Genomic DNA, 113567 nt, shown 5'->3' on the forward strand with positions numbered 1-113567 from the left:
CCCGCTTGCGGCGTAGGCGTGCTGCGCCATCGCGGTGGCTCTGATAATCATGTAGTGGGCCTGGGCCTGGGCCTGGGCCTCGCGGCGAGAGGCCCAGGAGTCGTGGCAGGGTGAAGCAAACCCTTTGACCTGACAGAGACCAACATGAAGTTCTGTGGAATAGACCTGCGCTTGAACAGCAGTGCGATCATGGTCAGTGATGCCGTAGACCGGAGTGCACTGCAACGTCGCCTGCCGAATGAGTCCGGCGTAATCCTCGCGGCGTTTCCATGGTATCCAGAGCCTTTGCTACCATGCTCACCTAAAGAATCAATCGATTGCGAGATGGTATGTGTAGAACATCTCGTCACGTTCCCAGCCAAGTGACTCGTACAGTGCCTGTGCCTTCAGATTGTCCTTTGCGGTTAGTAGATCCATGCGAACCTTTCCGTCACTTTTCGCGCGAGTAGCCGCAACCTGCAATAACTGCGTTGCTACACCGGACCGCCTCTTCGCAGGTGAGACAAACAAATCATATAAGACGTAGATGGGTGCAGCGGCGACAGAGCAGAGCGACGGATAGAGCTGGCAGAAACCATTCAATACGCCGTTACCCGTATCGGCCACAAATATTACCGAGTCGTTGTTTTCTGCCCGTTCGGAAATAAACCGCTTCGCCAATTCAACGTCTGATTTTTGTTCATAAAACACACGGTAATTGTTGAAGAGCGATGCCATCTCGGCAAGATCGCGCGGTTCGTATTTTCTAATTTCCATGGAAACTGTCTCCGTTTGAGTTTTATCTTGGATCAAGAGGTCTTAGGCTATACAGAAAAATTCTATTTCGCAGGCAAGTTGAATTTCGTCCGGACTTAGCGGATTGAACAGATGAACAGGGGTGTGAGCGATTTTTTCGTGGCATTCCTGTTCATCGGATTTCCATAAGGAAGTGGCTCTGCCGCACGGCTTGCTCTCGGTCCGTGCGATGGGTGGCGCACACTGAGTCGATGGCAAATGGTAGGAACCCAATATAATTTATGCGCTTGCCTATCACGCCAATTAAACGATAAGGTGCGCCAGAGCGTTTCAAAAGATGGGCCCGTCACTCCGACATGACTACGCGGTCAGCACTCCAATTTTCCGCCAGCGCCCACTCGAACAGTTCACGCTTCGTGCGGACACCGAGTTTCGCAAAGGCCCGCTTCACATAAGACTCGGCGGTGGAGAGCTTGATCTCCAGTTGTTCCGCGGCATCAGGAATCGTCCTTCCGTTTAACAACAGCTTGCAGATTTCATACTCGCGACGCGACAGTTGCACGTCTTGGGCCGAAAGCCGCTCATCGAACCCCATGTTTGGCGTCACATTGAACGGGACCGCAGCCGTTCTGCAGACGGCGGAAGTCCGGGCGTGCAATTCGAACAACGGAAACAACATCTCCGCCATCTGGCGAAAATAGAAGAGCTCGTTCGTTGTGAACGCGGATTGTTTTTTGTTTCGTGCAAGTGCGAACGCGTACTGAACACGCGCAGTTCCATGCACTAATGCACATTCATGGGCGATCTGCGGTTCGTCGAAAATCTTCCTGCGAAATTCGCCATCGGCAATACTGCCCACATTTCGCAGAACCAGCATCGTTCCGGCTTTGCCCCGTACCGGCTCGAACAATGGATCGATGTGACAGTAGTGCTGATAGTACGTGTCCATCAGTCTGCAAAGTTCCGCGTACTCAGTACCGCCGCTGCCAAGCCATTCGACCAGATAGCCCGAGGCGCTACTCGCATCGGAGCGCCAGCGCTCGAGATGAACCGCATCCGCGGCAATGCTTTCGTTCACGAACGCCGCGACGGTGCTGACGAACTCGGACGTCCCAACTGAATGGATCGCCGCGCCAAGCGTCTTGGGCCGAACGCCAATCAGGAAGTTGCCCCTGCCAAGGGGATCGGGATGAAGTAAGCGCATGAGCAGGCAAATACGATCGTGTTCAGACGAAGTTGCGTGAATCCGGCGTGGGCGTCTCCCGGGACTTACCCTAAGCGGTGCGCCTCCCGGCAAGGCACCCAGTCTATGTCATTTGTCGTTCTGAAAAATATTAGCGGATCCATTCGAGCACGTGATGGGTCGCCAGATTGTTCGCCGCCGGCGGTGAGTAAATTGCGCTGCCCCGGTTGCGGGGGGGCAGACCCGTCAGTTTGGCCTATCTATAGTGGGCGTGGCTCGATAACGAACACGATAGAGGGAATGAGATGAGTACTCGACAGACAGGCGCCGCTGTAACGCAGGCGGATTTCGTCCTGACGAACGCCAAGGTCTATACCGTCGATCAGAATAAGCCGTGGGCGCAGGCGCTTGCTGTGCGGGGCGAGCGCATCGTCTTTGTCGGCGACGAGCGGGCGGTGCAGGCCTTCGTGGGCGCAGAGACGAAAATAGTCGACGTGGGCGGCCGTCTGGTTCTGCCGGGCTTTGTTGAATCGCATTGGCACTTTGAGTCGACGTCCGTCGCGTTTCAGGCTTTCGTCAATTATCCAGACCCGCAAGACGTGCTTGGCGCGCTGCGTGAGTATGTTGAAAGCCATCCGGAAGAAAAAGCGATTACGGGCATGGGATGGATTCAGGCCACGATTCCGCCTGAGCTGCTGCGCAAGGAAACACTCGACGCAGTATGCGCGGACCGCCCGGTCTGTCTCTTGTCCACAGACTTTCATACGATGTGGACCAATTCCCGGGCGCTTGAAATTGGTGGCATCGATGCGACGACGCCGCCCGTTCAGGAGGGCGCGAGCTGGTTCGAGAAAGATCCGGTTACCGGTGAGCCGACCGGAGTGATCGTCGACGGCGCGGCGTATTCGCTGCTTCTCAAGCGGATCGCCGAGGCGGGCTACCTGCCGAGCGGAATCGATCTCTATCTGCGCTCCATCTCCGTCTGGCAGGAGAAGCTGGCGGCCGCGGGCATCACGACGGTTTTCGATGCGGGGTTTCTGGATCCCAGCGGCGATCAATCCCTGCTGTACGAAACTCTCCAGACAATGGAGCGCGCGGACAACCTGAAGCTGCGGGTGGTGGGCAGCGTTGCTGTGATCGGCGCGATAGAAGATCCAGTGGGAACGTTGATCGAGTATCGGGAGAAATACAACTCACCGCTGGTAAAAGCCCGTGCGTTGAAGCTGTTTCTCGATGGCACCGAGACGAATCACACGGCCTATCTGCTGGCGCCGTACGCCGATCGGCCGGATACGTGCGGCACCCCAACCATGCCCGTTGCGGACTTCAATCAATACCTGCTCGCCGCCGACGAAGCCGGCATCAATGTAATGGTGCACTGCGTCGGCGATGCCGCGGTGCGCACAGCGCTGGACGGATTTGAACGGGTCAACCGCGCGAATCCGCCGCGCGATCGTCGCCATGTCATCACACATGCCTTTCTCACGCATCCTGACGATATTCCGCGTTTCAGGACGCTCGGCGTCATGGCCAATACCCAGTTGCAATGGGGCGTGGTTGATCTATATACGGAGCGGATTCGTGACTGCTACGGAACGGAGCGCTGGAGCAACATGTACAAGTTCCGCACGTTTATCGAAGAGGGCGTGACCGTCTCGATCGGCATGGACGGCCTGGCGTGCCAATGTCGTTGCCAGCATCGGCCACTGGAGCATATCGAGTCGGGACATACGCGGCAGTTGGCCGGTGAGCCGGATGCGCCTGTTTTTCCCGATATCAACGAGCGCCTGAGCATCCCGCAGCTGATTAGTGCGTACACCATTCACGGGGCTTATCAGCTCGGCCTGGAGGCGGAGATCGGCTCGCTGACGGAAGGCAAACGTGCCGATCTTGTGGTTCTCGAGGACAACCTGTTCGAAGTGGGCAAATACCGGATCGGCAACATCAATGTCGCCATGACGATGATGAACGGCAACGTGACCCACATTCAGGATGGTTTCCGCGAGCAGTCGGGCGTGAACGAGTAAGTCAACGAAGAGACAGCACATGACTACGATAATGACAAAACACTTGAGGACGATTTGTACGGCGCTGGCGCTCGGCGGAGCCGCATGTCTGGGGATACCGTTTGCGCATGCGGAAGACCAGGTCGTCAATGTTTATAACTGGGGCAATTCGATCGGCAAGGATACGGTTGCCAACTTCGAGAAAGCGACTGGCATCAAGGTCGTTTATCAGGAGTTCGATTCGAACGAGACGCTGCAGGCGAAGCTGCTGTCGGGGACGTCCGGCTACGACATTGTCGTGCCGTCCGACATCTTCTGGGCGCGTCAGTTGCAGGCCGGTATTTTCCAGAAGATCGATCCCGCCAAGGTGCCGAATTTTGCGAAGCTGGATCCGCAAATCCTGAAGCTTCTCACGGCTGACGATCCCGGCAATCATTATGGCGTCCCCTGGTCATGGGGAACAGACGGCTTGGGCATCAACGTGGAAAAGGTCAAGGCTGCGCTGGGTAATGATGCGCCGCTCAATAGCTGGTCGCTGCTATTCGACCCGCGTAACGCGGAAAAGCTCAAGCATTGCGGTATTTCGATGATCGATTCGCCCGTCGACGCGTTTGGCCTCGCGCTTCTCTATCTGAAGAAAGACCCGAACAGTAACAATCCGGCGGACTATCAACAGGCGTATGAGCTGCTCAAGACCATCAGACCATACATCACGCAGTTCAATTCGAACAGCTACATCAACGATCTGGCGGGTGGCGACATCTGTCTTGCGTTCGGTTGGTCTGGAGACGTCAATTCGGCCCGTCTTGCCGCTGAAGAAGCCCACAAGCCCTATCACATCAAGTACGTGATTCCCGAGGGCGGCACGGCAATCTGGTTCGACATGATGGCGATTCCCAAGGACGCGCCGCACCCGGAAGCGGCGCTGAAGTGGATCAACTTTGTGCTGTCCGAAAAGGAAGCCGCCAATCTGACTAACGACACATCCTATCCGTCCGCGATCCCTGCCTCGCAGCATCTGATTCGCGCCAACGTGCTCGCCGATCCTGCGGTCTTTCCGCCGCCGGACGTGTATCGCAATCTGATCGTGGGAAAGCCTTTGCCCGCGGAACTTCTGCGCCTCCAGAACCGGCTCTGGGCCAAGTTCAAAGCCGACTGATACCCGGCTGACTCCCGTTCGTGCCGTCTGATTTGAGACCCCGCCCGGTGTGGCGGGCTGGATACACGCGTCCTTATCGACCCTTCCTATGAAACGCAAGAATATTGTCGCACTGTGTCTGCTGTCGTTCGAGGCTGCCGCGGTGTTTGCGCAGGACCCGCAGAAATCGGTTGCCGACGCCAATCGCCTTCAGTCCTTGCAGGCGCAAGTGAACGCATTGCAGGCACAGGTTGATGCACTGCGTGCAAGCATCGGCGTGCAGGCGGCACCGGTGGCAAACGCTAAATCAACGTCACTGGTCGCATTGCCGGGCAACGCTGTGTCTGCTCCTGACGCATCCGTCGCGCTTTCGAATGATGAAGTGCAACAGATGCGTGAGCAAGTCTCGAACATGTCGCTCAAGGTCGATTGGCTCGAAGATGCTGCGACCACCGGGCCGCTCGCGGGCCTGAGCATTACCGGTTATATCGATCCCGTGTATCTGTACAACCGGGCTCAACGTTCGTCCAGTTTCATGTTTCTGAATCACGACCCGGGCGTATACGACTACTACAACAGTACCATCGGCGATATCTATCTCGACATCAAGAAAACGTTCGGTGTTGGTCCCCTGGCGCCTGCAGCAGAGATTGTCATCCAGCCCAATCGCGGGTTCGGGTCACAACTGAGCAACGAACATGGCGTGATCGGCGGCAATATCGTCACCCAGGCCGAGGTCACGGTCCCGTTCAGTGTCACGAAGACATTCGAGGTGGGGCTGATGACAAGTCTGGCCGGCTACGAAGTGCAACCGTCAAATCAGATGCTCGCGCTCACTCACGGCCTGCTTTATGACTTCAGCGAGCCGGGCAATATGGTCGGCGTGGGGCTCAAGGGCTCGGACGCGACCGCTACGCGTTTCTGGCAAGTGATGCTTGGCAATGAGCAATTGCGCACTTCTGGCGCGATCGTCAACGCGGCGAACAATACGACAAAGAGCAACTGGACGCCCACCTTGACGGCCCGCTTCGACAACGCCACGTCGACTGCACTGGATGTCGGGGTGTCAGGCACGATCGGCAAGCAGACGCTTTTTTCGCCCTGCGCGGCGGCAGGCGGCTACGGCTATCAGTGCAATGCTTCATCGCCGTTTGGCATGTATCGGTATGTGGAGACCGACCTGACGTACACGAAAGACAAATTACAACTGAACGCCCAACTCGACTATGGCGAACTGCAGAAAGGCGCCTGGAACGGCGGCACAGCGCGGTGGTATGGCCTGTCTTTGCTGGGGCATCAAAAGTGGACATCGGCATGGTTTGGGCACATGGGTGCGACTCTGCGGGCTGAATACCTGAACAACACGGCGAACGGAGGCGGCGGCAGCAACATTCTCTACGGCCTTGCAGGAGGCAATCCCGCCGTCAACGGGACCAGCGGCTTCGGTGTCGATCCGGGCTGTCTGCAGCAATCCTCCAGCAATGGAAGCGAGTGCAAGGGCGCGGCCCATTACGACATCACGGCCGATCTGCTTTTCTATCCGACGGCCCAGATCATCGTGAAACTTGAATACCGTCATGACGCCGCGAATCACCCGGTGTTTCTGACGAGTAACGGCAGCTATTCGCGTAACAACGACACCGCAGCATTGCAGTTCGTCTACACGTTCTAGTCATAGCGCACTGACGCGTGGTGCCGGTTTATACGAGCAAGGAGTTCCAGAAGTGATCATTCATACCTGTGTCACCGATACCCAGGATCCGCAGCGCCGCGGGCGGCAGATTGGCGAAAGATGGGCAGAAGAGATCGGACACACAGTCTCCCTCTATCTCGACTTTTTCCCACGGGTCGGGATCGACGCTCAACGGGTGCGGGCGCTTGGCGAGGCAGCGCTGAGCGCACTCGAGTCCTGGTGCCCGGACATGGCGAGCGAAGTGGCAGCGATGGCCGCCGGTGCGCGGCTTCCAGTCTGGCAACTTGGGAGTCTCAATGCACGCACGGAAATTCTCGCGACGATGCCACCCTCAGCCGAAGGCGAGTGCTCGACTGCAGTGCATGCACCGCCCGGTGCGCGCATACCGGGAACGATCCAAACCTGGGACTGGCATGACAGCCTCGCTCCCCACGGCCTCATGCTGCAACTGACCACGCGCGCCGACCGCGTGGTCAAGCTGTTCACCGAGTTCGGCATGCTCGGGAAGATTGGGGTCAACAGTGCAGGCTTGGGTCTTCACTTCAACATTCTTCATCACGAAAGCGATCATGATGAAGCGGGGGTTCCCGTGCATGCAATTGCCCGGCGCGTGCTGGAAGAGGCCACAACGGTGGAGGAAGCGATTGCGCTTGCACGCTCGGCGCGAGTCAGTGCATCCACGGTCCTGACGGTCGTCTCGAGGCGGGCGTCGAGTCCGCGGGCAGCGAGTATCGAACTCAGTCCAGCCGCTACGGCCGTTGTTGTACCGCGAGAAGACGGTTGGCTTCTGCATACCAACCATTTCCTCGATCGAGAACTCGGTAAGGGCGAGTGCATGCCGGAGAGTTCGACGACGCGCCTTCGCTTCGAGCATCTGCAGCGGGTCGCCTCGCAGATGGTCTGCGAGGACTTAATAAGCCGGGCGGGCGCCATGTGCGGTCTGGATGGCGACACGGCTCCGGTTTGCTTTTATCCTGACATGACGCAGGCTGACACAGAGCGTTGGGAAACGTTGTTGACCGTCGGCATCGACGCTGAACACTGCGCCCTCGAGTACGCGGCTGGTAATCCGGACGCTTTGGCCAGAAACGGTTTCGTACGTTTCTAGCCGCCGCTGGATCAGGCAAGCAGTCTTTCCACCGTGGCGAAAATGAGTTCTGTCACCAACGCGCTTTGCCCAAACCACTGCAAGGGCCAGGCGCGCGTTTGGCGCACCGGAACGATATTGCGGCGCTCGCCTCATCACTCTGCCGGCGGGCACCGTTTGAACGCAGCACTCAGCGAACGCAATCCGATTCTTAAGACGCCTCGCCGAGCATAGCGGGTTGTTGAAATGGCAACGCGAAACCGGCATCCGAACCCGTTGCGATAAAGTTTGCCACGCCGTCCCGCAGCGCGACGGGCGGAAGCCACGGATAAGGCAAGGCCCCCTGCAGCGCGCTTAACATTGCCGCGTCCGGATCGGGGACGGCATCCATGCGTTCGATATGAATGTGCAGTCTGACGATCGCATCTGCGCCTTCTACCCCGGTTCCGAAGCGCCATTGATAGACACCTTTTCCAATTCGCAGTGACCCGCTGTCCTTCTGCCGCATGACTACAAGCCACGGCATGACGCAGGCCCGGTTTTCGTCCACCTCTGGTTCAGCGCAAATATAGTAGGTCCGGCATCGGTCGAAGCGTTCTCCGAAGTCGGCAACCAGCGTTCTGGCGATCGCGGGCGCGCCGACAACGAGCCGGGGAAAATCGATATCGTCGGTTGCAATCGAGAAGGTCAACTCGGCATCGGGCGAGAAGCACTCGGATATCAACTCCGGATGGTTCAGATCCTTGGCGCGAAGGTAGCCTTCGAGAAGGGAGCGGGCGGACGATGATGAAGGAGCGGTGTTCATGTATTAGCGTCGGGTCGAAGTGAGTACGGTGGCGGGTGCGGGGCCTGCACGGCGCTCACTCACCTTTAAAGTATAATTACCTTTCAAAGGTAAAGGTGCGTGCGGCACCTGGAGTGGAGATGTCATGGCCAAGCATCAAGAGGAGGTTGTTCTGACCGTAACAAACCCGGCCTGTCTGGTTGACGGCTCGGACGCGGAGTTTCGGCATCTGGTCAACGGATTGCTGCCGTTCGCGGCCCGGTTACTGTCGGTTCGGGATGGTTTCGGCACGCTAATCGGCCTCACGGGAATCCAGTATTCGTTGCTTATCGCAATCGCCCAGCTCTCGCACGACGATATCGTTACAGTCAATCAGTTGGCGGACCATCTGCATTTGAGCGGAGCGTTCATTACCATCGAAACCGGGAAACTCAAAAAGCTCGGATTGATCGACAAACGATCCCTCCCCGAGGACAAGCGGAAGATGCGGCTTACAGTGACCTCCGCGGGATCGAAGCTGCTCAAGGAGCTGGCCGCGAAGCAGCAGCACATCAACGACGTGCTGTTTGAAGGGGTGACCAAAACGGAGTTCAAGGTACTCTGTTCGGTGGTGGACCGACTGGTCGCCAACGGCGATCGCGCCACGCTCGATCTTTCGCACCTGATCGCGCGGCAGGAAAAACGCTAACGGTTCTCCTGCCGCTGCCCGGCGTGAAGATACGGATTGGCGAGCCCCTTCACATGTCCCGGTCAGTGCGCGGCCCATTGAATCGTGCCGATGTCGATGCCTTCAAGGTGCATATCCCACAGTGGACTCAGCGCGCGTAGTTTCGCCACGGTGCTTTGCACTTGCAGAATCACCGCGTCCACTTCTTCTTCCGTGGTGAACCGTCCCAGCGTGAATCGAATCGAGCTATGCGCCAGCTCATCGCTACGACCAAGCGCTCGCAAGACATATGACGGTTCGAGCGAGGCCGACGTGCATGCCGATCCCGAGGACACCGCGACCCCCTTGATGCCCATGATCAAGGATTCACCTTCCACAAAATTGAAGCTGACGTTCAGGTTGTGCGGAATGCGCTGCGTCATGTCGCCGTTGACGTAGACCTCCTGCATCTGTGTCAGGCCTTCCAGCAGTCGATTGCGCAAAGCCTCGACGCGGCGGCTCTCGGACGCCATTTCTTCCTTCGCGATTCGAAACGCTTCCCCCATGCCGACGATCTGATGGGTGGGCAGTGTGCCGGAGCGCATCCCCCGCTCGTGGCCGCCCCCATGCATCTGCGCTTCGATCCGGACGCGCGGCTTGCGCCGTACATACAGGGCGCCAATGCCTTTCGGGCCATACACCTTATGGGCCGTCACGGTCAGAAGGTCCACGTTCAGTATGTTCACATCAATGGCGATCTTGCCGGCCGCCTGCACGGCATCGCAATGAAAGATGATGCCTTTGGCGCGGCACATGGCGCCAATTTCGGCAATGGGTTGTACGACACCGGTCTCGTTGTTGACCATCATGATCGACACGAGAATCGTGTCGGGACGCAACGCTTCCTGCAGCGCACCCAGGTCTAGCAGGCCGTCCTGCTGGACATCCAGGTAAGTCACGTCGAAACCCTGCCGTTCCAGCTCGCGACACGTATCAAGTACCGCTTTGTGTTCGGTTTTCACCGTCACGATATGCCGGCCTTTTCCCTTATAGAAATTGGCCGCGCCCTTGATTGCCAGATTGTTGCCTTCGGTCGCACCGGAGGTCCAGACGATCTCTCGCGGATCTGCCCCAAGAAGCCCGGCAACGTGTGCGCGAGCCGTTTCCACGGCGTCGTCTGCTTCCCACCCGTAGCTGTGGCTCCGGGACGCGGGGTTGCCGAAGCTCTCGTTCAGGAACGGAAGCATGGTTACAACAACCCTCGGATCAACCGGTGTCGTTGCACTGTAGTCCATATAAATCGGACGGGATGACTGTTTGGTTTGCATGGTTCTTACTCCAGAGGGCCCGGGCTTTTCACGTCGAGCGAATGCCGGCAGATGCAGCGGACGCAGTTTAGCTTGGAGTCAACCGCATTCTCGTCAACATCCATCCAGCGAGTAGGGTCGTCACTTCCCTGCTGACCTCAAATCGGGGTTTACGATAGCTTGCTTAGCTTTATTGAAAGACATTTAATAAAAGCTAAGTAACAAAGCTAATAAACAACGCTTTGTGTGATGAATTGTAGCATCGCCGGGCCGGCGGTGCGCTGGAAGGAGAGCGAGATGGGAGAAAGCACCGTGACGTCGAGCGACAACCCGGACGCGCAGCGTCAGTTCCGGACGGCGTTGTCGATGTTTGCGACAGGGGTGGCCGTGATTACGGCGCCGAGGAAGAGCGGGCCGCCGATCGGCATCACCGTTGCGTCATTCAATTCCGTTTCGCTCGACCCGCCTTTGATCCTGTTCTCCGTCGATCGGCGCAACCAGAGCTTGCCCGACCTGAGCACCGTTGGCAGCTACGCGGTCAATGTGCTCGACGAAGCTCAGCAGGATGTGTCGAATCGATTCGCAAAGGCGAATAGCGACAAATGGGGCGGCATGCCCGGTGTCTCGAGCGGATGCGCCGACGTCGTGCTGCTTCCCAACGCGCTAGCCACTTTCGAATGCGAACCGTATGCGCAATACGACGGGGGAGACCACGTCATCTTCATCGGTCGCGTCAAGAAACATCAATCTCGCTCGGAAGGACGCCCACTCGTCTTTTTTGGCGGCCGATACCACACGCTCAACGGCGCTCACCAGCCGTCTGCCTGAACACTCATCTGACCCAATTTCCGGAGAACATCATGATCAAGAACGGGACCCAACATATCGCGTCGCTGCGCGACGGACGGCAGGTTTATATCAACGGTCAAGCGGTCGGCGATGTGACATCGCATCCCGCGTTCCGCAATTCCATTCGCAGCTACGCCAATCTGTACGACTTTCAGGCGCGTCCGGAGAACGTTGAGAAAATGACCTTCGCGTCGCCCGACACGGGGCGACGTATCAGCAAGATCTGGCAACTGCCCACCTCTTATGCCGAGCTGGTGGAGCGGCGAAGCGCGCTTGAGGCATGGACGGAGCTTCACTACGGCTTCATGGGTCGCTCGCCGGACCATGTCGCTTCCTGCATCTCGGGCATGTACATGGGCATCGACGTGTTCGAGCAATACGATCCGGCGCGCGCCGGCGCCTTGCGCGATTACTACAAGTACGCACGTGACAACGACCTCTTCCTCACCTATGTGATTGTCAATCCGCAGGCCAATCAGGCCAAAGCGGCGCACGAGCAGGAGGACAAATACCTTGCTGTCGGTATCGTCGATCAGGACGCGGAAGGGATTACGGTGCGCGGCGCGAAGATGCTTGCCACCAGCGGGATCATGGCGAACGAGGTGTTCTGCAGTTGCATCCAGCCGTTGCGTCAGGGCGACGAGATGTATGCACTGTCGTTTGCGGTGCCCATGAATGCGCCGGGCATGAAGGTGATGTCACGCAAATCGTACGAGGAAAACTCGCCTTCGGTGTTCGATAACCCTTTGTCGAGCCGGTACGACGAAAACGACGCAGTGCTTTATTTCGACGACGTCAAGGTGCCGTGGGAGCGCATCTTCGTGGCCGGCGACGTCGCGATGTGCGCGAAGCAATTCCACGCAACGCCGGCGCACAGCTATCAGAACTACCAATGCCAGGTGCGATTGATGGTCAAGTTGCGCTTCCTCGTCGGTCTCGCCCTGAAGATCACGGAAGTGAACGGCACCAACAGCTTCCCGCAAGTCCGCGAAACGCTGGGTCAACTCGCCTCTGAAGCAGCGATGGTGGAAGCCTGGGTATACGGCATGGAGGCGAAAGGTCGCGTCGAAAACGGCTACTACGTGCCAGACCGCAACATGCTGTATGGCTCACAGGTGGTGACCCAGCAACTGTATTCCAAGGTGCTCAATACCCTGCGTGAACTGGCAGGGGGCGGAATGATCATGCTGCCGTCAAGCATTCGCGATTTCGAAAATCCGGATCTCCTGCGAATCATCGAGAAAACCCAGAAATCGCCTGTCTGCAGCCCGGAGGAACGCGTCAAGTTCTTCAAGCTCGCATGGGATGCCGTGGGCTCCGAGTTCGCTTCGCGTCACAACCAATACGAACTGTTCTATGCGGGCGCGTCGTTCGTGACGAAGGGCCACGCGTTCCGCACCTACGACTGGCCACGCGCAACGGGCCTCGTCGACGATCTGTTGTCGACCTATTCGCTCGGGGCCGAGCTCGCGACGCTGCAGGCTGCCTGATCCCGACTTTCACCCGATGCCAATTTACACAGGAGAACTGTATGGCAATCAACAAACTTCACGACGAGTTTCACACGCTGGATATGGAGCGGGGCTGGCAGTTGCCCGAAGGCTACGATCCGGCTTCCGGCGCACAGGAATTGATCCTCGCCGGCTCGCTCGATACCGTCAACAAGAAGGGCAGCCGTACGCGTCTGCTGCGCCTGCCGGGCGGCCTGTTCACAAAGAAACCGTTTGTCCACGATTACTGGGAAGAGGTGTTTCTCGTGGAGGGCGACCTGACGGTCGGCAACGACGAGAACGGTCACGGCGGCACGCCGTTCAAGGGCTACACCTACGCGGTGCGGCCGCCTGGCGCCTATCACGGTCCGTTCAAGTCGGAGAAAGGCTGCGTCCTGCTCGAGACTCATTACTTCGATCCGGCCTGATCATGCTGCCTCCAATCGACGCCCTGCGCGTTCAGCTTGCCAATCGTCACCTCGACGCACAGACGCTTCTCGCCTCGTGTGTCGGGAACATCGAGGCCGACGCGGGAGAGGGCCGAAGAGTCTTCCCGTATGGAGTCAGTCCAGCGGCCGCGACGCAGGCGATGACAAGCGATGCGTTGCGTCGACATGGAGTCGCAGGGCCGCTCTCCGGCATTCCTGTCTCGGTCAAGGATCTCTTCGACGTACAAGGGGAGATTACCCGTTCCGGAGGGCGTGTTCTGCCGGAGCAGCCGGCAATCCGCGATGCCGTGGCGATTGGCCGGCTGCGTGCCGCCGGCGCGGTGTTCGTGGGCCGGACCCACATGACAGAGTTTGCGTATTCGGGACTGGGCATCAATCCGCACCACGGTACACCGGCGAATCCGTTTGATCGCGAGGCGGCGCGCATTCCTGGCGGTTCGTCGTCCGGCGCCGCGGTATCGGTGGCGGATGGCATGGCGGCTGCCGCGATCGGCTCCGACACGGGCGGATCGTGCCGGATTCCCGCAGCCTTATGCGGTGTTACCGGCTTCAAGCCCACCGCGTCACGCATCCCACTGGACGGCACGGTGCCTTTGTCTTCCAGTTACGACTCGGTCGGATCGATAGCGCCGAGCGTCGCGTGTTGTGCCGTGATCGATTCGATTATGGCCGGCGAACCGGACGTACCGCTGCCACCGTTTTCGGTCCATGGCTTGCGGCTGGCCGTGCCGACGAAACTGGTGCTGGACGAGATGGACGCCCATGTGGCCACTACCTTTGAGCGCGCTATTTCAAAGCTGGCCGAGGCGGGTGCGATTCTGAAAGAAGTGGAATTCGAGAGCTGGAACGCGCTCGCCGAGTTGGGGCAGCACGGCGGCCTGGTGGCAGCAGAAGCGTGGGCGTGGCACGTCAATATGATCGGCAGCCACGCGAATCAGTACGACCCGCGCGTTCTGTCTCGCATCCGTTTCGGCAGCCAGCAAAGCACTGCCGAATATCTCCGCACCAAAGCGCGCCGGTCGCTGCTATGCGGTCAGGCTGACCTTGAATTGCAGCCGTTCGATGCGGTGATATGTCCGACCGTACCCATCATCGCGCCGCAGATCGCGGAGCTTGCCGAGGAGCGTGCCTATACGTCGACAAATCGACTGCTGCTGCGCAATCCGGCGATCGCCAACATGCTCGATCTGTGCGCGTTGTCTGTTCCTTGTCACGAAGAGGGGCACGCGCCGGTTGGCCTGATGTTGATGGGGCGGCACATGAGCGACCGGCATCTGCTTGCGATCGGTGCCGGTGTCGAAGCGATTTTGAGTTTGCGTCAAACCGGCTGACCTCGCGTGCTTGCCGTGCGTCCGGATCATGTCCGCTATTTATAACAAGGAGGAGTCCATGTTCAAACGTCTTGCGCTTACTGCCGCCCCAGTCGCGGCCATGCTGTTCGCCGCGTTATCCCATGCTGCCGAGCCGGTCATGACCAACGGCGGCGTGGTGAAAATCGGTGTGCTCACCGATATGTCTTCCATCTTCTCCGACATTGGAGGTAAGGGTTCCGTGGTGGCCGCGCAGATGGCCGTGGACGACTTCGGCGGCAAGGTCAATGGCGTACCCATCAAGGTAATCAGCGCCGATCACCAGAACAAGACCGACGTGGCCGCCACTGTCGCGCGTGACTGGTTCGACAACCAGCACGTGGATATGGTCGAGGACTTGCTGCCGTCCTCCGTGGCGCTGGCGGTGTCGAACGTGGCGAAGGAAAAGCATCGCATCGCCATTGCAAGCGGCGCTGGAACCACACGGCTTAGCAACGAAGACTGCTCGCCATACACGATTCAGTATTCGTACGACACGTATGCGTTCACGACGAGTCTCGTGAAATCGATGGCGCGCAGCGGCGATAACACCTGGTTCTTTCTGACCGTCGATTATGCACTCGGCGCGTCGCTGGAAAAGGACGCCACTGCCGCGCTGCTGGCAGCGGGTGGCAAGGTGGTGGGCAAGGCGAAGCATCCGATCAACTCGTCGGATCTGTCGTCCTATCTGCTGCAGGCTCAGGCATCGAAGGCAAAGGTGATCGGCCTCGCCAACGCCGGCAGCGATACCGTGAACGCGATCAAGACGGCGCGCGAATTCGGCATCATCGGGCCGGGCAAGCAAAAAGTCGCGGGCCTGCAACTGTTTATCAGCGACATCAACAGCCTCGGCCTGCAAGCCGCGCAGGGGATGATGCTGACAACGCCCTTCTATTGGGATCGCGATGACGCAAGCCGCGCATGGTCGCAACGTTTCTTCGCCAAAACGGGACGTATGCCGACATTGGTCCAGGCAGGAGTCTATTCGTCGACGCTCCATTATCTGAAAGCAGTTCAGGCAAGCAGAACCGATGCAGCCGATGCGGTCATGGCGCAAATGAAGAAAACCCCGGTCGACGATTTCTTCGCGAAGAACGGGACGATTCGCGCCGACGGGCTGATGGTTCATGACATGTATCTGGCTGAGGTCAAGAGCCCTCAGCAGTCCCATAAGCCGTGGGACTACTACACGATCAAGCAGGTCATTCCCGCGCAGGACGCGTTTGCACCGCTTAGCGCGAGCCGCTGCCCGCTCGTTACCGGCAAACCCAATTGAATCGAATCGCGGGTGGCTGCGCGTCTGGCCCTGTCACCCGCTACAAGGAGCATTTAATGAAAGCAATCTCGTTTGAAGTCGAGGATAGTCACGGTTTGTTTGAACGCACGATCTCGATTGACACGCTGGTGATCGCCGGCTGGACCGGACGCGATACGGTCGCCATGGAGAAGCACATTCGCGAGCTGGAAGAGCTGGGCGTGAAGCGCCCGGCCTATACGCCCGTTTTTTATCGCGTGGCTGTCGAACGGCTCGAACCGGCGCCGAAGATTCAGGTGACGGGGTTGCAGAGCAGCGGCGAGGTGGAATTCGTTCTGTTGAAAGACGATGGCGAAACGTTCGTCGGTATCGCGTCCGACCACACCGATCGCGAAGTGGAAACCTACGGCATCACCGTATCGAAGCAGATGTGCGGCAAGCCGTGTTCACGCAAGCTCTGGCGATTGAGCGAGGTCGCCGGTCATTGGGACGAACTCGTCCTGCGTTCCCACGCGACGATCGACGGCGAGCGCGTCCTTTACCAGGAGGGCAAGGTGACCGCCATGCGCACGCCCCACGATCTGCTCGCTGAATTTGCCCGCCGGGATGGCCAGTTTGTGGACGGCACGGCCATGTTGTGCGGCACGCTCGCCGCGTTGGGCGGCATCCGGCCCGCGGCGCGTTTCGAGATCGAACTCGAAGATCCGATCCTGCGGCGCTCGCTGACTCACAGCTATGCGGTCGAGACGCTCCCGGTAGCCGGCTAAAGCCGCTTCTTTCACCGCACGCGTCCAACAGCGAGGAGAGCGGGCATGGCGCATAGCGACCTGATTCTTGAAACGAACGGCCTCACCAAGTCGTTCAATGGCTTTACCGCAGTCAACGGTGTCGATTTGCGGGTCCGGCGCGGCACGATACACGCATTGATCGGGCCGAACGGCGCTGGCAAGACCACCTGCTTCAATCTGCTGACGAAGTTCCTGACGCCGACGTCCGGACAGATCTTCTTCGACGGCAAGGAGATCACCCGCTCGGCGCCGGCGTCGATTGCTCGCCGAGGCGTGATTCGTTCGTTCCAGATATCCGCGGTATTTCCGCATCTGAGTCCGGTGGAAAACGTATGTATCGGACTGCAACGCTCGCTCGGCGTGTCGTTTCGTTTCTGGATGAGTAGCGCGGTGCTCGGCCGGCTCAGACAACGTGCACTGGCGTTGCTCGATGAAGTGGGGCTAGCCGAATTTGCCGACATAAAGACCGCTGAGCTTTCATACGGTCACAAGCGCGCGCTCGAAATCGCGACGACGCTCGCGATGGATCCGGTGCTGATGTTGCTCGACGAACCGACGCAAGGCATGGGGCACGAGGACGTCGATCGAGTTACGGCGCTCATCAAGAAAGTATCGGCCGGCCGGACGATCCTGATGGTGGAGCACAACATGAAAATTATTTCCAGCATCTCGGACACGATCACGGTACTGCAGCGCGGGGAGATTCTCGCGGAAGGCGCGTACGCAGTCGTCGCAGCCGATCCGCGCGTGCGGGAAGCCTACATGGGGACCGAAAGTGGATCGCTTGAACATTGAACGTCTGAGGAGTCCGGCTTCGGCCGGCAAGCGGGCAGCGCAACCGGATGTCCTGAATATCAAGGGACTGCATGCCTGGTACGGCGAATCGCACATTCTGCATGGTGTCGAGGTTCGTGCGGCACGCGGCGAGGTGATCACGCTGCTGGGACGCAATGGTTCCGGCCGCAGTACGACGCTCAAATCCATTATGGGGTTGACCGACACCCGGCGAGGTTCGATCTGCGTGAACGGCCGGGAAACCATTGGGATGCCACCGCAAGGTATCGCGCGGTTAGGGGTGGGCTACTGCCCGGAGGAGCGGGGAATCTTCGCGGGTTTGTCGTGCGAAGAGAACCTGCTGTTGCTGCCGCGGTTGCCGGTAGCGGATTCGGTGGGCATGTCGCTTGAAGAGATCTACGAGATCTTTCCGAATCTTGCCGAACGGAGGGCAAGTCAGGGCACGCGCCTGTCCGGCGGCGAACAACAGATGCTGGCGATTGCGCGGATTCTGCGCACGGGAGCGAGTCTGTTGCTGCTCGATGAAATTTCAGAGGGGCTGGCGCCCGTGATTGTGCAGACACTGGCGCGCGTCATTACGCTCCTCAAGTCGCGCGGCTTTACGGTGTTGCTGGTCGAACAGAACTTCCGCTTTGCCGCGCCGCTCGCCGATCGCTTTTACGTCATGGAGCACGGCAAGATTGTCGAGAGTTTTGCCGCAGCGCGTCTCGGCGAAAAGACCGGCGTGCTTCAGGAACTGCTCAACGTTTGAACGGGAAGGTCATTGTGGAACTCTTTGGTATTCCGCTTGCTGCGTTCTCCAGCCAGTTGGTCCTCGGCCTCATGAACGGCTGCTTCTATGCCGTTCTGAGCCTGGGCTTGTCCGTCATTTTCGGGCTGCTGAACGTCATCAACTTCACACACGGCGCGTTCTTCATGCTCGGCGCGCTGTTTGCGTGGATGGGGACGAACTATCTGGGTCTTGGTTATTGGCCGATGTTGATCGTTGCTCCCTTCGCGGCAGCCGCGCTAGGGATGGTCATCGAGCGGACCATGCTGCGCCGGATATACAGGCTCGACCATCTTTATGGCCTGCTGCTCACATTGGGCCTGACACTGATCATAGAAGGACTGTGCCGCTCTTTCTATGGTGCCTCGGGTATGTCTTACCCGGCGCCCGAAGGATTGATGCAAGGCGTCCAGCTGGGTTTCATGGTGCTGCCCGCGTATCGGGGGTGGGTCGTAGTGGCGTCGCTGCTCGTGTGTGCCGGAGCTTGGTGGACGATCGAGCGCACGAATCTGGGCGCGTTGCTTCGTGCGGCGACTGAGAACCCGAGGCTGGTTGCGGCATTCGGCGTCAATGTGCCGGCCATGGTCACGTTGACCTACGGCATCGGCGTGGCGATTGCCGCGCTGGCCGGTGTTCTCGCCGCACCGGTCATGCAAGTGTCGCCGCTGATGGGTCAGAGCGTGATCATCACCGTATTCGCGATCGTCGTGATCGGCGGCATGGGATCGATCGCGGGATCGGTCGTCACCAGTCTGTGCCTCGGCTTGGTCGAAGGTCTGACCAAGATGTTCTATCCGGAAGGGTCCGCCACGGTCGTATTCGTAATCATGGCGCTTGTACTGCTCGTGCGCCCAAGCGGGCTTTTTGGACATTCGAAGTGAGACACATCATGCGAAATTGGATCGTAGGGGCTGTCGGGTTGGGTTGCTTGGCCGCTGCTCCGTGGCTAGGTGCATATCCGGTGTTTTTGATGAAGTTGATGTGTTTCGCCCTGTTCGCGTGCTCGCTGGATTTACTGCTCGGCTATGTCGGTTTGCTATCGTTCGGCCACGCGGCATTTTTCGGCGGAGCCGCCTTCATCGCGGGGAGTGCCATGCGGGATCACGGCTGCGCTCCCGAAGTGGCGCTGCTTCTCGGCACGGGCGTTGGTGCAGCACTCGGGTTGATATTCGGACTCTTTGCCATTCGGCGGAAGGGAATCTATTTTGCAATGGTGACGCTGGCCTTTGCCCAGATGCTCTTCTTTTTCTGCGTCCAGGCGCCCTTCACGGGCGGCGAAGACGGCTTGCAAGGTGTGCCGCGCGGGCGCCTGTTCGGCGTGGTTCCGCTTGAGAACGATCTAACGCTGTATTTCGTCATCCTGTCGATTACGACGATCGTGTTTCTGTTTCTTGGCCGCGTCATTCATTCTCCGTTCGGAAAAATTCTGACGGCGTTGAAAGAGAACGAAGCGCGGACGATTTCCCTTGGTTACGATGTGGATCGGTTCAAGCTGCTTGCATTTGTCCTGTCGTCGGCAGTGGCGGGGCTTGCCGGCGCGATGAAGACTTTGGTGCTGGGTTTCGCAACGCTCTCGGACGTGCATTGGACGCTATCCGGCACGGTCATTCTGATGACGTTGATCGGCGGCCTCGGAACGCGATTTGGCCCGGTGGTCGGCGCGGTGATTGTCGTCGTGCTGGAGTCCAAACTGGCGGCGTTTGGCGGCTGGCTTGCCGACATGACGCACATCGCGTGGTTTCAGGGATTGGGGGAGTCGGTCAGCCTGCTGACCGGTGTGATGTTCGTTGCCTGTGTGTTGCTGTTCAGGCGCGGCATCGTCGGAGAATGCGCGCAATGGATGGAGCGGCGCGACTCGTTGCGGACCCGAAGTGTCGCGCGCTCCGTGCAGCATGAAAGTGTGCGAACCGGGCTGACGGAGGGATAGGACGGTAGTCCAGACTCCGTCGTCCCAATCTGCATTTCAAGCGTCGAAACCTGGGTCGCGGTGAACTTCCTGCCCTCCCAGAAGGGTGAGCAATACCTGGGTTTCGCCGATCTCATACGGAGAAATATTGAACAGATTGCGGTCGAGCACGATCAGGTCGGCGTACTTGCCCACGCTCAGACTACCCGTGCAATCATCGCGCCATGCGGCATGAGCCGCGTTGATGGTGTATCCGCGCAACGCCTCTTCGACGCCAATGCGATGTTGCGGCGTGAGAACGGGATCACTGGGGCTCGCCTTGGCGTTTTGCCGGGTGACGGCCGTCTGCATGATCTGAAAGGGATCGTAGGTACTGACACCCCAGTCGCTGCTCAGCATACACGTCACACCCTCACGGATGAAGGCGCCGACGGGAAAGATCCATTGACTGCGTTCGGGGCCGAGCATGGCCTCCGCGATCGCATCTGCTGCGGAGTTGGGTTGTGCCCACAAGGTCTGGTAATTGGCGAGGATGCCAAGCTCCCTGAAGCGAGAGATATCGGCCGGATTCACCACCTGCAGGTGCGCTAATTGATGACGAGCGTCCCACTTGCCATTTTGATGCAGCGCATATTCGATCCCGTCCACCGCAGCGCGCACAGCACCGTCGCCAATGGTGTGTACATGCAGTTGGAACTTCTCCCGGTCGAACGCCGCGAAATATTCATTGATCTGCGCCTGGCTGAACATCAGTTCCGCATTTCCGCCAGTATCGGTGCGCGGCTCGAGCAGAACGGCAGTACCGTTTTCGAGCACGCCGTCCAGAAAGAACTTGGCCGAGTGAAGAGAAACCCTGTCGCCCTGATAAACCTCACGCAGGTCCTTCAACTCCTGGAGTTGCTCGGCCAACGGTTTGTGCGCGAAGATCTTCGAGGTTGCACGCACCCGGACAGTCAGGTCTCCGCGCTCATAGGACGCCTGGTAGTTCTTCATATAGTTACGGCTTACCATGGCATCCAGAACGCCAGTAATGCCGCGGCGATTGAACGCTTTGCTGTAATGCTTCATGGCTTGCAGGTATTCGTCGTCTGTATAACCAGGCGCGATGCGGTTCATCGCCCAGATTGCGTCCTCCAGCAGCCACCCCTTGGGACTGCCGTCGGCCAGCCGCACGTAGTTGCCGTTCTCCGGCTCCGGGCTGCCGGGTTTCACGCCGGCAATCTCGAAGGCTGCGCTGTTGGCCCAACCGTTGTGGTGGTCGCTCGCCAGCATCAGCGCCGGACGTCCTCCGGTTACGCTATCCAGCTTTTCCTTCGTGAGCGTTTCCGGACTGAACAGGCTGGACGAAAAGCCCACGCCGCGAATCCATGGTTTGTCCGGGTTCCGACCGGCGAAGTCCCGGATGATGTCCAGCAACTCGTCAACAGTGGTCGCGTCGTATAGGGCCGCGTTGTGGTGCAGATCGGCGCTGCTCAACTGGAAGTGCACGTGGGTGTCCTGCAGACCGGGCAACATCATGCGCCCTTGTGCGTGGATTCGGCGCGTGCGCGTATCCGTCATGCGCTCGATTTCCTCGTTCGTTCCAACGGCTACGATGCGGCCGTCGTGCACGGCGATGGCTTGCGCCTTGGGCAGGGTCTCATCCATGGTGTGGATGTCTGCATGGGTAATGATCAGGTCGGCTGGCTGATGCACGGTATCTCCGGATAGAACTCATGACGCTATTCGGGTGGGTCAGGGCGCTTGTGGTTCTGGCCGCGTCGCAATCCACCGAACAGGACGGCGACACGCCGGTCGCCGGTTATCAAAATGAAGCGGGTTGTGAAGCGGGTTGCCGGTCAGAACGTATAGACGAACTGCAGCGCCGCGATATCGTTACTACGCGAGTAGCTGCCGTCGCTCTTCTGGAAGACCGGGTGGTTTGCGCCGTCGTGGCGGTACTCGAACTTAACGATGATCTGGTCAGTCGGGTAAAACAGAAGATCGGCGGTAAGGGCGTAGTGCTGCGCGCCCTTGCACTCCATGCCTTTGTTGGCGGAATTCTGGAAGCAGGACGGATCGAGTCCGAAGCCGCTCGTGCCATTGACCGACGGATCGCCACCGGACAGGCCGTAGAGAATGTTGCTGCCGCCACCGCCGTTGGCTGTGTCGTTCAGGTAGTCGAGGCGCAGCGTCGCGCCCATGCGGCCGATTCCCGCCGTCGTCCACTTCGTATGGCCGAGCAGCGATGTGCCGAACCAGCGGGCGGTGCCTCCGTTCCACGCACCTTTCTGCAATTGACCGTAGTCGAGCTGCGCGTTGAACTGCGTTTTATCGTGCGTGTACGTCACATCGCTTTCGACATACGTATACAGGCCAAACGGTGATGACGCGTTGCACTGGTAGCCATATTCACCCGCCGCCGCGCACGGCGAGAACAGTGTCTGCCGGCCGATCGTGCCCGAGATGCCGACATCGAGTCCTGTCGTCGTCGCGCTGTCGAAGCGGGCTGTGAGCGTCGGTGTCCAGTTGCTCTTCGTCGTATTGTTGGCGGCGTTGACGATCGCGCCCGCAGTGCGTAGCTGTTCGTTGCCAAGCAACACTTGCCAGAAATGCGTGTACGTCGCGTCCGAACCCTTCAAGCCAATGCCGACCATGTTGCCCGGCTCGCTGAAGTCATACAGCAAGCCGTGCGTGAGCGTGAGCATCTGGTTGGACGGCTGAATCTCATAGCCGGCGAGACTCGTCATGAGGCCGGTCTCGAAGGTCTTCGTCGTGCTGAGCGGCACCGACACCTGGGCCTGCGTGAGGATGTTATTGCCGACGCCGCCGCGCTCGTTGCTCAGCACGCTGCCGAAGCCACGGTTCGGCTGGATCACGATCTCGGCGGACGGGGCCATTGGACCGACGCCGAAGGTCTTCTTGATGTCGAGATAGAGGTCGCCGAGCGTGCTGTTGTAGTAGTCGTAAATGCCCGGATCGTGGTTCAGGAACTGGAAGCCGGCCGTGTGCTGCGCGCGGTTGTACAGGTACACGGGATCGATGTAGCCGGTGATGCTCAGCCCGGCGAGCGGGCCGCTTGTCGCTGCTTCCTGCAAGGTGTCGACCTTGAGCGATGCGTTGGCGATCTGTTCGCGCATCTGCTGCACGTCGTCGTTTGTGAACGCAGGCGCCGTGCTGGATGCGGGCGCGACGGCCGTTGCGGTGTTCACTGGGCCGATGTTCGCCGCTCCGGCGTTCGCGGCTGCCGCCGGCGCGGCGTTTGCCGCGATGGTCTTGCGCAGCGAGTCGAGGTTGGCCTGCAGTGCGTTGACCTGCGCCTGCAGCGCCTTCAGGCGGTTTGCGTCCGACGTGGACTGCGGTTCGGCCGCGAAGGCCGCGACCGCTTCAAAGGCCAGCAGGCACAGCACGGTGATGTGTTTGACTTTCATGTCGATGATCCATAGGGACGAGCACGCCCCCGCCCGCTGTTGGCAGCGGGGCGCGCAGGGTAAGCCTGGAAGGGGTTACTCGGTCTTGAGCTTTGCCCAGAGCCGGTTCATGAGCCGCATCAGATCCGGCGGAATCGGCTTGCTGAGGCTCAGTTTATGGATCACTTCGGGCGACGGAAACACGGCCGGATCGGCGGTCACCTCGGCACGCACGAGCGGCTTCGACGACGGTACGGCTGACGGATAAGACGTGTCGTTGGTCAGGTTCGCACTTTCCTTCTCTGACAGAACGAAGTTGGCGAACTTGAGCGCGGCGTCCGGATGCGGGGCATCTTTGGGAATGGCCATCATGTCGAACCACAGCGCGCTACCCTCCTCGGGGATCACGTATTTGATGTGATACGACTTTTTGGCGCTCGCAGCGGCGATGCGGGCGGAGTTGATATCGCCAGACCAGCCGAGCGCGAGGCAGATATCGCTGCCGGCGAGATCGTTGATATAGCTGCTCGAATTGAACTGGGTGATATACGGCCGGACCCCTTTGAGTAACTCATACGCCGCCTGATAGTCGGCCGGGTTGTTCGTGTTCGGGTCTTTCTTCAAATAGATGAGGGCCATGCCGAATGTGTCGACGGCCGAGTCGAGCACCGAGATGCCGCAGCCCTTCAGCTTCTGCGCGTACTTCGGGTCGAACAGCAGCGACCAGCTGTTCAGGGGCGCATCGTTGCCGAGTGCTGCCTTGACCTTTTCGACGTTGATGCCGAGGCCGTCCGTGCCCCACGTCCAGGGGATGCCGTACTGGTTGCCCGGATCGTCCTTTGCAAGAACCCTCATGATGTCAGGGTCGAGCAGGCCGTAATTCGGCAGCTTCGTCTTGTCGATCTTCTGGAAGATACCGGCCTGCAACTGGCGCGCCCAGAAGATGTCGGACGGCACGACGATGTCGTAGCCGGATGTGCCCGACAGCAGCTTCGCCTGCAGGGTCTCGTTCGAATCGAATTCCTGGTAGACGACCTTGATGCCGGTCGCCTTCTCGAAGTTCGCGATCGTGTCCTTGCCGATCGAGTTGCCCCAGTTATAGACATTCACGACCTGGTCGGCTGCTTGTGCCGACGGTATCCCGTGCCAGGCGACCCCGGCGAATGCCAGCGCCGCGCACACCGTCTTCAAACGGTTTATCCAATTCTTCGACATCACTCTCTCCTCCATCATTTTCTTGTAAGCGAAACTCCGGCCGCGAATGAGCGTGACGCCGCAGGAGTGAAAACAAGTATGCTGTTCGTCAATAATTTTAATAATCACGTCGAGTAGCTAACCCCAAAGAGGGAGACGCATAGGCGTGACTCGACAAACCTTTCGGCGGCTTACGGAATCAGCAGTTCGCGCCGTCCGTCGGGATACTGGTTCACCTCGCCGGGGAACGGCTGGCGCTGGTCTGCACGGTAGTCGTAGAGCGCGCGCGCGGCCGCGATCGCCGCGAAATCGAGTTCGACAACATGGCGGCATTCTTCTTTGCCGGCTTCGAACAGCATGCGTCCGAAGGGGTCTATTGCTGCGCTGCCGCCCGCGAAGATCAAATCGTCCGCGCCTTCGCCAACCCGATTTGCCATGACGGCAAATACCTGGTTTTCCTGAGCTCTTGCCGTGAGCGCGGTTCGGTGAACATAACCGTAAGGTTCCATGTTGCCGTTTGTCGCGAGGAGCAGTTCAGCGCCGAGCGTGGTCAGGGCTTGGGCGGTTTCGGCAAATTCCATGTCGTAGCAGATCAAAAGGCCGATGCGCACGCCTCGCCACTCCACCGTGGCATATCGATCGCCGGGCAACACCAGGCCAGGCTCCGACACCCATAAGTGGGTCTTTCGATAACTGAGCGATATACCTTGGGGTGTGACGAACAGGGTCGTGTTATAGAAGCGTCCGTTGTCGTTTTCGATCAGACCAGTGACCACGGCGAGGTCACGCTCGCGTGCGGCCTTTTCGATCGCTTGAACGCTTGGCCCGTTCAAGGGCTCGGCCAGAGACGAAATGTTCTCCGCGTCGAGGAATCCAGTGATTTGGGCTTCAGGAAACAGTACTATGTCGGTATCCGGCGCGCATGCGGCAATGGCTTTCAGCGTGCGGTTCAAGTTGTATGCCGTGTCGCCGTCGCGACCGGCCAATTGTACGATTTCAATCTTCATCGGTGAACCTGTCCTTTATAAGCGAAACCCTGGCGACAAGAGTGAATGCTGCTTGCAAGGGCGCGTGGAAGTATGGCGCTCATCGATGATTTCAATAATCACGTCGAGTAGCTAGTACCTACGGGGGATGCGCATGAGTCTGAGCTTGCAGGATGTGGCGTGGCACCGCTCAGTCGGCCAGTTGATCGACGCCCTGGATCGCCCGGGATTCTGGCTGGCGCTGATCCGATTGCTGGATGAGTACGTCCCCACGGATAGCTGGGTAGTGCTGCTATTCAGCGATGACCGTCCGCACGTGCTTGCCGTGAACCCCTTCGAGGGAGAAGGCCCCGATCCGCTCTACACGGACTACGTCAAGGGCCTCTATCTGCTGGACCCCTTCTACATCGCCAATCGCGAAAGCCCGAAGACCGGTCTGTTTCGCCTATCCGACGTTGCGCCCGAGTGCTTTAACCAGACCGACTATTACAAGCTCTATTTCACGCACTACGTCGTGGAAGACGAAGTTCAATACACGGTTGTGCTCGACGACGTACGGACCGTATGCGTGGCGCTCGGTAGCAAGAAGCGCTTTACCCCGGCACAAATCGCAATGTTCGACCTGATGAGGCCATGGGTTGCCGGACTGATGCGTCAACGTATGTTCTTTGAAGGCGTGCTTGCCACGAAGGCGGGGTCTACTCAAACACCTCACCGGCAGAGCGGTCTGGAAGACGCGATGGAGCGGCTCGGAACCCCGCTCACCGCCAGGGAAATGGATATTGGCAGGCTAATACTGAGCGGCCACTCCAACAAGGGGATAGCCAGCAAGCTGGATATCTCTATCGAAACCGTGAAATCTCATCGAAGAAATATGTATGGGAAATTGGAAATAAAATCGCAATCCGAACTTTTCGCGCTGTTCCTGAAAGCGCAGAGTGATTCATAGCGATTTCCTTTCGCAGATTGTGGATCTTTTCCCTGGCCGCCCCGATTTCTGTGGCACGTCAGCCTGCGAGATTCTATTGGCGTGCGACTGGCGTGAACCCATAGCGTGTGAGTACGTCCTGTGCCGCCGGGCTCATCAGGTATAAGGCAAGCCGGTAAGCGGCGTTGCGGGTGGCCGCGGTCTGCGGCAGTTCCACGACCGTCATTCCATAATCGGCGGAGAGGCTGAGATTGGCCGGGAGTTCGACCTGCACAAGGGTCGAATCGGGCTTGGTTTCGTGAGAACTGCAATAGCCGATGAAGACGTCGACACGCCGCGTCATCATAAAGTATTTCACGGGGTTCTGACCCGTTGGAACTTGAGGTGCGGCTGGACCACCAACCAGTTGCTGTGCTTTCGCCTCCAGAATCTGCTTGGCTCCAGGGCGGACCGAGTCAGCCTTCGCGAACAGCTCCCACGCATAGTCGCCGCCCGGGTCCGCCTTCGGTGTCGACGTGCCGATCTTCACATTCGGATCAAGTAGTGTGTCGAGCAGATTGTCCGTTGTGAGGCCGACATCCGGGCGGGCCTGAACACAAAGCCGATTCCTCGCGAAGACAACAGTGGGCGCAGCCTTTCCTTCCGCCGTCAGGCGCTGCGGATGCGCCATATTGGCTGAAACGAAAATATCCGCCTTGGCGGAATCCTCGATCCTGTTCAGTAGAAGACCGGCCGGTCCTGTAACGAGATCAACTTTCTGGCCGGACTCCATTGTGTATTGCTGCGTGATAGCGGCGAGTGCGCCGCTCATGCTTCCAGCCGCGTAGATCGTGACAACCGCGGTGGTGGGCGCTTGCTGCGCCCACGCGATACCCATGGTGCTGCCGAGAACGATGGCAACGAGAGTGCGAAGTGGCATAGGTCGGTCCTTGATCAGAGATTGATTTGTAGCGACGCACGGACGGTACGAAGGGCGCCGAGTGTGCCTGTGCCATTGTCGGAGCCGCTGTAGCCATTTTGTCCGCTTGGGGTGATGTTGGCCCAGTACTGGCGGTTGGTGATATTGTCGACCGCAATGCGCAGCGTCACTGATTTGCCGGCAATTTTCGTTCTGTAGCGCGCGCCCAGATCAAAGACGGTATAACCGTTGACATAGTCGGTGTTCGTATAGTTGCCGGGTCGACGACTTGCGTAGTTCATGTTGATGTTGAACCCGAGGCCGGCGACGGCCGGCACGGAGTAGTCAAGCAGCGCATTGAATACGACGCGCGACAGCCCGAGAATCTGTTTATCACTGGTAGACGCGGAGCCGGTGTCGAACAGGCGGGGATCGAGTAGCGAGATCCCCGTGAAGATGTTGAGATCTCTTGTCACCGCGCCGGTCGCGGTCAATTCAAGTCCACGATTGACTTGTTGACCTTGTTCGGCAAACACGTTGTTCGCGCCTACATAGGCGTACGGTCGCTCGATGCGGTAAAGGGCTGCGCCGAGCGTAACCTGGCTCACATCGACTTTGTAGCCCAGTTCCCATTCTTTGCTTCGGTACGGAGCGAGGCTATCGCCCGCATTGGCTGATCCAGCTGGGGCATTGTCGCCTTGTTGAAGACTGTCAGCGTACGTCAGATACGCCGTCATATTGTCTTGCGGCTTAAACATCAGACTGGCCGTCGGGCTGATGCCGTCCGCGTTGTATTTACTGGTCGTCGCTCCCTGCTTGTTGTAGTTCTCAGTGTGTATCCAGCTCTGACTCGCAGCCAGTAACGTTGACCAGTATTTGCCGAATCCAATCGTGTCCCCAACGCTAATCGACTGCTGGACCGTGTTGACGGATCGATATCGATTTGAGAAATCGGGCAGCGGGGGTTTTGCAAAAGACAGAGGATCGTTGATGCTTGCACTGCCGAGCGTAATCGCCCCCGTCTGGAACGGCGTATATCGATTCCAGTAGAAGCCCGTATTTGACACGAAGATGTCGTGTGACAGGCCTGCGAGTTCAGTATGGCCATTCAGCGCGAGCGTATTGCTGACGATCGTGTCCAGGCTGTACGTGGTCGTCGCGGTGGTCGTCGTATAGGCGCCTGTTTTGCTGGTGATGGTATTGGTCGGCACGGTCGACGCACGGTCGTTCGTCTCTCTCAACACGCCCGCGCTTAAGTGCCAGTCCTTGTTGAAGTCGTGCTTCAAAGTGGCGCTGAACATGTTGGTCACGTTGTCGTCACCCGCCCACGATTGGCCGTAGCCCGGGCGTGTAGGATCAGGCGCACTGGGAAAGGGTACGTTACGCGCTAAAGCAAACGTTCCTGGGAATCCAGTCGACAGGTAGTGGTACGTGCTGAAATTGGTTTCGAGCCTTGTGTCCGGGGAGAAACGAACGTCGAACGCGAGGCTTGCCAGTTGTCTGCGCAGGCGGCTGCCTTCCACATATCCCTCACCGTTCTGGTTGAGCAAATTCAGCCGATACCCGAAGCGGTCGTCGTTGCCGAAGTGTCCGCCGAGATCCAGGTGCTCAGTCAACGACTGGCGTGAGGCATAGCCGAACGTGAACTCGCGCAACGGCTCGGCGGTGGGCCGTTTGAGCACGTAGTTGAACGTACCGGCAGGACTGGCGGGCCCGTACAGGGCACCGGCGAGGCCATTCAGAACCTCGATCTGCTCGAATTGCTCGATGGGATAGTCTGTTGTCGCCGCGATATTCAGGCCATCGACCCGCGTGTTCTGGACGACACCGGCTTGCAGCCCCCGAGTCTGAGGGCGGATATTTTCGCCCTGAACCGTGGGGACAAAGCGAAACGCTTCCCGCACACTCTGGAGTTGCTGATTCTCCGCGAGCGATGAGGGAACGACGCTAATCGAGTACGGCGTATCAAGAAGCACCTTCTCGCCTAGTGGCCCAACTTTCGTTCGGTCGATCTGATATGACGGGTAGGGAGAGGGTGATAGCCCGGTGATGACGACAGGGGTGAGCTGGATTCCGTCGTCTTGAGCATGGACTGAGAATGTTGCTCCCATCCCTGCGGATACGAGCGTGAGCGCCTGAAAGGCATTGATTGAGCGAGTCATGGATCTTGAGGTATCTATTTTTTGTGTCGTTGTATCGGGCTATATATAACGCAATGCGTGAGCCTTCAACAGTAGCGGCCCGTAATAGATGGAATCAGGCCAAAGCTTCGTCCATGCAGATCAACGCGCCTGGTCGATCAAACGCGTTCTGAGACTGGACCGTCTGCGACAGCGGGAATTGACGTCGGGAACCTGCAGGAAGGACTTCAAGCAGCAACCGGCAGCCAAGAAATAAACCTAAAAATCCGAACAATACAGTAACAAAAACTGGTTATGGCTCGATACGATAGTGGAAAAATCTGCCCGTAGACCATAATGCTGGTCTTTAACAACGGGCATCCATTCCCTTTCCTAACTAGCCCTCAACGCCTCCTATGCCACGCCCGATCGTTGCACAGATTCATCCCGCCGCAGTCAGTCACAACCTCTCCATCGTCAAGCAGCGGGCACCTCGATCACGGGCTTGGGCCGTGGTCAAAGCCAACGCATACGGACACGGAATCGATCGCGTTTTCCCGGCACTCGCGAATGCGGACGGCATTGCATTGCTCGACCTCGACGAAGCAGTCCGCGTGCGTGAGTTGGGTTGGACCAAGCCGATCCTTCTTCTGGAAGGTGTGTTCAGGCCAGGCGACGTGCAAATCGCCCAACAGTTCGATCTTTCCATGGCCGTGCATTGCCGTGAGCAACTCGATCTGTTGCGCCTGTCGCCGTCACGTGAGCGCGTCAATGTGCATCTGAAGATGAACTCCGGGATGAACCGCCTCGGATTCCGGCCCGATGCGTACCGCGCCGCGTGGGAGCAGGCCAGATCGATTCCGGGCATCGCAGACATCACGTTGATGAGCCATTTCGCGAATGCTGACGATGGCGACGTGGCATGGCAGATGGATCGTTTCGATGCGGTGACTCAAGACATACCGGGTCAACGAAGCCTCGCGAATTCAGCGGCCGTTTTGTGGCATCCCCAGGCGCATCGCGACTGGGTGCGGCCAGGTGTCGTGTTGTACGGCGGTTCGCCCACCGGTCAGTCGCGTCACATTGACGATGTAGGATTGCGCGCTTCAATGACGCTCAAAAGTGAAGTGATCGGTGTGCAATCGTTGTCGGCGGAGGAAACGGTGGGGTACGGCCGCGCCTTTGCCGCGAATCGCGAGATGCGCATCGGGGTGGTCGCATGCGGATATGCGGACGGATACCCGCGGCACGCATCGACGGGTACGCCGATCGCTATCGACGGCGTCATGACGCAGGTGGTGGGCCGTGTGTCGATGGACATGCTCACTGTCGACTTGGCACCGTGCCTGCATGCGCAGATCGGTTCAAAGGTCGAACTATGGGGCGAACAGGTCAAGATCGACGACGTCGCTCACGCTTCCGGGACGATCGGGTATGAACTGATGTGCGCTTTGGCAAAACGGGTGCCCGTAGAAATAGCCTGAATGACCGCCTCTTTCGCCGGAGCGTGAAGCAATCCGCAAGGGATGCTCACGTCTTCGGACGGGAGGCGACGCAGCGTTGCCCACTGTATGGGCGTTATGGTGTCTAATAATGCAGCGCAATTGCGTTGTAACGGACATTGGTGTTTACGTAATAATTGCGAGGCGCGTCCGATTCGACCCACTAACCATTAAAAATGCGTAGGTCATGGCTTTCAGCGAACCAAGGTCTCCATTTTTCAAATGGGTGGTGTCCTCCGCTCAAGAGCTGAGCGCCGACAATCGGCAAATATTGCTTGCCAATCTGTTCACGCGAACCGCATCGATTGTCTTTGCGTCGATTTGCGAAATCAGTGTCTGCGCAACCGCCTACTATCTGATTCCAAGGCCGCTGTACGCGTGGTGGGGCAGCGCCGTGGTCGCGCTGCTGATCACGCGTCTCGTGTTGATCCGGCTGTGCTGCCAGCGTAGCGCGCGTAATCTGCCGACCCCTACCTCGGCCTTTCTCTTTGCAAGCCTTCTCTGGGCGGCCCTGTTCGGCTTTGGCACTTTCCTGTGCAATACCAGCGGAAATCAAACGCTTTTTCTGCTCGGCAACGTTTGCGCGGTGGGTGTAATCGGCGGATTGGCCGGGCGCAATGCAGGCACCCCCCGGCTGGCGCTTCTCCAGATTTCGTTTATTCTCGGGTTGCTGGGTTGGGGCGCGGCGCTTTCTCCCGGCTCCGGCAAGCTCGTGCTGCTGTTTCAGGCGCCGTTTTGTGCGGCGGGGTTCTTTACCGTGGCATTGCGCAGTAATCGCGACACCGTTGCATTGTTGCTGGCGCGCGAAAGCAGCCATCGGCTCGCTCATCAGGACAGCCTGACCGGCCTGCCCAACCGCGCTCGCATTACCGAGCTTCTGCTGGAGCGCACCGCGGCAGGCTCGTTGCGGCAGAATCATCGGTTCGCGGTTCTACTGATTGACCTCGACGGCTTCAAGGCGATCAATGACAGCCTGGGGCATGCCGCCGGCGATCAGATCCTTCAGGAGGCCGCGATCCGATTGCGTGAAGTACTGCCGGCCGGGGATCAGGTCGGACGCCTCGCCGGCGACGAGTTCGTCGCCATTACCGACGGCACGGCGTTGACCCGCGACGTCCATTTGCTGGCGGACCGTATCGTCAAAACGCTGGCGCGTCCTTTCACCCTCAGCGACGCATTGGTGCATATCGGTGCAAGCGTGGGCGTCTCGCTCTATCCGGAGCACGCAAAAACAGGCCCGCAATTGCTGATCTGCGCGGACCGTGCGTTGTACGCCGTCAAACGCAATGGCAAAAGTGCCTTCTCTGTCTTCGACGCCGTCAGGCACGCATCCGACGAAAGTTTGAGCCTCCTGCGAAGCGATCTGGAAGGCGCGATGCAGACTTACAGCGATTTGCGCATGGAGTACCAGCCGATCGTCGATCTCGCCGACGACACAATTTCCGGCCGCGAGGCGCTGCTTCGCTGGACGCATCCGACGCGCGGCGAGCTTTCTCCCTCCTCATTCATTCCCACCGCCGAACGTACGGGCCTTATCCTTGCACTCGGCGAGTGGGCGCTGCTGCAATCCTGCACGGAAGCGGTCACATGGCGTGACGCAGTGAGCGTCGCTGTGAATGTGTCGCCCGTGCAATTGCGGGAGGCGTCATTTGCGTCGACGGTTGCGGCGATTCTCGGGAAGACGGGGTTGCCGCCGGCGCGTCTGAATATCGAAGTCACGGAAACGGTGTTGTTGAGTGACGATACCGTCACCCGGCACAACGTCGAGAAGCTCCGCGCGTTGGGAATTGGGCTCGCACTCGACGACTTCGGCACCGGGTTCTCAACCATGTCGACGCTCGTGCGTTTCTCATTCGACAAGCTCAAGATCGACAGTTCGTTCGTGAAGGAGTCTGTGCATCGGCGTGAATCCGCGGCCGTGGTGCGCGGGATTGTGGCTTTGGCACGGGAAATCGGCATGCCGACCACAGCGGAAGGTATCGAGACGCAGGAACAGCTGAATTTCGTGCGTGTCTGCGGATGCACGCATGCTCAGGGTTTTCTTCTGGGCAAACCGGCCCGGGGTGAGGATATTCCACACCTCGAAACAAGGCTTGCTGCGCATTCCGCAGATAAGGCTTGAGCGTTTTTCTCAGCTCAGTTCGGCTCAATTCATGTGGCAGCGTGGCGTGACCCTCGACGCGTGCTACGCGTGCCGCCCGTAGCGGGGTTGCCGCGCCCAAGATAGGCGTCGCGCAACACATCCAGTTCCTGCAACGCGTCCGCCTTCCCATGCGCAACCACGCGGCCGCCTTCGAGCACGTAGCCAGATTGCGCATACTGCAGCGCGATCGCCGCATTCTGCTCCGCCAGCAGGAAGCTGACGCCATCGTCACGATTGAGTGCGGCGACCGTCTCAAAGATTTCTTCAACGACTTGCGGGGCGAGTCCCATCGACGGTTCGTCGAGCAATACCAACGAGGGCCGCGCCATCAATGCGCGGCCGATCGCCACCATCTGCTGTTCTCCGCCCGATGTATAACCTGCCAGCGCCTTACGACGCTCCTTGAGTCGCGGGAAGGTGCTGTAGATACGTTCGAGATCCGCTTCGAGATCAGCACGGGCAGGTCGACGCACAAAAGCGCCAAGCCGCAGATTTTCTTCGACGGACAAATGCGCAAAGCAACGCCGGCCCTCCAGCACCTGGACGAGGCCACGTTCGGCGAGCGTCCACGGATCCGCGTCGGTAATCGCGTCGCCGCGATACGCGATACGGCCCGACGTAAGCTCGCCCCGTTCCGCACGAATCAGACTCGAAATTGCCTTGAGCGTGGTCGTCTTTCCGGCGCCGTTGCCGCCCAGCAGGGCGACGATGGCGCCGGACGGCACCGTCAATGAAACGCCGCGCAATGCCGGAATGAGCTGGCTATACGTCACGGCAATGTCTTCGACCTGCAGGATCGGGGCGACGCTCATGCTCAGAGATCCTTGCTGCAATCGCGTGGCGTAATCCCCTTTTCTTTGGCATACGCGTTCGCCGATTTCTCGATGATCGGGCGCAACAGCGCGCGATCCGCCTGAACCCAGCCGCTGATGACCTTCCATTGCTGGCCGTCCCATTGTTGAAAGCGCACGGCGCCGCCGCCCTCGTGATCGGAGCATGACAGTTTCAGCGGTTGAACCAGACCGTACGCGCCCAACTGCTTCAGACGCGCGTCGTCGAGATTCAAATGTTCGAAACCCCAGCGTACCTGTTCGCCCGTAAGCGGTTTGTTGCCGTATTTAGCCTGTGCCACGCGCAACGCTTCGACATTGAGAATGCCATTGACGACACCCAGGTTGTAGTACACGGTACCGAAGCGCGCCGGGTCCTTCAGGTTGCCGTTACCGGGTTTGATCACATACTGATTGATCGCCTGAAGTACCGGAAAGTCGGTTCCCGACGGATGCGTGGTGATGGAAATGAAGCCCTTTGCGGCATCGCCTGCCGGACGCGCATCTTCTTCCGAATTGCTCCAGATGTTCCCGATGATGTGATTCGCCGGAAAGCCGACCTTTTGCGCCGACTTCAACGCGACCGGATTCATCACGCCCCAGCCCCGCAGAATCACCCAGTCCGGATTGATTCGATGGATGGTGAGCCACTGCGAGCCCTGTTCGTTACCCGGATGGGGGACTTCGATCTGCGTGAGTTCGAAGCCGTACTTTTTGGCGAGCGCCTCGAGCACGGGAATCGTCTCGCGGCCGTAAGGCGACCCGTGGTACAGCACGACGATCTTCTTACCCTTGAGCTGATTCAGTCCACCAGACTGCTGGCCGATGTAATTGACGATCGCCGAGACTTCGCTATACGGATTGAGTTGAAGCGGAAACACATACGGAAACACGGCGCCGTCTGTGGAATCCGTACGGCCGTGATTGATCGTGACGAGCGGGATCTTATCGGCGGTCGACCGGTCGAGCGTCGCATAGGCGATTCCGACCGAGAGCGGATTGGTTGCTGCAGCCGGCGCGCCATTCAGACCGCCTTTGAGCCGCTCGTAGCATTCCACGCCTTTTTCCACGACGTATTCGGTTTCGCATTCGCTCCACGTCAGCTTGACCCCGTTGACGCCGCCATCGCGTTTATTGATGAGGTTCATATAGTCGATAAAGCCGCCGAAGAAACCACTGCCGCCCGCCGCATAGGGCCCGACACGGTAGCTTTGCAGCGGGAAGTATTCTTCGCCTGCGGCTTGCGCGGTGGACGCAAACGCGGTGCTGAGGGCAAGCACCAGGCTCGCGGCAGCGGCGACGCGCGAGACCGTCCCGCGCCTTTTGAAGGAGTCGATGAAATTCATGCTGGCTATACCTTGAATGGATGGATAAGCAATGGTTTAAAGAGCGATGGATAAAAGCGAAGTCATGCGGACAGCGGCCAGTCGCGCAGACGATTCCGCGCGGTCTGAACCAGTCTTGCGAGCCCGTCCGGTTCCTTGATGAGAAAAACAATGATCAGCGTGCCGAAGAGGATCTTCTGCAGGTTCTGCAACTGGCCGGCTTCGATGCCGACGCTGGCTAGCGCACCGGCCGCATTCGAGAGAAGAATGGGCAGCAGCACGATGAACGCCGCCCCCAGAAAATTCCCGCCGATGCTCCCCATGCCGCCAATGATGATGATGAACAACACCTGAAACGACAGATTGAGATCGAAGCCGTGCGGCTCGACCGTGCCCAGATACGCAAATGCCCACAGCGCGCCCGCAATGCCGATGACGAATGAACTCAGCGCGAACGCGAGCAGCTTGGTGCGGCCAGTCGGGATGCCGATTACGCGCGCGGCGGTGTCCATGTCGCGCACGGCCATCCAGCGTCGGCCGAGTTCGCTGCGGACGAGGCGAGTCGCAACAATGAACAGGACGGTCGTGACGCCGAGTACGAGCAGATAGCGTGCGGCCGGGGTGTCGATTTTCCAGCCGAACGCGGTGAGGCGCGGTGCGCTGAGCACACCCGAGGTGTCGTCGTTGGAAAACCAGCTGACTCGGGTAAAGATCCATTCGACAAAGAATTGCGCGGCCAGCGTCGAGACGATCAGATAGAAGCCTTTGATACGCAGGCTCGGCAAACCGAATACCGCGCCCACCGCGGCAGTGATCAACCCGCCGAGCAGGAGATCGATAACCAGCGGCAACCCTGGCACGCGCACCATGAGGTTGTAGGTGGCGTAGGCGCCGACTGACATGAACGCTGCGGAACCCAGCGAGAGTTGACCCGCGTAACCTGTGACGAGGTTCAGCCCGAGTCCCGCGAGCGATAATACGAGGAACGGAATCAGAATGGCATTGAGCCAGTAGTCGTTGCCGAGGAGCGGGACGGCGATGAACGCAATCAGCGCGAGAATTCCGGCGAACCATAACTTTAGCCGCGGCGATTGCAACGGATACGGTTTGAATTTGCGCGGTGCGTTCAGGGTGGCGCGAGTAGATGACATAGCGGGCCTCACACGCGTTCAACGGCGGGTTCGCCGAACAGACCGACAGGCCGCGCGAGCAGGAACAGCATTGCGAGCAGATAGGGAAACCAGTTTTCGATCCCGCCGCCGAGCAGGCTGCCGACATAGACTTCCGCAAGCTTCTCCGATGCGCCGATTAGCAGGCCACCGACAATCGCCCCGCCGATCGACGAAAACCCGCCAATGATCAGCACCGGCAGCGCCTTCAGCACCACCAGCGATAGCGAGAACTGCACACCGAGCCGCGCACCCCACAGGAGGCCTGCCACGAGGCTGACAAAGCCGGCCAGCGCCCATACGATCGCCCACACGCGCGGCAGCCTTATGCCGATGGCGAGCGCCGCGAGCGGATCGTCCGCGACTGCGCGCAGCGACAGCCCGAGCCGCGTGCGCTGGGTCAGAAGCGACAAGCCGATCACCAGCACGCCGGCGGTTGCCGCCGCAAAAATGTCAAACTGGCTGATCATGACGCCGCCTACGTTCAGCGGTTTGTCGTCGATGCCGAGATCCAGGCCGTGCACCTGGGCGCCCCAGAATAACTGCGCCGCGCCTTCGAGAATGAAGCTCAAGCCGAGCGTCGCCATGAACAGCACAATGGGCGGCCGATTTACCAGCGGCCGCAAGACGAGCCGGCCGATCAGCAACGCAATCAGCACCAGCGCCACCAGCGTGATACCGAATGCAAGCACGGGGTTCACCTGCCGCTCGACGAGGCTCACGTACGTGAGCGCGCCAAACAGCACCATCGAACCCTGCGCGAAATTGAACACGCCGGACGCCTTGTAGATCAGCACGAAGCCGATCGCGACCATCGAATACATCACGCCCGCCAGCAGGCCGCCGACGAGTACTTCGAGGAAAAAGCCCATGTTGTTCAATCTCTCAGTGACGGGTGCCGAGATAAGCGGCCAGTACGTCCGGGTTGGTGCGCACGTCGGCGGGGGCGCCGTCGGCGATCTTTTTGCCGTAATCGAGCACCACCACGTGATCCGACAGATCCATCACCACGCCAATGTCGTGCTCGATGAGGACGACGGTCACGCCGAATTGCGTGTTGGCGTCGAGCACATAGCCGGCCATGGCATGCTTTTCGTCCGCATTCATCCCTGCCATGGGTTCGTCGAGCAGCAGGAGACGCGGCTCGGCGGCGAGGGCGCGGGCCAGTTCGACGCGCTTTTGTACGCCGTACGGCAGGGTGCCGACGGTGGTGTGGCGATAGCGCGGCAAGTCGAGCGCTTCGATCACGACTTCGGCATAGCGGCGTTGCACCGTCTCATCGTTGCGCGCGCGGCCAATGCCCAAAGTCTGTTCAAGCCACGTGCTGCGCCGATGCAGATTGCGGCCGGTGAGCACGTTGTCCAGCACGCTCATCCGGCGAAACAGTGCGATGTTCTGAAATGTGCGCGCAATGCCGCTGTGCGCGGCGTGATACGGATTCATGCGCCGATGGCCCTGACCGTCGAAATGCACGCTGCCTTGCTGCGGCTGATAAACACCGTTGATCACATTGAGCAGCGAGCTTTTGCCCGCACCGTTCGGGCCGATCAGCGCGCAGATCTCGCCCGCATGCACGGCGAAGCTGATATCGGTGATCGCTTTCACGCCTTTGAACGACAGCGAGATATGGTCGAGCGAGAGCAAAGCGCTTGAGGACGAAGTCATGGAACGTTGGGTCATGCATCAATAGGCCGGTTGTTCCGACGCGCCGTCTGCCGGATAGTGCTGCGGCGCAGCCGTTTGACGTTTAGGGTCGACACGTCGCCAGTCGCCGGCATCGGGCCACGCGCGCACATCGACGCGCAATGCTTCGAATAGCGCGGCGGTTTTGTCATCGAGCGGCGGTCCGATGACGAGCGCGGCATGGGTGCGCGAAAAGCCGATCACTTCGCGCAACGGACGGGTGATGAGCCACCAGGTCAATGCACGAGCAAGCGGGGCGCCCTGTTTGCGCTGCGCACGGTTGATCAGACGGCGTCGCCATGAACGCGCACCAGGCAAACGATCATCGACGAGTTGTGCCACCCGGGCGTACGTTTCACGCGTGCCTGCTACGAGTGTGGGCGCGAGTTCGCGGCGATCGTTGTCGCGGGTCGCGAGCGATTCCGGAAAATTCAGGCGAAAGCCGCTCAATACCCACGACGCAATCAGATAACGCGCCTGGGATGCAGCGGCGAATGCGCGTGCGGCAAACGCTTCGTCGTCGGCGTTCAGTTTTTCGGTCGCAACGAGTTGCTGGGCTTCATGCACTAGTGTCGCGTGCGGGAAACGCTGTTCGACGAGTTGCCCGTCAGTATCGAAACGCACGAACGCGAATGCGTCGTCATGGGGGTGAGCGGTGGATGCAATGCCGCCCGCGCCGTGAGCCGACAAAGCGCGATAGTCGATCACGGCGGAATGCGGATGCGGCGTCAGATTGCGCGGATTGGCGTCGATCACGCGAAATCCTTCATGCGTCAGCAGGCGATCTATCTGGCTGTCGTCTTCGGCGAACACGAAGCGCGGGACGAGATGCGTGAGCACCGAGTGCAACGCATCATCGGTAAGTTGCGGGTCGAGGGGTATCGCGACGCCACCGTTCCATTGCGCCGCGAGCGACAGGAGCAACGCCTCCTCGCGCGGATGACTGACGAGCAGCAGCACGTCGCCCGTCGCAAAGCCCTGTTGTGCGAGACCGGCGGCCAACTGCCCGACCGTCGTGACCACGTCTTGCCACGACAACGCGCGCCATGCGCCCAGCCGCTTGTGCCGCAAGGCGATGGCGTGGGGTCTGTGCTGCGCCTGATGGCGCAGCCAGTCCGGCAGCGTCGACGGCTGTGCGTTGGTCATGATCAGGCCGCCTTGGCCTGCTGCTTGAGTTCGAGTTCACGCACCAGCGGCAGAACCCGTTTGCCGAAATACTCCACCTCTTCGATGAAATGGAGAAAGCCCGTCAGGACGAGATCCACACCAACCGATTTCAGTTCGACGATGCGCTCGGCAATCTGCTGCGGTGTCCCGATGAGATTGGTACGGAAACCGTCGTTGTATTGCACGAGGTCTTCGAAGCTCGACTTGGCCCAGTTGCCTTCCCCTTCGGGTGAAGCCTTGCCGGCCTGTTTGACAGCGTCACCGAAGGCATGCACCGCTTCGACGTGTGCATGCTTGATGATGTCGGCGAGCACCGCCTTGGCTTCTTCTTCGGTATCGCGGGCGATCACGAAGGCGTTCACGCCAATGCGCACCTTGTGATTGTTTTTTGCCGCCTTGGCCTGAATATCGTCGATTTGCGCTTTCAGGTTCTCCGGCGTATTGCCGTTGGTGAAGTACCAGTCGGAGACGCTGGCTGCGTTGTCGCGTGCGGCGCGTGAGCTGCCGCCCTGGAAAATCTCAGGATGCGGTTTTTGTACCGGCTTGGGACTCAGCGTGTAATCGTTGAAGCGGTAGAAGTCGCCTTTGAACGTGAAGTTGTCCTGTGTCCAGATCCCTTTGAGCGCCTGAATGAATTCGTTCGAACGGCGATAGCGTTCGTCGTGTTCGAGCCACGGCTCGCCGATCGCGGTGAATTCTCCTTTGAACCAGCCGCTCACCACGTTGATCGCAATACGGCCGTTCGAAATATGGTCGATCGTAGCCAGTTGTTTGGCGACAACGGCGGGGTGCCACGGACCTGGCAGAATTGCCGCCAGCACTTTGAGTTTAGTGGTCGCGTGTAACAGGGCCTGGCTGAATGAAACCGATTCGTGCTGATATTCCGCGCCGTATCCGGCAGTGAAGCGAATCTGGCTCAGCGCGTATTCGAAGCCGGCCTGCTCCGCGGTCTGTGCGAGCTTCTGGTTGTACTCGAGACTCCAGTCCGTGCGCTGCTCGATCGTGCTGACGACCAGGCCGCCGCTGACGTTGGGCACCCAGTAGGCGAACTTGACGGCGTCGTCGTGAGAAGAATTCTGGCTCATGATGTTCCTGATGATGGGGTAAAGAGTCTATGCAGCCAGCGTTGCGGCTTGCGGGGAAGAAGCAGGGAGGCGGCCGGCATGCAGCCAGGGAAGCGCGCGCGTCACCGCCAGTGCGATGCGTTCTTCCAGGGCAGGGTTCGAGATTGCATAGCCGCTGAAATCCGCTTCAGAGGCATACACGCCGACCGGTAGCGTACGAGCCTGAAAAAAGCTGAACAGCGGACGTAGTTGATGATCGATGACGAGCGCGTGACGATCGCTGCCACCCGTTGCGGCGAGCAGAACCGGTACGTCGAACAGCGCTTCGTGATGCACGAGATCGAACAGATGCTTGAAAAGTCCCGTGTACGACGCGCGATAAACCGGGCTCGCGACGACCAGCAGGTCCGCCGCTTCAATGGCCTCGATGTGTGCCGCCAGGTCAGCGGGGACCTGCGAGCGATGAACCGCGCCAGCGAGTCTGGACGCGATCTGTCCCAACTCGATGAGATGCGTGTCGATCGGCAGCGCGTCGCCAAGTACGGCGAGCAGGCGTTCGACCACCACAAGGGTGCGCGATGGCCGTTGCAACCCACCGGAGACGGCGACCACTTTCAAACTGTTGCTCATTCGGACGATCCTTTCAGGCGAAAGCGGATTAATCGGGAGTGCAGCTTATTTAGCGAATACCGTGCCATCCAGTTTTGCGCGGACCAGGCGGGTTGGTGATGAAGGTGCGGAACCACGTCGATCGCGTGCCAAGTCAAATGGCATAACCGTTTGCGGCTTTTTCTCCCGCGCATATCGCGGTGGCATGGAACCATTGCAGGCTGACGTATGACGCTGACGAAGCAATATGGCCTCGGTGCTGCTGCTGGAGAAGCAGCGCCGGGTGTCGGCGAGGGGCGCGCAGGCTTGCAGAATTCCAGCGGACTTGCTGTTTGGGAGGCAACGAGCGACGGCGATGCTGGCGCAGAGGCAGCATCTATACCGATGCTGCTGCGTAATCAGCAATTCGACTTTGGATACCACAACAAAATGCATCGGAAGTCGGGATAGATGGTCAGAATACGTTTCTGAGGAAGCAACGCCGATCGACGCCATTCAATACCCGTCAGTCGATAGATGACGGTCCACACCCGCACGTAGCGGAGCGAGTGTCTTTGCCCATATGAATTCGACCTACGTACTGCCGGACGCGCCGGCTTCTTTGGTGCCGGATGTGGAGACTGCACCGGTTGCTGAAACGCCTCTGCAGATCGCGCAGCGGCTCGCGGCCACCTTTGCGCTCACCGCTGCCGAACGCGATGCGCGCGGCGGCACGCCGAAAGCGGAGCGGGACGCATTGCGCGCCAGCGGCCTGCTTGCGATGAGCATTCCCGAGGCGCATGGCGGGCTCGGGGCCAGCTGGCGGCAAACGCTGGATGTGGTGCGCACACTCGGTCGCGCCGACAGTTCGCTTGGACATGTATTCGGTTTTCACCATCTGATGCTCGCGACGGTGCGGCTGTTCGGCTCGTCGACGCAATGGCGCGCCTGGTTCGAGCAGACTGCTCGCCGCCAATGGTTCTGGGGCAATGCGCTCAACCCGCTCGACGAGCGGGCCGTGAGCCACTCGCACGCGGATTGGCGGGAGTTCAGCGGGCAGAAGAGTTTCTGTTCGGGCGCGCTCGATTCCGAAATGTTGATCGCGTCCGCGCGTGACGCCGATACCGGAACGTTGCTGATCGCGGCAGTACCGACCGGTCGTACGGGCATCTCCGTCGCGGAGGATTGGAATAACATCGGCCAGCGGCAAACAGATAGCGGCACGGTGACGCTGGAAAAGGTGCGCGTGGAGAATCACGAGATTCTGACCGACCCGGGGCCGCTGTCGACGCCTTTTGCGTGTCTGCGCCCCTTACTCGCTCAGCTGATCCTGACGAATGTCTATCTCAGCATCGGCGAAAGCGCGTTTAACGACGCGCGCCATTACACGCTTCATGAAGCGCGTCCGTGGCATACCTCAGGCGTGCAAACCACCGCGGCGGATCCTTATATCCTCGGTCAGTACGGCGAGTTCTGGGCAGGCCTCGAGGCGGCGCGGCTGCTGACTGATCGCGCGGCCGATGGTTTCGATGCGGCCTGGGCCCGGGCCGATGCGTTGACCGACGCCGAGCGCGGCGAGGTGGCGTTGGCGATTGCCACGGCCAAAGTTGCCGCCACGGAAATCGGACTCACCATCTGTACCCGTATGTTCGACGTGGCCGGGGCGCGCGCAACGCATGGCGCGCTAAGGCTGGACCGTCACTGGCGAAATTTGCGTACCCATACGCTTCATGATCCGCTTGCCTATAAGCTTCGAGAAATCGGCGAATGGGCCCTGACGCAACGATATCCGACGCCGAGCTTTTATTCATGAACTATTCACTCAACCACGTGTTACCCGAGCGGTCAGCCATCGCGCGAACGGAAGCGCCGCCTTTGTTGACGATGCCCGACAAGCGCACGCTAACCACCTCGATTCGCGCGACCGCCCAGATCTTCTCGGACCCGCAATCGCTGGCGTTGCTCGAACGTATTCGCATGGTGGCGCCGAGCGACGCCAATGTGCTCGTGATCGGCGAAACAGGGACGGGTAAGGAACTGGTCGCGCGGCATGTGCATAACCTGAGTGCTCGCAAGGACGGTCCGTTTGTCGCAGTCAATTGCGGGGCGTTCTCCGAATCGCTGGTGGAGAGCGAACTGTTCGGTCACGAGAAAGGCGCGTTCACCGGCGCGTTCTGCGCCAAACCCGGCTGGTTCGAAGCAGCCAATGGCGGGACATTGTTTCTCGACGAGATAGGCGATCTGCCGTTGTCGATGCAGGTCAAGCTGCTGCGTGTACTGCAGGAACGCGAGATCGTGAGGCTCGGCTCGCGGAGAAGTATTCCCATCGACGTGCGCGTGCTGGCGGCCACCAATGTGCATCTGCAGGACGCAGTGGCGGCAGGCCATTTCCGCGAGGACCTGTTTTATCGCCTGAACGTCGTGCATCTGGCGGTGCCGACGCTGCGCGATCGGCCTGGCGATATATTGCCGCTGGCCCGCTACTTCATCGAAGAGTACCGGAACCGGCTGGGCTACGGCCCCGTCGACATCGAACCGCGCGCGGAGCGAAAGCTGCTGGAGCATAGCTGGCCCGGCAATATCCGTGAACTTGAGAACGTCATCCACTACGCGTTGCTGGTGTGCCGCAGCGATTCGCTGGGCGAGGGCGATCTGCAGATGTCGTCGTTTGGGATTCACGCTGCGCGGCGAGCGGCTAGCGAACCGGTTGCATCGACACCGTTGGAAGGGCTGGAGGGAGCCTTGCGTCATCTGTTCGATCACGCGGAAGGCAATCTGTTCGAACAGATCGAAGACACGGTGATGCGCGTGGCGTTCGACTTCTGCTACCGGAATCAGATTCAGGCGGCGAGGCTGCTAGGCATTAGCCGCAATGTGTTGCGGGCACGGTTGATCCGGGCGAAGCAGATTTCCGCACAGAAGTAGGCGCAACTGGCCGCCGGCGAATCGGGCGGCAGTACTTTTTTGCGTGCCTTTGACGCGCCTTTGCAAGTCGAAGCGGACCGACCGCGAGACCGGTCCGCCTGTCATAGTGCGCCGCAGTGGTAGCGGGCTATGCGGTAGTTCGGCTGTTGCCAATCTGCCAGACGAAGGGCGGCTCTTTGCCGTTGATTTCCCAGTCACCCACGATTCGCTCCTTGTAGATCAGCGGGTTGTGCGACGCGGCGGTACGCGCATTTCGCCAGTGCCGATCCAATGATTTATTTTCACTCGTGCCCGAAGCACCGAGGGAATTGAACAGGTCAGTGGTCGCCTGCAAAATCAAACCGGCTACGGCGACCTGAGCTTTTGCCGATTCGATTTCGGCCGCCACATTCGCCGCGTGTTCAGCATCGCGGTCCGCGCCGAAGCGCGTTTCGTACGCGCTTTGTGATGGCTCCGCGGCTCGCACAGCGGTGGCCTCTGCCGCATACACGCGGGCCGCTATCTGCCCCACCACCTGCTGCACCTGCGCGTCCTCGCTGACGCGCGGCGCATTGCCGTGACTGTAAACCCGGGTGCGTTGACGCACTTCGTGCGAGATGTCACGCAAGGCTGCGCGCCCTGTACCTGCAATCACGGCGATCAGCACGAGTTGATAGAACGCGGTCTGGTATTTGAAACGCGTCGAGAAGTCGATGATGTTCTCTTCGTCGACCACGGCGTCTTCGAATACAGACGTCCCGCTTCCGGTCGTGCGTTGACCGAAGCCATCCCAGTCGTCGCTTTGCTTGACGCCTGACTGGTGCGTGCTCACCGCTGCGATGACGTCGGCGCCATTGTCGTCGCGCTGTGCGTACACGTCGATCCAGTCGGCGAAGATGCTGCCTGTGCTGTAGTACTTCGTTCCGTTGACGACCCACTGGTTGTCGTTGCGCGAGACACGCGTGATCACGTCGCCAATCTTGACTGCGCCGACCTCGGTCCAGGCATTGCCGACGATTTCGCCTGCCACGAAACGTTGCAGCCACTTTTCCCGTGTTGCGCCGGGTGCCGCATTGATCCTGTCTTCGACGAAGGCGAAGTGGCCGCGCAACGCTTGCGGCAGACTCGAATCGGCCTCGGCCAGTTCGATCAGCAACTGTACGAGTTGCGGAAGTGACGCGCCGGCGCCGCCGTATTCGCGCGGCACTCTGACGGCGCCGAACCCGGCTTCCTTCAACCAGACAATCTGCTCGAACGGCAGCGCGCGCGTGCGTTCGCGCTCGAGCGCGCCTTCCGCAATCCGGGTGAAGATGGGTCTGAATCTGGCGGCCAGCTGTTCATAGTCGGTGCCGTATGAAAGTGGCAATTTTTCACGCTGGTGTTGTGATGTCATGCGCCTGCTCTTGAGTCGATAGGTGGAGTAAGGCAGAGCGGTTTTAGCTCTTGACCGTATGGACTACAAAGCACGAGCTATGCCATCGGGCGAGCGTATCGCTGCGCTGTGCGGCAGGTTGGGGGTGGAATTTCCTGCTGCTGGATTGAGAGCAATGTGCTGATGGACTGCTTGCCTGACAGCAGTTTAAAGTCAATGCGTTGCTAACTGATGCGAGGGGCGGGGCGAGAATTAGCGCTTCGTTTCGAAGCGCCGATGGATCGTAGCCATGCTACCTTCTTGGATGTCCACGAGCGCGCGCTCATGATTCGATACCGAGGTCGACATGGAACTCACATGGCAATTCCAGCTGAGAATCACCGTCTCACCCGAACTTGCAAACGATCTGCGCACAGATCCGGAAGGCGCTTCGCATGCTGCGCTCCGCAATGTGCTGAGCAAGCACAACGCGACTTTGAAATGTCAGTTCGACGCTTTCGCCGACTACGTGAGTGAGGCGGAAAAGCAAGGCCCGGAAAACTATCCGCTTTATCAATGGACCCGGCAGACAATCGAGAACCCGGAGAAGAAAGCGAAGTACTTGCAATCATTCACGGTCTACGTGGATGGCAACGAGATTTACGGTAAGGAAATCGCGAACGTGATGGAAGCTGAACTGCAGGCACTCGCCGATGACAATGGCATTAAAAGTGTCGCGAGGTTTGATACCAATCCTGCGAATAACCCGCAGCCGCCCAAGCGCTAGCGATTGCACGCAGCTCGTCCGCTTACCGCCACCACACGCGATGCTTCCAGATCCAACTCGACCACGCCTTCGCTGCCGGGTACGCAACCCCACATTTCTTTCATTGTCATTTCGGGGTGGGAGCAAACTGGTAAGTCTATTTTACATTTGGCGACAAGGCGCCAAGTTCGTGAGAGGATGGCATTTCACTTTTTCTCGCGGAGGGCGAAATGGGACTCTTGGACGAAGTAGGCAAGATCGCTGGTGCAGTAGCGGCTGTTGAAGCAGCAGAAAAAGTCGATCCGGACGCGGGTTTGCTAACGAAAGGCGTTGCAGCGATTGCCGGCTTTGAAGGCGCCGGTGCATTGGAGGGGTTGGTCGAGAAGAAAGACGGCGAGAAGCAGGACGACGCCGACAATGCTCAGGCTGCAGACGGTACGAATCCTCAGACGTGATTTTTGCGCTGTGAGCGGGCCAGTTCTACTTAGGACTGGCCCGTTTTTTATGGTGAGTCGGGACGTGATGTGCCTGATCGTTGCCGTCCGTCGCGTGCTTCTCGTGAGTGAATTGATTTGAGGACGATTCGTTGACTCTCTCTGCAACACGCAGGACCCTGACGCTCGGGCTGCCGCTGCTCCTGAGCCTTCGCATGACTTCCACACTAGCCGCAAACCCATCCCCATTAGCCGACATCGAACGCCGCCATGGCGGACGCCTGGGCGTATTCGCTATCGATACCGGTTCGGGCCGAACCTTGGCTCATCGCGCTGACGAACGCTTTCTGATGTGCAGCACGTTTAAGGGACTGCTTGCCGCGCAGGTGCTGTCGCGCGTGGATGCCGGCAAGGAGGATCTTGCCCGTCTTGTGAAGTACACCGGGAAGGATCTGATCTTTACGTCGCCCGTGACGAAGGCACACGTTGCAGAAGGCGCGATGTCGGTCGGCGCACTGTGCCAGGCGATTGTCGAAGTGAGCGACAACACGGCGGCCGTGTTGTTGATGCGAAGCGCCGGTGGTCCCGCTGCTTTGACTCAATTCGTTCGCGGTCTCGGCGATACCGTGACGCGTTCCGATCGGTACGAACCCGAGTCGAACAAATATAGCGGTGTGTTCGATACCACTACGCCTCGTTCGATCGCTAACCTGGCGAGAAAAATCCTCTTCGGAAATGTTCTGAGCCCCCAATCGCGTGCGCAGCTGGAAAACTGGATGATTGCCTGTAAGCCGGGTTTGAACCGGCTCCGCGCTGCGTTACCGCCGGACTGGGTTGCGGGTGACCGGCCCGGAACCAGCGTGGAAGAAGAAACCAACGACTATGCGATCGTTCGCCCACCCGGACGCGCACCGCTTTTGATCGCAGCCTATTACGATGCGCCTGCGCTTGACATGCCCGCACGGGAGGCTGTCTTGCGGGAGGTCGGTGCAGCGTTCGTGAAATGGACAGTGGATCGGGCATGACCTGCATCGACCCGCGCAACCTGCGGATAGATGTGATCCGCGACCTCAATTCTTCCCGTCCTGCTTCACCACTTCAACATTGCGTGCCGTTGGAACACGCCAACCGCTCGCTCATGCCCAGCTCGGCGAAAACCTTCGACATCATCCCGGCGCGTCGCCACTCCAGCCATTTGATGTAGCAGGTTTGCGATGGCGGAAAGCTTGCGGGGAGACGCTGCCACTTTTCGTTATTGCGAACGATCCACAGTATGGCGTTCACGATCTCGCGTGGATCTCGCCGTGGCCGGCCGACTCTCGGTGTGGTGTCGTGGAGGAACAGGTGGGCAATGCGTTGCCAATCTTCATCAGACAGCGGGGATTCGAACATTTTTCAGATTTTAACCAACCAGTACAATCTGATTATCCCGGGTAGAATCCGTTTTCTAAATCGCGATATCGGACGTGAAAACGGTGCAGACCGGAGGATTGTTTCTGGCCGGATTGTGATGGTGCGGGAGCTGAGCTGGCCTCGCGCTAGCGCGATTTGCCTTTGGTATTTTTTCTGGCGCTCGCGGTGCGAGGCGCATCTTTAGCCGGCAGGGCGGCGTCGCCGTTTATCTGCTCCATCCACGACAAGGCGTCGACGTACGACAGGAACTGCTGGAGATATCCCGGCGACAGCTCGCGCATCAGCGAAAGCGATCGATGCACGAGGCTGCTCGAATTGAGCGGACCGGCATTGCCCGGCGCTTTTTTCAGCGACTGCCGTAGCTGTTTCTCGGATCGGACCTTGGACCAGGTTTCTCTGAAGTAATCGAGCGCCTCCAGTTCTGGATAGGACGATGGGCGAGGCGTGACGCTGCCCGCTGTGAAGCCGTCATCGTCTGCGGGCGCAGGATTGGCGATGTAGGCGATCAGTCCGGCCAGCGTTCCCCGAGCGGATTCGGCGGATGATGCTGAGTTGCCATTGCCATTGCCATTGCCATTACGGGCACCAGTGCCAGCATCAACCGCCCTGGCTGCAGCATGCTCGAGATCGACCGCATACGCCTCGATCAGCGTGAGGAGCCTCTCATCCAGCAGACGCCGCGCCTCACCGCTGTAACCGGCTGCCCGCCGATCCAGCGCTTCAAGGAAACGAAAGCGGATCGGATCCAGGCGATCGGCGCCGCGCTCGCGCCATGCGTCGAGCGTCGCCCGGGCGTCGCCTGTCACGCTGCTGATGCCACTGCCCGTACTACTCACACTACTCACGAGACTTCACCGTTGCGGTCGAAGGCCTCGGGACCGGTGCTATTTCCACGCGCCGGTTTTTCGCTCGGCCCTGGTCGTCGGCATTCGAGCTGACAGGTTGCTGCGAGCCGAACGCGGCCGCGAATACGGACGCGGCGGGAACGCCTGCATCGATCAACGCACGGGTCACCGTCAACGCGCGCTGGGCCGACAGCTCCCAGTTGTCGGCAAAGCGGCGGTTAGCCTCCCGCACCTGCCGGTCATCGGTAAAGCCGCTCACCATCAGGATCTCGTCATTGGTCCGGAGGTAAGCGGACAGCGGCCCCGCCAGGCTCTTCAGGACGTCCCGTCCTTCGGGCTGCAATTGATCGGAATTCAATGCGAACAACACGCTGCCGTTGATGCCGATGCGCCCGTTGACCAGCGTCACCCGCCCCGCTGCCAGCGGTCCTGCCAATGCCTGCTCCAGAGTCTTGCGGCGCTGCGTCTCCATTTGACGCTGCTTGACCTCCTGTTCCAGCCGGGTCGAGAGTTCCAGTTGCACGCCGATGACGCCCACCAGAATCAGCACGAACGCGCCCAGCAGCACCGACATCAGGTCGCCGAAGACAGGCCAGATGGGCGCCGTGGTCTCCACGCCGCCGTCGATTTCCTCGCTCATGCCGCTTCAGCTCCGACGGACGCGCGCTTGCCCGCGAGTTGCTGCAGGTCTTCGAGGATCTGCTTCTGCGACATCACGCTCAAGTCGATGACTTCTCGCGCCTGGGCGACGTAATACGCAAGCTGTTCGTCGCTGCGTGCGAGGGATTTGTCCAGTGCGGCTTCGATACGCTGCAGATGCGCGACCAGCGTGGTATTCGACTCGCCGAACAACTGGACGGCCGCGCCGAATGCTTCGCCGAGGCTCGCCACTTCGACGGCGCTTCCGGTGACTTGCGCGGCCACCGCGCCCAGCTTGCCGGTTTCGAGTTCGACATTGTCGGTGAAACGGGTGCCGACGCGATCCAGCAGATCGGCCGACGTGGCGACGAGCGCGTCGACGGCCGTGCGCTGTTCGGTGGACGCGTGGTTGACGGCGTCGAGCAGGGTTTCCAGCGTCGCCAGCAGGCGGCTGCGCTCGTCCAGCATCGCCGTGTCGCGGACCATGCTGTCGGAGAGCTTCTGACGCAATTCGGCGACGACTTCGGCCGCTGCCTTGGGCGCTTCGGATGCGGCTTGCACGAGCTGGCCGATCTCGGCGATCGTGCTGCTCGCGTGGGCCTGTGTCTGGGCGGAGATGTCGCGTGCGGTTTGCGCCAGCGTGTCGCAGATCTCCTGCTGCCGGCTCGCGGTGCGTGTGCCGGCTTGCTCCCATTCCTTGTTCAACGTAGCGGCCATCGAACTGAGTGCAGCGGTCCAGGCCTCCAGCCGCTGCTGGTCTCGCGCGGCGAGTTCCGCCTGCAAGTCCGCTGCGGCCTTGGGCGCTTCAGCCGCCGCTTGCACCAGCCGGTCGATCTCGGCGATCGTGCTGCTCGCGTGGGCCTGAGTTTGAGCGGAGATGTCGCGCGCGGTTTGCGCCAACACGTCGCAGATTTCCTGCTGCCGGCTCGCGCTGAGCGTGCCGGCCTGTTCCCATTCCTTGTTCAGCGTAACGGCCATCGAACCGAGTGCAGCGGTCCAGGCCTCCAGCCGCTGCTGGTCTCGCGCGGCCAGTTCCGCCTGCAAGCCCGCTGCGGCCTTGGGCGCTTCAGCCGCCGCTTGCACCAGCCGGTCGATCTCGGCGATCGTGCTGCTCGCGTGTGCCTGAGTTTGAGCGGAGATGTCGCTCGCGGTTTGCGCCAACACGTCGCAGATTTCCTGCTGCCGGCTCGCGCTAAGCGTGCCGGCCTGCTCCCATTCCTTGTTCAGCGTAGCGGCGATCGAACCGAGTGCCTCGGTCCAGGTCGCCAATCGCTGCTGGTCTCGTGAGGCCAATTCCGTCTGCAAGTCCGTATGCGATTGGTCCACTGCGCGCAGCAGCGACGCCGAGTGTTGCTCGAAGGTCGCAGCGGCCGTCGCCAACGCCTGCTGGTTGTGTCCCGCCAGTTTCTCGCCGACCTGTTCCTGCCGTGACAGCGCCTCGTTCCAGGCTGCCGACACACCGTCCGCTGTCGCTTCCAGCCGCGCGGCGACGCCATCCAGCAGACCCGCCGAACGTTTTTCGAAGGTCTCGGTGAATCGATCCAGCGACGTGCCCAGGTGTTGGGTGAGCGCCTCGTTCGATCGCTGCTGCCCCTCAAGTGCCTTATTCCAGATGTCCGCGACGGTAGTGGTGGTGGCCTCGAATCCGCTCGAGAGTCCATCCAGCTGCCGCTGCACGGCGTGCGTGACGGTGTCGTGCATCGCCGCCGTCTCGCGCGCGAGACCGGCCAATGTGGCTGCCATGACTGGCTGCAGCGCCGCACTGGCGGCGCGGGTGCTTTCGGCGACGCTCTCCTTCAACGACTGTTCCACGGAGGCCGCCAAGCGCGTATAGCTGGCCTCGGCCCTGCCGTGGAAAGCGTCCTGGCTGGCGATCTGCCGCTCGTTCAAGGCGAGGCTCTGTTGTTCGATGGCCGACATCATCGCCTGCAGACGGTCGACCAGCGTCGGCATCACCTCGGCTTGCTGCTGCAGCAGCTTGAAGCTTTCCTCCCGCTGATGGGTCTGCGAGTAGATGCGCAAGGTCGTTGCGATCTTCACGTCGAGCATCTGCGCGGCATCGATCCGTTCGCGCCGGCACAACGCCGAAAGCAGTCCCAGCATCGCGGAGGTGGCCACGCCGGCAATCGACGTACCGAACGCGAACCCCAGTCCCTTAACCGGCGCGCCGAGCGAATCGCGGATAGCCTGCAGGTCCGTCGCGCTTTCCAGCGCCATGCCGGTGCCGCGCAGGGTCGCCACCATGCCGAGGAGCGTGCCGAGCATGCCCAGCAACACGAGCAAGCCGACCAGATATGGCGTCAGCGCCGGGCCCGGCAAGGCCACGCGCTCGCCCTCGACGCGCAGACGCACTGCATTGCGCAGGTTGGGATGCAACGGCTCAAGCCAGGCGCCCAGGCTGGGCGGCGGCGCGGACAGCCCCGCAACCGCACGCGCCAGCGTGGACGTGGCCTGGCTGTAACGCCGCAGTTCGAGCGCGCCTGCCACGTAGCAGGCGCCAATCAACAGCGTGACCGCCAAGGCCAGCGCATTCGAGCCGACGTAGCCGCCACCGATCCAGCACACCGCGGCCAGACCGACCAGAAAAACAACGAGATTGAGATATCTGGACATAGTGTCCCAGTTAGCGGGTGCGAAGGGCCGCGAGCAGTCCCTCGACCGGTTGTAAACGAACATCCAGTTCGGCCAGCAACACGCTCTGCATATCCTTGCGGAACGTGTCCAGCCATGCGCCGGGTGTGGCGGGCGGGACGGTTGCGATGTCCCCCGAGGCTTCGGCGTCGGCCAGCGTCTGTTGCTCCGCCTGGCGCAAGCGCTCGAAATGCCCCTTGAGCAAGCCGGGCACGGCGGCCAGCAGATTCCGCTCACGCTCGCCGAGCGCGCGCTCCATCACGGCGTCCACCACCGCGAGCCGGGCCATGGCGGGCGTTCTGGCGGCCAGCATGGCCCGCAGGCGAGCGCGCAGGGTGCCGATGCCGGTTTCCATCGACTGCTGCATGGAGACATAGCGCTGACGAAAAACCGCGTAATCGACCGGCGTATCCACGGGAGCGCCTTGCGGGAACGCCTGCCCCGCCGACCCGCGACGTCTCGGCGCAGCAAACACGCTATCGCCGGCGATGGCGTCCGCCAGCGACGCGCGCACGCGGGCGCACTCGCGCTCTTCGGCGTCGCCGAAGGCGCGCGCGCCGGCGGCGACGGCAGGCGGATTGTTGTTCAGCGCCGAGGACAACGCGATCGCGTCGGTCCAGCCGAGCCACTGGCTTAACCGGTCCGAGAGCGACTGGCTGGATTCGGGAACTTCGACGTCCGTCAGGCGAGCAAGTAAACGAATGAGCGCCGGGCCACTGAAAGCTGTGCGCTGTGGGGCTTGCACCATACCACCAGAGTCAAAAAAGTCAGCAGTTTACACGCCGACGGGGCCGGGGATGCAGCCCCTTATTGAATCGGGCTGCCTGGCGCGGTATTTAAGTGTGTTTGACGGGCTACGCGCGATGCCTGGATTATGTGGTTGCCGTACCGGTTTTTCTACGCCGTGTGCGCGGTTTTTACCTACCGGCCGATGGAGCGATCGAGGTGGCCGGGCGCTGTGGCATGGCGCGTCGCCCGGCCGCACCGCCGTGGAGCGGCCTCGACCCTAGGGGCTGGATGGCATCTCCCACGTCCAGCCATTTCATCTCGCTGTCATAGCTTCACGACTAGGATGCCCTGTCACTTCTGTTGCGCTCTGGTCCGCGCCTTGGTCCGAAATGGCGCACCTGGCCCACGTAACGCCGTGTGCCCGCCGTCCGCGTTGGCGACCTTCCACCCCCCATAAAAAACACCGGACATGTCGAACAAGAAAATCGTCAAGGATTCGCTGACCGATCAGGGTGCCACCATCGTCTCGCGCCGCGGGTTTCTGAAGTTTGCCGGCGCATCCAGCCTCGCGACGGCCGCAGGCACGCTCGCATCGGCGGCGCGGGCCGCGAACGGCGCGCCCGACGGCACGCCGGAGCAGATCCACCTGACCTGGGGCAACGATCCGACGAGCGAGGTCACCGTGTCGTGGGCGTCGCCGGCGCCGGCGGTCAATCCGCAGGTGCGTTTCAGTAGCGCGGGCGACGCGAAAGCGACCGTGCATGGCGTCCAGAGCACCTATACCGATGGCATCAACGGCGAGGTCGTGTTCACTTATCACGCGCGTCTGCACGGCCTGAAGGCCGACACGCGCTACGAGTACGAGGTGAGCGCCGACAACGACAGCAACGCGGCTCAGCCCTTTAGCGCGAGTTTCCGCACGGCGCCCCGCGGCCGCGCGCCATTCCGCTGGACGAGCTACGGCGATCTCGCGACGCCCAACACCGGCTGGGTCCTCTCGTCGCCGCAGAGCCGTTTTGCGGTTCAGGCCGTCGAGCGATTTCAGCCGTTGTTCCATCTGCTCAACGGCGATCTCTGCTACGCCAATCTGAACCCGGCCCACCAGCCGGACGTGTGGCGCGATTTCGGCAACAACTGCCAGACCTCGGCGTCGAACCGGCCGTGGATGCCGTGTCCGGGCAATCACGAGATCGAATTCCACAACGGCGAACAAGGTCTTGCATCGTATCTCGCACGCTACACGCTGCCGGACAATCACACGCGCTTCCAGGGACGCTGGTACAGCTTCCGCGTGAGCTCGGTGCTTTTCATCTCGCTCGATGCGGACGACGTCGTCTATCAGGATGCGGCGGCGTTCGTGGCCGGCCCGAGTCCCCTGGTGCCGGTGGCGAGCACCGGCAATCCGCCGATTCAGCCAGGTACGTCGCTCTATGTGCGTGGATATAGCGAAGGTGAGCAGACCCGTTGGCTCGAGAAAACATTGCGCCGAGCCGCGGAAGACGGCGAAGTCGACTGGATCGTCGTGCAGATGCATCAGGACGCGCTGAGTTCATCGAAAACCGGCAACGGTTCCGACAAGGGCATCCGCGAAGCCTGGCTGCCTCTGTTCGACCGCTACGGTGTCGATCTGGTGCTGTGCGGGCACGATCACGATTACGAACGCAGCTACCCCGTGCGCGGTTGTAATCACAACAAGGGCGCCGATATCGCCACGGGGCGCGTGGTCGATACGTTGCAGCCGCGGCCGGTGATGTCGGCGGTATCGCCGGGAGCATCGACGTTCGATACGAGCCACGGCACCATTCACCTGATTCTCGGCGGTGGCGGAACGAGTGCGCCACTCGATGTGTATGGCGTGGATACCGGTACCGGCTTGCCGCAGGCGCGTATTTTCACGCGCCCTAATCGCCCGGTTGCCGGAACGGCCGCGGGTACGTTCGTGCGTGCCAGCGCGGATGCCGTCGAAGACGCGGTCTGGTCGGCGCAACGGGATACCGGCACGGGCTACGGTATCGCGGTGTTCGATCATGATCCGGGACAACCGGGTGGCGAGACCACGATTACGATGAACTACTATCACGCGCCCGGTGCGGATCAAACCCCGACGCAGAACTATGTGTTGTTCGAAACGATCGAGTTGAAGAAGAAACGGCGTGGGGTCCCGGGTCGATCACACGCATCGAGCGCACCTTGACGATCTGGGCGATCGTTATGAGGCGTAGCGCACAACCTGAGGATATCGGTTAGTCGATCCCTCTGCTTCGGCACGATCCAGGCTGGACTCGCCCAGGCAGAAACGGTAGGCTGTCCGTGCTGGTGACTCTGTTTGGCTATGCTGGTCTTAATCGACAACGTGGAGCCTGCACATGGACGTGAGCACGGAAACGCTAGTGGAACTGCTGCGGGAAGTAGAAGCCGACGACCCGATCGACTACGCGGACCTTCCATTTGGAGAGCAGGAACTCAGGCGCCTTGTCATGAGTTCGCTTGTCGAGCGTCATCACCAGGTCGAAGCAGGCAACATGTCGATCTCCGACATTCACGCGCTGTATCTGCTGAGCACCGCCAAGCTTGTTCTTGAGAACATGGTGCTCCATGCGAGGCTGCTCCTGCTCCAGGGGCAACAGGTCGATGTACGGTCGCTGCTGGCGCCGTTTACCCTCAAGGGCAAACCTTAAAGGCCGGTCGGCGGGTCTGTCACCGCCGGTGCGTTAGCGCATCGGCGCCGGCCTGGGCAACCTGCGATCGCGAAGCGAGCTAGTTCGTCGCCGACAAAAATCTGACCGCACCGGACGAGAAAATGACCTCTCCTCCACCGGATGTTTCATAGCATCAATCTGCCGTCCCGCGTGGCCGCGGGCGCGGAGAATGTCCGCAGGTTTCGCACGATTCCGCCCGTGCCTCACGACCGTTCAGCACAGATTCTTTTTTCGCATTAGCATACGAGAGATGTCTCGTGCCGTCCGGTAGCGTGAATCACCGGACCCTTGCCGCCGGACAATCAACGTGTGCGGGTCGCGCAAATCATCCCCACATCAACCCATCGCGGGCTCATGCCGCGAACTCGCCGTTTGACGTGCTCTTCGAGCGGACGGCCATCATCAATCCAATCGCATCGATTGAACGAATCGTTGGTTAATATGAGGAATGTACGTACATCATTGATAGTCGGAGTGCTTCTCCTCGAACTGGTATTCGGCGTTTTTTTGCTGTTACATAAAAGCCATCGCTCGACGGTCGACACCGACGTCGCGGCAAACAGTTCGGCGGAATTGGCCGCGACCTCTCTCCAAATGAGTGACACCCATGTGGCCGCGGGAACTGTGGTCGGCGCGGCGCCTCTCTCGGGCAACATGGCTGCTGCCCCTAAACAGTCCACGAGCGGGGCAGGCGTGACTGGGTCCGGCTCCCTGACTAACGGCATCGTGCAAGTGCCGCGTCCGGACACACGGCCACGCGAATCGGCTGCCGTTCGTGGTGACGTCGAGTCGAAGACCGCCCTCGCAGCGCGAAGCGAAGGCAGGCGTGACAGTTTGCATCGTCATGGCGCGAATCCGGTCGGCTCTGCAATTACGGATGAACTGGTCAAAGAGTCCGCCAAACTTGATCCGGCTTTGCCGCCGCCGGCCCAACCCAGCCGTGACGACCCGTATCGTCCCGGTTCGAATCCGGTTGCGGCTGCAATGACCGATCAGTTGGTGAGAGAGTCCGCGAAACTCGATCCGGCACTCCCACCGCCGAACCAGCCCGACATGAAGTAAGCGCCGCGCAGCTATTGATTCCGCGCTAAGCGGGCAATCCGGTCCCGAACTACGCCGATTGCCTGCTTGAGCGCATACACGTCCTGGAAGTAACGCTGGGGCATCCGGATCTGATTGGCATAGGCGTCAATGTGCTCGATCTCATCCCGCCATTGCGCAATCTGGTCCGGCGTTGGATGGTTGTTTTTCCATATTTCATCTTCAAGCGCTTTGATCTCGCGATACCAGACAACCAGGCGTTTTTTTATCCGGGCCGCAGCCATGCGCGGCAGTGCCTGTAACAGACCCAGCAGCAAAGCCATGAAGGGAAGCAGAATCAGCAGACGTCTTTCGACAAAGCTGGCCAGCCAGAATGGCAGGTAGCGCTGCAGGAAGGGGCGCCCCGTTTTGAAGTAACGCTCACTCTCTTCGGAAATAGGAAATTCCTCGGTGTTCAGATTGGGAAACACGCCACGCGGCGTGAAGTAATCTTCGCCGCCGTGCACGGTTTTGGCCGCGTCCAGCAACAGATAAGCGAGCGCGGGGTGCAGCGTGTCTTTGGAAACGAGCAAAGCGGTGGCGGCGAGCAGCGTGACGTCGGATTGCGGCAGATCGTTGACGATGCTGGTCGCGGCCCGCGGAAAAATTACCTTGGATAGCGACGGGAATTTCTGCACCAATGCATCGGCCTGCGCAAAACTCATCAGTTTGAGATCGCTGTTCAGCAGCGTTGACTGCATGGGTGCATCGGGTCTGCCGATAAAGAAAGCCGCATCCAGCTGACCGCTTTCAAGCGCTTGATAGGATTTGGCCGCGTCCATTTCGAGCAGCGTCGTGTTGTCCCGTGTAATGCCGCTGTACCCGAGCAATACCTGGGAAACATTCAGCAGGCCGCTGCCGGGAACACCGATTGAAACCCGCTTGCCGCGGAGTTGTACCAGCCGGTTGATGGTCGGCTCGCCACGGTAGAACACCCAGATCGGTTCGTAGGAGACGGCGGCGATTGTTTGCAGGTGGTCGGTTTCTTTGGGGCTGGTGGTGCCGGACTGGATAAAGCCTACTTCGTATGGACTGTCCGGATCCTTCAACCGTTGATAGTTTTCACTCGAACCCGACGAACTGCGGATATCAAGCTTGATGCCGTCACGCTTCAGGATAGGCGCATAGCGATCTGCAAAGCCGCGATAGATCCCGTTGTCTGCGCCGGTTGTGATGACGATGGTGTGCCGGAAGGCGGGCTCGAGTATGACCCACAGCCCCCACCCTAGCGCGGCGATCAGCAGGATCACGCCGGCGATGAGAAGCCGCCGGCGACCCGGTGTCATGGGGCGTTTTTCATTGCGATGAAGCGCTGGGTTGTGCCTGGGCATTGTTCGCCTCTTTCGTTCGGCGCTGTTCATCTGCGCATTCGGTTTGGTTAGGTTTGAAACGATACCAATTCTCATTCGTAGCGTCGACCGGACCATGCACTATGCTGCCCTAACGGGCCTCATACACATGAGCCGCGTGATGCTGCGCACCAAACAGCCTCATGCGAAGTGGAGTGCCTGAGAGACGTCTGTGCCTCATTCGAGGCGTGACGTGGCGAATAGGGGAGGCGATATGCAAGGAGATGCCAAGGTTCTCGAATACCTGAACGCGCAATTGAAGAATGAACTGACCGCGATCAACCAGTATTTTCTGCACGCGCGAATGTATGGTCACTGGGGCCTGAAAAGTCTCGGCAAGCACGAGTATGACGAATCGATCGGCGAGATGAAGCACGCCGATCTGCTGATCGAGCGCATTTTCGTGTTGGACGGTTTACCGAATTTGCAAGACTTGCACAAACTGCTTATCGGCGAGGAAACGCAGGAAATCCTCGAGTGCGATCTCAAGCTCGAGCGGATGTCGCAGGCAACGTGCAAGGAAGCCATTGCCTACTGCGAGACGGTGAGCGATTTCGTCTCACGCGCGATCCTTACCCATATCCTTGAGGATACCGAGGAACATATCGACTGGCTCGAGACCAACCTGGCGTTGATCGACAAGGTGGGGATTCAGAACTATCAGCAATCGGGAATGGATTCGCTGGAATGAATCGGCTGGGGCACCGCGTGACGAAGTGAACCCAACCCGCCATCGGCCATACGCCGTAACCCTATCGCGCCAGTCAATACATCGAAATCTTTGGACACGCTCATTGCCTGGTTGGGCTTTGAGTCGTGTTCCAGTCTGATTGGCGTGCGAGTTCCACGAACGCTTTCAAATAATCGATCGCCGTGTCGGTTTCACGCACGCCGAGAAAAATCTGCTTGGCGATGCCTCGCTTGCCCAATCTGACGGGACTGATGGCGACCTTGCCGGCGTACTCTTCCACCAACCAGCGAGGCAGCGCGGCGACGCCCCGCCCACTGGCCACCATTTGCAACATGATGTCGGTTGTTTCAATGACCTTATGGCGCTTCGGCATGACATTCGCCGGCATCAGAAACTGGTTATAGATATCCAGCCGATCGATTTCCACCGGATACGTAATGAGGACTTCGTCCGCAAGTTCCTCCGGGGGAATAAAGGGCAACTGCGCCAGTCGATGCGCGAGGCCGACCACCAGCACCTGCTCGTAGTCGAACACCGGCTCGAAGCGCAAACCGGGTTTTCTCAACGGGTCCGGCGTGACCAGAATGTCGATGTCGTAACCAAACAGCGCACCAATGCCGCCAAACTGGAATTTCTGTTTGACGTCGACATCCACGTCCGGCCACCGCGCAAGGTAGGGCGAGACCACCTTGAGCAGCCACTGATAGCAGGGGTGGCACTCCATGCCGATACGCAGCGTGCCGCGTTGCCCTTGCGCATACTGCTTCATCCGTTCTTCCGCATGCTCCATTTGCGGCAGCACCCGGTTGGCAAGCGCCAGCAGATATTGACCCGCCTGGGTCAGACGCAGATTGCGGCCTTCCCGATCCCACACGGCGGTGCCCAACTGTTGTTCCATCTTCTTGACGGTATGACTCAGCGCCGATTGCGTCAGGCACAGCACGTTGGCGGCCGCGGTCAGGGACCCTTGCCGGTCCACTTCCCGAATGATCGTCAGATGGGTTCGTTCGAGCATGGCGAGTCCATGAAGAAAACTAATTGATCAATGAAATAATGCCATTATATTTCATGAGCCATCCACCCTATGATCGAGCCGTTCATTTCTGGAGCAGCTCATCATCATGGTTACGACACACAATCTGGGTTTCCCTCGCATCGGCGCAAAGCGTGAGCTGAAGTTCGCCCAGGAGCATTATTGGAAGGGGCAGTCGTCGCGTGACGAACTGACAGGCCTGGGCGCGCAATTGCGTCAGCGTCACTGGGAGAACCAGTCCGGCCTCGATCAGGTTCCGGTTGGCGACTTCTCGTTCTATGACCAGGTGCTCGACACGAGCTTCATGCTGGGCAATATTCCGGAACGGGTCCGGGGCTTTGACGGCGACGCGCTCGACAATTACTTTCGCGTTGCACGCGGCCGTTCCGCGCATGATTCCGCCTGCAGTTGCGGCGTGCAAGCCGGCGAGATGACCAAATGGTTCGATACGAACTATCACTACATCGTGCCGGAATTCAGCGCGTCGACCGAATTTTCGCTCGACGCGTCACGCCTCCTCGAGCAACTCGCCGAGGCTCGCGCGCTTGGCGTCAAAGCCAAGCCGGTCATCATCGGACCGGTGACATATCTATGGCTCGGCAAGGCGAAGGACGATTCGGACAAGCTCGCGCTGCTGCCGCGCCTGCTGCCTGTTTACGCGGCACTGCTCGCGCAACTGGCGGCGCAAGGAGTGGAATGGGTGCAGATCGATGAGCCGGCGCTGGTCACCGAGCTTGACCCGGTATGGCAACACGCCTTCGTCACGGCATACGACGCATTGAAGGCCACTGGCGTGAAGCTGCTGCTGGCGACCTATTTCGGCGAGCTGCGCGATAACCTCGCGCTCGCCTGCGGATTGCCGGTTCAAGGTTTGCATGTCGACGCGATCAACGGCCGTAACGAAGTCGAGCAGGTCGTCGCGCAATTGCCCGCAGACAAGATTCTGTCGCTTGGCGTGATCAATGGCCGCAACATCTGGAAGACCGATCTGAGCGCGGTGCTGGAATGGCTGACGCCGATTCATCGGACGTTGCAGGCTCGGCTGTGGATCGCGCCGTCCTGTTCATTGCTGCATGTTCCGGTCGACCTGAACAGCGAACAGAAGCTCGATCACGAGATCCGCTCGTGGCTCGCGTTTGCCCTGCAAAAACTCGATGAACTGAAGATCATCGCAAAGGCGCTGAACGACGGGCGCGAATCCGTGCAAGCCGCGTTGGCCGACAATCAGGCCGCCATCCAAAGCCGCCGGACGTCGCCGCGCGTGCACAACCCGGCGGTCAAGGCCGCGATCGCGAAGATCGACGCCACGTTGGGACGTCGCGCCAGCGCCTATTCGCAACGTGCCGCGCGGCAGTCGGCCCTGTTGAACCTGCCGGCTTACCCGACCACCACCATTGGATCATTCCCGCAAACCGCCGAAATTCGCCAGGCGCGCAGCCAGTTCAAGAGCGGTGAACTGGACGAAGCCAGCTACAAGACGGTGATGCAGCGTGAAATTGCGCGCAGCGTGCAGGAGCAGGAAGCGTTAGGTCTCGACGTGCTCGTGCATGGCGAAGCCGAGCGTAACGACATGGTCGAATACTTCGGCGAGCAGCTCGACGGTTACACGTTCAGCCAGTTCGGCTGGGTGCAGTCTTATGGCTCCCGTTGCGTGAAGCCGCCCATCCTGTTCGGCGACATCAGCCGTCCGAAGGCGATGACGGTCGAGTGGATCAGGTACGCGCAATCGCAGACCGCCAAGCCGATGAAGGGCATGTTGACCGGCCCGGTCACGATCCTGAACTGGTCGTTCGTGCGTGACGACCAGCCGCGTTCGGTTTCCTGCTATCAGTTGGCGCTGGCGATCCGCCAGGAAGTGCTGGATCTGGAGAAAGCCGGTGTACGGGTGATCCAGATTGACGAAGCGGCGCTGCGTGAAGGCTTGCCGCTGCGCAAGTCGCAATGGAACGACTATTTGCAATGGGCGGTGGAATCCTTCCGCATCACGGCGAACGGCGTGCAGGACGAGACGCAGATCCACACGCACATGTGCTATTCCGAGTTCAACGACATCATCGCTTCAATCGCTGATATGGACGCCGACGTCATCACGATCGAGACCTCGCGTTCGGACATGGAATTGCTGGACGCCTTCGACAATTTCAATTATCCGAACGAAATCGGGCCGGGCGTCTACGACATCCACTCGCCGAATATCCCGAGCCAGGAGCACATCGTGAATCTGATGCGCAAGGCGGCCGAGCGGATTCCGGCTGAGCGGTTGTGGGTGAACCCCGACTGCGGCCTGAAGACGCGTGCGTGGGAAGAAGTCATCCCCGCATTGAAGAACATGGTTGCGGCAGCCAGAACGTTGCGCGCGGGCATCTGATCAGGATAGTCAAGGATCCGCTATGGCTCGTACTCACATACATGGTTTTCCGCGCATCGGCGCCCATCGTGAACTCAAGTTTGCCCAGGAATCATTCTGGCGCGGCGAGTCCGACGATGCAGGTCTGCGCGGCGTCGCGCAGGCGTTACGCGAGCGTCACTGGGAACAGCAGCGTGCGGCTGGCCTCGACTTCGTCACGGTGGGCGATTTCGCCTACTACGATCAGATGCTGAGCTTGACTGCGCTGCTCGGTGCGCTGCCCGAGCGGTTCGCATTCGAGCCCACGTCGCTCTCACTGGCTCAGTACTATGAACTGGCGCGCGGCAACACGGCGCAGCCGGCGATGGAAATGACGAAGTGGTTCGACACCAACTACCACTATCTGGTCCCGGAACTTGGACCGCAGACGACATTCAATGGCGGAGTGAACTGGTTCTTCGAAGAGATCGACGAGGCGCTCGCATTGAATCTGACGGTCAAGCCCGTCCTGATCGGTCCGATCACGTATCTGTGGCTGTCCAAGCGTCAAGTGACCGGTTTTGACAAGCTGTCGTTGCTGCCCAAACTCGTGATCCGTTACATGCGTATCCTCGACGAGTTGAAGCAGCGCGGGATTGAGTGGGTGCAACTCGAGGAACCGGCGCTCTGTCTCGACCTCGACGGCGAATGGCTCGAAGCATTTTCTGCCGCGTACGAGGTGCTCGGCGTGTCGGGCGTCAAGGTACTGCTGGCGACGTATTTCGGCACGGCAGCCGATCATGCGCCGCGTGTTGCCGAGCTGCCGGTTCACGGTGTGCATATCGATCTGGTCAGGGCGCCGGAGCAACTTGACGCGTGGCATAGCGCATTGCCGGCTGACAGCGTGCTGTCGGCCGGTGTCATCGACGGACGCAATATCTGGCGTGCCGACCTCGGCGAAATCGTCGAATCGTTGCAGCAGCTTCATGCAGAACGCGGCGACAAACTCTGGATTGCGCCGTCATGCTCGCTGCTGCACGTCCCGGTCACGCTGGCCCCGGAAACGAGACTGGATGCCGAGCTGAAGTCCTGGCTAGCGTTCGCGACTGAGAAGCTCGATGAACTCGGCGCCATTGCGCTTGCACTGCATGATCCGGCGGCGGCAGAACCTCAGCTGGCTGCTGCGGACAAGGCGCTCGATGCGCGGCGCAGTTCAAGTGCGGTGATGAATGTGCTTGTGCAGAGAAAAGTCGCAACCATTACCGACGAGATGGCGAGCCGCAAGAGCCAGTTTGCCGATCGGGCCCGTGTGCAGCGGCATTCGTTGAAACTGCCGCTTCTGCCTACCACGACCATCGGTTCGTTTCCGCAAACGCCGGCGATCCGCAAGGCACGCGCGGCTTACAAGCGCGGCGAATTGCGCGCACTCGACTACCTCGAACGCATGCGCGCGGAAACGGCCTCCGTGTTGAGAAAGCAGGAGGAACTCGGACTCGACGTGCTCGTGCACGGTGAGGTCGAGCGCAACGACATGGTCGAATTCTTTGCCGAAAGACTGTGGGGGTATGCGTTCACGGAGTGCGGCTGGGTACAGAACTATGGCGCGCAGTGCGTCAAGCCGCCGATCCTCTACGGCGATATTTACCGGCCCGAGCCCATGATGGTGGACGCGGCCTGTCACGCGCAGTCCTTGACGGACCGGTTGGTGAAAGGCGTGCTGACGGGACCGGTAACGATGCTCGAGTGGTCGTTTGTGCGTGACGATCAACCTCGATCGATCACTGCCCTGCAATTGGCGCTCGTCATTCGAGAAGAAGTGATCGACCTGGAAAAGGCGGGTATCCGCATCATCCAGATCGACGAGCCTGCGTTTCGTGAAGGTCTGCCACTGCGCAAGGCTGACTGGTCGTCTTATCTGGAATGGGCGACGCGGACCTTCAGAATTTCGGCAGGCGGCGTTTCCGATGCCACGCAGATTCACACGCACATGTGCTATTCGGAGTTCAACGACATTCTTCCTGCGATCGCGGCGCTGGACGCGGACGTTATCACCATCGAGACGTCGCGATCGTCCATGGAATTGCTTGATGGGTTCGGCGCGTTTGCCTATCCGAACGGAATCGGGCCTGGCGTGTACGACACCCATTCACCGCGGGTGCCGGGTGTCGAAGCGATGCAGCGATTGTTGGAGCGTGCCTGCGAGGTCATCCCCGCCGACCGTCTGTGGGTCAACCCCGATTGCGGGCTAAAGACGCGCAGTTGGCCGGAGGCGGAAGCCGCGTTGACCAACATGGTCCTCGCGGCCAGGACTTTGCGGCAGCGGCTGGAAACGGTGCGCACGAACGCGGAGCCCGTTGCCCACGCCGGCTGAGAACACACTGCGCGCGGGCGTTGACCTCACGAATTGGCTTGCCGGGTAGGGCGGCACGAGAACCAGCGTCGTTGCGTCACCGGTTCTTGCGCTGTCTCGGCGACCTCGCGCCACCACTTCTCGCCGCGGTGCGGCGCGCCCAGATCCAGTCGCTCGCCCATGCGAGGCGTCGCAAGCGAAATGCCGCGCACGGCGGTGAGTCCGACCACACGCTCGTACGGTTCCTGCCAGCGATGCATCGCCAGATCGAACGTGCCGTTGTGAACGGGCACCAGCCAGCGGCCGCGCAGATCGACGTGGGCCTGGACGGTCTCGTCGGGTTGCATGTGGACGTACGGCCATTGGGCATCGTAGGCGCCGGTTTCGAGCAGCGTCACGTCGAAGGGACCCAAGCGCTCGCCAATGGCCTTGAATCCGTCGAAGTAGCCCGTGTCGCCGCTGAAGAACACGCGCAGCGCGTCATCGACGATCACCCATGAGGCCCACAAGGTGCTGTTGCCGTCGAACAGACTGCGGCCGGAGAAGTGCTGCGCCGGGGTCGCCGTGAACGCCAGGCCGTCGATCTCGACGCTCTGCCACCAGTCGAACTGACGGACCTTCGACGCCTCGATACCCCACTCGATCAGGCGGTCGCCGACACCCAGCGGCGTCAGAAATACACCTGTCTTCGCCGCGAGCGCCAGCACGGTTTCGCGGTCCAGATGGTCGTAGTGGTCGTGCGACAGAATCACGCCGCGCAACGGCGGCAAGTCTTCGAGCGCAATGGGCGGTGCATGAAAACGCTTCGGGCCAAAGTGCCGGAACGGCGATGCACGTTCGGCGAAGACCGGGTCGGTCAACCAGAACTGACCCCGCAGCTTGAGCAGCATGGTCGAATGCCCGAGGCGATACAGGCTCCGGTCCGGCGCGGCCTGGAGTTGTTCGCGCGATAGCGCGTCCACAGGCAGGGCGCCCGCCGGCACCGTGCCGTCCGGCTTGTTGAGCAACACATTCCACACGATGCTCAAGGTTTTGCCGATTCCTTCGACAGGGCGCGGTTTGACGTTACGAAAGCGCTCGCCGTCGTGCTGGGCCGATGTATCGAACAATTCACGCCCGCGTCGCGCGGCCGTCAGGCCCAAGGCGCGGCGAATAGAACCGGTGAACGATGTCATGCGAGCAGCCTCGAAACAGAAAGTAGACTGGTCAGTGTAGTTTATTTTCGAGAAAAGTAAACTGCCCGGTGTAAAATTTAGCGATGAACACCCGTGACACCCCCCTCCGCCTGACCGACCGCAAGCGCGCCGCCGTGATTGAGGCGGCAATCGAAGAATTTCTCGCGGCCGGTTTCGACGCAACCAGCATGGACCGTATCGCGGCGCGCGCGAGCGTCTCGAAGCGGACGGTCTACAACCATTTTCCCAGCAAGGAAGCGCTGTTCGCTGCGATCCTGCGTCAGTTGTGGGAGTCGAGCGACACGGGCGAGGCGCCGGTCTATTCCGCCGCGATTCCGTTGCGAGTGCAGTTGCTCCAGCTTCTGTCAAAAAAGCTGAGCCTGTTGAATGACGAGGCGTTTCTGTCCCTCGCGCGCGTGGCGATTGCTGCGGGCATTCATTCGCCGGAGCGCGCGCGCGACATGGTGGCGCGCATGGGCGAGCGTGAAGAAGACCTGACGGTGTGGATTCGCGCAGCCGCTGCCGATGGCCGTCTCAAGACGTCTGATCCGATATTCGCCTCACTGCAGTTGCAGGGCCTGGTGAAAGCATTCGCGTTCTGGCCGCAGGTGACGATGGGCCAGCCGTCCCTCAGCGCGGATGAACAACGGCAAGTCGCGGAATCTGCCGCCGATATGTTTCTGGCGCGCTACGCATGACGCTTACGCGCCTGCGGACGCTTCCAGTTCCGCAAGTCGCTTGCGTAGCAGGCGATCCTCCTGGAAGCGGCTGGTTTCGTCGCGGATGACGGCGACGATGCCGGTGAGCTCGTGCTGCGGCGAATGCAGCAACGCGACTGTGAAGGCAATCGATAGTGACCGTCCGTCCTTATGCACGGCGGGGACACGCAGCACGTCATTGCCATAACGGGTTTCGCCCGTTGCCATGGTCTTGTGATAGCCGTCCCAATGGCGGCCGCGCAAACGTTCCGGGATGATCAGATCCAGCGACTTTCCCAGCGCCTCGCTTTGCGTAAAGCCGAACATGCGCTCGGCGGCCGGGTTCCACAGTGTGATGCTGCCGCTCGCATCGGAAATGATGATCGCGTCGCCGATCGCGTTGACGAGTTGCTCGAAATCGATAGCGCTTTGCATGGCGTTCCCCGAAACGTAAAAGCGTAGATCCTTGAATTGGATACGGCGTCCGCAGAGGGACGCCGTATCCGCAGACCCGAATCTGAAAATGGGCCTGTGGCGTAGCTCGATTAAACCGCTTTGATTTCGCGCAGGTTGAAGATGTCCTGCCGGCTGTAGCCGAGGCTCGCCAGCACTTCCTCCGTGTGTTCACCGAGCAGCGGCGACGCGGTCACTTCCGGCTTCATGTCCGAGAACTTGATCGGACTGCCGACCGTCAGATACGAGCCGCGTTTCTTGTGCGGCACTTCGACGATCGTGCCGCTCGCGCGCAATGACGGATCGTTGGCCAGCTCCTTCATTGTCAGCACCGGCGCGCAGGGAATGTCGAACTTGCGCAAAATGTCAACCGCTTCGAATTTGGTCTTGTCGGCGAGCCATGCTTCGATGGTGCCGAAGATCTCGAAGATATGCGGTTGACGTGCTTCGGCGGTCTTGTAGGCTGCATCATCGATCCACTCGGGTTTGCCGAGCGCCTTGCAGATCGGTTCCCACGCATGGCCCTGGATCGTGAAGTAGATGTATGCGTTCGGATCCGTTTCCCAGCCCTTGCATTTGAGCACCCAACCCGGCTGACCGCCGCCGCCCGCGTTGCCGCCGCGTGGCACCACGTCGCTGAATTCGCCGTGCGGATATTGCGGATATTCCTCGAGATAGCCCACGCGTTCCAGCCGCTGCTGGTCGCGCAGCTTCACGCGGCACAGGTTCAGCACGCTGTCCTGCATCGACACGGCGACCTTCTGGCCTTTGCCGGTTTTGTCGCGGCCCAGCAGGGCGGTCAGAATGCCGATCGCCAGATGCATGCCGGTGTTGCTGTCGCCGAGCGCCGCGGCGCTGATGGTCGGCGGCCCGTCCCAGAAGCCGGTGGTGGATGCCGCGCCGCCTGCGCACTGTGCGACGTTTTCGTAGACCTTCAAGTCATCATAGTGATGGCCGTCGCTGAAGCCCTTCACCGAAGCGACGATCATCTTCGGATTGAGTTCGTTCAGGCGTTCCCATGAAAAACCCATCCGGTCCAGCGCGCCCGGACCAAAATTTTCGACCAGCACGTCGGATTCGCGAATCAGTCTTTCGAGGACTTCCTTGCCTTCGGGCTTTTTCGTGTCCAACGTCAGCGACTTCTTGTTGCTGTTGAGCATCGTGAAGTAAAGCGCGTCGGCGTCGGGAATGTCGCGCAACTGGTTGCGCGTCACGTCGCCAGAACCCGGTCTTTCAACCTTGATCACGTCGGCGCCGAACCAGGCGAGCAACTGCGTGCACGCGGGGCCGGCTTGAACGTGGGTGAAGTCGATGATCTTGATGCCTTCGAGAGGTTTGGTCACTTTGCTATCTCCGTGGTTACGCTGGATCACTTTTTCATTGCCGCGCTTTGCGGATTCAGATTGGTCAGGCGGCCGCTTTCGGTGCCCGCCGCTTCGTCGATGACGGCATTGATCAAGGTCGGCTTGCCGGACGCGATCGCTTCAAGCAGCGCCTTCGTCAGTTCTTCCGGGGTGGTCGCGTTATAGCCGACACCGCCGAATGCCTCGATCATCTTGTCGTAGCGCGCGCCCTTCACGAACACGGTCGGCGCCACGTCCTTGCCACCCGTCGGATTCACGTCGGTGCCGCGATACACGCCGTTGTTGTTGAAGACGATCGTGCATACCGGTAAGTCGTAACGGCAGATGGTTTCGAGTTCCATGCCGCTGAAGCCGAACGCGCTGTCACCTTCAATCGCGACAACCGGCTTGCCGCTCGTCACGGCCGCACCGATCGCGAAGCCCATGCCGATGCCCATGATTCCCCACGTGCCCGAATCGAAGCGTTTGCGCGGCTCGTACATATCGATGATGCTGCGCGCGTAGTCGAGCGTGTTCGCGCCTTCGTTGACGATGTTGATGTCCGGGCGCGTCTTCAGCACGTCGCGAATTGCCCGCAACGCACTGTGGAAATTCATCGGCGACGGGTTCTTGTCGAGCGTGGCCGCCATCTTGGCGAGGTTCTTGCTCTTGCGCTCGGCGATCGCGCCGGTCCATTCAGCGCTCGGCTTCGCGAATCCCGCATCGAGGCCGGCACGTAATGCCGCCACGCACGAGCCGATATCGCCGATCACCGGCGCGGCAATCGCGACGTTGCTGTCGATCTCGGTCGGTGAAATATCGACCTGGACGAACTTCTTCGGCTCCGCGCCCCACGTTTTGCCCTTGCCATGCGAGAGCAGCCAGTTCAGGCGCGCGCCGATCAGCACGACAACGTCGGCTTCCTGCAGCACAAACGAGCGTGCCGCCGACGCCGATTGCTCGTGCGTATCGGGCAATAGGCCCTTGGCCATCGACATCGGCAGATACGGAATGCCGCTTTGCTCGACGAACGCGCGGATCTCCGCATCGGCTTGCGCGTATGCCGCGCCCTTACCGAGCAGAATCAGCGGACGCCTGGCGCTCTTCAATACATCGATTGCACGCTTGACCGATTCCGGCGCCGGCAACTGACGCGGCGCGGCATCGACCACTTTGACGAGCGACTGTTGCGCCTTCACGGCGTCCAACGTTTGCGCGAGCAGCTTGGCCGGCAAGTCCAGATACACACCGCCAGGACGTCCCGACACCGCGGCACGGATTGCACGCGCCACGCCGATGCCGATGTCTTCCGCATGCAGCACGCGATACGCGGCTTTTGCATACGGTTTGGCCGCATTCAACTGATCCATTTCTTCGTAATCGCCCTGCTGCAGATCGACGATTTCACGCTCGCTCGAACCGCTGATCAGGATCATCGGGAAGCAATTGGTGGTCGCGTTGGCGAGCGCGGTCAGGCCGTTCAGAAAGCCCGGCGCCGACACCGTCAGGCAGATGCCCGGCTTCTGCGTCATGAAGCCGCTAATGGCCGCTGCATTGCCCGCGTGCTGCTCGTGACGAAAACCGATGAAACGCATCCCTTCCGCTTGTGCGAGCCGCGCGAGGTCGGTGATCGGGATGCCGACAAGACCAAAGATGGTGCTGATGTCGTTCAGTTTCAGCGCGTCGATGACGAGATGAAACCCGTCGGTCGTCTCGGCCGCTTGTTGTGTCGAAGTCTCTTCTACTGTTTGACGGTCGGCTTCTGCCATGATGTTGCTCCTTGGTCGCGGGACGTTATGGATTTGCCGTGAGTGGCGAGCTCACGTTGTTGTTCATTCAGACGAGGCGCCGGACGACGGCTGCAGGCGCGCTTCAGCGATAACTACGCCGGCCGGCGCGCCCGAGTTTTCGATCCAGCGTTTTCTCATTGGGGCGAGGATGAATTTCGCGGATACGGCTGCCGCGATCGACACCACCGCCGCCGAGATGAACACGGTGCTCCACCCGCCGTTGGCCGACAGCACGGACGCGATCGGCACCAGCATCGAGGCCGTACCCTTCGCGGTATAAAGCGTGCCGGCATTGGCCGCGGCGTATTTGCTGCCGAACGTGTCCGCGCAAGTTGCCGGGAAGATCGAGAAGATCTCGCCCCAGCACAGGAACACGGCGGCGGCGAAGAACATGAAGGCGTACGGGTTGTGGCCGAACTGCATGAGCCCCAGCAGCGCGACGCCTTCACCGAGAAAGATCATGAACATCGTGTTTTCGCGGCCGATGCGGTCCGACAGAAAGCCGCACAACGGACGCGTGAAACCGTTGCACAGATTGTCGATCGACAGCGTCATCGTGAGCAGCGGCAGCGTGATGCCCAGCAGATTCACGGGCAGCTTGGCAAAGCCGAATTCCTTCGCGATCGGCCCGAGCTGCGCGGTGGCGATAATGCCGCCGGCCGCGACGAACACGAACATCAGATACAGCACCCAGAAGAGCGGTGAGCGGATCATCTCGCCGGGCGTGTAGTCGATCTTGCTGGCCACCACGCGTTTGGCCGCGACCGCGAATGCGGGCGGTTTCGGCCGTACCAGCAGGGTGGCGAGCAGCAGAATGCAGACACCCTGGAAAATGCCGAAGAACATGAATGTGTGCTCGTAACCCGAGCGCTGGATCATGTTGGCGATGGGAATCACGGTGACGGCCGCGCCGGCGCCGAAACCCGCCGCGGTCAAACCGGCTGCGAGACCGCGCTTATCCGGAAACCATTTGAGCGCCGTGCCGACGCAGGTGCCATACACGCAACCCGCGCCGATACCGGCGATCACGGCTGCGGCGTATAGCTCGACGAGACTGCTCGCATGCGCGTCGATGATCCAGCCAAGCGCTGCGCACACCGAACCGCCGATGACAACCGGGCGAGGCCCGAACTTGTCGACGAGCCATCCTTCGACAGGCACGAGCCAGGTTTCAGTGACGATGAAGACCGTGAAGGCGGTCTGAATGGCCGCTTGGCCCCAGTGGTGGGCGTTGTCCATCGGAACGACGAACAGCGTCCACGCATATTGCAGATTCGCGACGAGCCCCATGCATACGATGCCGATCGCTAGCTGCACCCAGCGGTTTTGCCGGAACGGCGTGGCGCCTGTTCCGGATACGTTGGAATGTCCCATGTCCTTCGTCTCCTGTATATTCCGTCGCGCTCGAGCGGCGCGTTGGACCTACGTGATCGAATCGCTTCATCGCCGGTTTGTCTGTGGGCAATCAAGCGCCAGTGGTCGGCCAGAAGGAATTGCACTGACGAAAACCCTTGCCCGTCGATCTCACAACAACTGGGTGGAAGGTGTTTCGCGTGGAGCGCGTCTGAAGGATGCTGCGCGCGAACAGCGATAAGTAAAAGTTAAAACATTTTATGGTTTGCATTAGGCATACCTAATGGATGGGTTTGCCGGCTCTGATGACGGGGCTATGGTGATGCTGGCAGGGGAAGGGGCGGTGTTGAGGACGACTGTTCAGGCATTCTGACTTTGTCGATCTCGTCGGCGGAGGAACGGATATATAAGTAAATGGCTATGGTTTTTAGAAAAAACTTTAACTGTTGTTTATCTATTCGCGCTCCTATTCTTGGTCATGCCAATTTGCCTGAAGGAGACGACCATGAATCCGTCCCGGTTCGACACCCGCGACAGCGCGCACGATGCGGAAGTAGAGGCGCAACTGTGCGCCTATAACAGCGCTTTCGATGAACTCGGCCTGCGCTTCCGCTGGGATGCGCACACGCTCGCGTTGCTCGCCACGATTGACGATGAGGAGGCGCAGATTGCTGCGTACATCGAAGCGCACCACGCGCACTTGCTGAACGCGTATAGCGCCGGATTTCTAAGCCGGGCTATTCTCGAGAGGAAAAATGCGCGCTGTCCAGGGCGCGTATCGATGCGGGTCGAAAACGCGCCGCATCCAGCTCGCGTGGTTCAGCAGCCGCAGATGAGCAGCTGGCGCGAGCGCGTGTCCTACGAGATGGAGCTGCCGGCTCTGGTGGGTGTTTAGGGATCGACAACATTGCTGCTCGCTGTGTCGATCCGGGCGTTGCGCCAGGCGACATTCGGCACGTTGTCGCGCCGGAGAGGTGGGATGGGTGTTTAGGCGTCGTGGCTCGCGTGAGTCAGGTGCTCGCAGACGCGGCGGGGACTTCGGTGTCTCGTCCGGGTCGGCGTACGGCTCGCACTTTCCCGCTGTTTCCGCCGCCGCAGAAGAACTGATCGCCGCCGTCGGCTTCCAGTCCCGACACGGTCAGGCCGGGCGGCATTTCGAGGCTCTCCAGCACTTCTCCCGTATGAGGATCGACTCGCCGCAACTCGCTGGCATCATCTTCCCAGGTGCCGTGCCAGAGCTCTCCATTGCTCCAGGTGACACCGGTGACGAAGCGGTTGGACTCGATAGTGCGAAGAATCGCGCCGGTTTGGGGATCGATCTGATGGATTTTCCGGTCCCGATACTGGCCTACCCAGAGCGTCCCTTCGGCCCACGCAAGCCCTGAGTTACCGCCATCGCTGGGTGCGGGAATCGTGGCGAGTACGCGGCCGGTATCCGGATCGATCTTCTGGATGCGATCGTCGGCGATCTGAAACAGGTGCTGACCGTCGAAGGCCGTGCCTGCCCGCGCGTCGACATCGAGCGAACGTTGTGTTTCGCCGCTCGCCGGATCGAAGGCATTCAGCTTGTCGCCGGCGGCAATCCAGACAAGCCGGCCGTCATACGTGACGCCGCCCACCTGCTCGACACCCGGAAAGGGCCCATATTCACGGACGATTTTGGCAGTTGATTTGTTCATGTCCTCATCCTAATCATTCGGCCAGGGAAGCGGGGAGTAACAAAGTCGTCGTGAGTCCGGGCGTGGGCGGCGTCATCCAGCGTCGCGCGCGTCCGCGGCCGAACGACTGCACTTTGCCGGCTTGCGCCAGAGATTCGAGTGTCCGCTGCATGGTGCGCTGACTGGCATCCAGTGCAATGGCGAGCGCCGAGCTCGACCACGACTCACCGTCGGCGAGGAAGGCGAGCACCATCGCATGCGGTTCTTCGACTGGCCGCGCGAGCACGACGACTTCGCGCGCGCCGTGCGGCACCAGTGCAAAACCGCGCTTCGTCGCGCTCACACCAGCTAGCGGCCCGAGCAGCGTGCGAAGCCGCCCGACTTCGACGCGCAGCCGCGCGCGATGCGATTCATCGGCGTGTTTCGCCCGGAATGCGCGCGCGATGAGTGCGTCCCTCGATACGTCTTCGGGCCAGGCTTCGGCCAATGCGCGTGCGAGCGCGAACAACACCGGACGGGTCGCGAGCGGGACCACGATGTTTGCTTCACGCACGGCATAACGGCACGCGTCCACCACGAGCGCCTTCGACGCCAGCAACGCCTCAACCTCTTCGAGCACGAGCAGCCGCTCTTCGCCATGCGCAATCAGACGAGCCGCGGGCGTGTCCAGCAGAAGGCGCGCGCTGTCGACTTCCGCCATCAGCGACGGGATACCGGCGTGACGCGCAGCGCGCTCAGCGCTCGCCAGGGCGGCATGCGCTGTTCTGGTCTGGAGACGGCGCATCGCGATTCCCGCCACGACCAGTTCGTGGGCAGCGCGCAGCGCGGGCGGGAAGGGCGTGGGATCGAGTTGGACGAGCAGGCGCTCGGCCTCATCAAGGCGTCCGATCAGGACGAGGCGCCGGACCTCGAGATACCGCGCATGCGCGGCGTTTAGCCGGTCGCCGTGGGCTTCGAGCGTCGCCCGCGCGGCGTCCAGCGCCTTCGTGGGCCAGTTCAGATCGCGTGAGGCGAGCGCGATTTCGGCTTCGGCGACCACGCATCTCGCGCGGGCCACCGGCGCTTTCGGACCGAAGGCGCGCGCCGCACTTCGCACCAGCGTTTTTGCCCGGACGAGATCGCCGAGCTGCGCCATTGCGATGCCTCGCAGCGCGAGCGCAGGTGCGTCGTCACGCAAGGCGACCCGATTCAGTGCGCCTAGCGGATCGCCAGCCGCGAGCGCACGCGCCGCGGCCGTCACTAGCGAGTCCATGGTTTATTCGAATCCCGCCACACTTGTCACTCCCATCGTCCGGGTGCCCGTGACTAATCTAGCACGACCACCAACCCGTACGTCGTATCGACAACCGAGCGAACGACGCAGGACTCCCAAGGAGGGAAGCATGACTACGACACATACGACCGGCACGCGTGAACAGTGGCTGGCGGCGCGCCTCGAACTGCTCAAGGCGGAGAAGGCGCTCACGCGGCAGAGCGACGAACTCGTGCAACAACGGCAGGCGCTGCCCTGGGTGCGAATCGACAAGACGTACCGATTCGAAACCGCGGCGGGAAGCGCTTCGCTGGCCGACCTGTTCAAAGGACGCTCGCAGCTTCTGGTGTACCACTTCATGTTCGGGCCCGACTACAAGGCGGGATGCCCGTCGTGCTCGTCGATCGCGGATGGGTTCGACGGCCTTGTCATTCATCTCGCGAATCACGACGTCACGCTGTCGGCGGTGTCGCGGGCGCCGTTCGAGAAACTGCAGACGTATCAGCGCCGGATGGGGTGGACATTCCCCTGGGCGTCCTCGGCTGGCAGCGACTTCAACTTCGACTTCAACATCGCGTTCACCGAGGCGCAGCAGCGTGAAGGACGCATCGAATACAACTACGCGCGCGGCGGCCACGCGATGGACGAGACCCAGGTCGTCCCGGAACCCGTCGCCCAGTTCGCGGCCACCTGCGGGACCGACGCGGCGACGTACACGCGCGACCGGCCGGGCTTAAGCGCGTTCGTACTCGAGGACGGCGTTGTCTATCACACGTATTCCACCTATGCGCGAGGCGTGGATGGCATCTGGGGCATGTACCAGTGGCTGGATCGCGCGCCCAAGGGGCGCAACGAGACGGGCGTGTGGTGGAAGCGTCATGACGAGTACGAGGCACGCTGAACCAGGTGATGGAACACGTTAGCGCAACCGGAGGCGGGAAGATGTCGGGACGCTCGAACGAAGCACGCGTTTCGCAGCGAGCTTTCCTCGGCGTCTCGGGGCTCCTCTTCGCTGTCAGCGCGGCGCTGACGATCGCCGGCGCCGCGTCCATGACGACGATGGGCGAGATGCCGATGCCCGGCGGGTGGACGATATCGTCGATGTGGATGCGGATGTGCGGACAGACGTGGGCTGGCGTTGCTGCATCGTTCCTCGGCATGTGGGTGGTGATGATGGTCGCGATGATGCTGCCATCTCTCGTTCCCATGCTGTGGCGCTATCGCGAGGCCGTCAGCAGGACCGGCGGGACGCGCGTCGGCGGCCTGACGCTGCTGGCAGGCGCGGGGTACTTCTTCGTGTGGACCGCGTGGGGCATGGCCGTATTTCCGCTAGGCATTGCGCTGGCGTTACTCGAGATGGAACTGCCGGCGCTGGCGCGCGCCGTTCCGCTCGCAGTCGGTGTGATCGTGCTGCTCGCCGGGGCGCTGCAGTTCACTGCGTGGAAGGCCCGCCGCCTTGCCTGCTGCCGCGCGACTCCGGGGCGCTGCCTCATGTTGTCCGCATTGCCCGTGGACGCTGCCACGGCATGGCGGCACGGCCTGCGCCTCGGCCTCGACTGCAGCTACTGCTGTGCAGGCATGACGATGGTCCTGCTCGTTGCCGGTGTCATGGATTTGCGCGTGATGGCTGCTGTGACGGTGGCTATCAACGTTGAACGGCTGGCGCCGCGTGGTGAACGCGTGGCGCGCATCATGGGGGCCGGCATCATCGGTGCAGGAGTTTTGTTGATCGCGCGAGCGGTGGGATCTGGATGAGGTGTCCGCCTTCACACCTCGCGCGTTTTTGCTGGATGCCCGTGGCCGTAGCAGAGGGGAAAGTGAAAAGGCGCGGCTGAAAACAGCACGCGCCCTTGATTGGATAACCGCTGCCTGGTGCCTCTACTCGCGGACACTTTCAATCGAAATCGAACATGTCGAACAGCGAGCGCTTCTTCTTGTATCCCCGATGGTCCGTTCGGTGATTGTCATACGTGCGGTGATTGTCGTACGCAGGGTCGCGATGGCGATCCCTCTCCCGATCCGAATGGCTGTCCCGGCTCGGGCGCGTGGCAGCGTCAACCTGCGCGTCATTGCTTCCCGCGTCCTGCGCGATCAGCTTGTCGAGTTCACCGCGATCGAGCCATACGCCCCGGCAGATCGGGCAATAGTCGACTTCGATCGAGCGTCGCTCGGTCATCAGCAAATCAGTGGTCTTGCAAACAGGGCATTTCATTTCGCTGCTCCTTAAGGGTAAAAAACATCGAACGTTCGACATGACACCTCGCGCTATCGCGGGAAACTATTCAGCTGACTTCGTACAAGCATGTCGAACCGCTCCTTTCATGCGCGGCGCCTGACACCTACGCTCATTGCTCCGCGCTAACCACCCGCTTCGAATTCGCCCGGCGCACGAGCATATTCAGTGCCTCGACAAACGCGGAGAACGCCATGGCCGCGTAGATGTAAGCCTTCGGCACGTGTGAACCAAAACCTTCCGCGATGAGCGTCATGCCGATCACCAACAGGAAACCGAGCGCGAGCATGACAATGGTCGGATTGCGATCAATGAAGCGCGACAGCGGGTTGGCGGCGAACAGCATCACCGTGACCGCGGCAATGACGGCAATGAACATGATCGGCAGGTGGTCGGTCATCCCGACCGCCGTGATGATGCTGTCGACCGAAAACACGATATCGAGCACCAGGATCTGTCCGATTGCAGCCATTGCAGTCAACTGCACGGTCGTGCCCGCTTTGTCGCGTACCTCTTCTGCATGGACGACGTGGTGGCGAATTTCGCTGGTCGCCTTCCAGACGAGGAACAGGCCGCCGCCCAGCAGGATCAGATCGCGCCATGAAAACGTGTGGCCGAACAGCGCCACGGCGGGCGTGGTCAATTGTGCAATCCACGCGACGGTGCCGAGCAGGGCCAGCCGCAGCACGAGTGCAAGCATGATGCCCATGCGCTGCACGCGCGCACGCTGCGCTTCCGGCAGCTTGTTGCTGAGGATCGAGATGAAGATCAGGTTGTCGATGCCGAGCACGATTTCCATCACGACGAGCGTGAGAAGCGCAGCCCATACGGCGGGGTCGGCAGCGAGTAAGAGGAGAGAGTCCATTGGGTTCTCAGGAAAAGGATGTTGGGCAACGCCGGTATGTCCTTATCATCGCCGTCTTTAGGGTTCGGACAAATCAGTGATAATCTGAGCGATATATCGGTTTTTTCGAAGTGTCTCTGCCATGCTCAACTACCGCCATCTCTACTATTTCTGGATCGTCGTGAAGGAGGGCGGCTTTGCGCGCGCGGCCGAGCGTCTCGACATGGCCGTTCAGACAATCAGCACGCAGGTGCGCGAGCTGGAAAAATCGATCGGACGCCAATTGCTGAAACCGGCCGGGCGTGGCGTCACGATGACCGAAGCGGGCGAAACGGCATTCAATCGTGCGGAGCAGATTTTTCATCTCGGCGAGGCGCTCCTCGACGAGATGCGCGAGGCGGGCGGCGAACGGGTTGCGCGGCTCGCGGTGGGACTCTCCGACGGTATTTCAAAGCTCGCCGCGCACGCGCTGCTCGCGCCGGTGCTCGATACACCGTCGCTCAGGCTGCTCTGCCACGAGGGCGAACATGCGCAGCTGCTGTCGGAGCTCGCGCTCCATCGGCTCGATCTCGTTCTGGCCTGCCAGCCCGCGCCGCACAATGCCGATCTGCGCGTCGTGAGCCAGCGTCTCGTCGGTTCGCCAGTCGACTGGTACGGCCCCACGGAGATCGTCCGCAAGTCCGCCCGTGCCGGCTTTCCGCAGTGCCTGGCCGAACTGCCCGTGCTGCTGCCTACCGGGCACGGTGCATTGCGCGCGCGGCTCGACCGCTGGTTCGAAACCGAAGGCATCCGGCCGCGGATCGTCGGGGAATTCGAAGACAGCGCGCTGATGGCGGTGTTCGCCGCGCGCGGTCTCGGCGTGTTTCCGCTCGCGGAACTGGGCGCCGGGGACGTGGCGCTGCTGCGAGGACTGCGCTGGCTCGGTCGAGCGGAAGGCGTGGTCGAAGAGATTCACGCAATCCGCTCGCGGCGCGGGCAACATCATGCGCTCGCTTCTCAGGTGGTGGATGCCGGGCGTGCGTGACCGTGCACCGCCTCCTGCAGCGTGATGCGCCGCCTCGCCGCCAGGCTTGGCTTAAGTGCCCACGCATTAAACACGGCAGCGAGCAACGCGATTTCGCCGTCCGCCAGATAGTCGTCCGCGATCGCTACGGCGAGGCACAGGCGAATCACCTTGCGGCGCAGGGCGGGCTCGTCGATCTCGTTGACTAACGTGGTGAGCAGGGCCGTATCGAGTTGGCCGACCGGCGGCGCGAACGGCGTGTGCGCGACCGACTGATCCTCACACAGCGCCTGCACGATCTGCGCGAATTGTTCCGGTGCGAGACCGAGTTCGCCTGCTATATCCAGATTTTCGAGTACGCGCTCTTCCGAGCTGCAGACGTGACCGTCGGAGGTGAGGGCCAGCGCGACGATACGTGCTGCGGCTTGGGGACTGTTGCGCGGATAGGTTCGCATGTTTGGGCTCGTGAAGCGGACGATGTCCGCAGTGGTGATGAGCCTCAGTCTGCGTCAGATTGCGGAGTGGATAAATCTGCTAATACGGGAGCGAAAGTTCGAAAAAACCGAAACGTCCGTGGCGCACTGTGCAGTGGACGTTTCGTTCGGCACGATGCAAAACACCCTATCGGATAAGATACGGTTCGCCGTATTTTTCCGACTAGAAGGAGTATTTTCAGTGATTCAACCGAGCAACGTGTTCAAGGACAACCTCGCCCAACTGCCTGCCATTGACGGCATCGAGCGGATCGATCTGCTCGACGGCAAGGGCGCCGTGGTGGCCAGCATCGAAAATAAGCCGGGCAAGCAGGGCTCGCTGGCGGTGTACCACTATCTGCAGCAGGCTTTCGGCACGCTGGACGTCAAGGCGGCCGAACACGGCCTCGCCGTGTTCGCCGAGCATACGGCCGACGCGCGCAACCGTCCGGGTGCGCACCCGAACGTCGACCATTTGCTCGGGATTGCGGCCGGTGGGGAACCGTTGCGCATCGAAATCGTGGCAGCGGGCTAAGCGCGTGGCGGCTGCATGACACGGCTGCCCGATATCGGCACACGCCTGTCCGATCTACATGCCGTCAAGCGGGAAAGTCGGTCGATGCCGACAGCGCCCTCCAGGTTTCGGTTTCCTGCGAGACATAGGCATCCTTCTCAGCGATGGCCTTCAGCGTGTCGGTGCCGAGCGGCAGCCGTAGCGGAGGCGTTTGTGCGTCGACCAGATCGACCATCGCCGCCGCGAGTTTCTCCGGGTTGCCCGGCTGATTGTGGTTCAGGCTGACAGCGACCCGGCGAACCTGTCCCGACGTTTCGTCGTAGTCCGCGATCACGTTGCCGGCCACCATAAGCGATGACGCGTCCAGGAAGTCCGTGCGGAAGTATCCAGGCTCCACGACCGTTGCGTGAATGCCGAGTGGTTTCAGCTCGGCGTGCAAGGCCTCGGTCAAGCCTTCCACTGCGAACTTGGTCGAACAATAAGCGCCGAATCCGGCAACCGATCGATAGCCGCCGATCGACGACATATTGATGACGTGGCCGGCCCGCTGCGCGCGCATGACCGGCAGAACGGCGCGCGTGATATTCAGCAAGCCGAATACGTTGGTGTCGTACATGCGGCGCACGTCGGCGTCGCTCGACTCCTCGATGGCGCCAAGCAAACCGAAACCCGCGTTGTTGACCAGCACGTCGATCCGGCCGAACCGTTCAACCGCGTCCTGGACCGCGGCTTTCGCCTGGGCTTCGTCGGTCACGTCCAGCGCCACGGGAAGGAGTGCCGGCGAGTGACCGAAGCGCTCGACGATCGCTGCGACATTGCGGCCCGTGGCGACGACCGCGTTGCCGTCGGCCATGGCCGCCTGAGCGATCAGGGCGCCGAGGCCGCGCGCCGCGCCGGTGATGAACCAGACGCGCTTGAAGCCGTTGCTGGTGGTATTAGCCATGATGTTTCCCTTACGGTTCGAGTGAAAGTGAACGAATAATAGGAGGGACGATTGGCACAAACTAGACGCCGATTGGTAGACTGATAATCAACTTTTATTTGCTAATTCGAGCGGCCATGAACGAAGTTCGCGCGATCACGATATTCGTCCGGGCTGCGGCGCTGGGAAGCCTGCGTAAGGCGGCCGTGGATCAGGGCATCTCGCCGCAGGCCGCGAGCCACGCGGTCATGCAACTGGAAAAGGAGTTGGGGGTTCGGCTTTTCCACCGAACCACACGCAAGTTGAGCCTGACCGAGGAGGGGCAAGGGCTTCTCGACAGCGTGAGACCGGCGCTGGCCATCCTGTCGTCGGCACTCGACGACGCGCGGCGATCGAAAGACGCGATTGCCGGGCCGCTGCGAGTGAGCGCGCCAAGCGCATTCTGGCGCACCGTGCTATGGCCGTATTTTCTGGAATTCGCCGAACTGCACCCGAATGTGCAACTGGACGTGCAGTTCGATGACCACTTCACCGACCTCGTCAGCGATCGCGCCGACGTCGGTTTTCGTGGCGGTTCTCCGCCGTCGGGCGGCACGATCGCGCGCCGGCTGTTGCCGATTCAGCTGATTGTCTGCGCATCGCCCGCCTATATCGAACGTCATGGCGCGCCGCGAACTATCGACGAACTCGACGCACACCGTTGCACGGGCTATCGGCGGGCGAATACGGGCAAGCAGGCGCCGTGGGAATTCCTGATTGGTGACGAGATCGTCTATCGCGACGTCGCAGCGACCTTATGCGTCAATGACACGGACGCGGAGACCCAAGCCGTGCTGGCGGGACTCGCCATCGGTCAACTCGGCAGCTTTTCGGCGACCTTGCCTATCAAGCGTGGCGAACTCATTCCGCTGCTCGTCAGGCATGTCACGCAGCGCGAGGCCATCTACATCTACTATCGCCACCGAACCGAGCAGCCGCTGCGCGTGAGGACGTTCATCGACTTTATGGTCGAACGTCTTGCGGGGAACAGGAATTTCTATCTTGAGCCGGCTGAGCTTCGTGCTGCACGTTGAGCGCCTTGGGTTCGATGAGTCTCTGAACGCGGGTAACGTACTGCGGCGTTAGTGCCTGGATGTCATCTGGCGAGGCGGCTGATAACAATGCCTTATGTCTTCGGCAACGTGGATTTACCGCCCCGTTTGCGCGGCTTCGGCTCGACACCCACGCGCGGATCGCGCGCGAGTACGAGCGCCGTCATTCTTTCGGCGGTGGGTTCAAATGCCGGATCGTCTTGCGGCACATAAAGCCATTTTCCCAGCACCGGATGCGGCCGCAAGGCGGGCAGTTCTTCAATGAGCGCGGCATGGCGCTCCTGCGAGGTACACACCAGCAGGCCATTCCACGGCTTGTCGCGATCGGCGGCAATCAGGCACAGCAGGCCGTCGATGTAGGCGGCATCGCTGCCGAACATCCGTTTGCGAATATAGGTTGAATCGCGCTCGAATGCGTCGAAAATCCAGACGAGCGAGTTGCGAATGGAAGAGGGCATTGGTGTGAAATCCCAAGGGCAATGAGCGATGGTAACCAATGTCTGCTTTCGCTGCTTGTGAGTGGTGGTGGAGCGTCTATCTCGACGTATTTCAGCAGCACCGCCTCCGTTGGCCATTGCGTTTCATAAGCGTTTCCTATCGCGCAAGAACGAACCCGTCTTGGCGTGATTTGCAGGGGAGAGATACCGTTATATCCGTGCTACAGCGGTGTCGTGCTTACTCTCGTTCGTGATCTGCATGAGCCGCTCCCCTTACATCCGGAAGCGAAGATCGACCATGTACAAAGCCATCAGGAAGAACCCGTCGGCGGCTCAGGCTGCCGATACCATCCTTAGCGCGTTGCGCGACATTCCCGTCTCTGCGCTCAGCGACAACATGCATCGCAACATCGGCAGCGTGGGGCTCCAGCCGTATCAACGGCCGGGCAAGAAGACGATGGCCGGCACTGCGGTCACGGTGCGCTCGCGTGGCGGGGATAATCTGACTTATCTGCGCGCGCTGGAGTTTTGCCGTCCCGGCGACGTTCTGGTCGTGGACGCGGGCGGTGATCTCAACAACGCCGTGGTCGGCGGCATTCTGTCTTTCTACGCCGCAAACATCGGCGTTGTCGGTTTGGTTGTGGACGGCGCGATCCGTGATGTCGCGGAAATTCGCGATCGGGATTTTCCGGTTTACGCCCGTGGGGTTACGCACCGGGGGCCGTATAAAGACGGTCCGGGTGAAATCAATGTGCCGGTGTCGGTTGGCGGAATGGTGGTCAATCCGGGGGATATCGTTGTCGGTGATCAGGACGGCTTGCTGGCCATTCCGCAGGGCGATGCCGAGCATGTCATCGAAAAAGCGCGAGCCGTTCTTGAAGCGGAGGCTGAGACCATGCGGGCGATGAAGGAAGGTCGCTGGAACCGCGCGTTCATCGATGCACTCGAAGCACGATGCAATAACTGAGCACTGCACGGGGGGAAGGAAAAAAGCCGACGTCTGCATCGCGACGTCGGCTTTTTTACGGCCATTTTGTGTTTATAGCCTGTACTCATTCGCTGAGTGAGCGTATGACGACGAACCGACGGACGCGGCTTGCCGCGTCATCGTCGCCCTATGTGCACGATCAATCGAAGCTCACCAGCACCTTCATCGATTTTGAACGGTCGCCCGCCGTCTGAAACGCCTTGACCGAATCCTGATACGGGAAAACCCCGGAAATCAGGGGCTTCACGTCGATCAATCCCTTGTTCAGCAACTCGACGGCAACGGCGAACTCTTCATGAAAGCGGAATGCGCCGCGCAGATCGAACTCCTTGGCGACGATCACATTGATCGGCAACGCGATGTCGCCGCCGAGGCCGACCTGGACGATCACGCCGCGTGGTTTGAGTACGTCGAACGCACCGCGCAATGCCGCTGCGTTGCCGCTTGCCTCGAACAGAACGTCGAAACTGCCCTTGTCGACGGCGAACGGCTGGAGCGCATCCGGCGTCTCCGCGATATTGAGCGCAAGGTCGGCGCCGACCTTCTTCGCGCTCTCGAGCGGCAACGTGTTCACGTCAGTTGCCACGATCATCGCCGCACCGGCTCTGCGCGCAGCCGCCACGATCAGCGCGCCGATCGGCCCGCATCCGGTGACGAGCACCCGCTTGCCGAGCAACGGACCCGCGCGCCGGACGGCGTGAAGCGCGACGGAGAGCGGTTCGGCCATCGCGGCTTCTGCATCGCTCAGCGAGTCTGCCACGACGTGTGCCTGTGAACGGTCGATCACGATCTCTTGCCGGAATGCGCCTTGCACGTGCGGCGTGCGCATCGCGCTGCCGTAGTAGCGCATATCCAGGCAGTGGTTCTGCAACCCTTGCTGACAGTATTGGCACAGGCCGCACGGCCGGCTCGGGCTGATGGAGATCCGCGTGCCGGCAGGCATATCCGTCACGCCAGGTCCCACCCGCGAGACCGCGCCCGAGACTTCATGGCCGAGCACCATGGGCTCCTTGATACGAATGGTGCCGAAGCCGCCATGATTGAAGTAATGGAGATCCGAGCCGCAGATACCGCCGGCCCGAACCCGTACGAGCAACTGGTTGGCTTCCGGCTCAGGCGTGGGAACGTCCTCGATGCGCAGATCGAGGGGTGCGTGAATGACAAGTGCATGCATGGTGAGGGCCTATAACGGTGAATGCGGGATCAGCACGCTATACGGTAGCGTTTCGAGACCCGCTCGACAAAGACCAAAGTTGTCTGGGCCGATAGTCGTCGCTTATGGATGCTCATTCGAGCGCCTTGGTCATGTTCTCGATGACTTTCTTGGCGTCCGAGAACACCATCATCGTTTTGTCCATATAGAACAGATCATTGTCGAGACCGGCATAGCCGGATGCCATCGACCGTTTGTTGACGATCACGGTGCGCGCCTTATAAGCCTCCAGAATCGGCATGCCGGCGATCGGCGACGACGGGTCCGTCTTTGCGGCGGGATTGACGACGTCGTTGGCGCCGAGCACGAGCACGACGTCGGTCTGGCCGAATTCCGCGTTGATGTCGTCCATTTCGTAGACCTGGTCGTACGGTACTTCCGCTTCGGCGAGGAGCACGTTCATATGGCCCGGCATCCGTCCGGCTACGGGATGGATCGCATATCGAACATCGATGCCCTTGCCGGTGAGCTTGTCGGTCAATTCCTTCAGCGCATGCTGGGCGCGCGCAACCGCCAGGCCATACCCCGGAACGATCACCACGGATTCGGCATTGCCGAGCAGGAACGCGGCGTCGTCGGCGGAACCGGATTTGACCGGCCGTTGTTCCCGCTTCGCGCCGCTTTCAGCGGCGGTTTCAGCGCCGAAGCCGCCGAGCAGCACGCTGAAGAACGATCGGTTCATCGCCCGGCACATGATGTACGAAAGAATCGCGCCGGAAGAGCCGACCAACGATCCGGCAATGATCAGCATGGGGTTGTTCAGCGAGAAGCCGATGCCCGCCGCAGCCCAGCCCGAATACGAGTTGAGCATAGAGACGACGACCGGCATGTCGGCGCCGCCGATCGGGATGATGATCAGCACGCCGAGCGCGAACGCGATCGCCGTCATGACGATGAAGGGCAACCATGACTGGGTCAGAAAGAACGCGATCCCGAAGCCGACCATCGCAATGGCGAGTGCGAGATTGAGCGCATGCTGTCCGGGATAGACAACCGGCGCCCCTTGGAACAGACGGAATTTGTACTTGCCCGACAGCTTGCCGAATGCGATCACGGACCCGGAGAACGTGATCGCGCCGATGAAGGTGCCGATGAATAACTCGACGCGATTGCCATAAGGAAGCTCGCCGCCGGTTGCGGCCAATCCGAATGCGGAGGGCTCGGAGACCACCGCGTAAGCAATGCAAACGGCGGCCAGACCGATCAACGAGTGCATGGCCGCGATCAACTCGGGCATTTTGGTCATCTCGACGCGCGCGGCAACAACCGTGCCGATCGCACCACCGACGATCAGCGCGACAACGAGTACCGTCAATCCAAGCATCAGGTTCGAGCCGAGCGAAGACGCCTGTTTCGCGATCAACGCGAGCGTCGTCAGAATGGCGAGCGCCATGCCGACCATGCCGAAGGCATTGCCCAACCGGGCGCTTTTCGGATTCGACAGTCCTTTGAGTGCCTGAATGAAGCAGACGGAGGCGACCAGGTACAACAAGGTGACGACATTCATGCTCATCGCGAGACTCCGTGGGCTTCGTTTCCGGCCGGTTTTCTAGTGTCTTTTTTCCTGAACATCTCGAGCATGCGGCGGGTCACGAGGAAACCGCCGAATACGTTGACGGCGGCGAGCGCGACGGCGAATGCGCCGAATGCCTTGCCGGTGCCTCCCACGGTCAGTCCTGCCGCCAGCATGGCGCCGACAATGACAATGGCGGATATCGCGTTAGTGACGGCCATCAGCGGCGTATGCAAGGCAGGCGTCACGTTCCACACAACGTGGTACCCGACGTAAATCGCCAGAACAAAAATGATGAGATTGGTGGTGGTATGAGTGATGAGTTCCATTGCGTCTCCTTATGCCGTTTTCAGCATCGAGGCGTCGTGACCCAGCAAGGTGGCCGCCACGATATCGTCGCTGGTATCGATTCTGGGATTGCCGTCGGTATCGATGATCAGTTTCAGAAAGTCGAATACGTTGCGCGCGTAGAGCGAAGACGCATCCGTTGCGACCATCGCCGGCAGATTCGTATAGCCGGCGATGTGGACGCCGTGGCGCAGCACCACCGCATCCGCTTCTGTCAGCGGGCAATTGCCGCCGCGCCGCTCGCCTACGCTTGCACCCTTGCCTGCGGCCAGATCGATGATTACCGAGCCCGGTTTCATTTCACGTACCGTCTCTTCGCTGAGCAGCGTGGGGGCGGTACGCCCCGGAATCAGCGCGGTCGTGATCACGATATCCGCCAGTTTGGCTCGCTCATGGACTAACGCGCCCTGGCGTGCGATCCACGAGGCCGGCATCGGGCGCGCATAGCCGCCCACGCCCTGGGCGGCTTCACGCTCTTCGTCGGTTTCGCAAGGGACGTCGAGAAACTTTGCACCCAGCGATTCGATCTGTTCCTTGACGGCGGGGCGCACGTCCGACGCTTCGATCACCGCTCCCAGACGCTTTGCCGTGGCAATCGCCTGCAGGCCCGCGACGCCCGCACCGAGAATGAGTACACGCGCGGCTTTGACGGTGCCCGCAGCGGTCATCAGCATGGGCAGGAACCGCTGGTACAGACTTGCCGCCAGCAGCACGGCCTTGTAGCCAGCGATATTGGCTTGCGACGACAGCACGTCCATGCTTTGCGCGCGAGTGGTACGCGGAATCGATTCGAGCGCGAACGCGGACAGGCCTGCGGCGCGAATTCGGGCGACCTGGTCGAGGTCGAATGGATTGAGCATGCCGACGAGCATCGCGTCACGCTGCATGGGCTGCAGTTCGGTTTCAGTCGGAGTCTGTACTTTGAGGACGAGGTCGGCGGCGAAGGCTTCGGCTGATTCGACCAATGTCGCGCCAGCCTGTGCGTAGGCGCTGTCGGGGAAATGGGCACGCTCGCCAGCCGCGCGTTGCACCAGAACGGTATGCCCTTGCGCCGTGAGTTTTTTGACGGTTTCCGGTGTGCCGGCGACACGCGTTTCGCCGGCGCGGCTTTCGGCAGGGATGCCGATTCTCATGAGTGTTCCTCCTGGGATGGATGGACGGAATGGGCGGATCGTGGCCCGCTTTCTGATGCTGGGGCCGTGCATGGACGATCGGGACGATTGCGCGTCCCGATGCTGTTTGGCCTTCGGAGCGGTCTGTTCGGCGTCAGGCGACGCCGAACAGACCGTCAATACCGCTGACTAGAACTTGTGACGCAGGCCGATCGTGGCTTCGAACAGCGAGTTGAAGCCATAGAACGGCTGGTTCGAGCCGGAGGCGGCGGCGAGGGTCGTCCATGCGCCGGTGAGGTGGTTGTAGTCCACGCCGACATAGACGTCGGTGCGCTTGCTCAGGAAATAGTCGAACGTCGGACCGGTGGTGATGCGCGTGCCGCTCTGGCCTGCGTGATGGACGAAGTCGATGTAGAACGGCAGGTCGAGCACGAGTGCCGGCGTGATGAAATACTGGACCGCGGCGGAGAAGGAGTCGTTGCGATAGTCGGCCGGATAGACGTGGCTGTAGATATATGAGCCGAACACCTTCGCCGCGCCGAAGTTATACGTTGCACCCGCAGTGAAAATCTTTTGCGAACTGTCCGGGATCGTCACGCCGAAGTACGTGCTGCCGTAGGTGCTGGTCGCCGGCGTCAGGCCGCCGATATCGTTCACGATCTGGTAGGCGGCGCCCACGCTCAACGGGCCATGGTCATAGGAAAGACTGACGGCCGGCGACGAGTTCTGGTGAACGCTGCCCGCTACACCACCAAACGTATACGAGCCCTTGAGGGTGAACCCGGCAAGCGTCGGCGAGGTATATCGCACGGAATTGTCCAGACGGCCGCCGCCGGTCAGCCCGGCGCCCTGAAAGCCGACGGTGGCGGTGTAGTTGGCGAACGCGTAGATATCGTGCGTCCAGCCCATTTCATGCACCAGCGTGTATTGCCGGCCCATCGTCACCGTACCGTAGGCCGTACTGCTCAGGCCCACCATCGCGGTGCGGCCGAACAGCCGGGCAGTGCCGGACGGCGTGGATTGCTGTGTCACGCCGGTATTCGGCGTAAAGCCGCCTTCGAGCTGGAAGATGGCGGACAAGCCGCCGCCGAGATCTTCGTTTCCCTGCAAGCCCCAGCGGCTACCCTGAATCTCGCCGCCACTACCCATCGTGAAAAGCTTCCCGCCGGATTTGTTCTGGTGGGTGTCGTAGCGCACTGCTTCGTCGATGATGCCGTACAGGGTGACGCTCGACTGCGCGTGCGCGATCCCGGAAATTGCCAGTCCAAATCCAGTTAGTATGCCTAAAGTATGTTTTTTCACGAGTAGATCCCCTTGCAGATTGACGAAAAATGGAAAACTCCAAACCGACTGCCGCGTCCTCTCGGCGCGGCATGTCTTTTTTGCTCAGCGACGACGCCACGTATTCACGTCGTCGCCGTACTCTCAGGTCAGTGCCGCGACCGCGGCGGCAATCTTCCTGCAGCCCTCGTCGATGGTGTCGATGCTCGTGGCGATCGACATCCTGAAGAAAGGTGAAACGCCATAAGCCGAGCCGGCAACCAGCGCGACGCCGGCGTGCTCGAGCAGATACAGAACGACGTCTGCGTCGCCCTCGAGACGTTTGCCTTGCGGTGTGGTGCGGCCGATCATGCCGCCGCAATTGACATACAGATAGAAAGCGCCGCCCGGGGTTTTGCAGCTGATGCCGGGAATCGCGTTAAGGGCTTCGAGTGCGTGGTCGCGGCGTTCCTTGTAGGTCCGCACCGATTGCTGCACGAATGTCTGGTCGCCGGTCAGCGCCGCAAGCGCCGCGGCCTGGCTGACCGAACTGGCGTTACTGGTGGATTGGGACTGGAGCGTGTCCATGGCCGCGATCAGATCAGCGGGGCCGGCGGCGTAGCCGATGCGCCAGCCGGTCATCGCGTAGGTCTTGGAGACGCCATTGACGACTAGGGTGCGCGAGCTGAGTTCGGGTTCAATCGACAGGAGGTGCTGTGATGCTTCGCCCTCGAACCGGATGTGTTCGTAGATGTCGTCCATCATCACCAGCACTCGCGGATAACGCAGCAGCACATCCGCCAATGCGCGCAGTTCGTCGGCGCTATACGTTGCGCCCGTGGGATTGGTCGGCGAATTGACGATCAGCCAGCGCGTGCGGGGCGTGATCGCCGCTTCGAGGGTGGCGGGGGTGAGCTTGAAGCTGTCTTCCTCGGTGCAGGGCACGACGACCGGCGCACCGTCGCAGGCGAGCACCATGTCCGGGTAGGACACCCAGTAAGGCGCGGGAATCAGGACTTCGTCGCCGGCTTCAACGGTGATGGCGAGCGCATTGAAGATCGCGTGTTTGGCGCCGCACGTCACGATGATGTGTTTAGGATCGTACGAAAGACCGTTCTCGCGTTGCAGTTTCGCTGCGATGGCGGCGCGCAGCGCCGGCGTGCCGGCTGTTTGCGTATAGCGTGTTTCGCCACGCTCCATCGCTTCGAAAGCGGCCTGCCGAATATGCGCCGGCGTGTCGAAATCGGGTTCCCCAACGACGAGGTTGACGATGGTTTTTCCCTGCCGCCGCAGTTCCGCGGCCCGGTCGGCCGCGGCGCTGCTCGGCGAAGGTTTGATTCGCTGGACGCGGGCGGCAATTCGCGATGCACTCACACTTGACTCCTCAACGGCATTTGACGAGCCTTCACATTAAGCGTGCGAAAAAGTTCAAGCCAAGACGTCTTTCCGCTGGCGCAATAACATCCACTTATGACGTGATGTGCTGCGTGCGCGCTCAGCCTGACTGGCTGAGGCTCATGCGGGAATACGCTGATACAGCGGCGTTTTCGCGTTGTCGCGATGAGAGGACAGTTTTTTTAAGCACTGTGCGCGGGACGGCGCTTGCCCTATCATTATTGCCATCCCTTAACGTTGAGACGCGACTACCGTGAACCTGCGGCGTTTGAAGTACTTCGTGAAGATCGTCGATATCGGCAGCCTGACGCAGGCTGCCGAAGTGCTTCATATCGCGCAACCGGCATTGAGCCAGCAGTTGATCACGCTCGAAGACGAGTTCCAGCAACAACTGCTTGTGCGCACCAAGCGGGGTGTCACGGCCACCGAAGCGGGCGCGACGCTGTATCGCCACGCCCAGCTGATCCTGCGTCAGTACGAACAGGCTCAGGCCGACGTGAAGAGCGCCGGTCAGACGCTGTCGGGGCAGGTCTCGGTGGGGCTCGCGCCCGGCACCGGCGCGTCGGCGCTTTCGTTGCCGCTGTTGCGTACCGTGCGGGCCCGGCATCCGGACATCCTGCTCTACATCAACGAGAATTTCGGCACGACGTTGAGCGAACTGATCATGAACGGGCGTATGGACATGGCCGTGCTGTACGGCGACAAGCCCGTCCACGGCCTGTCGTTCCAGCTTCTGATGAACGAGGAACTGTTTCTCGTGGCGCCGCGCAGCATGGGGATCACGCAGGAGCAGATCGCCGTGACGGATTTGCGCGACGTGCCTTTGCTGCTGCCGCGCCCGTACAACTATCTGCGCAAGTACGTCGACGAGGGTTTCGCACGCGTGCAGATGATCCCCAAGGTCGTGGCCGAGATCGAATCGGCCTCGACCTTGTCGGCCGCGGTGAGCGCGGGGATCGGTGCGACCATCCTGCCCGATTCCACCGCACGGGTCGTGGCGGCGGCGGGCGACGTCGTGCAATGCCGGATCGTGTCACCCGTCATCAAGATTCCGCTTTCGGTCTGTCTATCCGACCATTTGCCGCTTTCCGAACCCGCCGCGGCCGTCAAGGACATCCTGCTGGAACTGGCCGGCGACCTGGCCCTTGACGTGCGCTTCGAGTCCGGCGCCGATACATAAGCGCGCCTTATCGCTACAAAGCCAAACCGTCTTGGCGTAATTTTTATGCGCCGGATACATTGAGTCCATCGTCGATCGCCCCGGTTCGCAGTGAGCCGGCGCGACGAGGCTAGCCGTCACACGGGCGAGGCAACCGGAGATCGAATCGGGTTGCCGTCCAGCCCGAACGGCGCTTCGCGCTCGCCAATCGACCGGCGCGCGTCCAACCGGCTATGGACTCAAAGATGGATCTCCAGAAGATTAAGGCGCTGATCGACCTGTTGGCGGACTCTCCGCTAGCCAAGCTCGAAGTCATCGAAGGCGAGGAGCGGGTCAAGCTTGTGAAGGCGAAACGGCGCGGCAAGCGGGCCAAGGTGCCTTCGGGCGATGAACATGTGGCTGTGACGTCCACCCGAGGCAATCAGGGCAGCCAAGGGGCTCAATCGCCGCTCGCCGAGCCTGCGCAATCCGTCGACACCCCTCAGGCAGCCCCCGCAACCGCCAGTGAGCCGCAACTCGTTCGCGCGCCCATGTTCGGCGTCGTTCATCTGACGCCGGCGCCCGGCGAGGCGCCCTTCGTGAATCCCGGCGACACGATCAAGGAAGGGCAAGTGCTCTGCACGATCGAGGCAATGAAGATGTTCAACGCGATCGAGTCCGAACTCAGCGGCGCCGTTCTGGAGATTCTTGTGGCTCCGGGCAGCGAAGTGGAGTCTGGGCAGCCGTTGTTCCGGATCGGCTGATCGGCCATGTTCAACAAAGTACTGATTGCCAACCGTGGCGAGATCGCGCTTCGAATCCAGCGCGCCTGCCGTGAACTCGGCCTTAAAACTGTCGCGATCCATTCCGAGGCCGACGCCGATGCGCGGTATGTACGGCTCGCCGACGAGGCGCTCTGCATCGGTCCCGCCACACCGGGGCAGAGTTACCTGAACCGGGCCGCGATCCTGTTTGCGGCGCACGCGAGCGGCGCGCAGGCGATTCATCCCGGTTACGGCTTCCTGTCGGAGAACGCGGATTTTGCGGCGCAGGTCGAGGCCGCGGGCATGGCCTTCATCGGCCCCGAGCCCGACTCCATTCGAACGATGGGCGACAAGGTCGCCGCCAAACGCGCCATGCGTGCGGCCGGCGTGCCGTGTGTGCCGGGCCCTGACGGTGGTCTGCCGGATGACCCCGCTGAGATCCTGCGCGTCGCGCAGGAAATCGGCTATCCGGTGATCGTCAAGGCGGCGGGTGGCGGAGGCGGACGAGGCATGCGCGTCGTGCCGGGCCCCGAGCAGTTACTCGAGGCGGTGTCGGTGACGCGCGAGGAAGCACGCCGCGCCTTCGGCAAGCCTGAGCTCTATGTCGAGAAGTTTCTCGAGCATCCGCGTCACGTCGAGATCCAGGTCTTGTGCGATACGCACGGCAATGCCCTGTGGCTCGGTTCGCGCGACTGTTCGCTGCAACGGCGTCACCAGAAGGTGCTGGAAGAAGCGCCCGCACCCGGCATCGATCCGGAACTGATCCGGCAAGTGGGTGAGCGCTGCGTCGAGGCTTGCCGGCAGACGCATTATCGCGGCGCGGGCACCTTCGAATTCCTGTTCGAGAACGGCCAGTTCTATTTCATCGAAATGAATACGCGGCTGCAGGTCGAGCATCCCGTGACGGAAATGACGTCGGGCATCGACGTCGTGCGGGAACAGATCCGGATCGCGCAGGGACACGCGTTGACGATTCGTCAGTCGGACATTCGCCCGCTGGGTCATTCGCTGGAATGCCGGATCAACGCCGAGGACCCGTTCACCTTCGTCCCTTGTCCGGGGAAGATTTCCGTTTGGGAACTGCCGGGCGGCAACGGCGTGCGGGTGGACTCGCATATGAGTGGTGGCGCGGTCGTGCCGCCGTATTACGACTCGCTGATCGCCAAGCTCATCACCCACGGCGCAACGCGCGAAGAGGCGCTGGCGCGCATGCGCATCGCGCTCTCGGAGATGCGCATTGAAGGCATTCGCACCAACGTGCCATTGCATCAGGCCATGCTCGAAGACGAAGGGTTCTGCGAGGGCGGGGTGGATATTCATCATCTCGAGCGTTGGCTCGCCAAGAGGAAACAGACATGACGCTGACTGTCGAGCATGCGTCGATTGCGCACGGGGACGTAGCCGAACGGTTGCGTCCGGATTCACAGAGGACTGTCCTTGCAATGAAACAGGATGAATCGGAGCAGGCGCTTTGCGTCAGCATGCTGGGTACAACGGCCATGCTGTTCGAAGCACCGGGCGTGCTCGATCTGCATGCGCAGCGCCGCATCTGGACGCTCGCGCGCGAGGTCGAATCATGGCCGGGCGTGCGTGAAGCGGTGCCCGGCGTGACCAATCTGATGCTGACGTTTTCCAGGCCGCCCGCAGATCCGGACTCGCTCGGCGCCGCACTGCGCGATGCATGGGCTGCGGCGGGCGAGTTGCAGATCGAAGGGCGGGTGGTGGATTTGCCGGTGGAATATGGCGGCGAGTTCGGGCCGCATCTGCAGGACGTGGTGAATCACACGGGCCTGTCTGTCGACGAGGTCGTGCAATTGCACTGCGCGCCGCTCTACACCGTCTATGCGCTCGGCAGCCATCCGGGGTACTGCTATCTGGGCGGCATGGACCCGCGTATCGCCACGCCGCGGCGCAAGGTGCCGGTGCTGGGTTTGCCTGGTGGCGCGGTGTCGATCGGCGGGGTGCAGACCGGTGTCTCGGCATCGACGGGACCGAGCGGCTGGAACACCATCGGTCATACGTCGATGTCGTTCTTCGACCCCACGCGCGATAACCCGGCCACGCTCGCCCCCGGTGACATGATCCGTTTTCGCGTCGAGAGGATTGTTCCATGATTGAGATCTTGTCTTCATCCGCACTCGCGACGGTGCAGGACCAAGGGCGTGAAGGCTATCTGCGTTACGGCGTCGGAACAGCAGGCGCGATGGACCGGTTGGCGCTCGCGGTCGGCAATCTGCTGCTCGGCAATCCGGACGACGCGGCTGGCATCGAAATTCCGATGTTTCCCTTCCGCGTCCGCTTTCTTGAGGATCTTTCGTTCGCCATCACCGGTGCGGATTGCTCGGCGCGATTGGGCGACCGGCCCGTGTTGCCGTGGTGGACCGTGCATGCAAAACACGGCGACGTGCTGACGATCGGTGTGCCGGCCAGCGGCACGCGCTGTTACCTGTCTCTTGCCGGTGGCGTGGATGTACCAGTGGTGCTTGGCTCGCGCAGTACGCAATTGCGCGGCCAGTTCGGCGGCTTCAACGGTCGTCAGTTGCAGAAGGGTGATGTGGTGAAAGCAGTCGGTCTCGCCGAGCGCATCGCGCCGCACGATACCGTGCTCGCAGCGGGTTTCGGCACGGTGCCGCCTGAGTATTCGTTACCGGCACCGTTGCCCCTGCCCGCAGCCGCCGCAGGCGAAACCGTGGTGCGCGTGCTGCCCGCCGCGGAATACGATTGCTACGCGCCGGAATCGCTCGAAGCATTCTGGCGAGAGGGGTGGAAAGTGACGCCGCAGAGCGACCGCTACGGATATCGCCTCGCCGGTCCGACTTTGGTTGCGACGCATTCGGTCGAAAAGCGCTCGCATGGAATCGTGCCGGGCGTGATCCAGGTCCCGCATAGCGGCCAGCCGATCATTCAGCTTCGGGACGCACAGCCGTCGGGTGGCTATCCAAAGATCGGCACCGTGATCGAAGCGGATTTGTGGCGGCTCGCGCAGGCGCGCATTGGTACGAAGATTCGCTTTGTTCAGACGACGTATGCGGAAGCCGTCGCCGCGCTGGAAGAACTGGACAGCTATCTCGTCAAGGTGCGCAATCTGGTTGAGTTATTTCGTCCTTCCCGGCATTGAAAGATGACACAAAAAATCGAAGTGGATATCGACGAGCTTCGGCAGATCACGTCGTGGCTGGCGGAAGTCGATATCGAGTTCATCGAAATCAGCAAGCCCGGGGCGACGGTTCGGTTGACGATGGAGCAGGCGCTTTGCGCTCCCGGTGCAGAGGCGCCGAAGCCGACGCCTGTGGTTTCGTCTCAGGTTCCAGAGGATCTCGCGCGCGCGGAGGAAACTGCGCAGACGCAATCCGTCAGCATCACCGCCAAGTCGGCCGGCATCTTTCTGTCGACGCATCCGGCGCGCTCCACGCCATTAGTCAGCGCGGGCGATCACGTCGAACAGGGCGACATTGTCGGCTTGCTACAGATCGCGCAATTGTGCGTACCCGTGGTCGCGTCGGCAGATGGCATGGTTATGCGGATGTGCGTTGCGCATGGCACAACGGTCGGGTACGGCACGCCCTTGCTCGAACTTTCGCCGTCGGCATAGACGCATATCGATAGATAGACACTGAGCCGGTATGGTCCGTTGCGGATAGCCCGGCACAGACTGCTTAAAGCATGGAGACTGAGCGTGGAAATCGACCTCAACGCGGACCTGGGCGAAGGCTTTGGACCCTATCAAATGGGCGAAGACGAAGCGATGCTCGATATCGTCTCGTCCGCCAACGTCGCATGCGGCTATCACGCGGGCGACCCGGTCATCATGGACAAGACGGTGCGGATGGCACTGTCGCGCCAGATCGACGTCGGCGCGCATGTCGGCTTTCCCGACCTGATGGGTTTCGGCCGCCGGCAGATTCAGGCGGACCCGCTTGAACTGGCGAATTACGTGGTGTATCAGATGGGCGCGCTTGCGGGCATCGCGAAGCGCGCCGGACATCGCGTCACGCACATGAGCTTTCACGGCGCGTTGGGCAACATGGCTGCGGCATCGTATGAACTGGCCGAACCGCTGGTGCGAGCGCTCGCCGAATTCGATCGCGATCTGATCATCAGCGTGTCGACGAACACGGAAATCGAACGGGCGGCCGATCACGTCGGGTTGCGCACGGCCAACACGTTTCTTGCCGACCGTGCCTACGACGATCAGGGCGCGCTCGTGTCGCGCAAGCTGGAAGGCGCGGTCATCAAGGATCGCGCGGCTGTTCTGGCACGCGTCAAGGCGTTGCTCGAAGACGGCGCGATCACGACGATCACGGGCAACAAGCTCAAGATGGCGGTCCAATCGATCCTGCTGCACGGCGATACGCCAGGCGCCGTCGAACTCGCGCGCACGGTGCGCGGCGTGATCGAGTCGGCGGGCGGACGAGTCGTGCCGGTGTCGAAGCTCTTACGCTAGGCGCGCCGGCCAACCTGCGTCGATTAACCAGCGTCGGTCAACTTGCGTCGATCAACCATAAGCCAGTCTTATCGCCACAAAGCCAATCCGTCTTTGTCCCGCGTTTTCACGGCGTATACATTGGTAACAGGCTTATCGCACGCCTCGAAGGGCGACAGTTCAGAATTACAGATAGAGGTCATTCATGCCGTTTTCAGACTATAAGACCGCGTTGGTGACGGGCGCGTCGACCGGAATGGGCGCTGCGATCGTCGAGCGCTTCCGCCGTGAAGGACTCGAAGTGCATGCGCTCGCCCGCAACGCCGATCGTCTGAATGAGCTGGCGGAGCGAACCGGTTGCATCCCGCACGCGATCGACGTGTGCGACCTCCCGGCCATCACGAAGCTGACGCAGGACGTGCAGTTCGATATCGTCGTGAACAACGCCGGCGTATCGACCAAAGGCTCGATTCTGGATGCCGCCGCGGCGGACATCGACCTTCAGGTGGAAGTCAACCTGCAAGCCGTTCTGCATATTGTGCGGCTCACCATGCCGGGTATGGTGGCCCGCGATCGCGGTCATATCGTCAACATCAGCTCGATCGCCGGGATCTACAACTTCAACGGCAATTCCATTTACTCCGCGACGAAGGCCGGCATCCATGCGTTGTCGCGCCAGTTGCGAGTGGATGCCACCGGCAGACGCGTACGCGTGACGGAGATCTGTCCGGGCCGCGTCGCCACCGATATTTTTGGCCACGTGCATGGCGACATCGAGGCGGCGCGCAAGCAGTTCATCGACGGCTTCGAGCTGCCGCTGCCGTCCGATATTGCCGATGCCATTGCCTTTGCAATCGCCGCGCCGCTCGCGGTCAACATCAGCAATATGGAAATCCTGCCCACGCTGCAGGTGCCGGGCGGGCTGACGACGATCAAGCGCGATCCGGCTGATCACAACGAGTAAGTGCAATCCAGAGTCCAACAAGGAGGTTTTCCATGCGTGCTTCGGTACTGGTTACCCGTGCGTCATTTCCGGACATCGTCGACCGCCTGCGCGTGAACTTCGACGTGACCGACAACCCGGACGACACGATCTGGACGCAACCCGAGCTGATTGCCAGGCTGCAAGGCAAGGTGGGTGCCATGACGGCCGGCAGCGACCGGATCGACGCGACCTTGCTCGACGCTTGCCCGCTGTTGAAGGCGGTATGCAACATCGGCGTGGGTTACAACAACGTGGACGTGGAAGCCTGTACCGCGCGTGGCGTGTTGGTGACGAATACGCCGGACGTCCTGACGGATACCACCGCCGACTTCGGTTTCGCGCTGATGATGGCAACGGCACGGCGCATTACCGAGTCGGAACACTTTCTGCGCGCCGGTGAATGGACCAAAACCGGGCGTTACGACATGTTCGTCGGCAACGACGTGCATGGGGCGACGCTTGGCATTCTCGGCATGGGACGCATCGGCCAGGCCATTGCGCGGCGTGGCGCATTCGGCTTCGGTATGCGCGTGATCTATCACAATCGCTCGCCACTGGCGCCGGATGTCGAAGAGAGCTGCCGGGCACGCTATGTCGACAAGGAAACGTTGTTGCGCGAGTCGGACCACCTGATCGTCGTGGTGCCTTACTCGGCCAGCTCGCACCACGCGATTGGCGCGGCGGAACTCAAGCAGATGAAATCGTCCGCCACGTTGACCAACATCGCACGCGGTGGCGTGGTGGACGACGCAGCTTTGGCGGTGGCGTTGAACGAAGGCAGCATCGCGGCGGCCGGTCTGGATGTATTCGAAGGCGAGCCGGTTGTATGCCCGGCGCTTCTCGCGCAAAAGAATGTGGTGCTCACTCCGCATATCGGCAGCGCCTCTGTCAGCACGCGGCGTGCGATGGCCGCGCTGTGCGCTGACAATTTGATCGCCGCCTTGGGACACGGCACAGCGGCCGGCAATCCGCCGACACCGGTGAATCCGCAGGTGTTGACGCGCCCAACAGCCGCAGCCTGAACGATGACCGGCGCAGCATGCTGCGCCGGCGTAATTCCCCCGTTGTTTATCAAGCGTGAGCGCTCCGCTAGGGGAGCGCGCCACTGATGATGAGGCGCCCGCAGAGGCGCCGCATACTGGAGACAAACACCATGCAGAACCACGCCTGTTCCGTTGCCGGAAGCCGTTCCGATTCATCATTCCCGAAACTTATTGCACCAGAAGAAAGGCCTCTGCAACGGCCTTTTTTCGCGAGCTAGTATCAATTCAACACGGAAGTCAATGTCGGCTTCCGGGGGAATGACGATGGTGCCGCAGGTCGACTCAGACCGGGATCATCGCTTCGATCCGAATCATTGGGACGTGCAACATGAAACTTCACTTTGACCTGGCGACGGTGCTGCGAGGCGACTATGGGGCGCTGTTTCTCCATGGGATCGAGCTCACCCTTGCGATGGCCGCGCTGGCGTGGATGCTCTCGCTGGTCGTGGGCATTCTTCTCACGCTGATCCGCCTGACCAACAATCGCCTCGCGACGGCCTTCGTCGCGTCGTTTGTGGCCTACCATCGCAATGTGCCGATGCTGGTCCAGATCCTGTTCTGGTATTTCGGCATTTCGAACATCCTGCCGGAATCGTTGCAGACGCTGCTGAACCACTACAACGGTCAGTTCATTTTTGCCGTCGTGGCGATCGGCTTGTGCAGTGCAGCCTATCTCTCCGAAGATATCCGCAGCGGATTGCGTGCGATTCCCTATGGCCAGTACGAAGCTTCGCGTGCGCTGGGCCTGAACTTCCTGAACGTCATGCGTTTCGTCGTGCTTCCGCAAGCGCTGCGCAATGCAATTCCGCCGATGGTCAATCACACGGTCCTGCTGTTCAAGAACACGAGTCTTGCGATGGCGATCGGTGCGGCGGAGTTGACTTACGTTACCCGGCAGATCGAAAACGAAACCTTCCTGTCTTTCGAGTCGTATTTCGTCGCCACGGCAGTGTATCTCGGCCTCTCCCTCGTCATCATGCTGTGCGGCGCCAGAATCGCGATGCACTACCGCATTCCGGGAGTGAAGTGACATGTTCGATATTCTGCGCGACAACTGGACACTGCTGCTCATCGGACAGTATCCGCATGGCCCGCTGGGCGGCATCGTACTGACGATCCTGCTGTCGCTTTCAGCGCTCGTCATCGCCTTTCCGTTGGGTATCCTGGTCGCTTTCGCACGCATCAGCCCTTTCCGGTTTCTGCGGGCGCCGGCCACCGGTCTCGTCTACATGGTGCGGGGCATTCCGCTTCTGATGGTGATTTTCTGGGTGTACTTTCTCGTGCCTGTTCTGACCGGCTATCCGGTGACAGGGTTTGTCACGATGCTGTGCGCGCTCGTCATCTATGACTCGGCCTATCTCGGGGAAATCATCCGTGCGGGCATCGAAGGGCTGCCGAAAGGACAGGCCGAAGCCTCGCGAGCGCTCGGCATGAGCTACATGAAGACCATGCGTGCGGTCATCCTGCCGCAGGCGCTGTACAACGTGGTGCCGAGCATGGTCACGCAGTTCGTATCGACGATCAAGGAAACTTCGCTCGGTTACATCATCAACGTCCAGGAAATCTCCTTCGCGGCAGATCAGATCAACAACCGCCTGCTGACGAAGCCCTTTCCCGTGTACCTGATTCTCGCCTTGAGCTACTTCGCGCTGTGCTACGCGCTAACGCAGCTTGCGCAGTATCTGGAGCGGCGCGTAACGCGCAAGCGGGCCGGTGTTGCGTCGAAGACGCAGAAGGCGGCCAACGTTGCGTTGACCGATCCGCTGCCCACCGAGAACTAGGCGCTCAATCACTTCGAGGTATTTCGCATGATCAAGTTTTCCAGCGTCAACAAATGGTACGGCGAATATCACGCTCTCGTGGACGTGAACGCCGAAGTTCGCAAAGGCGAAGTCGTGGTGGTTTGCGGGCCATCGGGATCGGGTAAGTCGACGTTGATTCGCACCGTCAACCGGCTCGAGGAGATCAACCGTGGGCAGATCTTTTTCGACGGTCAAAACATTCACGACAAGAAGCTGGGTTTGAATGCTTACCGCAGCCGTGTCGGCTTCGTGTTTCAGCAATTCAACCTGTTTCCGCACCTCTCTGTGCTGGACAACATCACGCTTTCGCCGATGCGCGTGCACGGCCTCAAGCGCGCGGAAGCGGAACGTAAAGCGGTGGATTTGCTCGCACGCGTCGGGTTATCGAACAAGGCCAGCGCGTTTCCGCCGCAATTGTCCGGTGGTCAGCAGCAGCGTGTCGCGATTGCGAGAGCGCTGGCGATGGATCCGCCGGCGATGTTGTTCGACGAGCCCACCAGTGCGCTCGATCCGGAGATGGTCGGCGAAGTGCTGAACGTGATGAAGAGCCTCGCGCAGGAAGGCATGACGATGATGTGCGTCACGCATGAAATGGGGTTTGCACGTGAGGTTGCCGACCGCGTCTGGTTCATGGACGCAGGGAAGATCCTCGAAACGGCGGAGCCGGAAGAATTCTTTTTGCGCCCGAAACACGAGCGTGCGCGGAGATTCCTGTCCGATCTTCGCTCGCATTGAGGCAGGCAAAGCGATATCGCTTGCGCGGGACAGATACGTAAATAGATTCAGATTGCCCACCTTTGATCAGCAGTCGATTGCTTTACACATAAACTTCAGGAGCATCACGATGCAGGTAAAGAAGATTTTTTCGGGGATGTTGGTCGTTGGCGGCGCGGCTCTATCGATTGCCCCGGCCCATGCTGATCAATTGGCCGATATCAAGGGCCGTGGCGAATTGAGCTGCGGTGTGTATTCGAATGTCGAGCCCTTCTCGTATCCCAACGCGCAGACGCGCCAGCTCGAAGGCATGGACGTGGACCTGTGCAACGCGGTGGCGAAACAGTTGGGCGTGAAGGCGAAGCTCGAACCGTTGGCTGTCGAGGCGCGGATTCCGCAATTGAAGCTGGGGCGTGTCGACATGGTGGTAGCCAATCTGGCCTACACCAAAACCCGTGCTACGCAGATTGCCTTTAGCGACTCGTACTACTCCACCAAGGAAGTCCTTGTCGTGAAGAAAGCCGACGCGAGCAAGAAACTGACCGATTTCGCGGGCCAGAAAATCAGCGCGGCCGACGGCTCGACCTCCGCACAGTCGATTCCCATTTCGATCAAAGATGGCCAAGCGGTGACGTTTCACGACACCAGCTCGGCGTTTCTGGCGCTCGAGCAGAACAAGGTCAAAGGTTTCGTCACCAATCAGATGACGGCCACAAAGATCGCCAAGCAGGTGGACGGCACGGACGGCGCGGTGGCGATTGCGTCGGAGCCCATGCTGATCGAGCCGATTGCGGTGGGCTTGCGGCAGAACGAGCCGGCCATGCTGAGCGCGGTCAATAAGGCCTTGGCGGCAATGGAGCAGAGTGGCGAGATGAGCAGTATCTTCAACAAGTGGCTCGGACCGAAAACGCCCTATGGTCTGACCCGAACCGACAAGGTCACGCCGATCGACCAGCTCAAGTTCACGCCGGTGTCCTGAGGCGGAAAGCGTGTAATGCGGCGGCGCGCTTTCATCCGCGCACCGCTGCCGGTTGAATGGCCGCCGCGATTCCGTGGAACGCGGGCCGGGACAACGTGGCAGGATTGTGCAACGTGATACATAAGATAGTGGTGATGGGCGTGTCGGGCTCGGGCAAATCGACACTTGCACGCGAGTTGGCCGTGATGCTGGAGGGCGTTTTCATCGAAGGAGACGAGCATCACTCGGCGGAAAGCCGTGACAAGATGTGCCGCGGAATCGCGTTGTGCGACAGTGATCGCGAACCATGGCTGGACCGGCTCGCCGAGCAGGTGGATGATACGCAGGGGACGGCTGTGCTGTCCTGTTCCGCGTTGAGACGCCGTTATCGGGAGCGCATGCGCGCGCGTGTCGCCGGGCTGAGATTCGTGTTTCTCGACATCAGCTTGTCCGCAGCGGTTGCACGGGTTTCCGCGCGGCTGGATCATGAGTTTCCGGCAACCTTGGTCGCGGATCAATTCGCAACGCTCGAGTCACCTGTAGGTGAAGAGGGTGTGCTCCACCTTTCTGCTGCGCAGGACAGCGCATGCAGTCTGAGGGAGGTCATGCAATGGCTGGGTGTGCCGGACGGTGCTGGACGGTAGTCGGACGAATGAGAGTCAAAAAGGAGTTGAGTTGAACAACAATCTGAAGATGTTTGATCTGTCGGGGCGTCGTGCTCTGGTGACCGGCTCAAGCACGGGTATTGGGTATGCGTTGGCCAAAGGATTGGCAGGCGCCGGCGCCGAGGTAATCCTGAATGGCCGCAACGCGGCCAGGCTGGCAGAGGCTGTCAGCCGGTTGCGCGATGAGGGCGCGACCGTTCACGCCGCGAGTTTCGACGCGACGTCGGCCACTGAGGTCGACAAGGCGATCGCCGATATCGAACGCGAAATCGGTGCGATCGACATTCTCGTCAACAACGCCGGCATGCAACGCCGTGCACCGCTCGAACAGTTTTCCCATGCCCAATGGGAAGAACTGATGAAGACCAATGTCGACAGCGTGTTCCTGGTCGGCCAGGCGGTAGCGCGGCACATGATTGCTCGCAAGCGCGGGAAGATCGTCAATATCTGTTCGGTGCAAAGCGAACTGGGCCGTCCCAACATTGCGGCCTATACCGCGAGCAAAGGCGCGGTGAAGATGCTGACGAAAGGCATGGCAATCGACTGGGGGCAACATGGCATCCAGGTCAATGGACTTGGGCCGGGGTACTTCAAGACCGAACTGACCGAGGCGCTCGTCAAGGATGAAACGTTCAGCAACTGGCTGATCGGACGCACGCCATCGCGACGTTGGGGCGACGTGGAAGATCTCGTCGGCGCTGCGGTGTTTCTGGCGAGCGACGCCTCGAACTTCGTGAACGGCCATATTCTTTATGTCGATGGCGGGGTGACGGCCACGCTGTAGGGCGTGGTTTGTATTGGCCGGCGTCGCCAGGCTTTAACCGGTGTGGTGCGGGTAAGGAAAAACAGAGACTCGTAGCGGCTGATACATGATTACATTCCCGGCGTTCTGAAAAACCTGCAATGTCGTGTCGTGCGTTTGTCGATTTCTCCTACGATCATTCGTCGTAGTCACAGGAGGCGCTTTTGCCTCCGTACACTATCGTCATCAAGGAGAAACCCAAATGCGTGTAATGGTCATTGTCAAGGCAACCCCGGAATCCGAAGCCGGGCAAATGCCCAGCATGGAACTCATCGCGGCGATGGGCAAATATAACGAGGAACTGGTGAAGGCAGGAATCATGCAAGCCGGTGACGGGCTGAAGCCGAGCTCGGCAGGCGTGCGCGTGAGGTTTTCAGGGAAGGATCGAACCGTCATTGACGGCCCGTTTGCGGAGGTCAAGGAATTGATTGCCGGGTACTGGCTCTGGCAAGTTCAATCGATGGACGAAGCGATTGAATGGGTCAAGCGCTGCCCGAACCCGATGGTGAGTGATTCAGACATCGAGATTCGGCCTTTCTTTGAGCCCGAGGATTTTGGTGAGGCCTTTACTCCCGAGCTTCAGGCCGAGGAAAAGCGTCTACGGCAGCAGATTGACGGGCAGACGCGCTGACAATTTTCAGCGCATCCGTCCGCGGGGCGCGCGAAAGCCGCCCCGCCTCGGCTGTCCGGGGCTTGAGGCACCGGCCTCAACGTTACCGCCCGGCCTTAAGCTGCGTCCACAGCCTGTTTTCAAGGCGCAGAATTTCGGCCGGCAAAGGTAATGACAGCGTGAGCGATTTCATCTTTTCTCCGCGAGGGTAAACCGCTTCGTTATCGAGAATGGCCGGTTTCACATAAGCCCGAGCCGCCGCGTTAGCGTTCGGATAGAAAACCTGATTGGTGATTGCCGCGCTAACCTTCGGCTGAAGGATGTAATTGATCCATTGCATTGCAGCTTCAGGGTGAGGCGCATCTTTAGGAACGCCCATCAGATCGAACCATAGCACCCCGTCGCCCTTGGGAATGACGTAGCGAATTTCATAGGCGCGATGAGCCTCTTCTGCACGCCGCTTCGCGATGCCGACGTCGCCCGACCACGCCAGCGCGATGCAGACATCGTTATTGGCCAGGTCGTTGATGTAGCCGGAAGAATTGAACTGGGTGATGTATGGGCGAATCGTTTTGAGTAGCTTGAACACTTCCTGATAGTCAGCGGGGTTCTTGCTGTTGGGATCCTTATGCAGGTAGATCAACCCCACCGAGAATGCGTCCTCCGCGGAGTCGAGCATGGAAACACCGCAGGTTTTCAGCTTCGATACGTATTGCGGATCGAACAGCAGGTCCCAGCTATCGTAGGGCGCGTCCTTGCCTAGTATCTGCGTCACCTTCGTCACGTTGTAGCCGATGCCGTCCGTTCCCCACGACCATGGCACGGTGTACTGATTGCCCGGATCGGCTGACGCAAGCATCTTCATGAGCACGGGATCCAGATTAGCCAGGTTCGGAATCTTGCTCTTATCGAGCTTCCGGTAGACGCCCGCTTCAATCTGCTTGCCGGCATAGCTCGATGACGGCACGACAATGTCATAGCCCGATGAACCGCTTAGCAACTTTGCCTGCAAGGTGTCGTCGCCGTCATAGACGTCGTATCGCGTGTGAATCCCGGTTTCCTTTTCGAACCCCGACACGGTATCGTCAGCGATATTGTCCGACCAGTTGTAGACATTCAGCTCGTCGGCTTGAGCATGGTTTGCGGTCACGGCCAGCATCCCCGCAACGGCGAGGAGTCCAGTGACGACAGTGATGAGAGGGCGGGGTGTCATAGCGGCCTTTCGGTTTTAATGAAGAAACTCAGGTAAGGAGAAGAAGCGTTACTCAACTGGCGGGCGGTCCGCGTGATTGACGTCGCGGCGCCAGCCAACCTGCTCCAGTGCTTTCAGCAGCCGGTCGGCGCCGAGCGCGGGGACGTGAACGCCTTGGCCGACCATTTCGTCAGCAGCAACGAGGGCGTTGAGAATGGCTTCTTCGACTGCTTCCGCAGCCGCGACAAATAGCGGAGAAATGAAATCGTGAATGACGCTGCGCACGTTGACGACAGGTTCGACCGCCTTGCCGTAGTCCGCCGGCGGTATACCGCGATTGCCCACCGAGAAGGCGATGAAGATGTCGCCACTCGAGTATTCGGTGCCGCCGCCCACACGGGCTAATCCGATGCTTGCGCGTCGAGCGAGCTGCTCGCACTGATGCGGAAGAAGCGGCGCGTCGGTCGCGAGCGTCACCACGATCGACCCCATACCGGGCACGCCAGCCCGCCGCCTGTCGAATGGCGACGGCAGATCGCGCAGCACCTCGCCAACCGGATAGCCGGCCACACGCAGCGCGTCGCGGCGACCGTAGTTCGCCTGGACCAGCGCACCGATGGTCCAGCCGCCGTCTTCGTGTACGAGCTTGCGCGAGGCTGTTCCGATGCCGCCTTTGAATTCATGGCAAATCATGCCGGTGCCCCCGCCGACCGAGCCCTCGGCCACCGGTCCACTGCGGGCCTCAGCTTGCGCCTCGTGGACATGCGCCGCGGTGACATGCTGCCCCCAGATGTCGTTTAGCACGCCATCGAAGGTTTCCAGCACCACCGGCATGCACCAGTACTGGCTATCGCCGACCCATGCACGTTCAGCGGCGACCAGTGCGTCGCGAACCACGCCGACGCTGTGCGTGTTGGTGTAGGCAATGGGCGTGGTCAGCAAGCCGGACTCGCGTATCCATTCCAGACCGGTGGCATCGCCGTTTCCGTTGAGCACGTGACAGCCGGCAAAACACGGATCGAGCCGCGCCATGCCGGCGCGTGGCTCGATGATCGTCACGCCGGTTCGAATCGAACCTTCTGCCCGATTTTCGACCAGGGTACGATGGCCGACTCTTACGCCTTGCACGTCGGTGATGCTGTTAAACGGACCGGGCGTGCCGTGGCCAACTCGAACACCGATGTCTCTGATACCCATGCTTTTCTCCTGTATTGCTCGCTGCGAGCGAGCCTGCCGGCGCGCATGCGCCGCGGTACAGAGATGGTAGGGTGGAGGGCAGCGGGTGAAAATCAGGCCGAAGGGCTAGAACGATGGGACGACCTACCCTTTAAGGGGTAGTGGGGGAAACTGACATGCAGCTTGACGTATCGGACGTTGCATTTCATCAGCGGCTTGGACGTCTGGTCGAAAAGCTCGACGACAAACAGTTCTGGCACGCGCTGATCGACCTGCTGCGCAAAGTGGTCCACTTCGACAACTGGGTGGTGGTGATCTTCTGGCCCAATGGGAAACCCCAGCTGATTGCTGAGATCAAGGCGCGCACGCCGCACGACGAACTATTCAAGGGGTATTTGAACAGCGTCTATTTGCTGGACCCTTTCTATCAATTCAGCCTGGGCGAGATCAGCCCGGGGGTGTATTGTCTCGACGAAGTGGCTCCCGATCACTTCCGGGAAACCGAATATTTTCGGCGGTATTTCTCGGTGAACGTGCTGGAAGATGAAGTGCAATTGTTGGCCCCGTTACCCGCGGGCGGAACGCTGTCTGTATCGATGGGGAGTGAACACCGCTTTAGCTCGACTGAAATCGGAACCCTTTATCTTTACGGCGCATGGTTGCTTCCGTTGATGTGCCATGCTTTGGCCGCGCAGACAGCGGGGCTGCCGCCGCCCGTGAGTTCACCCGCGGGAGGCGACCGGCGCCTTCAATTCGAACAGGCGTTGCGCAAGCGATCCAATGCGCCACTGACCAATCGGGAAATCGAAGTCGCGCTGATGATTCTCGCCGGTCATTCGACGAAGAATATGGCGAGGTTACTCGGCGTGTCGCCCGCCACCGCCAAGGTTCATCGGCGCAATCTTTACAAGAAGCTGGATATCTCGTCCCAGTCGACGCTGTTTCTGCTCATCATGGATGAAGAACCGGAGGCAGGGTGAAGTGAACGGGTTCTGATCGAAAGCGCTTTGCCCCCGGCCCGTCGGCCGCCCGAATAGCTCGCTGTACTCACCACTGAATTGCGAGGCGCTGTCCTAGCCAACCATGAGCAAGCAATCTTCCGGCCCTGCATCCGGGCAAGCAGACAATGTCTCGGCCTGGAGCCTGATCAGACCATACTGGGTCTCGGAGGAACGCAGAACGGCGTGGGGGCTGCTGATCGCGATCATCGTCATGGACCTGATTCTGGTCGGCATCAACGCCCGCCTGAACACGTGGAACCGGGATTTCTATAACGCACTGGAAGGCAGGAAGGTACATGAATTCCCGCAGCTGATGCTATTTTTCAGCGCGCTCGCGTTCGCGTTCGTCGCGATTTCCGTTTATAACCGCTATCTGCGCCAGATGCTTGGTTTCCGCTGGCGCCAGTGGCTGACTACGCGCTATATGCAGGAATGGCTGGGCGACAGCACCTTCTATCGCATCGAGCGCGACCGCCTCGCTGATAACCCTGACCAGCGGATTGCCGTCGACCTCGAGTCATTCGCGAACACCACACTTTCGCTCACACTCGACCTGCTCTCGACGCTCGAAACTCTCGTCTGGTTCTCGATCGTCCTATGGAGCACGGCGGGCGCGCTGTCTGTCATGATTGGCGGCACGCCCATTCAGATTCCTGGCTACATGCTCTGGGCCGCCGTCGGCTATGCGATTGCCGGTTCGCTTCTGACGAACAAGGTCGGTCATCCGCTTGTGTCGATCAACTACCAGTTGCAGCGCGTCGAGGCGGATTTCCGGTTCGGCCTGATCCGTCTGCGCGAAAACGCCGAGCAGATTGCGTTCTACGACGGCATGCGGACCGAGGAATCGACCGCCCGAGACCTGTTCAGCAGGATTCGCGAAAACTGGTGGCGCGTGATGAAGTACACGCGGCGCTACAGCTTCGTGGTCAATTTCTACGGTCAGATTGCCGAAATCTTTCCGATCGTCGTGGCGTCGCCGCGTTATTTCGCGGGTTTGCTCAGTTTCGGCACATTGATGCAAATCGGCGATGCATTCGGTTCGGTTAGCGAATCGCTTTCGTGGTTCATCAATAGTTACGACACGCTTGTCCAATGGCGCGCAACGTGCAATCGCTTGCGTGAGTTCAGGCGCGTTATGCAGTTCCCTCATCTGAAGGAGTCTGTGTTGCCCGCAACCGCGCAGGGCGGCATCAACCTGCACTATGTCGACGAGAACCAGCTCGCCACGCAGAACCTCACGCTTTCGCTGCCCAACGGCGAGACGCTTGCGAGCGTGCGTGACATTGTCGTCAAGCCTGGTTCGCGCTGGCTTGTGCGCGGACCGTCCGGCTCGGGCAAAAGCACGCTGTTGCGTGCGCTGGCGGGTCTTTGGCCATTTGGAAACGGCTCGATCGGCGCACCTGTGAACGCGCGCATGATGTTCATTCCGCAGCAGAGCTACCTGCCGGTTGGCACGTTGAAGGCCGGGCTCACTTACCCTTCAGCGGCCGCGACCTTCAGCGACGAGGAATGTTGCGAGGCACTGCGCTTGTGCCGGCTTGAGGGCTACGTGGATAGATTGCACGAATCTCACCATTGGTGGCGCATTCTTTCTCCCGGCGAGCAGCAGCGGCTGGCGGTTGCCCGCGTGCTGATGCACAAGCCTGACTACGTGTTTCTCGACGAGGCAATGAGTGCGCTCGATACTGAGAACGAAGCGCGTCTGTACAGCCTGTTGGCCGAACGATTGCCGAAAGCGGCGATTGTCAGTGTCACGCACCGTGAGTCGCTTGCGGCGTTTTACGAGGAGACGCTTGATATTACGCGTGCGCGTGAGGTCTTGAACGCCACGCCCGCGCATCTGTGAGGGAGCGTCGAGCACAATCAGGGTGGCAGGCATCATCCGTCATAATATCGATCGTCGATAGCCAGGCCTGTTATTGACCTCCAGATCGGGCGCACAGTGCAGGCTTGCGATCCTTTCATCGGGTATGTCGCCGGATGGAGTAACGTAGTTGGGACTCAATTTTTCGCCAGATCAAAATGAGCTTCGAGGCGCTTATGTCCACGGACACAGACACAATCACGGAAGATCTCGTCGCGGGAATCGCGGATCGCATGGTCGAGGAGGGCCGGAAAGTTTCTCCAGTGACCGTTTGGCAGGAGATTCCGGGCAGCTCGATGGTTGCCATTGCAGCGGCTTTGGAACGCTGGCGCGAAGCGCGCCAGCCTGTCACGCCTCGCGCGCAGGTCCAGGCCGGATTGCCGGAGCACATTGCCGAAACCATGATGAGCGCCGCGGAGCGGCTTTGGATGGCCGCCCAAGGCGACGCCGACCGGGCGGTCAGTCAGCATCTGAGCGCGCTGAACCAGCACCTCGACGCGGCGCGCGCGGAGCGGGACGAGGTTCTTGTCGAGTATCAGAAGAGCACGGAAGAAGTCGCTGCCGGGCGTGAGCGGCATATTGCCCTGACGAATGCGCTGAGCGCCTCGGAGGAGGCGTCCGCACGCCTCACGGCGGAGCTTACAAGAGCGGTTGGCCGCGCCGAAGCTGCCGAGGCTCGCGTGGACGAACTGGCGCAGCAGGTGTCGGTGGAAGAGGCCGCGCTGGAGCACACGAAGGCGGAACTCGACGAGGAACGTCACGCGCGTGGCGAACTGGCCGCTGCGGTTTCCAGCCAGAACGACCAGATCGCGCAGATGAAGCAGGCGCTCGACGAGGCGCAGCAGGAGATCACCTCGTTGGGCTACGACTGTCAGGCGAAGTCGGCCGAAGCGGATAAGGCGTTGCAGGAGGCCAGTGAGGCGTCAGCGCGGGCAGACGCCGCCACGGCGCAGGCGAACGAGAGTGTCGCGCGAGTCGCCGCGTTGGAAGCCGAGCGGGATGAGGCGCGCTTTGCGCTCGACGCAGAACGCCAGACAAGCGCGGCGCGCAGCGAGGAAGCGGCGATTCAGTTCGACGAATTGCAGCGCGTTGGCCGGGAACTGGCGGCGGCGCGGGAGGAGGTCAGCGCCATAACGGAGGCGAAGGCGGCTGTGAGCGCTGAGCTGGCCCAGGTTTCGCAGGACGCCTCTGTCGCGAGCGCTGAACTGGCGAAGGTTTCGCAAGAGGCGTCTGCCGCGAAAGCGCGGGCGGAGGCCGCCGAGCAGCAGGCGGCGACGTTGCAGCAGCACCTCGCAGAAGTCGAGCAGGCGAAGGCGGCCGACGCTGAGCGATGGGCGCAGGAATCTAGCGCGGCTTCGTCGCGTGCAGAAGCTGCCGCGGCGCAAATGAGCGAGAGTCTCGCGCGAATCGCCGCGCTGGAGGCTGAACGGGATGAGGCGCAAGCGGCGCTGGCCGCAGAGCGTGAGGCGGGCGCCGCGCGGAGTGAGGAAGCGGCGGCTCAGCTCAACGAACTGCAACGCATAGGCCGGGAACTCCAGGAGGCGCGAATCGCGCTCGATGCAGAGCGCCGGACGAGCGCTGAGCGGAGCAGCGAGGTGTCGGCTCAGCGCGACGAACTGCAACGCGTCGGCCAGGAACTCGAGGCGGCGCGGCAGCAGGTCAGCGCCATGAATGAGGCTAACGCGGCCGCGACCGCTGAACTGGTCCAGATTTCGCAGGACGCATCTGCCGCAAGGGAGCGGGCAGAGCTCGCCGAGCAGCATGGGGCGACGTTGCAGCAGCGTCTCGCGGAAGTCGAGCAGGCGAAGTCCGCCGACGCTGAGCGATGGGCGCAGGAATCCAGTGCGGCTTCGTTGCGCACAGAGGCCGCCACGGCACAGGTGAGCGAGAGTCTCGCGCGGATCGCTGCGATCGAGGCGGCACTCGATGAGGCTCGCACGGCGCTGGCTGCGGAGCGCCAGACAAGCGCGGTACGGAGCGAGGAAGCGTCGGCCCAGCTCAACAAATTGAAGCGCGTCGCCCGGGAGCTTGAGGAGGCACGAGTCGCGCTCGACGCAGAGCGCCGGACAAGCGCGGAGCGAAGCGAGGAAGCGTCGATTCAGCACGGCGAATTGCAAAGCGTCAGCCGGGAACTCGAGGCGGCGCGCGAACAGGTCAGCGTCATGACCAGGGCGAAAGGGGCCGCGAGTGCTGAACTGGCCCAGGTTTCGCAGGATGCGTCTGCGGCGAAGGAGCGCGCAGTGGCCGCGGAACAGCGTGCGGCGACGCTGGCGCAGCGCCTCGGAGAAGTCGAGAAGGCTCGTGCGGAAGAGGCGCGACGCAGCCATCAACTTGCCATTCAAGCGGGCGAATCTGCGAAGGCGGAAGAGGTCGCCGAGTTACAACGGCAGATAGCGGTTCAGGCCAAAGCGCATGAGAAGGCCTTTCATGAACTGCGCACGATTGCCGAGCAGTGGGTGGAACATGCCAAAGACCTGAAGGAGCGACTTGCTTCGGCAAACGAGAAGCTTTTGTTTATCGACTCGCGCAGTACGGGGGAAGTGGCGCTTATCCGGAAACTCTCGTCGGAACTTGAGCGGCTTAAGCCGGATAGTGAGCTGGTGTCCCGGGACACGCAGCAGAAGCTTATCGGGGCGACGATGGCGGAGAGGCTTTCGCAGAAGGGTTATCGGTATGATCCGACGACGGCGGTTATGTCGAAGGTGGAGCGATGATTGATGTGTGCCTCGGAGCGAGGAGCGGCGTTGCGGTTGTGCTGCGCGGAGGCGGTGCGTTGATCTGGCCTGCCGCCACACAGCCACCCAGGCTAGCTACCCTGATAGATATCGCACGACAGACCCACTACGCACGGTTGCCCGTCGCGGGTTCTGCCGTAACCATTGCGTCCGCCCGGTTGGGCTCCATAGTCCCATGTACTGTCGCCGTCCATCGGCATCGCTCGTTGCGATGCATTTATTGACTGCTGACTGGATGCGTGACTAGCGGCGTCTGACGGTTGCATTTCCTGAGAGTCGGCGGCGCCGGCCGCGGTGAGCAGGAATAGCACGACGATTACAGCCGAGGGTTGTACTTTCATTTCTTCACCTTCTCGTCATCAACGGATTGCGTTAGCGACGCCGAGCTTGCAACTGGCTCAGTTATGTCGAACTCAAACTTTGCGACCGCCCAATGCTCGTTGTGACGCCCATTCCGCTTGCTCTTGAAGCCGTCGCGCCTCTCTCTCGCCTGTTAGCTCCCGCCGAAAAAAACGTTGCATTGTGGATCCACCCGGCAAGGTCTGGCATATTTCGCACCGCTCTGTACCCGTGTGTCGGGTGTACCGCCGTATGCCTCCATCCCCGCACTCGGGTCAGAGGCTTGTGCTGCGGCGTTTTCTTGCGGGGCGGATTGAGAGGCTTGCGGTGTGTCTTGCGAATGCGCAACACCGGCCATGACAAACAGCACGACAGTGGATGCGACGATCAGTGGTGATTTCATGTTGGTTCCTTTATCAACGTTGAGTTTTCCATTCATGCGATTCGTTATTCGCGCTTCGCACGAGCCAAGACCGGTTCAACTCATTACGACGACCAACGCTTCGGGTGCACTCGACGAATGCCCCATCAGCGTTGCGGTCATATTCATTCTTGGTCAGGCGAAACGCCGTCGCAACACACATGCGTAGGCGGTGGAAAGCACGAGTCGGCGAAAGATGTATGTACTGTCGTTGTCCGATTCCCGGCGACATGTCGGATACGTGCTTCCCGATGGCGCGCCGTGGTGAACTATCCAGATGTGGGACGAGCGCGTGTCACGTCGCCGATACATTGGCGTATCGAATGCGACCGATCGAAAGCACGCTGGTTGAAGTCAGTCGGTTGGATGCCCGTCAGCTGGCGGCAGGCTTCGGTCAAGCGCCGGATCCGTGACCGGCGGGACGCCGAGCTTGATCCCGCTATCCGCCAGCATGACGATGAGTTCCGCACGGCGCCGCAGATTGAAATGCGCAAGCAGATGACTGATGTATTTCCGGACCGTAATGTCCTCGAGCCCCATTCTCAGGGCAATCGTCTTGGACGGAAGTCCGCGCACTAGCCACGCCAACGTTTCGAACTCTCTCGGCGTGAGTCCCAGTTCGGATGCATTGCTCGTTTCCGATTTGACGCGCGGCTGTCTATCCCCAGGTCCATTTGCCTGAGCCTTGTCAGTGCCCGTATCACGACTGAGGCTGGCGATGCTGGAGGCGGGCAGGAACACCCCCCCGGCAAGCACCGCGCTTATCGCCGCACGAAGCGCTTCAGGCGGCGACGATTTGGGCACGTATCCCATGGCGCGAAGCTGTATGCATCGACTGATGGTTTCCACGCGCTCGTCGGCCGATATCACAATCACCGGTAACGACGGTCGCGACTCCTTCAATTCGGCAAGCGCGTTGCAGCCGTTGCCGTCGGGCAGGTCGAGATCGAGAAAAACGATGTTCAGGAGCTCGCAAAGCGCATGATCCACCCCTCGCGACAATGTGCTGGCGTGCAGCAACTCGATGTCCGGAAAGAGCTCCGTCAGTAGAAGCGCCAATCCGGCTCTGAACAGTTCATGGTCGTCGACGATCAGTACGCGCATTCCATCGTCTCCTGGAACGGTCTTCGAGCCGAGCTGCGATTACCCATCGGACGATGGCCAAATCGGCAGTGATTGTCCGATATCTTCAGATCAGATAGTACACAGTGGCGGCTGATCTATAGGGCGTCGCCCGAAAAGTGGCGGTTTTCGCCCATCATTAGACGAATCAGGCGTACCCAAAGAACCGCCGCGCTCGGGATGTTTGCAGTCACTGATCGTTCGCGAGATCGGGTTTCTTCTTCCGCTGGGCGGTCACGTACCTGCTGATCTCCGCCAGCAGGTCTTTGGGGGCGGAGGATTTGCGCAAT

108 protein-coding genes and 1 pseudogene (2 of these 109 only partly in view) are annotated in these 113567 nt (G+C 60.6%); 59 read left to right on the top strand and 50 right to left on the bottom strand.

All coding sequences use genetic code 11. From position 1 onward, the window contains the following. Window positions 1-16, top strand: the final stretch of a protein-coding gene (locus tag PQQ95_RS10435) for an alkaline phosphatase D family protein (protein WP_408437464.1). It extends 1796 nt beyond the left edge of the window; the window shows 16 of its 1812 coding nt (coding positions 1797-1812); its start codon lies beyond the left edge, outside the window; its stop codon occupies window positions 14-16. 293 nt (window positions 17-309) lie between these two features. On the opposite strand, the gene PQQ95_RS10440 is transcribed toward PQQ95_RS10435, so the two are convergent. Together PQQ95_RS10440 and PQQ95_RS10445 are read right to left on the bottom strand one after the other, a co-directional pair. After that, entirely contained in the window at window positions 310-756 is a 447-nt protein-coding gene (locus PQQ95_RS10440) for a GNAT family N-acetyltransferase (protein WP_408437303.1), read from the bottom strand. 325 nt (window positions 757-1081) lie between these two features. Beyond that, window positions 1082-1939 (bottom strand): helix-turn-helix transcriptional regulator, encoded by an 858-nt coding sequence (locus PQQ95_RS10445; RefSeq protein ID WP_408437304.1) that lies wholly within the window; start codon window positions 1937-1939, stop codon window positions 1082-1084. 284 nt (window positions 1940-2223) lie between these two features. Here PQQ95_RS10445 and PQQ95_RS10450 point away from each other — a divergent pair, with 284 nt between their 5' ends. The 4 genes from PQQ95_RS10450 (at window position 2224) to PQQ95_RS10465 (ending at window position 7863) form a co-directional block, all read left to right on the top strand. Further along, complete coding sequence (locus tag PQQ95_RS10450) at window positions 2224-3945, top strand: amidohydrolase (protein WP_408437305.1); 1722 nt, start codon at window positions 2224-2226, stop codon at window positions 3943-3945. 19 nt (window positions 3946-3964) lie between these two features. Beyond that, window positions 3965-5083, top strand: coding sequence for a polyamine ABC transporter substrate-binding protein (locus PQQ95_RS10455; protein WP_408437306.1), 1119 nt, complete (start codon window positions 3965-3967; stop codon window positions 5081-5083). Window positions 5084-5171: 88 nt separating this feature from the next. Further along, on the top strand, window positions 5172-6734 hold the full coding sequence (locus PQQ95_RS10460; RefSeq protein WP_408437307.1) for a DUF3138 family protein: 1563 nt from the start codon (window positions 5172-5174) through the stop codon (window positions 6732-6734). 52 nt (window positions 6735-6786) lie between these two features. Beyond that, window positions 6787-7863, top strand: a complete 1077-nt coding sequence (locus PQQ95_RS10465) for a C45 family autoproteolytic acyltransferase/hydrolase (RefSeq protein WP_408437308.1) — start codon at window positions 6787-6789, stop codon at window positions 7861-7863. A gap of 190 nt (window positions 7864-8053) precedes the next feature. Here the strand turns inward: PQQ95_RS10465 and PQQ95_RS10470 are convergent, their stop codons facing one another. Continuing rightward, entirely contained in the window at window positions 8054-8647 is a 594-nt protein-coding gene (locus tag PQQ95_RS10470) for a hypothetical protein (RefSeq protein WP_408437309.1), read from the bottom strand. 124 nt (window positions 8648-8771) lie between these two features. On the opposite strand from PQQ95_RS10470, the gene PQQ95_RS10475 reads away from it, so the two are divergent. Further along, window positions 8772-9314 carry a MarR family winged helix-turn-helix transcriptional regulator gene (locus PQQ95_RS10475; protein WP_408437310.1) on the top strand — a complete coding sequence of 181 codons (543 nt, stop codon included), beginning with the start codon at window positions 8772-8774 and terminating at the stop codon, window positions 9312-9314. Between the two features lie 62 nt (window positions 9315-9376). Here PQQ95_RS10475 and PQQ95_RS10480 read toward each other — a convergent pair whose 3' ends face one another. Further along, a complete protein-coding gene (locus PQQ95_RS10480) occupies window positions 9377-10600 on the bottom strand; it encodes an IscS subfamily cysteine desulfurase (protein WP_408437311.1) in 1224 nt (407 codons plus the stop codon). A gap of 276 nt (window positions 10601-10876) precedes the next feature. Between PQQ95_RS10480 and PQQ95_RS10485 the strand changes: the two genes are divergently transcribed. The 10 genes from PQQ95_RS10485 to PQQ95_RS10530 all read left to right on the top strand — a co-directional run bounded on the left by PQQ95_RS10485 (window position 10877) and on the right by PQQ95_RS10530 (window position 20250). After that, window positions 10877-11407: a flavin reductase family protein gene (locus tag PQQ95_RS10485; RefSeq protein WP_408437312.1), complete on the top strand. Its 531-nt coding sequence runs from the start codon at window positions 10877-10879 to the stop codon at window positions 11405-11407. A 32-nt stretch (window positions 11408-11439) separates the two neighbouring features. Then, a complete protein-coding gene (locus PQQ95_RS10490) occupies window positions 11440-12918 on the top strand; it encodes a 4-hydroxyphenylacetate 3-hydroxylase family protein (RefSeq protein ID WP_408437313.1) in 1479 nt (492 codons plus the stop codon). Window positions 12919-12959: 41 nt separating this feature from the next. Next, window positions 12960-13346, top strand: coding sequence for a cupin (locus PQQ95_RS10495; protein ID WP_408437314.1), 387 nt, complete (start codon window positions 12960-12962; stop codon window positions 13344-13346). A gap of 2 nt (window positions 13347-13348) precedes the next feature. Next, window positions 13349-14698 carry an amidase gene (locus tag PQQ95_RS10500; RefSeq protein WP_408437315.1) on the top strand — a complete coding sequence of 450 codons (1350 nt, stop codon included), beginning with the start codon at window positions 13349-13351 and terminating at the stop codon, window positions 14696-14698. A 58-nt stretch (window positions 14699-14756) separates the two neighbouring features. Then, window positions 14757-15992: an ABC transporter substrate-binding protein gene (locus PQQ95_RS10505; RefSeq protein WP_408437316.1), complete on the top strand. Its 1236-nt coding sequence runs from the start codon at window positions 14757-14759 to the stop codon at window positions 15990-15992. A gap of 56 nt (window positions 15993-16048) precedes the next feature. After that, on the top strand, window positions 16049-16738 hold the full coding sequence (locus PQQ95_RS10510; protein WP_408437317.1) for a DUF2848 domain-containing protein: 690 nt from the start codon (window positions 16049-16051) through the stop codon (window positions 16736-16738). Between the two features lie 45 nt (window positions 16739-16783). Beyond that, entirely contained in the window at window positions 16784-17554 is a 771-nt protein-coding gene (locus PQQ95_RS10515) for an ABC transporter ATP-binding protein (protein ID WP_408437318.1), read from the top strand. 4 nt (window positions 17555-17558) lie between these two features. After that, window positions 17559-18305, top strand: coding sequence for an ABC transporter ATP-binding protein (locus PQQ95_RS10520; RefSeq protein WP_408437465.1), 747 nt, complete (start codon window positions 17559-17561; stop codon window positions 18303-18305). A 14-nt stretch (window positions 18306-18319) separates the two neighbouring features. Then, a complete protein-coding gene (locus tag PQQ95_RS10525) occupies window positions 18320-19204 on the top strand; it encodes a branched-chain amino acid ABC transporter permease (protein ID WP_408437466.1) in 885 nt (294 codons plus the stop codon). Window positions 19205-19293: 89 nt separating this feature from the next. Beyond that, the gene (locus tag PQQ95_RS10530; protein ID WP_408437319.1) at window positions 19294-20250 is read left to right on the top strand and encodes a branched-chain amino acid ABC transporter permease; all 957 of its coding nucleotides are present in this window, start codon (window positions 19294-19296) and stop codon (window positions 20248-20250) included. Between the two features lie 36 nt (window positions 20251-20286). On the opposite strand, the gene PQQ95_RS10535 is transcribed toward PQQ95_RS10530, so the two are convergent. The 4 genes from PQQ95_RS10535 to PQQ95_RS10550 form a co-directional block, all read right to left on the bottom strand. After that, a complete protein-coding gene (locus tag PQQ95_RS10535) occupies window positions 20287-21924 on the bottom strand; it encodes an amidohydrolase (RefSeq protein WP_408437320.1) in 1638 nt (545 codons plus the stop codon). 143 nt (window positions 21925-22067) lie between these two features. Further along, complete coding sequence (locus tag PQQ95_RS10540) at window positions 22068-23639, bottom strand: DUF3138 family protein (protein WP_408437321.1); 1572 nt, start codon at window positions 23637-23639, stop codon at window positions 22068-22070. 75 nt (window positions 23640-23714) lie between these two features. After that, window positions 23715-24833, bottom strand: coding sequence for a polyamine ABC transporter substrate-binding protein (locus PQQ95_RS10545; protein ID WP_408437322.1), 1119 nt, complete (start codon window positions 24831-24833; stop codon window positions 23715-23717). Between the two features lie 170 nt (window positions 24834-25003). Beyond that, window positions 25004-25819 (bottom strand): carbon-nitrogen hydrolase family protein, encoded by an 816-nt coding sequence (locus PQQ95_RS10550; protein ID WP_408437323.1) that lies wholly within the window; start codon window positions 25817-25819, stop codon window positions 25004-25006. Between the two features lie 133 nt (window positions 25820-25952). Here PQQ95_RS10550 and PQQ95_RS10555 point away from each other — a divergent pair, with 133 nt between their 5' ends. Then, entirely contained in the window at window positions 25953-26747 is a 795-nt protein-coding gene (locus PQQ95_RS10555) for a response regulator transcription factor (RefSeq protein WP_408437324.1), read from the top strand. A gap of 73 nt (window positions 26748-26820) precedes the next feature. On the opposite strand, the gene modA is transcribed toward PQQ95_RS10555, so the two are convergent. Together modA and PQQ95_RS10565 are read right to left on the bottom strand one after the other, a co-directional pair. Continuing rightward, the gene (modA, locus tag PQQ95_RS10560) at window positions 26821-27645 is read right to left on the bottom strand and encodes a molybdate ABC transporter substrate-binding protein (protein WP_408437325.1); all 825 of its coding nucleotides are present in this window, start codon (window positions 27643-27645) and stop codon (window positions 26821-26823) included. A gap of 14 nt (window positions 27646-27659) precedes the next feature. After that, the gene (locus PQQ95_RS10565) at window positions 27660-29786 is read right to left on the bottom strand and encodes a TonB-dependent receptor (protein ID WP_408437326.1); all 2127 of its coding nucleotides are present in this window, start codon (window positions 29784-29786) and stop codon (window positions 27660-27662) included. Between the two features lie 374 nt (window positions 29787-30160). Here PQQ95_RS10565 and alr point away from each other — a divergent pair, with 374 nt between their 5' ends. Both alr and PQQ95_RS10575 read left to right on the top strand, forming a co-directional pair. Beyond that, complete coding sequence (gene alr / locus PQQ95_RS10570) at window positions 30161-31228, top strand: alanine racemase (protein WP_408437327.1); 1068 nt, start codon at window positions 30161-30163, stop codon at window positions 31226-31228. 205 nt (window positions 31229-31433) lie between these two features. After that, window positions 31434-33368, top strand: a complete 1935-nt coding sequence (locus PQQ95_RS10575; protein ID WP_408437328.1) for a putative bifunctional diguanylate cyclase/phosphodiesterase — start codon at window positions 31434-31436, stop codon at window positions 33366-33368. Between the two features lie 29 nt (window positions 33369-33397). Here the strand turns inward: PQQ95_RS10575 and PQQ95_RS10580 are convergent, their stop codons facing one another. The 8 genes from PQQ95_RS10580 to msuE form a co-directional block, all read right to left on the bottom strand. After that, window positions 33398-34201, bottom strand: coding sequence for an ABC transporter ATP-binding protein (locus PQQ95_RS10580; RefSeq protein ID WP_408437329.1), 804 nt, complete (start codon window positions 34199-34201; stop codon window positions 33398-33400). A gap of 2 nt (window positions 34202-34203) precedes the next feature. Continuing rightward, window positions 34204-35565, bottom strand: a complete 1362-nt coding sequence (locus tag PQQ95_RS10585; RefSeq protein ID WP_408437330.1) for an ABC transporter substrate-binding protein — start codon at window positions 35563-35565, stop codon at window positions 34204-34206. A gap of 62 nt (window positions 35566-35627) precedes the next feature. After that, window positions 35628-36695: a branched-chain amino acid ABC transporter permease gene (locus tag PQQ95_RS10590; protein WP_408437331.1), complete on the bottom strand. Its 1068-nt coding sequence runs from the start codon at window positions 36693-36695 to the stop codon at window positions 35628-35630. 8 nt (window positions 36696-36703) lie between these two features. Continuing rightward, the gene (locus PQQ95_RS10595; RefSeq protein ID WP_408437332.1) at window positions 36704-37585 is read right to left on the bottom strand and encodes a branched-chain amino acid ABC transporter permease; all 882 of its coding nucleotides are present in this window, start codon (window positions 37583-37585) and stop codon (window positions 36704-36706) included. A 13-nt stretch (window positions 37586-37598) separates the two neighbouring features. Then, a complete protein-coding gene (locus PQQ95_RS10600) occupies window positions 37599-38378 on the bottom strand; it encodes an ABC transporter ATP-binding protein (RefSeq protein ID WP_408437333.1) in 780 nt (259 codons plus the stop codon). 18 nt (window positions 38379-38396) lie between these two features. Beyond that, entirely contained in the window at window positions 38397-39542 is a 1146-nt protein-coding gene (locus tag PQQ95_RS10605; protein WP_408437334.1) for an AMP-binding protein, read from the bottom strand. Window positions 39543-39544: 2 nt separating this feature from the next. Next, entirely contained in the window at window positions 39545-40648 is a 1104-nt protein-coding gene (gene sfnG, locus PQQ95_RS10610; RefSeq protein ID WP_408437335.1) for a dimethylsulfone monooxygenase SfnG, read from the bottom strand. A gap of 27 nt (window positions 40649-40675) precedes the next feature. Next, the gene (msuE, locus tag PQQ95_RS10615; protein WP_408437336.1) at window positions 40676-41257 is read right to left on the bottom strand and encodes an FMN reductase; all 582 of its coding nucleotides are present in this window, start codon (window positions 41255-41257) and stop codon (window positions 40676-40678) included. 207 nt (window positions 41258-41464) lie between these two features. Between msuE and PQQ95_RS10620 the strand changes: the two genes are divergently transcribed. The 3 genes from PQQ95_RS10620 to PQQ95_RS10630 all read left to right on the top strand — a co-directional run bounded on the left by PQQ95_RS10620 (window position 41465) and on the right by PQQ95_RS10630 (window position 44140). Beyond that, window positions 41465-41686 carry a hypothetical protein gene (locus tag PQQ95_RS10620; protein WP_408437337.1) on the top strand — a complete coding sequence of 74 codons (222 nt, stop codon included), beginning with the start codon at window positions 41465-41467 and terminating at the stop codon, window positions 41684-41686. Window positions 41687-41798: 112 nt separating this feature from the next. Continuing rightward, the gene (locus PQQ95_RS10625) at window positions 41799-43028 is read left to right on the top strand and encodes an acyl-CoA dehydrogenase family protein (RefSeq protein WP_408437338.1); all 1230 of its coding nucleotides are present in this window, start codon (window positions 41799-41801) and stop codon (window positions 43026-43028) included. Then, window positions 43025-44140: a sigma-54 interaction domain-containing protein gene (locus PQQ95_RS10630; protein WP_408437339.1), complete on the top strand. Its 1116-nt coding sequence runs from the start codon at window positions 43025-43027 to the stop codon at window positions 44138-44140. Before PQQ95_RS10625 ends, PQQ95_RS10630 begins: the two co-directional genes overlap by 4 nt. Window positions 44141-44267: 127 nt before the next feature. On the opposite strand, the gene PQQ95_RS10635 is transcribed toward PQQ95_RS10630, so the two are convergent. After that, window positions 44268-45512, bottom strand: coding sequence for an acyl-CoA dehydrogenase family protein (locus PQQ95_RS10635; protein WP_408437340.1), 1245 nt, complete (start codon window positions 45510-45512; stop codon window positions 44268-44270). A gap of 325 nt (window positions 45513-45837) precedes the next feature. Here PQQ95_RS10635 and PQQ95_RS10640 point away from each other — a divergent pair, with 325 nt between their 5' ends. The 4 genes from PQQ95_RS10640 to PQQ95_RS10655 all read left to right on the top strand — a co-directional run bounded on the left by PQQ95_RS10640 (window position 45838) and on the right by PQQ95_RS10655 (window position 47874). Then, window positions 45838-46257, top strand: a complete 420-nt coding sequence (locus PQQ95_RS10640) for a hypothetical protein (protein ID WP_408437341.1) — start codon at window positions 45838-45840, stop codon at window positions 46255-46257. Window positions 46258-46466: 209 nt separating this feature from the next. Continuing rightward, window positions 46467-46691, top strand: a complete 225-nt coding sequence (locus PQQ95_RS10645; RefSeq protein WP_093637023.1) for a hypothetical protein — start codon at window positions 46467-46469, stop codon at window positions 46689-46691. A 194-nt stretch (window positions 46692-46885) separates the two neighbouring features. Beyond that, on the top strand, window positions 46886-47695 hold the full coding sequence (gene bla / locus PQQ95_RS10650; RefSeq protein WP_408437342.1) for a class A beta-lactamase: 810 nt from the start codon (window positions 46886-46888) through the stop codon (window positions 47693-47695). Continuing rightward, window positions 47692-47874, top strand: coding sequence for a hypothetical protein (locus PQQ95_RS10655; protein ID WP_408437475.1), 183 nt, complete (start codon window positions 47692-47694; stop codon window positions 47872-47874). Before bla ends, PQQ95_RS10655 begins: the two co-directional genes overlap by 4 nt. An 8-nt stretch (window positions 47875-47882) precedes the next feature. Here the strand turns inward: PQQ95_RS10655 and PQQ95_RS10660 are convergent. The 5 genes and pseudogenes from PQQ95_RS10660 to PQQ95_RS10680 all read right to left on the bottom strand — a co-directional run. Continuing rightward, window positions 47883-48062, bottom strand: a pseudogene (locus tag PQQ95_RS10660) (transposase); the annotation flags it as partial. A 146-nt stretch (window positions 48063-48208) separates the two neighbouring features. Further along, a complete protein-coding gene (locus PQQ95_RS10665; RefSeq protein ID WP_408437467.1) occupies window positions 48209-48898 on the bottom strand; it encodes a DUF2894 domain-containing protein in 690 nt (229 codons plus the stop codon). Between the two features lie 22 nt (window positions 48899-48920). After that, window positions 48921-49568, bottom strand: coding sequence for an OmpA family protein (locus PQQ95_RS10670; protein ID WP_408437343.1), 648 nt, complete (start codon window positions 49566-49568; stop codon window positions 48921-48923). Further along, on the bottom strand, window positions 49565-52180 hold the full coding sequence (locus PQQ95_RS10675) for a DUF802 domain-containing protein (RefSeq protein ID WP_408437344.1): 2616 nt from the start codon (window positions 52178-52180) through the stop codon (window positions 49565-49567). The genes PQQ95_RS10670 and PQQ95_RS10675 overlap by 4 nt, the downstream gene beginning before the upstream one ends. Window positions 52181-52190: 10 nt before the next feature. Then, window positions 52191-52946 carry a DUF3348 domain-containing protein gene (locus tag PQQ95_RS10680; protein ID WP_408437345.1) on the bottom strand — a complete coding sequence of 252 codons (756 nt, stop codon included), beginning with the start codon at window positions 52944-52946 and terminating at the stop codon, window positions 52191-52193. 450 nt (window positions 52947-53396) lie between these two features. On the opposite strand from PQQ95_RS10680, the gene PQQ95_RS10685 reads away from it, so the two are divergent. The 3 genes from PQQ95_RS10685 (at window position 53397) to PQQ95_RS10695 (ending at window position 56688) form a co-directional block, all read left to right on the top strand. Continuing rightward, window positions 53397-55121, top strand: coding sequence for a purple acid phosphatase family protein (locus PQQ95_RS10685; protein WP_408437346.1), 1725 nt, complete (start codon window positions 53397-53399; stop codon window positions 55119-55121). A gap of 172 nt (window positions 55122-55293) precedes the next feature. Continuing rightward, on the top strand, window positions 55294-55605 hold the full coding sequence (locus PQQ95_RS10690; RefSeq protein ID WP_115776360.1) for a hypothetical protein: 312 nt from the start codon (window positions 55294-55296) through the stop codon (window positions 55603-55605). Between the two features lie 615 nt (window positions 55606-56220). Beyond that, window positions 56221-56688: a hypothetical protein gene (locus PQQ95_RS10695; RefSeq protein WP_408437347.1), complete on the top strand. Its 468-nt coding sequence runs from the start codon at window positions 56221-56223 to the stop codon at window positions 56686-56688. A gap of 11 nt (window positions 56689-56699) precedes the next feature. Here PQQ95_RS10695 and PQQ95_RS10700 read toward each other — a convergent pair whose 3' ends face one another. Next, window positions 56700-57992, bottom strand: coding sequence for a TAXI family TRAP transporter solute-binding subunit (locus tag PQQ95_RS10700; protein WP_408437468.1), 1293 nt, complete (start codon window positions 57990-57992; stop codon window positions 56700-56702). Between the two features lie 277 nt (window positions 57993-58269). Between PQQ95_RS10700 and bfr the strand changes: the two genes are divergently transcribed. Further along, window positions 58270-58746, top strand: a complete 477-nt coding sequence (gene bfr / locus PQQ95_RS10705; protein WP_408437348.1) for a bacterioferritin — start codon at window positions 58270-58272, stop codon at window positions 58744-58746. Window positions 58747-58846: 100 nt separating this feature from the next. Here bfr and PQQ95_RS10710 read toward each other — a convergent pair whose 3' ends face one another. Beyond that, complete coding sequence (locus tag PQQ95_RS10710; RefSeq protein ID WP_408437349.1) at window positions 58847-59761, bottom strand: LysR family transcriptional regulator; 915 nt, start codon at window positions 59759-59761, stop codon at window positions 58847-58849. Between the two features lie 106 nt (window positions 59762-59867). Between PQQ95_RS10710 and metE (PQQ95_RS10715) the strand changes: the two genes are divergently transcribed. Together metE (PQQ95_RS10715) and metE (PQQ95_RS10720) are read left to right on the top strand one after the other, a co-directional pair. After that, window positions 59868-62147, top strand: coding sequence for a 5-methyltetrahydropteroyltriglutamate--homocysteine S-methyltransferase (metE, locus tag PQQ95_RS10715; protein ID WP_408437350.1), 2280 nt, complete (start codon window positions 59868-59870; stop codon window positions 62145-62147). 22 nt (window positions 62148-62169) lie between these two features. Further along, window positions 62170-64476, top strand: coding sequence for a 5-methyltetrahydropteroyltriglutamate--homocysteine S-methyltransferase (gene metE, locus PQQ95_RS10720; RefSeq protein WP_408437351.1), 2307 nt, complete (start codon window positions 62170-62172; stop codon window positions 64474-64476). Between the two features lie 26 nt (window positions 64477-64502). On the opposite strand, the gene PQQ95_RS10725 is transcribed toward metE (PQQ95_RS10720), so the two are convergent. Beyond that, window positions 64503-65630 (bottom strand): MBL fold metallo-hydrolase, encoded by a 1128-nt coding sequence (locus tag PQQ95_RS10725; RefSeq protein WP_408437352.1) that lies wholly within the window; start codon window positions 65628-65630, stop codon window positions 64503-64505. A gap of 83 nt (window positions 65631-65713) precedes the next feature. Here PQQ95_RS10725 and PQQ95_RS10730 point away from each other — a divergent pair, with 83 nt between their 5' ends. After that, a complete protein-coding gene (locus tag PQQ95_RS10730; RefSeq protein WP_408437353.1) occupies window positions 65714-66328 on the top strand; it encodes a TetR/AcrR family transcriptional regulator in 615 nt (204 codons plus the stop codon). A 3-nt stretch (window positions 66329-66331) separates the two neighbouring features. Here PQQ95_RS10730 and PQQ95_RS10735 read toward each other — a convergent pair whose 3' ends face one another. The 4 genes from PQQ95_RS10735 to oxlT all read right to left on the bottom strand — a co-directional run bounded on the left by PQQ95_RS10735 (window position 66332) and on the right by oxlT (window position 71288). Next, complete coding sequence (locus PQQ95_RS10735) at window positions 66332-66763, bottom strand: PAS domain-containing protein (RefSeq protein ID WP_408437354.1); 432 nt, start codon at window positions 66761-66763, stop codon at window positions 66332-66334. A gap of 110 nt (window positions 66764-66873) precedes the next feature. Next, window positions 66874-68124 (bottom strand): formyl-CoA transferase, encoded by a 1251-nt coding sequence (gene frc, locus PQQ95_RS10740; protein ID WP_408437355.1) that lies wholly within the window; start codon window positions 68122-68124, stop codon window positions 66874-66876. Between the two features lie 26 nt (window positions 68125-68150). Continuing rightward, a complete protein-coding gene (oxc, locus tag PQQ95_RS10745; RefSeq protein ID WP_408437356.1) occupies window positions 68151-69893 on the bottom strand; it encodes an oxalyl-CoA decarboxylase in 1743 nt (580 codons plus the stop codon). A 63-nt stretch (window positions 69894-69956) separates the two neighbouring features. Continuing rightward, complete coding sequence (oxlT, locus tag PQQ95_RS10750; RefSeq protein WP_408437357.1) at window positions 69957-71288, bottom strand: oxalate/formate MFS antiporter; 1332 nt, start codon at window positions 71286-71288, stop codon at window positions 69957-69959. Between the two features lie 484 nt (window positions 71289-71772). On the opposite strand from oxlT, the gene PQQ95_RS10755 reads away from it, so the two are divergent. Further along, window positions 71773-72162, top strand: coding sequence for a hypothetical protein (locus PQQ95_RS10755; protein WP_408437358.1), 390 nt, complete (start codon window positions 71773-71775; stop codon window positions 72160-72162). A gap of 115 nt (window positions 72163-72277) precedes the next feature. On the opposite strand, the gene PQQ95_RS10760 is transcribed toward PQQ95_RS10755, so the two are convergent. Together PQQ95_RS10760 and PQQ95_RS10765 are read right to left on the bottom strand one after the other, a co-directional pair. Continuing rightward, on the bottom strand, window positions 72278-72946 hold the full coding sequence (locus tag PQQ95_RS10760; RefSeq protein ID WP_408437359.1) for a Vgb family protein: 669 nt from the start codon (window positions 72944-72946) through the stop codon (window positions 72278-72280). A 13-nt stretch (window positions 72947-72959) separates the two neighbouring features. Beyond that, complete coding sequence (locus PQQ95_RS10765) at window positions 72960-74177, bottom strand: winged helix-turn-helix domain-containing protein (protein WP_408437360.1); 1218 nt, start codon at window positions 74175-74177, stop codon at window positions 72960-72962. A 130-nt stretch (window positions 74178-74307) separates the two neighbouring features. Here PQQ95_RS10765 and PQQ95_RS10770 point away from each other — a divergent pair, with 130 nt between their 5' ends. Further along, window positions 74308-75078, top strand: a complete 771-nt coding sequence (locus PQQ95_RS10770; RefSeq protein ID WP_408437361.1) for a DUF899 domain-containing protein — start codon at window positions 74308-74310, stop codon at window positions 75076-75078. Window positions 75079-75119: 41 nt separating this feature from the next. After that, window positions 75120-75932 carry a DUF2182 domain-containing protein gene (locus tag PQQ95_RS10775; protein WP_408437362.1) on the top strand — a complete coding sequence of 271 codons (813 nt, stop codon included), beginning with the start codon at window positions 75120-75122 and terminating at the stop codon, window positions 75930-75932. Window positions 75933-76071: 139 nt separating this feature from the next. Here the strand turns inward: PQQ95_RS10775 and PQQ95_RS10780 are convergent, their stop codons facing one another. Next, window positions 76072-76389, bottom strand: a complete 318-nt coding sequence (locus PQQ95_RS10780) for a TFIIB-type zinc ribbon-containing protein (RefSeq protein WP_408437363.1) — start codon at window positions 76387-76389, stop codon at window positions 76072-76074. 133 nt (window positions 76390-76522) lie between these two features. Then, complete coding sequence (locus PQQ95_RS10785; RefSeq protein ID WP_408437364.1) at window positions 76523-77275, bottom strand: TerC family protein; 753 nt, start codon at window positions 77273-77275, stop codon at window positions 76523-76525. A 121-nt stretch (window positions 77276-77396) separates the two neighbouring features. Between PQQ95_RS10785 and PQQ95_RS10790 the strand changes: the two genes are divergently transcribed. Further along, complete coding sequence (locus PQQ95_RS10790; protein WP_408437365.1) at window positions 77397-78278, top strand: LysR family transcriptional regulator; 882 nt, start codon at window positions 77397-77399, stop codon at window positions 78276-78278. Here PQQ95_RS10790 and PQQ95_RS10795 read toward each other — a convergent pair. Further along, window positions 78251-78712 carry a TerB family tellurite resistance protein gene (locus PQQ95_RS10795; protein WP_408437366.1) on the bottom strand — a complete coding sequence of 154 codons (462 nt, stop codon included), beginning with the start codon at window positions 78710-78712 and terminating at the stop codon, window positions 78251-78253. The genes PQQ95_RS10790 and PQQ95_RS10795 overlap by 28 nt on opposite strands. 220 nt (window positions 78713-78932) lie before the next feature. Here PQQ95_RS10795 and PQQ95_RS10800 point away from each other — a divergent pair, with 220 nt between their 5' ends. Continuing rightward, the gene (locus PQQ95_RS10800) at window positions 78933-79265 is read left to right on the top strand and encodes a DUF2322 family protein (protein ID WP_408437367.1); all 333 of its coding nucleotides are present in this window, start codon (window positions 78933-78935) and stop codon (window positions 79263-79265) included. A gap of 64 nt (window positions 79266-79329) precedes the next feature. Here the strand turns inward: PQQ95_RS10800 and PQQ95_RS10805 are convergent, their stop codons facing one another. Beyond that, entirely contained in the window at window positions 79330-80187 is an 858-nt protein-coding gene (locus PQQ95_RS10805) for an oxidoreductase (RefSeq protein WP_408437368.1), read from the bottom strand. Window positions 80188-80303: 116 nt separating this feature from the next. Here PQQ95_RS10805 and PQQ95_RS10810 point away from each other — a divergent pair, with 116 nt between their 5' ends. Next, the gene (locus PQQ95_RS10810; protein ID WP_408437369.1) at window positions 80304-81239 is read left to right on the top strand and encodes a LysR family transcriptional regulator; all 936 of its coding nucleotides are present in this window, start codon (window positions 80304-80306) and stop codon (window positions 81237-81239) included. Window positions 81240-81331: 92 nt separating this feature from the next. Here PQQ95_RS10810 and PQQ95_RS10815 read toward each other — a convergent pair whose 3' ends face one another. After that, window positions 81332-81715, bottom strand: coding sequence for a hypothetical protein (locus PQQ95_RS10815; RefSeq protein WP_408437370.1), 384 nt, complete (start codon window positions 81713-81715; stop codon window positions 81332-81334). Window positions 81716-81992: 277 nt separating this feature from the next. Between PQQ95_RS10815 and PQQ95_RS10820 the strand changes: the two genes are divergently transcribed. Continuing rightward, the gene (locus PQQ95_RS10820; protein WP_408437469.1) at window positions 81993-82661 is read left to right on the top strand and encodes an RraA family protein; all 669 of its coding nucleotides are present in this window, start codon (window positions 81993-81995) and stop codon (window positions 82659-82661) included. Window positions 82662-82821: 160 nt separating this feature from the next. Here the strand turns inward: PQQ95_RS10820 and PQQ95_RS10825 are convergent, their stop codons facing one another. From PQQ95_RS10825 to PQQ95_RS10850, 6 genes are all read right to left on the bottom strand, one after another. After that, window positions 82822-83856 carry an L-idonate 5-dehydrogenase gene (locus PQQ95_RS10825; protein ID WP_408437371.1) on the bottom strand — a complete coding sequence of 345 codons (1035 nt, stop codon included), beginning with the start codon at window positions 83854-83856 and terminating at the stop codon, window positions 82822-82824. Between the two features lie 112 nt (window positions 83857-83968). Further along, entirely contained in the window at window positions 83969-85408 is a 1440-nt protein-coding gene (locus PQQ95_RS10830) for an NAD(P)(+) transhydrogenase (Re/Si-specific) subunit beta (protein ID WP_408437372.1), read from the bottom strand. Continuing rightward, entirely contained in the window at window positions 85405-85737 is a 333-nt protein-coding gene (locus PQQ95_RS10835) for an NAD(P) transhydrogenase subunit alpha part 2 (protein WP_408437373.1), read from the bottom strand. Before PQQ95_RS10835 ends, PQQ95_RS10830 begins: the two co-directional genes overlap by 4 nt. A 9-nt stretch (window positions 85738-85746) precedes the next feature. Next, the gene (locus PQQ95_RS10840; protein ID WP_408437374.1) at window positions 85747-86889 is read right to left on the bottom strand and encodes a Re/Si-specific NAD(P)(+) transhydrogenase subunit alpha; all 1143 of its coding nucleotides are present in this window, start codon (window positions 86887-86889) and stop codon (window positions 85747-85749) included. A gap of 168 nt (window positions 86890-87057) precedes the next feature. Further along, entirely contained in the window at window positions 87058-88170 is a 1113-nt protein-coding gene (locus PQQ95_RS10845) for a porin (RefSeq protein WP_408437375.1), read from the bottom strand. 123 nt (window positions 88171-88293) lie between these two features. After that, the gene (locus PQQ95_RS10850) at window positions 88294-89502 is read right to left on the bottom strand and encodes an aspartate transaminase (RefSeq protein WP_408437376.1); all 1209 of its coding nucleotides are present in this window, start codon (window positions 89500-89502) and stop codon (window positions 88294-88296) included. 274 nt (window positions 89503-89776) lie between these two features. Between PQQ95_RS10850 and nac the strand changes: the two genes are divergently transcribed. From nac to PQQ95_RS10930, 16 genes are all read left to right on the top strand, one after another. Then, on the top strand, window positions 89777-90703 hold the full coding sequence (nac, locus tag PQQ95_RS10855) for a nitrogen assimilation transcriptional regulator NAC (protein WP_408437377.1): 927 nt from the start codon (window positions 89777-89779) through the stop codon (window positions 90701-90703). A 224-nt stretch (window positions 90704-90927) separates the two neighbouring features. After that, window positions 90928-91425, top strand: coding sequence for an acetyl-CoA carboxylase biotin carboxyl carrier protein (gene accB / locus PQQ95_RS10860; RefSeq protein WP_408437378.1), 498 nt, complete (start codon window positions 90928-90930; stop codon window positions 91423-91425). A 6-nt stretch (window positions 91426-91431) separates the two neighbouring features. Further along, window positions 91432-92784, top strand: coding sequence for an acetyl-CoA carboxylase biotin carboxylase subunit (gene accC / locus PQQ95_RS10865; RefSeq protein ID WP_408437379.1), 1353 nt, complete (start codon window positions 91432-91434; stop codon window positions 92782-92784). 83 nt (window positions 92785-92867) lie between these two features. Then, a complete protein-coding gene (gene pxpB / locus PQQ95_RS10870) occupies window positions 92868-93539 on the top strand; it encodes a 5-oxoprolinase subunit PxpB (RefSeq protein ID WP_408437470.1) in 672 nt (223 codons plus the stop codon). Continuing rightward, window positions 93536-94543, top strand: coding sequence for a 5-oxoprolinase subunit C family protein (locus PQQ95_RS10875; protein ID WP_408437380.1), 1008 nt, complete (start codon window positions 93536-93538; stop codon window positions 94541-94543). Before pxpB ends, PQQ95_RS10875 begins: the two co-directional genes overlap by 4 nt. Before the next feature lie 3 nt (window positions 94544-94546). Continuing rightward, window positions 94547-95017: an acetyl-CoA carboxylase biotin carboxyl carrier protein gene (locus PQQ95_RS10880; RefSeq protein WP_408437381.1), complete on the top strand. Its 471-nt coding sequence runs from the start codon at window positions 94547-94549 to the stop codon at window positions 95015-95017. 84 nt (window positions 95018-95101) lie between these two features. After that, window positions 95102-95869, top strand: coding sequence for a LamB/YcsF family protein (locus PQQ95_RS10885; protein ID WP_408437382.1), 768 nt, complete (start codon window positions 95102-95104; stop codon window positions 95867-95869). 184 nt (window positions 95870-96053) lie between these two features. Continuing rightward, window positions 96054-96812: an SDR family oxidoreductase gene (locus PQQ95_RS10890; RefSeq protein WP_408437383.1), complete on the top strand. Its 759-nt coding sequence runs from the start codon at window positions 96054-96056 to the stop codon at window positions 96810-96812. Between the two features lie 32 nt (window positions 96813-96844). Next, window positions 96845-97855 (top strand): 2-hydroxyacid dehydrogenase, encoded by a 1011-nt coding sequence (locus PQQ95_RS10895; protein WP_408437384.1) that lies wholly within the window; start codon window positions 96845-96847, stop codon window positions 97853-97855. 349 nt (window positions 97856-98204) lie between these two features. Continuing rightward, window positions 98205-98906: an amino acid ABC transporter permease gene (locus PQQ95_RS10900; protein WP_408437385.1), complete on the top strand. Its 702-nt coding sequence runs from the start codon at window positions 98205-98207 to the stop codon at window positions 98904-98906. Window position 98907: 1 nt separating this feature from the next. Continuing rightward, window positions 98908-99657, top strand: a complete 750-nt coding sequence (locus tag PQQ95_RS10905; protein ID WP_408437386.1) for an amino acid ABC transporter permease — start codon at window positions 98908-98910, stop codon at window positions 99655-99657. Between the two features lie 27 nt (window positions 99658-99684). Continuing rightward, window positions 99685-100413: an amino acid ABC transporter ATP-binding protein gene (locus tag PQQ95_RS10910; RefSeq protein ID WP_408437387.1), complete on the top strand. Its 729-nt coding sequence runs from the start codon at window positions 99685-99687 to the stop codon at window positions 100411-100413. 109 nt (window positions 100414-100522) lie between these two features. After that, on the top strand, window positions 100523-101371 hold the full coding sequence (locus PQQ95_RS10915) for a transporter substrate-binding domain-containing protein (RefSeq protein ID WP_408437388.1): 849 nt from the start codon (window positions 100523-100525) through the stop codon (window positions 101369-101371). 56 nt (window positions 101372-101427) lie between these two features. Continuing rightward, on the top strand, window positions 101428-101994 hold the full coding sequence (locus tag PQQ95_RS10920; protein WP_408437389.1) for a gluconokinase: 567 nt from the start codon (window positions 101428-101430) through the stop codon (window positions 101992-101994). Between the two features lie 49 nt (window positions 101995-102043). After that, the gene (locus PQQ95_RS10925; protein WP_408437471.1) at window positions 102044-102799 is read left to right on the top strand and encodes a glucose 1-dehydrogenase; all 756 of its coding nucleotides are present in this window, start codon (window positions 102044-102046) and stop codon (window positions 102797-102799) included. A 220-nt stretch (window positions 102800-103019) separates the two neighbouring features. Further along, window positions 103020-103448, top strand: a complete 429-nt coding sequence (locus PQQ95_RS10930) for a YciI family protein (protein WP_408437390.1) — start codon at window positions 103020-103022, stop codon at window positions 103446-103448. 82 nt (window positions 103449-103530) lie between these two features. On the opposite strand, the gene PQQ95_RS10935 is transcribed toward PQQ95_RS10930, so the two are convergent. Together PQQ95_RS10935 and PQQ95_RS10940 are read right to left on the bottom strand one after the other, a co-directional pair. Further along, on the bottom strand, window positions 103531-104640 hold the full coding sequence (locus tag PQQ95_RS10935; RefSeq protein ID WP_408437391.1) for a polyamine ABC transporter substrate-binding protein: 1110 nt from the start codon (window positions 104638-104640) through the stop codon (window positions 103531-103533). 48 nt (window positions 104641-104688) lie between these two features. Next, a complete protein-coding gene (locus tag PQQ95_RS10940; RefSeq protein ID WP_408437392.1) occupies window positions 104689-105816 on the bottom strand; it encodes a DmpA family aminopeptidase in 1128 nt (375 codons plus the stop codon). A gap of 155 nt (window positions 105817-105971) precedes the next feature. Here PQQ95_RS10940 and PQQ95_RS10945 point away from each other — a divergent pair, with 155 nt between their 5' ends. The 3 genes from PQQ95_RS10945 (at window position 105972) to PQQ95_RS10955 (ending at window position 111374) form a co-directional block, all read left to right on the top strand. After that, the gene (locus PQQ95_RS10945; protein ID WP_408437393.1) at window positions 105972-106775 is read left to right on the top strand and encodes a helix-turn-helix transcriptional regulator; all 804 of its coding nucleotides are present in this window, start codon (window positions 105972-105974) and stop codon (window positions 106773-106775) included. Between the two features lie 103 nt (window positions 106776-106878). Next, entirely contained in the window at window positions 106879-108642 is a 1764-nt protein-coding gene (locus tag PQQ95_RS10950) for an ABC transporter ATP-binding protein/permease (protein ID WP_408437394.1), read from the top strand. A 194-nt stretch (window positions 108643-108836) separates the two neighbouring features. Beyond that, a complete protein-coding gene (locus tag PQQ95_RS10955; RefSeq protein ID WP_408437395.1) occupies window positions 108837-111374 on the top strand; it encodes a DNA-binding protein in 2538 nt (845 codons plus the stop codon). Between the two features lie 92 nt (window positions 111375-111466). On the opposite strand, the gene PQQ95_RS10960 is transcribed toward PQQ95_RS10955, so the two are convergent. The 4 genes from PQQ95_RS10960 to PQQ95_RS10975 form a co-directional block, all read right to left on the bottom strand. Continuing rightward, on the bottom strand, window positions 111467-111736 hold the full coding sequence (locus tag PQQ95_RS10960) for a hypothetical protein (protein WP_408437396.1): 270 nt from the start codon (window positions 111734-111736) through the stop codon (window positions 111467-111469). Window positions 111737-111888: 152 nt separating this feature from the next. Further along, entirely contained in the window at window positions 111889-112173 is a 285-nt protein-coding gene (locus tag PQQ95_RS10965; RefSeq protein ID WP_408437397.1) for a hypothetical protein, read from the bottom strand. A 336-nt stretch (window positions 112174-112509) separates the two neighbouring features. Beyond that, window positions 112510-113259, bottom strand: a complete 750-nt coding sequence (locus PQQ95_RS10970) for a response regulator (protein WP_408437398.1) — start codon at window positions 113257-113259, stop codon at window positions 112510-112512. A 208-nt stretch (window positions 113260-113467) separates the two neighbouring features. Continuing rightward, a protein-coding gene (locus tag PQQ95_RS10975) for an ATP-binding protein (RefSeq protein ID WP_408437399.1) crosses the window boundary here: on the bottom strand, window positions 113468-113567 show its 3' portion. 1763 nt of this gene lie beyond the right edge of the window; 100 of the gene's 1863 nt are visible here — the last part of the coding sequence; its start codon lies beyond the right edge, outside the window; the stop codon is at window positions 113468-113470.

Origin of the sequence: Paraburkholderia caffeinilytica (assembly GCF_046030355.1) — a bacterium.
GTDB lineage: Bacteria > Pseudomonadota > Gammaproteobacteria > Burkholderiales > Burkholderiaceae > Paraburkholderia > Paraburkholderia caffeinilytica_B.

What these genes read in the sequence shown, in the direction of transcription:
- PQQ95_RS10675 (WP_408437344.1), bottom strand. Translation starts at nt 52,180, where the DNA reads ATGTCCAGATATCTCAATCTCGTTGTTTTTCTGGTCGGTCTGGCCGCG.
- PQQ95_RS10580 (WP_408437329.1), bottom strand. Translation starts at nt 34,201, where the DNA reads ATGAGCGTCGCCCCGATCCTGCAGGTCGAAGACATTGCCGTGACGTAT.
- PQQ95_RS10605 (WP_408437334.1), bottom strand. Translation starts at nt 39,542, where the DNA reads ATGACCAACGCACAGCCGTCGACGCTGCCGGACTGGCTGCGCCATCAG.
- PQQ95_RS10515 (WP_408437318.1), top strand. Translation starts at nt 16,784, where the DNA reads ATGGCGCATAGCGACCTGATTCTTGAAACGAACGGCCTCACCAAGTCG.
- PQQ95_RS10670 (WP_408437343.1), bottom strand. Translation starts at nt 49,568, where the DNA reads ATGAGCGAGGAAATCGACGGCGGCGTGGAGACCACGGCGCCCATCTGG.
- PQQ95_RS10795 (WP_408437366.1), bottom strand. Translation starts at nt 78,712, where the DNA reads ATGCGAACCTATCCGCGCAACAGTCCCCAAGCCGCAGCACGTATCGTC.
- accB (WP_408437378.1), top strand. Translation starts at nt 90,928, where the DNA reads ATGGATCTCCAGAAGATTAAGGCGCTGATCGACCTGTTGGCGGACTCT.
- PQQ95_RS10780 (WP_408437363.1), bottom strand. Translation starts at nt 76,389, where the DNA reads ATGAAATGCCCTGTTTGCAAGACCACTGATTTGCTGATGACCGAGCGA.
- PQQ95_RS10875 (WP_408437380.1), top strand. Translation starts at nt 93,536, where the DNA reads ATGATTGAGATCTTGTCTTCATCCGCACTCGCGACGGTGCAGGACCAA.
- PQQ95_RS10505 (WP_408437316.1), top strand. Translation starts at nt 14,757, where the DNA reads ATGTTCAAACGTCTTGCGCTTACTGCCGCCCCAGTCGCGGCCATGCTG.
- PQQ95_RS10810 (WP_408437369.1), top strand. Translation starts at nt 80,304, where the DNA reads ATGAACGAAGTTCGCGCGATCACGATATTCGTCCGGGCTGCGGCGCTG.
- PQQ95_RS10645 (WP_093637023.1), top strand. Translation starts at nt 46,467, where the DNA reads ATGGGACTCTTGGACGAAGTAGGCAAGATCGCTGGTGCAGTAGCGGCT.
- PQQ95_RS10710 (WP_408437349.1), bottom strand. Translation starts at nt 59,761, where the DNA reads ATGCTCGAACGAACCCATCTGACGATCATTCGGGAAGTGGACCGGCAA.
- alr (WP_408437327.1), top strand. Translation starts at nt 30,161, where the DNA reads ATGCCACGCCCGATCGTTGCACAGATTCATCCCGCCGCAGTCAGTCAC.
- PQQ95_RS10945 (WP_408437393.1), top strand. Translation starts at nt 105,972, where the DNA reads ATGCAGCTTGACGTATCGGACGTTGCATTTCATCAGCGGCTTGGACGT.
- PQQ95_RS10950 (WP_408437394.1), top strand. Translation starts at nt 106,879, where the DNA reads ATGAGCAAGCAATCTTCCGGCCCTGCATCCGGGCAAGCAGACAATGTC.
- PQQ95_RS10960 (WP_408437396.1), bottom strand. Translation starts at nt 111,736, where the DNA reads ATGAAAGTACAACCCTCGGCTGTAATCGTCGTGCTATTCCTGCTCACC.
- PQQ95_RS10595 (WP_408437332.1), bottom strand. Translation starts at nt 37,585, where the DNA reads ATGGGCTTTTTCCTCGAAGTACTCGTCGGCGGCCTGCTGGCGGGCGTG.
- metE (WP_408437350.1), top strand. Translation starts at nt 59,868, where the DNA reads ATGGTTACGACACACAATCTGGGTTTCCCTCGCATCGGCGCAAAGCGT.
- PQQ95_RS10760 (WP_408437359.1), bottom strand. Translation starts at nt 72,946, where the DNA reads ATGAACAAATCAACTGCCAAAATCGTCCGTGAATATGGGCCCTTTCCG.
- msuE (WP_408437336.1), bottom strand. Translation starts at nt 41,257, where the DNA reads ATGAGCAACAGTTTGAAAGTGGTCGCCGTCTCCGGTGGGTTGCAACGG.
- PQQ95_RS10730 (WP_408437353.1), top strand. Translation starts at nt 65,714, where the DNA reads ATGAACACCCGTGACACCCCCCTCCGCCTGACCGACCGCAAGCGCGCC.
- PQQ95_RS10440 (WP_408437303.1), bottom strand. Translation starts at nt 756, where the DNA reads ATGGAAATTAGAAAATACGAACCGCGCGATCTTGCCGAGATGGCATCG.
- PQQ95_RS10470 (WP_408437309.1), bottom strand. Translation starts at nt 8,647, where the DNA reads ATGAACACCGCTCCTTCATCATCGTCCGCCCGCTCCCTTCTCGAAGGC.
- PQQ95_RS10550 (WP_408437323.1), bottom strand. Translation starts at nt 25,819, where the DNA reads ATGAAGATTGAAATCGTACAATTGGCCGGTCGCGACGGCGACACGGCA.
- PQQ95_RS10685 (WP_408437346.1), top strand. Translation starts at nt 53,397, where the DNA reads ATGTCGAACAAGAAAATCGTCAAGGATTCGCTGACCGATCAGGGTGCC.
- PQQ95_RS10655 (WP_408437475.1), top strand. Translation starts at nt 47,692, where the DNA reads ATGACCTGCATCGACCCGCGCAACCTGCGGATAGATGTGATCCGCGAC.
- bla (WP_408437342.1), top strand. Translation starts at nt 46,886, where the DNA reads ATGACTTCCACACTAGCCGCAAACCCATCCCCATTAGCCGACATCGAA.
- PQQ95_RS10690 (WP_115776360.1), top strand. Translation starts at nt 55,294, where the DNA reads ATGGACGTGAGCACGGAAACGCTAGTGGAACTGCTGCGGGAAGTAGAA.
- PQQ95_RS10530 (WP_408437319.1), top strand. Translation starts at nt 19,294, where the DNA reads ATGAAGTTGATGTGTTTCGCCCTGTTCGCGTGCTCGCTGGATTTACTG.
- PQQ95_RS10630 (WP_408437339.1), top strand. Translation starts at nt 43,025, where the DNA reads ATGAACTATTCACTCAACCACGTGTTACCCGAGCGGTCAGCCATCGCG.
- PQQ95_RS10475 (WP_408437310.1), top strand. Translation starts at nt 8,772, where the DNA reads ATGGCCAAGCATCAAGAGGAGGTTGTTCTGACCGTAACAAACCCGGCC.
- PQQ95_RS10625 (WP_408437338.1), top strand. Translation starts at nt 41,799, where the DNA reads ATGAATTCGACCTACGTACTGCCGGACGCGCCGGCTTCTTTGGTGCCG.
- PQQ95_RS10590 (WP_408437331.1), bottom strand. Translation starts at nt 36,695, where the DNA reads ATGTCATCTACTCGCGCCACCCTGAACGCACCGCGCAAATTCAAACCG.
- PQQ95_RS10805 (WP_408437368.1), bottom strand. Translation starts at nt 80,187, where the DNA reads ATGGCTAATACCACCAGCAACGGCTTCAAGCGCGTCTGGTTCATCACC.
- PQQ95_RS10565 (WP_408437326.1), bottom strand. Translation starts at nt 29,786, where the DNA reads ATGACTCGCTCAATCAATGCCTTTCAGGCGCTCACGCTCGTATCCGCA.
- PQQ95_RS10890 (WP_408437383.1), top strand. Translation starts at nt 96,054, where the DNA reads ATGCCGTTTTCAGACTATAAGACCGCGTTGGTGACGGGCGCGTCGACC.
- PQQ95_RS10770 (WP_408437361.1), top strand. Translation starts at nt 74,308, where the DNA reads ATGACTACGACACATACGACCGGCACGCGTGAACAGTGGCTGGCGGCG.
- PQQ95_RS10735 (WP_408437354.1), bottom strand. Translation starts at nt 66,763, where the DNA reads ATGCAAAGCGCTATCGATTTCGAGCAACTCGTCAACGCGATCGGCGAC.
- PQQ95_RS10620 (WP_408437337.1), top strand. Translation starts at nt 41,465, where the DNA reads ATGACGCTGACGAAGCAATATGGCCTCGGTGCTGCTGCTGGAGAAGCA.
- PQQ95_RS10775 (WP_408437362.1), top strand. Translation starts at nt 75,120, where the DNA reads ATGTCGGGACGCTCGAACGAAGCACGCGTTTCGCAGCGAGCTTTCCTC.
- PQQ95_RS10955 (WP_408437395.1), top strand. Translation starts at nt 108,837, where the DNA reads ATGTCCACGGACACAGACACAATCACGGAAGATCTCGTCGCGGGAATC.
- PQQ95_RS10790 (WP_408437365.1), top strand. Translation starts at nt 77,397, where the DNA reads ATGCTCAACTACCGCCATCTCTACTATTTCTGGATCGTCGTGAAGGAG.
- PQQ95_RS10510 (WP_408437317.1), top strand. Translation starts at nt 16,049, where the DNA reads ATGAAAGCAATCTCGTTTGAAGTCGAGGATAGTCACGGTTTGTTTGAA.
- PQQ95_RS10445 (WP_408437304.1), bottom strand. Translation starts at nt 1,939, where the DNA reads ATGCGCTTACTTCATCCCGATCCCCTTGGCAGGGGCAACTTCCTGATT.
- oxc (WP_408437356.1), bottom strand. Translation starts at nt 69,893, where the DNA reads ATGGCAGAAGCCGACCGTCAAACAGTAGAAGAGACTTCGACACAACAA.
- PQQ95_RS10900 (WP_408437385.1), top strand. Translation starts at nt 98,205, where the DNA reads ATGAAACTTCACTTTGACCTGGCGACGGTGCTGCGAGGCGACTATGGG.
- PQQ95_RS10895 (WP_408437384.1), top strand. Translation starts at nt 96,845, where the DNA reads ATGCGTGCTTCGGTACTGGTTACCCGTGCGTCATTTCCGGACATCGTC.
- PQQ95_RS10965 (WP_408437397.1), bottom strand. Translation starts at nt 112,173, where the DNA reads ATGAATGGAAAACTCAACGTTGATAAAGGAACCAACATGAAATCACCA.
- PQQ95_RS10540 (WP_408437321.1), bottom strand. Translation starts at nt 23,639, where the DNA reads ATGAAAGTCAAACACATCACCGTGCTGTGCCTGCTGGCCTTTGAAGCG.
- PQQ95_RS10935 (WP_408437391.1), bottom strand. Translation starts at nt 104,640, where the DNA reads ATGACACCCCGCCCTCTCATCACTGTCGTCACTGGACTCCTCGCCGTT.
- metE (WP_408437351.1), top strand. Translation starts at nt 62,170, where the DNA reads ATGGCTCGTACTCACATACATGGTTTTCCGCGCATCGGCGCCCATCGT.
- PQQ95_RS10755 (WP_408437358.1), top strand. Translation starts at nt 71,773, where the DNA reads ATGAATCCGTCCCGGTTCGACACCCGCGACAGCGCGCACGATGCGGAA.
- PQQ95_RS10765 (WP_408437360.1), bottom strand. Translation starts at nt 74,177, where the DNA reads ATGGACTCGCTAGTGACGGCCGCGGCGCGTGCGCTCGCGGCTGGCGAT.
- PQQ95_RS10880 (WP_408437381.1), top strand. Translation starts at nt 94,547, where the DNA reads ATGACACAAAAAATCGAAGTGGATATCGACGAGCTTCGGCAGATCACG.
- PQQ95_RS10815 (WP_408437370.1), bottom strand. Translation starts at nt 81,715, where the DNA reads ATGCCCTCTTCCATTCGCAACTCGCTCGTCTGGATTTTCGACGCATTC.
- PQQ95_RS10920 (WP_408437389.1), top strand. Translation starts at nt 101,428, where the DNA reads ATGGCCGCCGCGATTCCGTGGAACGCGGGCCGGGACAACGTGGCAGGA.
- PQQ95_RS10925 (WP_408437471.1), top strand. Translation starts at nt 102,044, where the DNA reads ATGTTTGATCTGTCGGGGCGTCGTGCTCTGGTGACCGGCTCAAGCACG.
- pxpB (WP_408437470.1), top strand. Translation starts at nt 92,868, where the DNA reads ATGAAACAGGATGAATCGGAGCAGGCGCTTTGCGTCAGCATGCTGGGT.
- PQQ95_RS10680 (WP_408437345.1), bottom strand. Translation starts at nt 52,946, where the DNA reads ATGGTGCAAGCCCCACAGCGCACAGCTTTCAGTGGCCCGGCGCTCATT.
- PQQ95_RS10450 (WP_408437305.1), top strand. Translation starts at nt 2,224, where the DNA reads ATGAGTACTCGACAGACAGGCGCCGCTGTAACGCAGGCGGATTTCGTC.
- bfr (WP_408437348.1), top strand. Translation starts at nt 58,270, where the DNA reads ATGCAAGGAGATGCCAAGGTTCTCGAATACCTGAACGCGCAATTGAAG.
- PQQ95_RS10695 (WP_408437347.1), top strand. Translation starts at nt 56,221, where the DNA reads ATGAGTGACACCCATGTGGCCGCGGGAACTGTGGTCGGCGCGGCGCCT.
- PQQ95_RS10970 (WP_408437398.1), bottom strand. Translation starts at nt 113,259, where the DNA reads ATGCGCGTACTGATCGTCGACGACCATGAACTGTTCAGAGCCGGATTG.
- PQQ95_RS10575 (WP_408437328.1), top strand. Translation starts at nt 31,434, where the DNA reads ATGGCTTTCAGCGAACCAAGGTCTCCATTTTTCAAATGGGTGGTGTCC.
- PQQ95_RS10455 (WP_408437306.1), top strand. Translation starts at nt 3,965, where the DNA reads ATGACTACGATAATGACAAAACACTTGAGGACGATTTGTACGGCGCTG.
- PQQ95_RS10495 (WP_408437314.1), top strand. Translation starts at nt 12,960, where the DNA reads ATGGCAATCAACAAACTTCACGACGAGTTTCACACGCTGGATATGGAG.
- PQQ95_RS10585 (WP_408437330.1), bottom strand. Translation starts at nt 35,565, where the DNA reads ATGAATTTCATCGACTCCTTCAAAAGGCGCGGGACGGTCTCGCGCGTC.
- sfnG (WP_408437335.1), bottom strand. Translation starts at nt 40,648, where the DNA reads ATGAGCCAGAATTCTTCTCACGACGACGCCGTCAAGTTCGCCTACTGG.
- PQQ95_RS10725 (WP_408437352.1), bottom strand. Translation starts at nt 65,630, where the DNA reads ATGACATCGTTCACCGGTTCTATTCGCCGCGCCTTGGGCCTGACGGCC.
- PQQ95_RS10600 (WP_408437333.1), bottom strand. Translation starts at nt 38,378, where the DNA reads ATGACTTCGTCCTCAAGCGCTTTGCTCTCGCTCGACCATATCTCGCTG.
- PQQ95_RS10555 (WP_408437324.1), top strand. Translation starts at nt 25,953, where the DNA reads ATGAGTCTGAGCTTGCAGGATGTGGCGTGGCACCGCTCAGTCGGCCAG.
- PQQ95_RS10820 (WP_408437469.1), top strand. Translation starts at nt 81,993, where the DNA reads ATGTACAAAGCCATCAGGAAGAACCCGTCGGCGGCTCAGGCTGCCGAT.
- PQQ95_RS10460 (WP_408437307.1), top strand. Translation starts at nt 5,172, where the DNA reads ATGAAACGCAAGAATATTGTCGCACTGTGTCTGCTGTCGTTCGAGGCT.
- modA (WP_408437325.1), bottom strand. Translation starts at nt 27,645, where the DNA reads ATGCCACTTCGCACTCTCGTTGCCATCGTTCTCGGCAGCACCATGGGT.
- PQQ95_RS10480 (WP_408437311.1), bottom strand. Translation starts at nt 10,600, where the DNA reads ATGCAAACCAAACAGTCATCCCGTCCGATTTATATGGACTACAGTGCA.
- PQQ95_RS10700 (WP_408437468.1), bottom strand. Translation starts at nt 57,992, where the DNA reads ATGACACCGGGTCGCCGGCGGCTTCTCATCGCCGGCGTGATCCTGCTG.
- accC (WP_408437379.1), top strand. Translation starts at nt 91,432, where the DNA reads ATGTTCAACAAAGTACTGATTGCCAACCGTGGCGAGATCGCGCTTCGA.
- PQQ95_RS10485 (WP_408437312.1), top strand. Translation starts at nt 10,877, where the DNA reads ATGGGAGAAAGCACCGTGACGTCGAGCGACAACCCGGACGCGCAGCGT.
- oxlT (WP_408437357.1), bottom strand. Translation starts at nt 71,288, where the DNA reads ATGGGACATTCCAACGTATCCGGAACAGGCGCCACGCCGTTCCGGCAA.
- PQQ95_RS10910 (WP_408437387.1), top strand. Translation starts at nt 99,685, where the DNA reads ATGATCAAGTTTTCCAGCGTCAACAAATGGTACGGCGAATATCACGCT.
- PQQ95_RS10930 (WP_408437390.1), top strand. Translation starts at nt 103,020, where the DNA reads ATGCGTGTAATGGTCATTGTCAAGGCAACCCCGGAATCCGAAGCCGGG.
- PQQ95_RS10915 (WP_408437388.1), top strand. Translation starts at nt 100,523, where the DNA reads ATGCAGGTAAAGAAGATTTTTTCGGGGATGTTGGTCGTTGGCGGCGCG.
- PQQ95_RS10545 (WP_408437322.1), bottom strand. Translation starts at nt 24,833, where the DNA reads ATGTCGAAGAATTGGATAAACCGTTTGAAGACGGTGTGCGCGGCGCTG.
- PQQ95_RS10825 (WP_408437371.1), bottom strand. Translation starts at nt 83,856, where the DNA reads ATGCATGCACTTGTCATTCACGCACCCCTCGATCTGCGCATCGAGGAC.
- PQQ95_RS10490 (WP_408437313.1), top strand. Translation starts at nt 11,440, where the DNA reads ATGATCAAGAACGGGACCCAACATATCGCGTCGCTGCGCGACGGACGG.
- PQQ95_RS10640 (WP_408437341.1), top strand. Translation starts at nt 45,838, where the DNA reads ATGGAACTCACATGGCAATTCCAGCTGAGAATCACCGTCTCACCCGAA.
- PQQ95_RS10940 (WP_408437392.1), bottom strand. Translation starts at nt 105,816, where the DNA reads ATGGGTATCAGAGACATCGGTGTTCGAGTTGGCCACGGCACGCCCGGT.
- PQQ95_RS10835 (WP_408437373.1), bottom strand. Translation starts at nt 85,737, where the DNA reads ATGGAACTCATCACTCATACCACCACCAATCTCATCATTTTTGTTCTG.
- PQQ95_RS10840 (WP_408437374.1), bottom strand. Translation starts at nt 86,889, where the DNA reads ATGAGAATCGGCATCCCTGCCGAAAGCCGCGCCGGCGAAACGCGTGTC.
- PQQ95_RS10635 (WP_408437340.1), bottom strand. Translation starts at nt 45,512, where the DNA reads ATGACATCACAACACCAGCGTGAAAAATTGCCACTTTCATACGGCACC.
- PQQ95_RS10830 (WP_408437372.1), bottom strand. Translation starts at nt 85,408, where the DNA reads ATGAGCATGAATGTCGTCACCTTGTTGTACCTGGTCGCCTCCGTCTGC.
- PQQ95_RS10905 (WP_408437386.1), top strand. Translation starts at nt 98,908, where the DNA reads ATGTTCGATATTCTGCGCGACAACTGGACACTGCTGCTCATCGGACAG.
- PQQ95_RS10785 (WP_408437364.1), bottom strand. Translation starts at nt 77,275, where the DNA reads ATGGACTCTCTCCTCTTACTCGCTGCCGACCCCGCCGTATGGGCTGCG.
- PQQ95_RS10500 (WP_408437315.1), top strand. Translation starts at nt 13,349, where the DNA reads ATGCTGCCTCCAATCGACGCCCTGCGCGTTCAGCTTGCCAATCGTCAC.